The organism is Nocardioides dilutus (genome assembly GCF_054779555.1).
The window spans coordinates 56,564-169,332 of sequence record NZ_BAAGYA010000004.1 but is presented as its reverse complement, the minus strand read 5'-3'; the positions used below and the strand labels follow the sequence as shown (position 1 = coordinate 169,332).

109 protein-coding genes and 1 riboswitch (2 of these 110 running past the window's edge) are annotated in these 112,769 nt (G+C 70.8%); of the genes, 58 read left to right on the top strand and 51 right to left on the bottom strand.

Annotated features, from left to right (window positions below):
* The 3 genes in view from ACYVC6_RS22070 to ACYVC6_RS22060 are tightly spaced (at most 13 nt apart) and all read left to right on the top strand, a layout consistent with a single transcriptional unit that may run on beyond the window.
* Positions 1–352, top strand: partial view of a bile acid:sodium symporter family protein gene (locus ACYVC6_RS22070; protein WP_460716707.1) — the final stretch only. Its footprint begins 599 nt before the window's first position; only the last 352 of its 951 coding nucleotides appear in the window; the start codon falls outside the window, past its left edge; it ends in the stop codon at positions 350–352.
* On the top strand, positions 349–1,290 hold the full coding sequence (locus tag ACYVC6_RS22065; RefSeq protein WP_460716706.1) for an SDR family oxidoreductase: 942 nt from the start codon (positions 349–351) through the stop codon (positions 1,288–1,290). The genes ACYVC6_RS22070 and ACYVC6_RS22065 overlap by 4 nt, the downstream gene beginning before the upstream one ends.
* Positions 1,291–1,303: 13 nt before the next feature.
* The gene (locus ACYVC6_RS22060) at positions 1,304–1,849 is read left to right on the top strand and encodes a histidine phosphatase family protein (protein WP_460716705.1); all 546 of its coding nucleotides are present in this window, start codon (positions 1,304–1,306) and stop codon (positions 1,847–1,849) included.
* 93 nt (positions 1,850–1,942) lie between these two features.
* Here ACYVC6_RS22060 and ACYVC6_RS22055 read toward each other — a convergent pair whose 3' ends face one another.
* From ACYVC6_RS22055 to ACYVC6_RS22035, 5 genes are all read right to left on the bottom strand, one after another.
* Entirely contained in the window at positions 1,943–2,110 is a 168-nt protein-coding gene (locus ACYVC6_RS22055) for a hypothetical protein (RefSeq protein ID WP_460716704.1), read from the bottom strand.
* A gap of 110 nt (positions 2,111–2,220) precedes the next feature.
* Positions 2,221–2,601, bottom strand: a complete 381-nt coding sequence (locus ACYVC6_RS22050; RefSeq protein ID WP_460716702.1) for a YciI family protein — start codon at positions 2,599–2,601, stop codon at positions 2,221–2,223.
* A 10-nt stretch (positions 2,602–2,611) separates the two neighbouring features.
* A complete protein-coding gene (locus ACYVC6_RS22045; protein ID WP_460716701.1) occupies positions 2,612–3,373 on the bottom strand; it encodes an SDR family NAD(P)-dependent oxidoreductase in 762 nt (253 codons plus the stop codon).
* On the bottom strand, positions 3,370–4,263 hold the full coding sequence (locus ACYVC6_RS22040) for an LLM class F420-dependent oxidoreductase (RefSeq protein WP_460716700.1): 894 nt from the start codon (positions 4,261–4,263) through the stop codon (positions 3,370–3,372). The genes ACYVC6_RS22045 and ACYVC6_RS22040 overlap by 4 nt, the downstream gene beginning before the upstream one ends.
* A gap of 34 nt (positions 4,264–4,297) precedes the next feature.
* A complete protein-coding gene (locus tag ACYVC6_RS22035) occupies positions 4,298–5,671 on the bottom strand; it encodes an aspartate aminotransferase family protein (RefSeq protein ID WP_460716699.1) in 1,374 nt (457 codons plus the stop codon).
* A gap of 121 nt (positions 5,672–5,792) precedes the next feature.
* Between ACYVC6_RS22035 and ACYVC6_RS22030 the strand changes: the two genes are divergently transcribed.
* From ACYVC6_RS22030 to ACYVC6_RS22020, 3 genes are all read left to right on the top strand, one after another.
* Entirely contained in the window at positions 5,793–7,409 is a 1,617-nt protein-coding gene (locus tag ACYVC6_RS22030; RefSeq protein WP_460716698.1) for an amidohydrolase, read from the top strand.
* 79 nt (positions 7,410–7,488) lie between these two features.
* Positions 7,489–8,922, top strand: a complete 1,434-nt coding sequence (locus tag ACYVC6_RS22025; RefSeq protein WP_460716696.1) for a gamma-aminobutyraldehyde dehydrogenase — start codon at positions 7,489–7,491, stop codon at positions 8,920–8,922.
* A gap of 120 nt (positions 8,923–9,042) precedes the next feature.
* Positions 9,043–10,257: a saccharopine dehydrogenase family protein gene (locus tag ACYVC6_RS22020; protein ID WP_460716695.1), complete on the top strand. Its 1,215-nt coding sequence runs from the start codon at positions 9,043–9,045 to the stop codon at positions 10,255–10,257.
* Positions 10,258–10,327: 70 nt separating this feature from the next.
* Here the strand turns inward: ACYVC6_RS22020 and ACYVC6_RS22015 are convergent, their stop codons facing one another.
* Together ACYVC6_RS22015 and gabT are read right to left on the bottom strand one after the other, a co-directional pair.
* Complete coding sequence (locus ACYVC6_RS22015) at positions 10,328–10,789, bottom strand: nuclear transport factor 2 family protein (protein ID WP_460716694.1); 462 nt, start codon at positions 10,787–10,789, stop codon at positions 10,328–10,330.
* Complete coding sequence (gene gabT, locus ACYVC6_RS22010) at positions 10,786–12,150, bottom strand: 4-aminobutyrate--2-oxoglutarate transaminase (RefSeq protein ID WP_460716693.1); 1,365 nt, start codon at positions 12,148–12,150, stop codon at positions 10,786–10,788. The genes ACYVC6_RS22015 and gabT overlap by 4 nt, the downstream gene beginning before the upstream one ends.
* Before the next feature lie 296 nt (positions 12,151–12,446).
* On the opposite strand from gabT, the gene ACYVC6_RS22005 reads away from it, so the two are divergent.
* Complete coding sequence (locus ACYVC6_RS22005) at positions 12,447–13,397, top strand: hypothetical protein (RefSeq protein ID WP_460716692.1); 951 nt, start codon at positions 12,447–12,449, stop codon at positions 13,395–13,397.
* Positions 13,398–13,524: 127 nt separating this feature from the next.
* On the opposite strand, the gene ACYVC6_RS22000 is transcribed toward ACYVC6_RS22005, so the two are convergent.
* Both ACYVC6_RS22000 and ACYVC6_RS21995 read right to left on the bottom strand, forming a co-directional pair.
* Complete coding sequence (locus tag ACYVC6_RS22000) at positions 13,525–15,357, bottom strand: N-acyl-D-amino-acid deacylase family protein (protein ID WP_460716691.1); 1,833 nt, start codon at positions 15,355–15,357, stop codon at positions 13,525–13,527.
* A 39-nt stretch (positions 15,358–15,396) separates the two neighbouring features.
* Complete coding sequence (locus tag ACYVC6_RS21995) at positions 15,397–16,761, bottom strand: polysaccharide deacetylase family protein (RefSeq protein WP_460716690.1); 1,365 nt, start codon at positions 16,759–16,761, stop codon at positions 15,397–15,399.
* Positions 16,762–16,829: 68 nt separating this feature from the next.
* Here ACYVC6_RS21995 and ACYVC6_RS21990 point away from each other — a divergent pair, with 68 nt between their 5' ends.
* The 8 genes from ACYVC6_RS21990 to ACYVC6_RS21955 all read left to right on the top strand — a co-directional run bounded on the left by ACYVC6_RS21990 (position 16,830) and on the right by ACYVC6_RS21955 (position 25,903).
* Positions 16,830–17,924 (top strand): 1-deoxy-D-xylulose-5-phosphate reductoisomerase, encoded by a 1,095-nt coding sequence (locus tag ACYVC6_RS21990; protein ID WP_460716689.1) that lies wholly within the window; start codon positions 16,830–16,832, stop codon positions 17,922–17,924.
* A gap of 12 nt (positions 17,925–17,936) precedes the next feature.
* Positions 17,937–19,304, top strand: coding sequence for a M50 family metallopeptidase (locus ACYVC6_RS21985; RefSeq protein ID WP_460716688.1), 1,368 nt, complete (start codon positions 17,937–17,939; stop codon positions 19,302–19,304).
* Positions 19,305–19,355: 51 nt separating this feature from the next.
* Positions 19,356–20,486: a flavodoxin-dependent (E)-4-hydroxy-3-methylbut-2-enyl-diphosphate synthase gene (gene ispG, locus ACYVC6_RS21980; protein ID WP_460716833.1), complete on the top strand. Its 1,131-nt coding sequence runs from the start codon at positions 19,356–19,358 to the stop codon at positions 20,484–20,486.
* A 72-nt stretch (positions 20,487–20,558) separates the two neighbouring features.
* Entirely contained in the window at positions 20,559–21,404 is an 846-nt protein-coding gene (locus tag ACYVC6_RS21975; RefSeq protein ID WP_460716687.1) for a GNAT family N-acetyltransferase, read from the top strand.
* A 52-nt stretch (positions 21,405–21,456) separates the two neighbouring features.
* Entirely contained in the window at positions 21,457–23,226 is a 1,770-nt protein-coding gene (locus ACYVC6_RS21970) for a proline--tRNA ligase (protein ID WP_460716686.1), read from the top strand.
* Between the two features lie 12 nt (positions 23,227–23,238).
* On the top strand, positions 23,239–24,084 hold the full coding sequence (locus ACYVC6_RS21965) for an alpha/beta fold hydrolase (RefSeq protein WP_460716685.1): 846 nt from the start codon (positions 23,239–23,241) through the stop codon (positions 24,082–24,084).
* A 10-nt stretch (positions 24,085–24,094) separates the two neighbouring features.
* Positions 24,095–24,823 carry an HAD family hydrolase gene (locus ACYVC6_RS21960; RefSeq protein WP_460716684.1) on the top strand — a complete coding sequence of 243 codons (729 nt, stop codon included), beginning with the start codon at positions 24,095–24,097 and terminating at the stop codon, positions 24,821–24,823.
* A 141-nt stretch (positions 24,824–24,964) separates the two neighbouring features.
* A complete protein-coding gene (locus tag ACYVC6_RS21955) occupies positions 24,965–25,903 on the top strand; it encodes a zinc metalloprotease (RefSeq protein ID WP_460716683.1) in 939 nt (312 codons plus the stop codon).
* Between the two features lie 168 nt (positions 25,904–26,071).
* On the opposite strand, the gene ACYVC6_RS21950 is transcribed toward ACYVC6_RS21955, so the two are convergent.
* Both ACYVC6_RS21950 and ACYVC6_RS21945 read right to left on the bottom strand, forming a co-directional pair.
* Positions 26,072–26,506: a DUF4439 domain-containing protein gene (locus ACYVC6_RS21950; protein WP_460716682.1), complete on the bottom strand. Its 435-nt coding sequence runs from the start codon at positions 26,504–26,506 to the stop codon at positions 26,072–26,074.
* Positions 26,503–27,003, bottom strand: a complete 501-nt coding sequence (locus ACYVC6_RS21945) for a hypothetical protein (RefSeq protein WP_460716680.1) — start codon at positions 27,001–27,003, stop codon at positions 26,503–26,505. Before ACYVC6_RS21945 ends, ACYVC6_RS21950 begins: the two co-directional genes overlap by 4 nt.
* A gap of 74 nt (positions 27,004–27,077) precedes the next feature.
* Between ACYVC6_RS21945 and rimP the strand changes: the two genes are divergently transcribed.
* Both rimP and nusA read left to right on the top strand, forming a co-directional pair.
* Complete coding sequence (gene rimP / locus ACYVC6_RS21940; protein WP_460716679.1) at positions 27,078–27,584, top strand: ribosome maturation factor RimP; 507 nt, start codon at positions 27,078–27,080, stop codon at positions 27,582–27,584.
* A complete protein-coding gene (gene nusA / locus ACYVC6_RS21935) occupies positions 27,584–28,567 on the top strand; it encodes a transcription termination factor NusA (RefSeq protein WP_460716677.1) in 984 nt (327 codons plus the stop codon). The genes rimP and nusA overlap by 1 nt, the downstream gene beginning before the upstream one ends.
* A gap of 10 nt (positions 28,568–28,577) precedes the next feature.
* Here nusA and ACYVC6_RS21930 read toward each other — a convergent pair whose 3' ends face one another.
* Both ACYVC6_RS21930 and ACYVC6_RS21925 read right to left on the bottom strand, forming a co-directional pair.
* Positions 28,578–29,162 carry a histidine phosphatase family protein gene (locus ACYVC6_RS21930; RefSeq protein WP_460716676.1) on the bottom strand — a complete coding sequence of 195 codons (585 nt, stop codon included), beginning with the start codon at positions 29,160–29,162 and terminating at the stop codon, positions 28,578–28,580.
* A 10-nt stretch (positions 29,163–29,172) separates the two neighbouring features.
* Entirely contained in the window at positions 29,173–29,964 is a 792-nt protein-coding gene (locus ACYVC6_RS21925) for a glycoside hydrolase family 16 protein (RefSeq protein WP_460716675.1), read from the bottom strand.
* A gap of 78 nt (positions 29,965–30,042) precedes the next feature.
* On the opposite strand from ACYVC6_RS21925, the gene ACYVC6_RS21920 reads away from it, so the two are divergent.
* The 6 genes from ACYVC6_RS21920 (at position 30,043) to ACYVC6_RS21895 (ending at position 36,695) form a co-directional block, all read left to right on the top strand.
* Positions 30,043–30,369 (top strand): YlxR family protein, encoded by a 327-nt coding sequence (locus ACYVC6_RS21920; protein WP_460716674.1) that lies wholly within the window; start codon positions 30,043–30,045, stop codon positions 30,367–30,369.
* A gap of 129 nt (positions 30,370–30,498) precedes the next feature.
* Positions 30,499–33,234: a translation initiation factor IF-2 gene (gene infB, locus ACYVC6_RS21915; protein WP_460716673.1), complete on the top strand. Its 2,736-nt coding sequence runs from the start codon at positions 30,499–30,501 to the stop codon at positions 33,232–33,234.
* Between the two features lie 130 nt (positions 33,235–33,364).
* On the top strand, positions 33,365–33,877 hold the full coding sequence (gene rbfA / locus ACYVC6_RS21910; protein ID WP_460716672.1) for a 30S ribosome-binding factor RbfA: 513 nt from the start codon (positions 33,365–33,367) through the stop codon (positions 33,875–33,877).
* Positions 33,825–34,733: a tRNA pseudouridine(55) synthase TruB gene (gene truB, locus ACYVC6_RS21905; RefSeq protein WP_460716671.1), complete on the top strand. Its 909-nt coding sequence runs from the start codon at positions 33,825–33,827 to the stop codon at positions 34,731–34,733. The genes rbfA and truB overlap by 53 nt, the downstream gene beginning before the upstream one ends.
* A gap of 23 nt (positions 34,734–34,756) precedes the next feature.
* On the top strand, positions 34,757–35,692 hold the full coding sequence (locus ACYVC6_RS21900) for a bifunctional riboflavin kinase/FAD synthetase (protein WP_460716670.1): 936 nt from the start codon (positions 34,757–34,759) through the stop codon (positions 35,690–35,692).
* Position 35,693: 1 nt separating this feature from the next.
* Positions 35,694–36,695: a hypothetical protein gene (locus tag ACYVC6_RS21895; protein WP_460716669.1), complete on the top strand. Its 1,002-nt coding sequence runs from the start codon at positions 35,694–35,696 to the stop codon at positions 36,693–36,695.
* Between the two features lie 12 nt (positions 36,696–36,707).
* Here ACYVC6_RS21895 and ACYVC6_RS21890 read toward each other — a convergent pair whose 3' ends face one another.
* The 3 genes from ACYVC6_RS21890 to ACYVC6_RS21880 are packed head-to-tail and all read right to left on the bottom strand — an operon-like array spanning position 36,708 to position 38,698.
* Positions 36,708–36,953, bottom strand: a complete 246-nt coding sequence (locus tag ACYVC6_RS21890) for an HPr family phosphocarrier protein (RefSeq protein WP_460716668.1) — start codon at positions 36,951–36,953, stop codon at positions 36,708–36,710.
* 15 nt (positions 36,954–36,968) lie between these two features.
* Positions 36,969–37,934, bottom strand: a complete 966-nt coding sequence (locus ACYVC6_RS21885) for a 1-phosphofructokinase family hexose kinase (protein WP_460716667.1) — start codon at positions 37,932–37,934, stop codon at positions 36,969–36,971.
* Positions 37,931–38,698: a DeoR/GlpR family DNA-binding transcription regulator gene (locus ACYVC6_RS21880; RefSeq protein ID WP_460716666.1), complete on the bottom strand. Its 768-nt coding sequence runs from the start codon at positions 38,696–38,698 to the stop codon at positions 37,931–37,933. The genes ACYVC6_RS21885 and ACYVC6_RS21880 overlap by 4 nt, the downstream gene beginning before the upstream one ends.
* Before the next feature lie 81 nt (positions 38,699–38,779).
* Here ACYVC6_RS21880 and ptsP point away from each other — a divergent pair, with 81 nt between their 5' ends.
* Positions 38,780–40,486 carry a phosphoenolpyruvate--protein phosphotransferase gene (ptsP, locus tag ACYVC6_RS21875; RefSeq protein ID WP_460716665.1) on the top strand — a complete coding sequence of 569 codons (1,707 nt, stop codon included), beginning with the start codon at positions 38,780–38,782 and terminating at the stop codon, positions 40,484–40,486.
* Positions 40,487–40,594: 108 nt separating this feature from the next.
* Here ptsP and ACYVC6_RS21870 read toward each other — a convergent pair whose 3' ends face one another.
* Positions 40,595–41,653, bottom strand: a complete 1,059-nt coding sequence (locus tag ACYVC6_RS21870) for a zinc-dependent dehydrogenase (protein WP_460716664.1) — start codon at positions 41,651–41,653, stop codon at positions 40,595–40,597.
* Between the two features lie 188 nt (positions 41,654–41,841).
* Here ACYVC6_RS21870 and ACYVC6_RS21865 point away from each other — a divergent pair, with 188 nt between their 5' ends.
* Both ACYVC6_RS21865 and ACYVC6_RS21860 read left to right on the top strand, forming a co-directional pair.
* Positions 41,842–43,353 carry a PTS mannitol transporter subunit IICB gene (locus ACYVC6_RS21865; protein ID WP_460716663.1) on the top strand — a complete coding sequence of 504 codons (1,512 nt, stop codon included), beginning with the start codon at positions 41,842–41,844 and terminating at the stop codon, positions 43,351–43,353.
* Positions 43,346–43,780 (top strand): PTS sugar transporter subunit IIA, encoded by a 435-nt coding sequence (locus tag ACYVC6_RS21860; protein WP_460716662.1) that lies wholly within the window; start codon positions 43,346–43,348, stop codon positions 43,778–43,780. Before ACYVC6_RS21865 ends, ACYVC6_RS21860 begins: the two co-directional genes overlap by 8 nt.
* A 9-nt stretch (positions 43,781–43,789) precedes the next feature.
* Here ACYVC6_RS21860 and ACYVC6_RS21855 read toward each other — a convergent pair whose 3' ends face one another.
* Positions 43,790–45,943 carry a molybdopterin-dependent oxidoreductase gene (locus tag ACYVC6_RS21855; RefSeq protein WP_460716661.1) on the bottom strand — a complete coding sequence of 718 codons (2,154 nt, stop codon included), beginning with the start codon at positions 45,941–45,943 and terminating at the stop codon, positions 43,790–43,792.
* Positions 45,944–46,175: 232 nt separating this feature from the next.
* Here ACYVC6_RS21855 and rpsO point away from each other — a divergent pair, with 232 nt between their 5' ends.
* The 3 genes from rpsO to ACYVC6_RS21840 all read left to right on the top strand — a co-directional run bounded on the left by rpsO (position 46,176) and on the right by ACYVC6_RS21840 (position 50,251).
* Positions 46,176–46,451 carry a 30S ribosomal protein S15 gene (gene rpsO / locus ACYVC6_RS21850; RefSeq protein ID WP_460716660.1) on the top strand — a complete coding sequence of 92 codons (276 nt, stop codon included), beginning with the start codon at positions 46,176–46,178 and terminating at the stop codon, positions 46,449–46,451.
* A gap of 249 nt (positions 46,452–46,700) precedes the next feature.
* The gene (locus ACYVC6_RS21845; protein WP_460716659.1) at positions 46,701–48,941 is read left to right on the top strand and encodes a polyribonucleotide nucleotidyltransferase; all 2,241 of its coding nucleotides are present in this window, start codon (positions 46,701–46,703) and stop codon (positions 48,939–48,941) included.
* A 95-nt stretch (positions 48,942–49,036) separates the two neighbouring features.
* The gene (locus ACYVC6_RS21840) at positions 49,037–50,251 is read left to right on the top strand and encodes a M16 family metallopeptidase (RefSeq protein WP_460716657.1); all 1,215 of its coding nucleotides are present in this window, start codon (positions 49,037–49,039) and stop codon (positions 50,249–50,251) included.
* Here ACYVC6_RS21840 and ACYVC6_RS21835 read toward each other — a convergent pair.
* The 3 genes from ACYVC6_RS21835 to ACYVC6_RS21825 all read right to left on the bottom strand — a co-directional run bounded on the left by ACYVC6_RS21835 (position 50,248) and on the right by ACYVC6_RS21825 (position 52,032).
* Positions 50,248–50,808 (bottom strand): hypothetical protein, encoded by a 561-nt coding sequence (locus ACYVC6_RS21835; protein WP_460716656.1) that lies wholly within the window; start codon positions 50,806–50,808, stop codon positions 50,248–50,250. The genes ACYVC6_RS21840 and ACYVC6_RS21835 overlap by 4 nt on opposite strands.
* A complete protein-coding gene (locus ACYVC6_RS21830; RefSeq protein ID WP_460716655.1) occupies positions 50,805–51,422 on the bottom strand; it encodes a transposase in 618 nt (205 codons plus the stop codon). The genes ACYVC6_RS21835 and ACYVC6_RS21830 overlap by 4 nt, the downstream gene beginning before the upstream one ends.
* Before the next feature lie 94 nt (positions 51,423–51,516).
* Positions 51,517–52,032: a class I SAM-dependent methyltransferase gene (locus ACYVC6_RS21825; RefSeq protein WP_460716654.1), complete on the bottom strand. Its 516-nt coding sequence runs from the start codon at positions 52,030–52,032 to the stop codon at positions 51,517–51,519.
* A 64-nt stretch (positions 52,033–52,096) separates the two neighbouring features.
* Here ACYVC6_RS21825 and dapB point away from each other — a divergent pair, with 64 nt between their 5' ends.
* Together dapB and ACYVC6_RS21815 are read left to right on the top strand one after the other, a co-directional pair.
* Positions 52,097–52,843 carry a 4-hydroxy-tetrahydrodipicolinate reductase gene (gene dapB / locus ACYVC6_RS21820; protein WP_460716832.1) on the top strand — a complete coding sequence of 249 codons (747 nt, stop codon included), beginning with the start codon at positions 52,097–52,099 and terminating at the stop codon, positions 52,841–52,843.
* A 163-nt stretch (positions 52,844–53,006) separates the two neighbouring features.
* Positions 53,007–54,677: a M4 family metallopeptidase gene (locus ACYVC6_RS21815; protein ID WP_460716653.1), complete on the top strand. Its 1,671-nt coding sequence runs from the start codon at positions 53,007–53,009 to the stop codon at positions 54,675–54,677.
* Positions 54,678–54,746: 69 nt separating this feature from the next.
* Here the strand turns inward: ACYVC6_RS21815 and ACYVC6_RS21810 are convergent, their stop codons facing one another.
* Positions 54,747–55,301: a GNAT family N-acetyltransferase gene (locus tag ACYVC6_RS21810; RefSeq protein WP_460716652.1), complete on the bottom strand. Its 555-nt coding sequence runs from the start codon at positions 55,299–55,301 to the stop codon at positions 54,747–54,749.
* 71 nt (positions 55,302–55,372) lie between these two features.
* Here ACYVC6_RS21810 and ACYVC6_RS21805 point away from each other — a divergent pair, with 71 nt between their 5' ends.
* Positions 55,373–56,371: an aldo/keto reductase family protein gene (locus ACYVC6_RS21805; protein WP_460716650.1), complete on the top strand. Its 999-nt coding sequence runs from the start codon at positions 55,373–55,375 to the stop codon at positions 56,369–56,371.
* Here the strand turns inward: ACYVC6_RS21805 and ACYVC6_RS21800 are convergent.
* Positions 56,340–57,173 (bottom strand): hypothetical protein, encoded by an 834-nt coding sequence (locus tag ACYVC6_RS21800; protein WP_460716649.1) that lies wholly within the window; start codon positions 57,171–57,173, stop codon positions 56,340–56,342. The genes ACYVC6_RS21805 and ACYVC6_RS21800 overlap by 32 nt on opposite strands.
* 9 nt (positions 57,174–57,182) lie before the next feature.
* Complete coding sequence (locus ACYVC6_RS21795) at positions 57,183–57,779, bottom strand: DUF3043 domain-containing protein (RefSeq protein ID WP_460716648.1); 597 nt, start codon at positions 57,777–57,779, stop codon at positions 57,183–57,185.
* A 112-nt stretch (positions 57,780–57,891) separates the two neighbouring features.
* Here ACYVC6_RS21795 and ACYVC6_RS21790 point away from each other — a divergent pair, with 112 nt between their 5' ends.
* Positions 57,892–58,743, top strand: coding sequence for a PspA/IM30 family protein (locus tag ACYVC6_RS21790; protein WP_460716647.1), 852 nt, complete (start codon positions 57,892–57,894; stop codon positions 58,741–58,743).
* Between the two features lie 63 nt (positions 58,744–58,806).
* Positions 58,807–59,517, top strand: coding sequence for a sensor histidine kinase (locus tag ACYVC6_RS21785; protein WP_460716646.1), 711 nt, complete (start codon positions 58,807–58,809; stop codon positions 59,515–59,517).
* A 114-nt stretch (positions 59,518–59,631) separates the two neighbouring features.
* On the opposite strand, the gene nadA is transcribed toward ACYVC6_RS21785, so the two are convergent.
* Positions 59,632–60,813, bottom strand: a complete 1,182-nt coding sequence (gene nadA, locus ACYVC6_RS21780) for a quinolinate synthase NadA (RefSeq protein WP_460716642.1) — start codon at positions 60,811–60,813, stop codon at positions 59,632–59,634.
* Between the two features lie 34 nt (positions 60,814–60,847).
* A complete protein-coding gene (locus ACYVC6_RS21775) occupies positions 60,848–61,735 on the bottom strand; it encodes a GNAT family N-acetyltransferase (protein ID WP_460716641.1) in 888 nt (295 codons plus the stop codon).
* 34 nt (positions 61,736–61,769) lie between these two features.
* Between ACYVC6_RS21775 and ACYVC6_RS21770 the strand changes: the two genes are divergently transcribed.
* Both ACYVC6_RS21770 and erpA read left to right on the top strand, forming a co-directional pair.
* Positions 61,770–62,855, top strand: a complete 1,086-nt coding sequence (locus tag ACYVC6_RS21770; RefSeq protein ID WP_460716640.1) for a glycerate kinase family protein — start codon at positions 61,770–61,772, stop codon at positions 62,853–62,855.
* Between the two features lie 78 nt (positions 62,856–62,933).
* Positions 62,934–63,290 carry an iron-sulfur cluster insertion protein ErpA gene (gene erpA, locus ACYVC6_RS21765; RefSeq protein ID WP_460716639.1) on the top strand — a complete coding sequence of 119 codons (357 nt, stop codon included), beginning with the start codon at positions 62,934–62,936 and terminating at the stop codon, positions 63,288–63,290.
* A gap of 87 nt (positions 63,291–63,377) precedes the next feature.
* Here the strand turns inward: erpA and ACYVC6_RS21760 are convergent, their stop codons facing one another.
* Entirely contained in the window at positions 63,378–63,596 is a 219-nt protein-coding gene (locus ACYVC6_RS21760) for a hypothetical protein (RefSeq protein ID WP_460716638.1), read from the bottom strand.
* Between the two features lie 144 nt (positions 63,597–63,740).
* Here ACYVC6_RS21760 and ACYVC6_RS21755 point away from each other — a divergent pair, with 144 nt between their 5' ends.
* A complete protein-coding gene (locus tag ACYVC6_RS21755; protein ID WP_460716831.1) occupies positions 63,741–64,685 on the top strand; it encodes a carbohydrate kinase family protein in 945 nt (314 codons plus the stop codon).
* Here the strand turns inward: ACYVC6_RS21755 and ACYVC6_RS21750 are convergent.
* Positions 64,678–64,914 carry a sulfurtransferase TusA family protein gene (locus ACYVC6_RS21750; protein ID WP_460716637.1) on the bottom strand — a complete coding sequence of 79 codons (237 nt, stop codon included), beginning with the start codon at positions 64,912–64,914 and terminating at the stop codon, positions 64,678–64,680. The two genes, ACYVC6_RS21755 and ACYVC6_RS21750, sit on opposite strands and share 8 nt — an antisense overlap.
* A complete protein-coding gene (locus tag ACYVC6_RS21745; RefSeq protein WP_460716636.1) occupies positions 64,911–65,999 on the bottom strand; it encodes a cysteine desulfurase family protein in 1,089 nt (362 codons plus the stop codon). The genes ACYVC6_RS21750 and ACYVC6_RS21745 overlap by 4 nt, the downstream gene beginning before the upstream one ends.
* A 114-nt stretch (positions 66,000–66,113) precedes the next feature.
* On the opposite strand from ACYVC6_RS21745, the gene ctaC reads away from it, so the two are divergent.
* The 4 genes from ctaC (at position 66,114) to ACYVC6_RS21725 (ending at position 70,500) form a co-directional block, all read left to right on the top strand.
* Entirely contained in the window at positions 66,114–67,010 is an 897-nt protein-coding gene (gene ctaC / locus ACYVC6_RS21740) for an aa3-type cytochrome oxidase subunit II (RefSeq protein ID WP_460716635.1), read from the top strand.
* A complete protein-coding gene (ctaD, locus tag ACYVC6_RS21735) occupies positions 67,007–68,761 on the top strand; it encodes an aa3-type cytochrome oxidase subunit I (RefSeq protein WP_460716634.1) in 1,755 nt (584 codons plus the stop codon). The genes ctaC and ctaD overlap by 4 nt, the downstream gene beginning before the upstream one ends.
* Positions 68,758–69,180, top strand: coding sequence for a cytochrome c oxidase subunit 4 (locus tag ACYVC6_RS21730; protein WP_460716633.1), 423 nt, complete (start codon positions 68,758–68,760; stop codon positions 69,178–69,180). The genes ctaD and ACYVC6_RS21730 overlap by 4 nt, the downstream gene beginning before the upstream one ends.
* Positions 69,181–69,270: 90 nt before the next feature.
* On the top strand, positions 69,271–70,500 hold the full coding sequence (locus ACYVC6_RS21725; RefSeq protein WP_460716632.1) for a L,D-transpeptidase: 1,230 nt from the start codon (positions 69,271–69,273) through the stop codon (positions 70,498–70,500).
* A 182-nt stretch (positions 70,501–70,682) separates the two neighbouring features.
* On the opposite strand, the gene ACYVC6_RS21720 is transcribed toward ACYVC6_RS21725, so the two are convergent.
* The 5 genes from ACYVC6_RS21720 to ctaE all read right to left on the bottom strand — a co-directional run bounded on the left by ACYVC6_RS21720 (position 70,683) and on the right by ctaE (position 76,282).
* Complete coding sequence (locus ACYVC6_RS21720; RefSeq protein WP_460716631.1) at positions 70,683–71,720, bottom strand: LLM class flavin-dependent oxidoreductase; 1,038 nt, start codon at positions 71,718–71,720, stop codon at positions 70,683–70,685.
* A 114-nt stretch (positions 71,721–71,834) separates the two neighbouring features.
* The gene (qcrB, locus tag ACYVC6_RS21715; RefSeq protein WP_460716630.1) at positions 71,835–73,595 is read right to left on the bottom strand and encodes a cytochrome bc1 complex cytochrome b subunit; all 1,761 of its coding nucleotides are present in this window, start codon (positions 73,593–73,595) and stop codon (positions 71,835–71,837) included.
* 16 nt (positions 73,596–73,611) lie between these two features.
* Positions 73,612–74,739: a cytochrome bc1 complex Rieske iron-sulfur subunit gene (gene qcrA, locus ACYVC6_RS21710; protein ID WP_460716629.1), complete on the bottom strand. Its 1,128-nt coding sequence runs from the start codon at positions 74,737–74,739 to the stop codon at positions 73,612–73,614.
* On the bottom strand, positions 74,736–75,623 hold the full coding sequence (gene qcrC / locus ACYVC6_RS21705; RefSeq protein WP_460716628.1) for a cytochrome bc1 complex diheme cytochrome c subunit: 888 nt from the start codon (positions 75,621–75,623) through the stop codon (positions 74,736–74,738). The genes qcrA and qcrC overlap by 4 nt, the downstream gene beginning before the upstream one ends.
* A 17-nt stretch (positions 75,624–75,640) precedes the next feature.
* On the bottom strand, positions 75,641–76,282 hold the full coding sequence (gene ctaE, locus ACYVC6_RS21700) for an aa3-type cytochrome oxidase subunit III (protein ID WP_460716627.1): 642 nt from the start codon (positions 76,280–76,282) through the stop codon (positions 75,641–75,643).
* An 85-nt stretch (positions 76,283–76,367) separates the two neighbouring features.
* On the opposite strand from ctaE, the gene ACYVC6_RS21695 reads away from it, so the two are divergent.
* Genes ACYVC6_RS21695 through trpD form a run of 3 tightly spaced genes read left to right on the top strand, consistent with a single transcriptional unit; the run spans position 76,368 to position 78,709 of the window.
* Positions 76,368–77,246: a cytochrome c oxidase assembly protein gene (locus ACYVC6_RS21695; RefSeq protein ID WP_460716626.1), complete on the top strand. Its 879-nt coding sequence runs from the start codon at positions 76,368–76,370 to the stop codon at positions 77,244–77,246.
* Positions 77,247–77,255: 9 nt separating this feature from the next.
* Positions 77,256–77,663, top strand: coding sequence for an Rv3143 family two-component system response regulator (locus tag ACYVC6_RS21690; protein WP_460716625.1), 408 nt, complete (start codon positions 77,256–77,258; stop codon positions 77,661–77,663).
* Between the two features lie 8 nt (positions 77,664–77,671).
* Entirely contained in the window at positions 77,672–78,709 is a 1,038-nt protein-coding gene (gene trpD, locus ACYVC6_RS21685; protein WP_460716624.1) for an anthranilate phosphoribosyltransferase, read from the top strand.
* Here trpD and ACYVC6_RS21680 read toward each other — a convergent pair.
* The gene (locus ACYVC6_RS21680; protein WP_460716623.1) at positions 78,702–79,067 is read right to left on the bottom strand and encodes a DUF2304 family protein; all 366 of its coding nucleotides are present in this window, start codon (positions 79,065–79,067) and stop codon (positions 78,702–78,704) included. The two genes, trpD and ACYVC6_RS21680, sit on opposite strands and share 8 nt — an antisense overlap.
* Positions 79,064–79,762, bottom strand: a complete 699-nt coding sequence (locus ACYVC6_RS21675; protein WP_460716622.1) for a glycosyltransferase family 2 protein — start codon at positions 79,760–79,762, stop codon at positions 79,064–79,066. The genes ACYVC6_RS21680 and ACYVC6_RS21675 overlap by 4 nt, the downstream gene beginning before the upstream one ends.
* A gap of 161 nt (positions 79,763–79,923) precedes the next feature.
* On the opposite strand from ACYVC6_RS21675, the gene ACYVC6_RS21670 reads away from it, so the two are divergent.
* From ACYVC6_RS21670 to ACYVC6_RS21655, 4 genes are read left to right on the top strand one after another with little or no spacing between them, the layout of a single operon-like run.
* A complete protein-coding gene (locus tag ACYVC6_RS21670) occupies positions 79,924–81,408 on the top strand; it encodes a DUF2142 domain-containing protein (RefSeq protein WP_460716621.1) in 1,485 nt (494 codons plus the stop codon).
* Complete coding sequence (locus ACYVC6_RS21665; protein ID WP_460716619.1) at positions 81,405–82,241, top strand: glycosyltransferase; 837 nt, start codon at positions 81,405–81,407, stop codon at positions 82,239–82,241. The genes ACYVC6_RS21670 and ACYVC6_RS21665 overlap by 4 nt, the downstream gene beginning before the upstream one ends.
* On the top strand, positions 82,238–83,347 hold the full coding sequence (locus ACYVC6_RS21660) for a glycosyltransferase family 4 protein (RefSeq protein ID WP_460716618.1): 1,110 nt from the start codon (positions 82,238–82,240) through the stop codon (positions 83,345–83,347). Before ACYVC6_RS21665 ends, ACYVC6_RS21660 begins: the two co-directional genes overlap by 4 nt.
* A 44-nt stretch (positions 83,348–83,391) precedes the next feature.
* The gene (locus ACYVC6_RS21655; RefSeq protein ID WP_460716617.1) at positions 83,392–84,798 is read left to right on the top strand and encodes a lipopolysaccharide biosynthesis protein; all 1,407 of its coding nucleotides are present in this window, start codon (positions 83,392–83,394) and stop codon (positions 84,796–84,798) included.
* On the opposite strand, the gene ACYVC6_RS21650 is transcribed toward ACYVC6_RS21655, so the two are convergent.
* From ACYVC6_RS21650 to ACYVC6_RS21635, 4 genes are all read right to left on the bottom strand, one after another.
* Positions 84,722–85,975: a polysaccharide pyruvyl transferase family protein gene (locus tag ACYVC6_RS21650; protein ID WP_460716616.1), complete on the bottom strand. Its 1,254-nt coding sequence runs from the start codon at positions 85,973–85,975 to the stop codon at positions 84,722–84,724. The genes ACYVC6_RS21655 and ACYVC6_RS21650 overlap by 77 nt on opposite strands.
* Before the next feature lie 24 nt (positions 85,976–85,999).
* Complete coding sequence (locus ACYVC6_RS21645; RefSeq protein ID WP_460716614.1) at positions 86,000–89,983, bottom strand: DUF4962 domain-containing protein; 3,984 nt, start codon at positions 89,981–89,983, stop codon at positions 86,000–86,002.
* Positions 89,984–90,142: 159 nt separating this feature from the next.
* Positions 90,143–90,421 (bottom strand): Lrp/AsnC family transcriptional regulator, encoded by a 279-nt coding sequence (locus ACYVC6_RS21640; protein ID WP_460716613.1) that lies wholly within the window; start codon positions 90,419–90,421, stop codon positions 90,143–90,145.
* Positions 90,422–90,430: 9 nt separating this feature from the next.
* A complete protein-coding gene (locus tag ACYVC6_RS21635; protein ID WP_460716612.1) occupies positions 90,431–92,218 on the bottom strand; it encodes a DEDD exonuclease domain-containing protein in 1,788 nt (595 codons plus the stop codon).
* A 68-nt stretch (positions 92,219–92,286) separates the two neighbouring features.
* Here ACYVC6_RS21635 and ACYVC6_RS21630 point away from each other — a divergent pair, with 68 nt between their 5' ends.
* From ACYVC6_RS21630 to ACYVC6_RS21610, 5 genes are all read left to right on the top strand, one after another.
* The gene (locus ACYVC6_RS21630; protein ID WP_460716611.1) at positions 92,287–92,544 is read left to right on the top strand and encodes a hypothetical protein; all 258 of its coding nucleotides are present in this window, start codon (positions 92,287–92,289) and stop codon (positions 92,542–92,544) included.
* A 50-nt stretch (positions 92,545–92,594) separates the two neighbouring features.
* Positions 92,595–92,801: a hypothetical protein gene (locus ACYVC6_RS21625; protein ID WP_460716610.1), complete on the top strand. Its 207-nt coding sequence runs from the start codon at positions 92,595–92,597 to the stop codon at positions 92,799–92,801.
* Positions 92,802–92,969: 168 nt separating this feature from the next.
* Positions 92,970–93,146, top strand: a riboswitch (cyclic di-AMP (ydaO/yuaA leader).
* Positions 93,147–93,157: 11 nt separating this feature from the next.
* Positions 93,158–94,153, top strand: a complete 996-nt coding sequence (locus tag ACYVC6_RS21620) for a C40 family peptidase (RefSeq protein ID WP_460716609.1) — start codon at positions 93,158–93,160, stop codon at positions 94,151–94,153.
* Positions 94,154–94,214: 61 nt separating this feature from the next.
* Positions 94,215–95,465: a hypothetical protein gene (locus ACYVC6_RS21615; RefSeq protein ID WP_460716608.1), complete on the top strand. Its 1,251-nt coding sequence runs from the start codon at positions 94,215–94,217 to the stop codon at positions 95,463–95,465.
* Positions 95,462–96,709, top strand: coding sequence for a M48 family metallopeptidase (locus ACYVC6_RS21610; protein ID WP_460716607.1), 1,248 nt, complete (start codon positions 95,462–95,464; stop codon positions 96,707–96,709). Before ACYVC6_RS21615 ends, ACYVC6_RS21610 begins: the two co-directional genes overlap by 4 nt.
* 33 nt (positions 96,710–96,742) lie before the next feature.
* Here the strand turns inward: ACYVC6_RS21610 and ACYVC6_RS21605 are convergent, their stop codons facing one another.
* From ACYVC6_RS21605 to ACYVC6_RS21560, 10 genes are all read right to left on the bottom strand, one after another.
* On the bottom strand, positions 96,743–96,934 hold the full coding sequence (locus tag ACYVC6_RS21605) for a Flp family type IVb pilin (RefSeq protein WP_460716606.1): 192 nt from the start codon (positions 96,932–96,934) through the stop codon (positions 96,743–96,745).
* Positions 96,935–97,039: 105 nt separating this feature from the next.
* The gene (locus ACYVC6_RS21600; protein WP_460716605.1) at positions 97,040–97,231 is read right to left on the bottom strand and encodes a Flp family type IVb pilin; all 192 of its coding nucleotides are present in this window, start codon (positions 97,229–97,231) and stop codon (positions 97,040–97,042) included.
* A gap of 294 nt (positions 97,232–97,525) precedes the next feature.
* Positions 97,526–98,176, bottom strand: a complete 651-nt coding sequence (locus tag ACYVC6_RS21595) for a response regulator (RefSeq protein ID WP_460716604.1) — start codon at positions 98,174–98,176, stop codon at positions 97,526–97,528.
* 33 nt (positions 98,177–98,209) lie between these two features.
* Entirely contained in the window at positions 98,210–99,802 is a 1,593-nt protein-coding gene (locus ACYVC6_RS21590) for a sensor histidine kinase (protein ID WP_460716603.1), read from the bottom strand.
* Positions 99,803–99,815: 13 nt separating this feature from the next.
* Complete coding sequence (locus ACYVC6_RS21585; protein ID WP_460716602.1) at positions 99,816–100,736, bottom strand: type II secretion system F family protein; 921 nt, start codon at positions 100,734–100,736, stop codon at positions 99,816–99,818.
* Between the two features lies 1 nt (position 100,737).
* Positions 100,738–102,675 (bottom strand): type II secretion system F family protein, encoded by a 1,938-nt coding sequence (locus ACYVC6_RS21580; RefSeq protein ID WP_460716601.1) that lies wholly within the window; start codon positions 102,673–102,675, stop codon positions 100,738–100,740.
* Position 102,676: 1 nt separating this feature from the next.
* Entirely contained in the window at positions 102,677–104,326 is a 1,650-nt protein-coding gene (locus tag ACYVC6_RS21575; protein ID WP_460716600.1) for a CpaF family protein, read from the bottom strand.
* Entirely contained in the window at positions 104,323–105,528 is a 1,206-nt protein-coding gene (locus ACYVC6_RS21570) for an AAA family ATPase (protein WP_460716599.1), read from the bottom strand. The genes ACYVC6_RS21575 and ACYVC6_RS21570 overlap by 4 nt, the downstream gene beginning before the upstream one ends.
* A 6-nt stretch (positions 105,529–105,534) precedes the next feature.
* Complete coding sequence (gene cpaB, locus ACYVC6_RS21565; RefSeq protein WP_460716598.1) at positions 105,535–106,272, bottom strand: Flp pilus assembly protein CpaB; 738 nt, start codon at positions 106,270–106,272, stop codon at positions 105,535–105,537.
* A 188-nt stretch (positions 106,273–106,460) separates the two neighbouring features.
* Complete coding sequence (locus ACYVC6_RS21560; RefSeq protein ID WP_460716597.1) at positions 106,461–108,260, bottom strand: AMP-dependent synthetase/ligase; 1,800 nt, start codon at positions 108,258–108,260, stop codon at positions 106,461–106,463.
* Positions 108,261–108,422: 162 nt separating this feature from the next.
* Here ACYVC6_RS21560 and ACYVC6_RS21555 point away from each other — a divergent pair, with 162 nt between their 5' ends.
* Genes ACYVC6_RS21555 through ACYVC6_RS21535 form a run of 5 tightly spaced genes read left to right on the top strand, consistent with a single transcriptional unit; the run spans position 108,423 to position 112,420 of the window.
* Complete coding sequence (locus ACYVC6_RS21555) at positions 108,423–108,863, top strand: SRPBCC family protein (protein ID WP_460716596.1); 441 nt, start codon at positions 108,423–108,425, stop codon at positions 108,861–108,863.
* 14 nt (positions 108,864–108,877) lie between these two features.
* Positions 108,878–110,077 (top strand): ArsA family ATPase, encoded by a 1,200-nt coding sequence (locus tag ACYVC6_RS21550; protein WP_460716595.1) that lies wholly within the window; start codon positions 108,878–108,880, stop codon positions 110,075–110,077.
* Complete coding sequence (locus ACYVC6_RS21545) at positions 110,074–110,514, top strand: hypothetical protein (protein ID WP_460716594.1); 441 nt, start codon at positions 110,074–110,076, stop codon at positions 110,512–110,514. The genes ACYVC6_RS21550 and ACYVC6_RS21545 overlap by 4 nt, the downstream gene beginning before the upstream one ends.
* Positions 110,511–111,452, top strand: a complete 942-nt coding sequence (locus ACYVC6_RS21540; protein ID WP_460716593.1) for an ROK family glucokinase — start codon at positions 110,511–110,513, stop codon at positions 111,450–111,452. Before ACYVC6_RS21545 ends, ACYVC6_RS21540 begins: the two co-directional genes overlap by 4 nt.
* Entirely contained in the window at positions 111,449–112,420 is a 972-nt protein-coding gene (locus ACYVC6_RS21535; protein ID WP_460716592.1) for an ROK family protein, read from the top strand. Before ACYVC6_RS21540 ends, ACYVC6_RS21535 begins: the two co-directional genes overlap by 4 nt.
* Positions 112,421–112,553: 133 nt before the next feature.
* Here ACYVC6_RS21535 and ACYVC6_RS21530 read toward each other — a convergent pair whose 3' ends face one another.
* Positions 112,554–112,769, bottom strand: partial view of a hypothetical protein gene (locus ACYVC6_RS21530; protein ID WP_460716590.1) — the 3' portion only. Its footprint extends 186 nt past the window's final position; only the last 216 of its 402 coding nucleotides appear in the window; its start codon lies beyond the right edge, outside the window; the stop codon is at positions 112,554–112,556.

Genomic DNA, 112,769 nt, shown 5'->3' with positions numbered 1-112,769 from the left:
TGCGGTGATCGTCATCGGCGTCACCAACAACTGGGACATCTTCGTCGACTTCATCGGCGTCGTGCTGCTGGCGGTGTTCCTTCACGACGCCCTGGCGCTGCTGCTCGGATACACGATCGCCCGGGTCACCAGGCTGCCCGAGCGGAGCACGCGAGCGATGACCTTCGAGGTCGGCATCCGCAACGCCGGGCTCGGCCTGCTTCTGGTCTTCACCTACTTCGACGGGCTCGGCGGCATGGCACTGGTCGCGGCCTGGTGGGGGATCTGGGACATCATCGCCGGGCTCGCGGTCGCCCAGTGGTGGGGCTCGCGCTCCTCGCGACCCTCACCCGTCGCGGAGCCCGCCGCGTGACGGCCGTCCTGGTCACAGGCGGCAACGGGTTCCTCGGCTCCTCGGTCGTCCGCGGGCTGGCGGACGCCGGGCTGTCGGTGGTCAGCGCCGACCTCGCGGTCCCCGCGACGCCGGTGCCTGGGGTGGAGCACGTCGTCATGGACGTCACCTCGGCCGCGGCCGTGGAGACGGTCTTCGCCGACCGCGAGGTCGAGGTCGTCGTCCACCTCGCCTCGATCGTCACACCGGGCCGCGACTCGACGCGGGAGCACGAGTACGCCGTCGACGTCACCGGCACGCGGCACGTGCTCGACGCCTGCCTGGCCCACGGGGTCCGCAGGATCGTCGTGTCGTCCAGCGGCGCGGCCTACGGCTACCACCCCGACAACCCCGCGTGGCTCACCGAGGACGACCCGGTCCGCGGCAACGAGGTGTTCGCCTACAGCCACCACAAACGGCTGGTCGAGGAGATGCTCGCCTCGCTGCGCGTCTCGGACTCGCAGCTCGAGCAGGTCGTGCTCCGGATCGGGACCATCCTGGGGGAGCGGGTCGACAACCAGATCACGGCGCTCTTCGAGCGGCCGCGGCTGCTCAAGATCCGCGGCTCCGACTCGCCGTTCGTGTTCATCTGGGACACCGACGTCGTCGCGATCATCATTCGCTCGGTCACGTCCCCGGTCACCGGGATCTTCAACGTCGCCGGCGACGGCACGCTGACCGTCGACGAGATCGCCTCGCGGTTGGGGAAACCGGTGCTGGCACTGCCCGAGCCTCTGCTCCGGTGGGCGCTCCGGGTCGGCCGGCGGCTCGGCCTGACGGCGTACGGCCCCGACCAGACGATCTTCCTCAAGCATCGCCCGGTCCTCGCCAACGACCGGCTCAAGACGGTCTTCGGCCACCCGCCGTCCAAGACCTCGGCCGAGGCGTTCGAGGCGTGGCGGACACGCCGGCTCGGGTAGGCACCCTGTGAGCGTGCGGATCGTCTTCGAGACCCACCAGACGTCCGAGGACAACGAGGCCGGCATCGCGACCGGTTGGCTGCCCGGTCGGCTCTCGGCGCTCGGGCGGCGGCAGGCGCGTGAGCTGGGTGAGCGTCGTCGCCACGACGACCTCGCGGCCGTGTTCAGCTCCGACCTGCACCGCGCCGTCGAGACGGTCGAGCTCGCCTTCCCCGGCTCCGGTCGGCCACCGACGCTGCTCGACTGGAGGCTGCGTGAGTGCGACTACGGCGAGCTCAACGGCGCCCTGCGCGACCGGGTCCGCGGAGCTCGGCTGGCACACCTCACCACGCCCTACCCCGGCGGTGAGAGCTGGCAGAAGGCCGTCGACCGCGTCGGTCGCTTCCTCGACGACCTGCTCCCGCGCTGGGACGGCGCGCGGGTGCTCGTCGTCGGCCACGTCGCGACCCGGCTGGGGCTCGACCACCACCTGCTCGGTGTCCCGCTGGCCGACGCGGTCGCGAGTGAGTTCGACTGGCAGCCGGGCTGGGAGTACGTGCTCGAGGCGCCCGGGTCGTAGTGGCCGTCGCTTCGTGCTCGACCAGGTCAGGGCGGCGCTCGCTGGTCTCGCCCCGGTCGGACCCGCGCGGCGCTGATCGCGGAGGACCCGGGACTACCCCAGGCCGGCCCCGCCCGACTCCTGGTCGTTCGCACCTGGCTCGGTGTAGACGGTGTTGTCGTCGTCGAGGTCGGGGGAGGTCGGGAACCCCGCGTCGTCGGGGTCGACGGCCGGGTCCTCAGGCTCTTCGTCGCCGGCAGGTGGTGGTGTGGTCGTGGTCATGGGACGCCGGTACCCGAACTGGCGCCGGTTGGTGGCCAGTTCCAGCCCCGGCTTGGCGCGGTCTCGAGACGCTCGCTAGCGCGAGTTCCTCGACCACCGGGGGCAATAGATCAATCAGGCATCGTGCGCCGGTCGCCGACCGGGTGCACCGCTTGCGGGAAGGCGAGCGTGTCTGCGGCGACCCACCACTCCATGACGTCGTAGGCGAGCCGACCGGCGACCACCGACGGGTCGGCGTCGGAGAGCCGGGCGGCCTCCTCGGCGGAGCAGGCGAAGACGGACATGCCGCGGTAGGACTCGTCGCTCTGCTCGTCGAAGGGGCCGTTCGCGACGGTCAGACCCTGCTGTCGCAGCTCGGCCCGGTAGGCGAGGTGACGCGACTGGAGGTCGTCGAGCTCTTCGTCGCTGAGGTCGGGGGCATCGGGCGGGCGGCGCAGGACGACGACCGTGTAGACGTCGAAGGCGTCGGGGACGTGGGGGTCAGCTGGCACCAGTCCATCCTCATGGATGGTCGGGCATGTTCGTCCAGCCCTTGCCGTCCTCGCGGGCGTACCAGCCCGACGCGGCCAGGGTGCCGCCGTCGACCGGCAGCGTCTGGCCGGTGACGAAGCGGGCCGCATCACTGGCCAGGAACGCGACCACCTCGGCGTAGTCGTCGGGGTGCCCGAACCGCCCGAGGGGAACCCACGTCCCGACGAGCGCCGGGTCGCGCCCGCGGAGCATGGCCGCCGCCGGGGTCTGCTCGGTGTCGGCGAGGTCAGGAGCGATCGCGTTGACCCGGACGCCGTGCCGGCCGACCTCGACCGCGAGGCTCTTGGTGAACGCCGAGACCGCGGCGTTGAAGCCGGAGTAGACGGCGTGGCCGGGGATGCCGCGGAACGCCTCGACGGTGGAGTTGTTGACGATCGCGCCGTGGCCCTGCTCGACCATCCGGGGGAGCAGGGCGTGGGTCACGGACAGCACGTGACGCAGGTTGAGCTCGTAGAGCCGCTGCCACTGCTCGGGGGTGCTGTCGAGGAACGTCTTGGACGCCGGCCTGAAGTCCCCGACGTTGTTGACCAGCACGTCGAGGCGGCCGAGGCCGTCGACGACCTCCACCAGCCGGTCCACGGTGGACGACTCGGTGACGTCACCGACCACGTCGGCCGACGGGTCGACGTCGACCACCACGACGTGGTCGCCGTCCGCGGCGAGCCGGCGGCTCACCGCGCCGCCGATGCCCCGGGAGCCGCCGGTCACCACGCTCACCCGTCGGCCGCTCACGGTCTGTTCCTCCACGCCAGGCCCAGCCGATCGGCGCAGGCGGAGAGCTCGTCCTTGGCCTGCTCCAGGTCGGCGGCCGGGGACGCCGCCAGCACCACTCGCGAGGCACCCTGCTCGGCCAGCCGTTCGGCGCGCGACGTGTCGATGCGGGCCACCAGGTGGCCCAGTGACAGCTCGAGCGCGGCGGCGTCGCGCCCGGCGGCCGAGGCCTCGTCGCGCATCACGCCCACCAGTCGGGCCAGGTCTTCACTCGCGACCCCGAGCGGCTGCAGGCCGTCACCCAGCCGGCCGGCCCGCCGGGCCGCGGCGACCGAGTGACCGCCCACGTGGATGGGTACGCCGCCGGGCTGCGCGGGCCGCGGCCGGCAGACCGCCCGGTCGAAGGAGAAGAACTCGCCGTGGTGGTCGACGCCCTCGTCGCCCCCGGCCCACAGCGCGCGCAGCACCGCGATCTGCTCGTCGGCGCGCCGGCCCCGGGACTCGAACTCGACGCCGCAGGCCTCGATCTCCTCGCGCATCCAGCCCATCCCGACACACAGCCGGACCCGCCCGCCCGAGAGCGCGTCGAGGGTGGCGACCCGCTTGGCCAGCACCACCGGGTGGTGGTTGGGCAGCACCAGGACGCCGGTGGCCAGCCCGAGGGTCGAGGTCTGCCCGGCCAGGAACGCGAGCAGGTCGAGGGGGTCCGGCACGTCGACGCCGTCGGGGAGATCCATCCGGCCGGACTGGTCGTAGGGGTAGGTGCTCTCGTAGCCCCGCACCACCACCGCGTGCTCGACCACCACGACCGATTCGAACCCGCAGGCCTCGACGTGCTGCACCCACGCGGACATCCACGCCGGGTCCGCGGTCGTACCGGCAGCGGTCGGCGCGATGACGGCGTACTTCACGCCGCGAGGCTAGTGGCTGGACGAGCCGCAGGAGTCAGATGAGCGTGCCGGCCTTGTCGAGGACGACCCGCAGGATCTGCTCCATCTCGTCGAAGTGCTCCTGGGTGCAGATCAGCGGCGGCGAGAGCTGCACGACCGGGTCACCGCGGTCGTCGGCGCGGCAGTAGAGCCCCTCGGCGAAGAGCTGCTTGGACACGAAGCCGTAGAGCAGCCGCTCGCACTCCTCGTGGGTGAAGGTCTCCCTGGTCCCCTTGTCCTTGACCAGCTCGATCCCGTAGAAGTAGCCGTCCCCGCGGACGTCGCCGACGATCGGCAGGTCGAGCAGCCGCTCCAGGGTCGCCCGGAACGCGTCCTTGTTGGCCTGCACGTTGTCGAGAACCTTCTCGTTCTCGAACGCGTCGAGGTTGGCCAGCGCGACCGCGGTGGAGACGGGGTGGCCACCGAAGGTGTAGCCGTGCATGAACGCGTTGCCGTCGCGGAGGAACGGCTCCATCAGCCGGTCGGTCGCGATCATCGCGCCGAGCGGTGCATAGCCCGAGGTCAGGCCCTTGGCGCAGGTGATCATGTCGGGGAGGTAGTCGAAGCGCTCCGCGCCGAACATGTGGCCGAGCCGCCCGAAGGCGCAGATGACCTCGTCGGAGACCAGCAGGACGTCGTACTCGTCGCAGATCTCGCGCACCCGCTGGAAGTAGCCGGGCGGCGGCGGGAAGCAGCCCCCGGAGTTCTGGACCGGCTCGAGGAAGACCGCGGCGACTGTGTCGGGACCCTCGTGCTCGATGGCGATCGCGATCTGATCGGCCGCCCACCGGCCGAACTGCTCGAGGCTCAGCCCTTCGGGCGCGCCGTGATCGGTCGCGCGGTAGAAGTTGGTGTTGGGCACCCGGAACGTCGAGGGCACCAATGGCTCGAACTGCTGCTTGAGCCCCGGCAGCCCGGTGATCGAGAGCGCGCCCTGGGTGGTGCCGTGGTAGGCGATCGCCCGACTGATGACCTTGTGCTTCATCGGCTTGCCGACCAGCTTGAAGTAGTTCTTGGCCAGCTTCCACGCGGTCTCGACCGCCTCCCCGCCGCCGCTGGTGAAGAACACCCGGTTGAGGTCGCCGGGCGCGTAGCCGGCGACCCGCTCGGCCAGCTCGATGGCCGGCGGGTGGGCGTAGGACCACAGCGGCATGAACGCCAGCTCCTTGGCCTGCCTGGCCGCCGCGTCGGCGAGGTCGGTGCGGCCGTGGCCGAGCTGGCTCACGAACAGGCCGGCCAGGGCGTCGAGGTAGCGCTTGCCCTGGTCGTCGTAGATGTAGACACCCTCGCCGCGAACGATGACGGGGATGTCAGCGTCGGTGTGCCGGGTGAAGTGCATCCACAGGTGGTCGTGGGCGGACCTCTGCAGCTGGTCGTGGTCGTAGGCCATGTCGCTCATCGTCCGCCTGTTGCTCCGCAGAGGCAAGTCCATACGAGTGGATCCGTGGGATCGTCACCGGATGGTTGCGAAATCCGTAGGCGATGAAGGAGCGGGCTGGTAGGAATTGCGGGTGCTGTTTCGCGGCGGGACCGTCTTCGACGGACACCGCTATCTGGGTCGCGCGGACGTGCTGGTCGAGGGTGGTCGGGTCGTCGAGGTGGGGCCCAGTGGTTTCGAGGCTCGCTTCGTTCGCACCTCAACCACCGAGGTGGTCGAGCTGGCCGGCGGCTTGCTGGCGCCCGGCTTCACCGACGCCCACGTGCACCCGATCCAAGGCGGCCTGGAGAGGCTGCGGTGCGACCTCTCGGGCTTGAGCACCCGGGAGGAGTACGTCGTCGCGGTCCGTGCGTACGCAGACGCGCACCCGGACCGCGAATGGGTCCTCGGCGGCGGTTGGGCGATGCCCGCGTTCCCCGGAGGCACGCCCCTGGCTGCCGACCTGGACACCGTGGTGCCGGACCGACCGGTGTTCCTGCCCAACCGCGACCACCACGGCGCCTGGGTCAACACCCGCGCACTCGAGGTCGCGGGCATCACCCGGCAGACCCCGGACCCGCCGGACGGACGGATCGAGCGGGACCCCGACGGCCACCCGACCGGCACCCTGCACGAGGGCGCCACCTCCCTGATCTCCCGGCACCTGCCGCGCACCACGGGTGCCGACTACCGCGCCGCGCTGCTCACCGGGCAGGCCTACCTGCACTCGCTCGGCGTCACGAGCTGGCAGGACGCCATCGTCGGGTCCTACTCCGGCATGGACGACCCGGCGTCGACCTACCTCGACGCCGTCGGCAGCGGCGAGCTCAGGTCGCACGTGGTCGGCGCGCTGTGGTGGGACCGGCGCCGGGGTGTCGAGCAGGTCGAGGACCTGGTCGGGCGTCGCGAGGCCCTCACCGGCGGCCGGTTCCGGGCCACGACGGTCAAGATCATGCAGGACGGTGTTGCCGAGAACGGGACCGCCGCGATGCTCGAGCCCTACCTCGACCGGTGCGGACATGCGACCGGCAACCTCGGCCACTCGTTCGTGGATGCGGCCGCCCTCCGAGAAGCGGTGCCGGCACTCGACGCGGCCGGGTTCCAGGTGCACGTCCACGCGATCGGCGACCGCGGCGTGCGGGAGACGCTCGACGCGATGACCGGCACCGACCCGGCGCGCCGCCACCACATCGCGCACCTGCAGCTCGTCCACCCCGACGACGTACCGCGGTTCGCCGCCCTCGGTGTCGCGGCCAACATCCAGGCGCTGTGGGCCGTCTACGACGAGCAGATGACGGAGCTGACCATCCCGTTCCTGGGAGTGGAGCGGTCCCGCTGGCAGTACCCCTTCGGCGCACTGCACCGGGCCGGGGCCCGGCTCGTCGCGGGCAGCGACTGGCCGGTTTCGACCCCCGACCCGCTGGCGGCGATCCACACGGCTGTGACCCGGACGGCGTACGGCGGGACGGGCCGCGCCGGCACGGAGCCGTTCCTGCCCGAACAGGCGCTGGACCTCGCCACCGCGTTCGCGACGTACACCTCGGGTAGCGCCTGGGCCAACCACCGCGACGACGCGGGAGTGGTCGCGCCGGGGTCGGTCGCCGACCTCGTCGTGCTCGACCGGGACCCGTTCGCGGGGCCTCCGGAGGAGATCGGCGCGGCTCGGGTGACCTCCACCTGGGTCGACGGAGACGCTGTATTCAGCAGTTGAGCCGGGAATCCACGCGGAATCCGCACCATAGTCGGTCCCACCCCTACCGATTCCGTCGCAGGTTCCCTACGCTTCCGCCATGGCCGACCAGTCCTTCAAGAACGTCGTCAACGGCGAGCTCGTGGACGCCGCCTCCGGGGAGACCTACGACGTCATCGACCCCACCACGGGTGAGGTCTACGCCCAGGCGCCCATGTCCGGCGCCGAGGACGTCGACCGGGCCTACGCGGCCGCCGCTACCGCTTTCGAGTCCTGGGTCGACTCGACGCCGCAGGACCGCGCCGCCGCGCTGCTCAAGATCGCCGACGCGATCGAGTTGCGCCAGGACGAGCTGAAGGAGGTCGAGTGCCGCGACACCGGCAAGCCACTGCACCTGACCCTGTCGGAGGAGATGCCCTACGCCGCCGACCACTTCCGCTTCTTCGCCGGTGCCGCGCGGGTGCTGCACGGCAGCTCGGCCGGCGAATACATGGCCGACCACACCTCGTGGATCCGCCGCGAGCCGATCGGCGTGGTCGGGCAGGTCACGCCGTGGAACTACCCGCTGCTGATGATGATCTGGAAGATCGCCCCGGCGCTGGCCGGCGGCAACACGATCGTCCTCAAGCCCAGCGACACCACGCCGGCGAGCTCGACCCTGCTCGCCGAGCTCTGCCAGGAGTTCCTCCCACCCGGCGTGCTCAACGTCATCTGCGGCGACCGCGACACCGGCCGCGCCCTGGTCGCGCACAAGACCCCGCAGATGGTCGCGATCACCGGCTCGGTGCGGGCGGGTATGGAGGTCGCCGAGGCGGCGTCCTCCGACCTCAAGCGGGTCCACCTCGAGCTCGGCGGCAAGGCGCCCGTCATCGTGTTCGACGACGCCGACATCGAGAAGGCCGCCGAGGGCATCGCCGGTGCCGGCCTGTTCAACGCCGGCCAGGACTGCACGGCCGCCACCCGGGTGCTCGCCGGGCCCGGGATCCACGACGAGTTCGTCGCGGCGCTGACCGAGGCCGCGAAGGGCATGCCGACGGGTGCGCCCGACAGCGAGGACACCTACTACGGGCCGCTCAACAACCAGGTCCAGCTCGACCGGGTCTCCGGGATGGTGGACCGGCTGCCCGACCACGCCAACCTCGAGACCGGCGGCGTCCGCCAGGGTGACCGGGGCTACTTCTACGAGCCGACGGTCGTGTCCGGTCTCCAGCAGGACGACGAGCAGATCCAGACCGAGATCTTCGGGCCGGTGATGACCGTCCAGAAGTTCAGCGACGAGGCCGAGGCGCTGCGCTGGGCCAACGGCGTCGAGTACGGCCTCTCCTCGAGCGTCTGGACCAAGGACCACGCCCGGGCGCTGCGGATGTCGCGCAAGCTCGACTTCGGCGTGGTCTGGATCAACACCCACATCCCGTTCGTCTCGGAAATGCCGCACGGCGGCTTCAAGCACTCGGGTTACGGCAAGGACCTGTCCATGTACGGCCTGGAGGACTACACGCGGATCAAGCACGTCATGTCCTACATCGGCGACTGAGCAGCGGACCGTGAGGAACGAACGGGCCGCGTCGCGAAGGAGGGTCGAGCAAGCGCCACGACCGAGGAACGAGGTCGTGACGCGCGGGTCGAGACCGCGTAAGGAGAGGCTGGAACTGAAGTGAGGATCCTGCTGGTCGGCGCCGGCGGAGTGGGCGGCGCGTTCACGGCCATCGCGGCCCGGCGCGACTTCTTCGAGACCATCGTGGTCGCCGACTACGACCCGGCGCGGGCCGAGAGGGCGGCGGCCACCGACGCCCGGTTCGTCGCCGCGCAGGTCGACGCCTCGTCGGCGGAGTCGGTCACGGCGCTGTGCCGCGAGCACGGCATCACGCACGTGATGAACGCCGTCGACCCGGTCTTCAACATGCCGATCTTCGAGGGCGCGTTCGCGGCCGGGGCCGACTACCTCGACATGGCGATGTCGCTGTCAAAGCCGCACCCCGAGGCGCCGTACGAGAAGACCGGCGTCAAGCTGGGCGACGAGCAGTTCGCCGCCGCCGAGCAGTGGGAGAGCGCCGGCCGGCTCGCGCTGGTCGGGATCGGTGTCGAGCCCGGGCTGTCCGACGTCTTCGCCCGCTACGCCGCCGACCACCTGTTCTCCGAGATCGACGAGCTCGGCACCCGCGACGGCGCCAACCTGGTCGTCACCGACGACGACGGCAACGAGATCTTCGCGCCGTCGTTCTCGATGTGGACCACGATCGAGGAGTGCCTCAACCCGCCGGTGATCTGGCAGGACGGTGAGTGGTTCACCACCTCGCCGTTCAGCGAGCCGGAGGTCTTCGACTTCCCCGAGGGGATCGGGCCGGTCGAGTGCGTCAACGTCGAGCACGAGGAGGTCCTCCTCATGCCGCGTTGGATCGAGTGCCGGCGCGCGACGTTCAAGTACGGGCTCGGCGACGAGTTCATCAACATCCTCAAGGTCCTCCACACCCTGGGCCTCGACCGCACCGAGAAGGTGCGCGTCAAGGGCGTCGATGTGAGTCCGCGCGACGTCGTGGCCGCCGTGCTGCCGGACCCGGCCACCGTCGGCCCGCGGATGACGGGCAAGACGTGCGCCGGGCTCTGGGTGACGGGCAGGGGCAAGGACGGCGAGCCGAGGTCGACCTACCTCTACCACGTCGTCGACAACGAGTGGGCGATGAGCGAGTACGGCCACCAGTGCGTCGTCTGGCAGACCGCCGTCAACCCTGTCGTGGCGCTCGAGCTGCTGGCCACCGGAACCTGGAAGGGGGCGGGCGTCCTCGGACCCGAGGCCTTTGACGCCGTCCCCTTCCTCGACCTCTTGACCGCCTACGGCAGTCCGTGGGGGATCAAGGAAGTCTCGGGATAGCCGGCCGGTGCGTCTGCGCCCGTGGGGGGTGCGCAGGCGCGCCGGCCCGGCGCCCGAATTTGGATCCCGGTCAGACGAGGCCGGTCGCGTCGAACAGCCAGGACGTGTCAGCGGTGAGCAGGCCGTCCTGCCACTCCTGCGGCGCGGCGCTGGTCAGTGCGTTGTAGTCCCAGTAGTCGCGCCACAGGCTCACCCGGCCGTCGCGCACCTTGTGCACGGTCGCGAACGGCAGGTGCAGCACCTCGCCGGTCTTGAAGGTCCACGTCTCGGAGTGCTCGTAGATCACGTCGTCGCCGTCGGCGACCAGCGTGCCGTCGTGGTTCTCGTAGGCCGCGAGCTCGCCCCACCCGACCCGGAGCCGCTTGGCGATGTCGACCGGACCTCGGGCGGAGAACGCCGGGCCCAATGGGACGTCGTAGTAGACGCAGTCGTCGGTGACCCACTCGGCGATCGCGTTGTAGTCACGATCGTTGAGGACGGCCCACAGGCCGCGGACGGCGTCCTCGGGGGACCGCGTGGCCGCGTCGCTCATGCGGTCGCCGCGAATCCGTCGGCGACGACGCCGAACGCCTCGTCGAGCAGGTCGTCGGAGATCGACAGGGGCGGGAGGAAGCGGAAGACGTTGCCCCAGGTGCCGCAGGTGAGGGTGACGACGCCCTGGGAGTGACAGTAGGCCGAGACGGCGGCGGCCCTTGCGGCCTCCGGCGTGGTGGAGCCGGGTGTGCACAGCTCGATGGCCATCATCGCGCCGCGGCCGCGGATCTCTGCGACGACGGGGTGGTCGGCCGAGATGTTCTGCAGGTGGGCGTCCATCCGGGCGCCCAACTCGCGGGCGCGTCCGGCCAGGTCGTGCGTGCGCATCTCCTCGATGGCGCCGAGCGCGGCGGCGCAGGCGACCGGGTTGCCGCCGTAAGTGCCGCCGAGGCCGCCCACGTGCACAGCGTCCATCACCTCGGCGCGGCCGGTGACCGCGGCCAGCGGCAGGCCGCCGGCGATGCCCTTGGCGGTCGTGACGAGGTCGGGCACGACGCCCTCGTGGTCGCAGGCGAACCAGTCGCCGGTGCGGCAGAAACCGGTCTGGATCTCGTCGGCGAGCAACAGCACGCCGTTGGCCGTGCACCACTGGGCGATCGCCGCCAGGAAGCCGGGCGCCGGCACCACGAAGCCACCCTCGCCCTGGATCGGCTCGATCGCGACACAGGCGAGGTTGCCCGCGCCGACCTGCTTGTCGAGCACGTCGATCGCGCGGGCCGCGGCCTGCTCCCCGGTCAGCCCGTCGCGCAGCGGGTAGGACATGGGGGCGCGGTAGACCTCGCCCGCAAACGGCCCGAACCCCTGCTTGTAGGGCATGTTCTTGGCCGTCATCGCCATCGTCAGGTTGGTGCGGCCGTGGTAGGCGTGGTCGAACACCGCCACCGCATCCCGGCCGGTCGCGACCCGGGCGATCTTGACGGCGTTCTCGACGGCCTCCGCGCCGGAGTTGAACAGCGCTGACTTCTTCGCATGGTCGCCCGGCGTGACCTCGGCCAGCGCCGCGCAGACGTCGACGTAACCGTCGTAGGGCGTGATCATGAAGCAGGTGTGCGTGAACGCCTCGGCCTGGGCGGCCAGCCGCCCGACCACCGAGGGCGCGGCGTTGCCCACGCTGGTCACCGCGATGCCGGAGCCGAGGTCGATGAGGCTGTTGCCGTCGACGTCGACGATCACGCCGCCCCCGGCCGCGGTCACGAAGACGGGGAGCATCGTGCCCACGCCGTCGGCGACGTGCGCCTTCTTGCGCCCCAGCTTCTCCATCGACAGCGGGCCGGGGATCTCGGTGACCAGGCGGCGTTCCTGGGGGAGACCTGGTCCGCCCGCGGTCGTCGGCGCCGGTGCTGTTGGGGTGGCGGTCATGGGCTCACATTAGGGGTGCCGAGGTCGGGTGCGGGAGGCCCGCCCGGCCGCCCCGTTGGGCGGTGAGCCAGGCATGGTTTGGGTGGACGGCAGTGAGCCTGGCTCACCGCCCACTCGACGTCGCCCGGGTGGGCGGTGAGCCAGGCATCGTTCGAGCGGTCGGGAGTGTGTCTGACTCACCGTCGTCGCCGAGGCGACAGTCCGCCCGATGCTCACAGGAGAGCGGCGTCGGCGAGCATCCACAGTGCGGCCGTCGTCCCGCACGCGAGCGGGTCCGGATGACCTCGACTACTCAGATGAACGAGATTCCTCCTGAGCTCCTCGCCGGACCGTTCACCCGGGCGCGGGCGCTGGAGCTCGGCGTCACGCGGACGATGCTGGTCGGGAGGAGGTTCGAGCGGATCCATCACTGCGTCTACCGCATCGCCGGGGCACCGATCAGCTACGAGGAACGAGTGGCCGCCGCACGTCTCGCCCTGCCGCCGGATGCCCGGCTGACGGGCATCAGTCGGATCCGGGAGCTCGGGCTCGAGTATGGCCCCCAGGTGCCGATCCACTTCGTCGTGGAAGGGGACCACCACCTCGATCTCGACGGCGTCTTCCTGCACCGGACCAAGGCGCTCGCGCCGTTGGCCGACGGGCAGATGAGCGCCGAGGGGGCGTTCATCTCCTACTGCTCGCTCACGAGGGTCATCGCTGCGATCAAGGTGGGGGACTGGCTGCTCCACAACCGGCACATGGCTCTGACCAGACTCATCGAGGTCGCGGGCGCGCACACGTGGCGAGCCGGTGCCCACGAGGCGCTCTTCATCGCCAACTTCCTGACCGACAAGTCGCGCTCGCTCAAGGAGTCCGAGACCGCAGCCTGCCTGGTCTTTGCCGGATTGCCGAAGCCCGAGTTCAACCTCGCGCTCGACATACCCGGCCGCGAGATCATCGGCGACCTCGTCTACCGCCTCTTCAAGGTCGTGGTCGAGTACGAGGGAACCCATCACCAGGAGGAGCGAGGCCAGTACATCTCCGACATCGACCGCTACAAAGCGATGCGCGATCACGACCACCGTTACGTCCAGATCACCAAGGAGCGGCTGGCGAGGCCTCGGCAGATGGTCGAGGTCGTCGACGAGGAGCTTCGCACGGCGGGCTACGACGGCCCCGCGCCGGTCTTCGGTGAGCAGTGGCGTGTGCTCTTCGCGCGCGTGCACCGGATCATCGGCGCCCGCCACCCTCGTCAGGTCGGCGCCTGACCTGGCCGCCTCTCGGGCGGTGGCTGAGGCAGGGTACGGCCGGCAGGAACTGTGTCTGGCTCACCGCCCGCCGGGTGTGCCCCGGCCGGCGGTGGCTGAGGCAGGGTTGGCCCGGCCAGAAGCGTGTCTAGCTCACCGCTCGCGCGGTCTGCTCGGCGGCAGCCGCGGGCCGGTACGCCGGGGCAGGCCGGCCGGCCCGCAGAAAGACACCGGTCCGTTCCGCGCCGAGGACCGGCGTCGCAGCGCCGTCGCGCCAGACCGTCCGGCCGCCGACCATCACCATCGGCACGGTCGCGTCGTTGCGGTTGACCATCCGGGAGAGGCCGTCGTACTGCTCGACCGGGGCCTCGGCGTAGTCCTCCAAGGACGAGTCGAGCCGGGCCGGGTCGAGCAGGAAGAGGTCCGCCCGGTCACCGACCCGCAGATGGCCGGCGTCCAGGGAGTACCAGTCCGCGAGCTCGCCGGTGAGCCGGTGCACGGCCTGCTCGACAGAAAGAAACGTACGTCCGCTTCTTTCCGAATCGACCACGTGCTTGAGCAGCCGCAGACCGAAGTTGTAGAACGCCATGTTGCGCAGGTGGGCGCCGGCGTCGGAGAAGCCCATCTGGATGCCCGGGTTCTGGGCCATCTTCCGGAGCACCTTGGGCCGGTGGTTGGAGATCGTGGTCCGCCAGCGCAGCGCGGTGCCGTGCTCGAGCACCAGGTCGAGGAACGCGTCGACCGGATGCACCGGCGAGCCCGGGGCGCCGCGCTCGACCCCGACGGCGCCGAACGACTTGCCGACCACCGAGGGGTCCGGGCAGGCGACGATCTCGGCGTCGAAGAAGTCCCGGTGCCAGACCCGCGGCCCGTACTTCGACTCGTAGTCCTTGCGGAAGCGGGCCCGGTAGGCGGGGTCGCGGAGCAGGTCGTCGCGGGCGATCTTCTCCTGCAGGTGCAGGGCGGCCGCTCCCGCGCCGAACTCCTCGAAGATCACCAGGTCGATGCCGTCGGCGTAGACCTCGAACGGCACCGGCAGATGCTGGAAGCGGAAGTCGCCGCCGAGCCGGTTGACGACCTTGGCCATGCCGCCCATGAGGTGGATGACGAACGGGATCGCCTTGATGTCGGCCGCTGACAGCAACGACGTCTTCAGGGGCGGACGCCGCCGGCCGATCGAGCCGAACGCCTGGGTGACCAGCGACTGCGGCCGCTTCACGTCGGGCCCCGCCTGGAGGGCGCGGCCGCGGGCCCGGAGCAGGTCGCGCAGCGGCTTGAGCTCGCGCCGCCTGGCGTACGTCGACGGCAGCGTCCTCGAGCGGCAGACGTCACCGTCGAGCTTGTCGAAGAGCAGCTGCTGGGCCGACATTCCGACGAAGCCGGCATCGAGGGCCTCGCGCAGCATCTCCTCCATCCGGGCCTGTTCCGCCCGGGTGGGGGTGACCTCCTTGCGGGTCGCCCGGTCCAGCCCCATGGTCGCGGTGCGCATGTCGGAGTGGCCGATGAACGCCGCCAGGTTGGGCCCGAGCGGCAGCGACTCCAGCGCGGCGACGTACTCCTCGGCCGTGGTCCACGTCTGGTGCTTGTCGACGGCGTTGATCACGTGCTGCCGCGGGATCGCCTCGACCCGGCCGAACAGGTCACCGGCGTCGACTCCGCCGACGTGGACGGTCGAGAGCGAGCAGGAGCCGAGGAAGGTGGTGGTGACGCCGTGGCGCACCGACTCCTCGAGCGCCGGGCCCTCCAGAACCTCGACGTCGTAGTGGGTGTGGATGTCGACCATGCCGGGGAGGACCCACAGCCCCGCGGCGTCCACCACCTGAGCGCAGCCGGTCGTGTCGAGCGGGTCGGGAGAGACCGCCACGACCCGGCCGTCCCGGATCCCGAGGTGACGTAGGGCAGACGGCGCCCCGGTGCCGTCGAACCAGCGGCCGCCGGAGATGACGGTGTCGTAGGGACGGTCGGGTGCGGCGTCAGGCATGCCTGGCATCGAACCGGACCAGTTGACACGCGTCAAGAACTACGGAGGGCTGATGGTCACCAGGGCGTCCCGGACGGCGACCCGGGCATGCTCGGCCGCGTCGAGGCGCACGACGAAGGTCTCCGCACCCTCCACGACGAGGTCGGCCAGCACGGACACCGTGATCACGGCCGTGAGCCCACCGGCCGGGACGGTCACGGTGCCCGACGTCGAGATGTAGTCGGACTCGTCGGCGGTGCCGGGCACGGTCCGGTAGGCCAACCGCACGTCCCGGCCGCTCTGCCGGTCCAGCCGGAAGACGACCGGCACCTGGACGGTGCCCGCGGGCGGCTCCGTGGTCGACGCCGGTTCGCCCGACACCCGCGGTGGCCGGTCCCGGTCCCGGATCACCGCGGTGACCGGCTCCGCGTCGAGGTCGACGCCCTGCCCGCTCGCCAGGCTCACGTCGAACCGCTCGGTGGCCTCGTCGAGGCCGTCGCGGACGACCGGGATCCGCACCTCCTTGCTCAGGGTGCCGGCCGGCAGACGCACCGTGCGGGTCCTGATCGCGAGGTCGTCGGACGGGCTGGCCGTGCCGCCGCTCACCGCGAGCCTGACCGAGGTTTCCCGCCCGGCCGGGGCCGACAACGTCACGGTGGCCCGCACGGTGCCGCCCTCGCGCACCCGCCGGTGGTCCGGGTCCAGGGTGATCCGCGCGGTGGGCGTGGGGTAGCCGGGCTGGCCGCGCTCGTCCAGGGCGACGAAGCAGTAGCCGCGCTGGCGTGCGGCCCTGACGATCCGGGGCACGGCGTCGACCGACCGGGGCGAGTTCGTGACGCCGTCGTGCATGAGCACGATGTTGCGTCCGTTGCGGCGCAGCTGGCCAAGGACGCTGGCAGCGATCTCGTCGGCGGACCGGTTGTCCCAGTCGTAGGGGTCGACGTCCCAGAGCACCACCGTGTGGTGGGTGCGCCGAGCCGCGGCGTAGACGTCACCGTCCACCGCGCCGTACGGCGGCCGCACCAGGCTCATCGGATGCACACCGGCTCGGCGCAGCTGCCCGTCGGTCCGCCTGATCGTGGAGACGATCTCTGCCTGGGTCAGCCCGGTCATGTCCGCGTGGTCGTAGCCGTGGTTGGCGATGAGGAAGCCGCCGCGCTCGACGAGGCGAGCGACGGCCGGGGCCGCAGCCACCCGGGAGCCCACCATGAAGAAGGTCGCGGGCACGTGACGGACGCGCAGGATCCGCACCAAGCGCCGGGTCACGCCGCTCGCGGGGCCGTCGTCGAAGGTCAACGCCACCAGGCCGGCGCGGCAGGGCGGCCGGGATGCCCCGGCCGGCGGAGACGAGTGAGCGGGGACCGCGACGACGGCGACCACGCAGGCGGCGGCCGCCAGGGCTGCGCCACGCGACGTGCGGACCACCACCCCAGGGTGCGTCACGAGGGCTGTGGTCTCGTCCCAACGCGCCGTCGGCCTGCGAGGATGCACCAGTGAGGCGCGACGTGGTCATCCTCGGCTCGACCGGCTCGATCGGCACCCAGGCACTCGAGCTGGTGCGCCGCAACCCCGACCGGTTCCGGGTCGTGGGGCTGAGCGCCGGCGGCAGCAACCCGGACCTCTTCGCCGAGCAGGTCGAGGAGTTCGCCCCGGCCTTCTCCGGGCTGGGGGAGGAGGCCTCGACCGAGGCCGCCGCACAGCCCTGCGACGTCGTCCTCAACGGCATCACCGGAGCCGTCGGGCTGCGACCCACGCTCGCGGCGCTCGAGGCCGGGACGACGCTCGCGCTCGCCAACAAGGAGTCCCTCATCATGGGCGGCCCGCTCGTGCTGGACCGCGCGAAGCCCGGCCAGATCGTGCCCGTCGACTCCGAGCACAGCGCGCTCGCCCAGTGCCTGCGGTCGGGCACCGCCGAGGAGGTACGACGCCTCGTGCTCACCGCGAGCGGTGGACCGTTCCGCGGCCGCAGCCGCGCCGAGCTGGCCGCGGTGACCCCGGACGAGGCGCTCGCGCATCCCACCTGGGACATGGGGCCGGTCATCACCATCAACTCCGCGACGTTGGTCAACAAGGGCCTGGAGGTGATCGAGGCGCATCTGCTCTTCGGCATCCCCTTCGACCGGATCGAGGTGGTCGTGCACCCGACGAGCGTCGTGCACTCGATGGTCGAGTTCGTCGACGGCTCGACCATCGTGCAGGCCAGCCCGCCCACCATGCTGATCCCCATCGCCCTCGGCCTCACCTGGCCCGAGCGGGTCGCCGACACCGCGCCCGCCGTCGACTGGACCAGACCGCAGACCTGGGAGTTCTTCCCCCTCGACGAGGAGGCGTTCCCGGCCGTGTCGCTGGCCGCCGAGGCCGGTCGCCGGGGCGGCACGGCGCCCGCGGTCTACAACGCCGCGAACGAGGTGGGGGTGGACGCCTTCCGGAGGGGCAGGCTCGGTTTCGACCGGATCGTCCCGACGATCGAGACCGTCCTCACCGATCACGACGTACCCTCGACCTCACCGCTGACCGTCGACGACGTCCTGGCCGCAGACGACTGGGCCCGACGCCGAGCGGGCGAGCTGGTCGTGGAGCAGTCCTAGGAGGGCGGGGCAGTGGAGTCGTTGCTGTGGAGCGTGGGCGCGCTCCTCTTCGTGCTCGCCATCCTCGTCTCCATCGGGCTCCACGAGCTGGGCCACATGATCCCGGCGAAGGCCTTCGGCGGGAAGGTCACCCAGTACTTCATCGGCTTCGGCCCCACGGTGTGGAGCTGGCGTCGCGGCGAGACCGAGTACGGCATCAAGGCGATCCCGCTGGGCGGCTACGTCAAGATCGTCGGGATGCTGCCGCCGGGGGCGGCCGACGCCCTGGCCGACGCCGGCGACGAGGTCACGGTCGACGCGGCCGGCGACACCGTGACCAAGGTGCGCAAGTCCAACACCGGCCTGTTCACCCAGCTGATCTCCGACGCGCGGGCCGCGGAGTGGGAGCTGGTCGGGCCCGAGGACGCCGACCGGCTCTTCTACAAGATGCCGTGGTGGAAGAAGGTCGTGGTGATGTCCGGCGGGCCGTCGGTCAACATTCTCATCGCGTTCTTCGTGTTCTGGGCGATCTTCGCGACCTACGGCAACGCCGGGCAGCCCGAGGTCGACGCCGGCCGGCCGGTCCTCGCCCAGGTGTCCGACTGCGTCATCCCTTACGAGGAGCAGCGGTTCGAGTGCAACGACACCGACCCCGTGAGCCCGGCCGTCGAGGCGGGGCTGAAGCCGGGCGACGTCATCACCAGCTTCAACGGCACGTCCGTGACCGACTGGGACCAGCTCCGCGAGCTGATCCGGGGCAACGCCGACGGCACCGCGGTCATCGGCTACGAGCGCGACGGTCAGCAGCTGACCGGCACGACCAACACGACCGTCGAGCTGCGCCCCAACAGCGAGGACGACGAGACCCTGACCGCTGTCGGGTTCCTCGGTGTGACGCCCACGACCCACCTGGCCACCGGCGGACCGATCTACACGCTGCAGCAGATGGACGGGATGGCGGTCGACACCGTCAAGGCGATGGCCGACCTGCCCGGCAAGGTGTGGGGTGTCGCCAAGGCGATCGTCGGCATTCAGGAGCGCGACCAGGACAGCCCGGTCAGCATCGTGGGCGGCAGCCGGTTCTCCGGCGAGATCGTCTCCAGCGACCGACTCGAGGTCACCGAGAAGGTCGTCTTCTTCGGCTCCCTGGTCGCCGGCTTCAACTTCTTCATCGGGATGTTCAACTTCGTCCCGCTGCTCCCCCTGGACGGCGGCCACATCGCCAGTGCGCTGTGGGAGGCGGTCCGCCGCGGGTTCGCCCGGCTGCGCGGTCGTCCGGACCCCGGCTACGTCGACGCCGCCAAGCTGCTCCCGGTGGCCTACGTCGTCGCGTCCTGCCTGCTGGTGCTCAGCCTGGTGCTGATCGTCGGCGACATCGTGGTGCCCGTCAGCATTACTTAGCGCCGGGCCGCCCGCCGTACGCTGAAGGGCGTGACTGAGATCAGCCTGGGCATGCCGACGGCGCCCCCACCGGTGCTCGCCCCCCGCCGCAAGACCCGTCAGATCAAGGTCGGCAAGGTGGGCGTCGGCAGCGACTCACCGATCTCGGTCCAGTCCATGACCACGACGCTCACCGCGGACGTCAACGCCACCCTCCAGCAGATCGCCGAGCTCACCGCCACCGGGTGCGACATCGTCCGGGTGGCCTGCCCGAGCCAGGACGACGCGGAGGCACTCCCCGAGATCGCCGCGCACTCCCAGATCCCCGTCATCGCCGACATCCACTTCCAGCCGAAGTACGTCTTCGCCGCGATCGACGCCGGCTGCGCCGCCGTCCGGGTCAACCCGGGCAACATCCGCAAGTTCGACGACCAGATCAAGGAGATCGCGGCCGCCGCCAAGGACCGCGGCACCTCGATCCGGATCGGTGTCAACGCCGGCTCGCTCGACCCGCGGCTGCTGGAGAAGCACGGCAAGGCCACCCCCGAGGCGCTGGTCGAGTCAGCGGTGTGGGAGGCGAGCCTCTTCGAGGAGCACGACTTCCACGACTTCAAGATCTCGGTCAAGCACAACGACCCGGTCGTCATGGTGCGGGCCTACGAGCTCCTGGCGCAGGCGGGGGACTGGCCGCTGCACCTCGGGGTCACGGAGGCCGGTCCGGCGTTCCAGGGCACGATCAAGTCGGCCACCGCCTTCGGTGCGCTGCTCTCCCAGGGGATCGGCGACACCATCCGGGTCTCCCTCTCGGCGCCTCCGGTCGAGGAGGTCAAGGTCGGCCTGCAGATCCTCGAGTCGCTCAACCTCAAGCCCCGCCGGCTCGAGATCGTGTCCTGCCCGTCCTGCGGCCGGGCCCAGGTCGACGTCTACAAGCTCGCCGAGGAGGTGACCGCGGGCCTCGACGGGCTCGAGGTCCCGCTCCGGGTCGCCGTCATGGGCTGCGTCGTCAACGGTCCCGGCGAGGCCCGCGAGGCCGACCTCGGCGTCGCCTCGGGCAACGGCAAGGGCCAGATCTTCGTCAAGGGCGAGGTCATCAAGACCGTCCCCGAGTCACAGATCGTGGAGACGCTCATCGAGGAGGCCATGCGCATCGCCGAGGGCATGGAGGCCGTCGACGGCGCCGCGGCGACGGTCACTGTCCGCTAACCCTCGTGAGCTTCGCACGCGTGGCAGCTGACGGTCCCCGGCCGCTGCACGGTTGAGCACTAGCCTGACCGCATGCTGACGACGCGGCAGGGGGTGCGGGTGCTGGAGAGCACCGACCTCGACGCGTTCCTGGCGCTGACCGCCCAGGACCCGGTCGTCAACGTGTTCGCCGAGCACCGCGCCCGCACGACCAACCTCGAGCCCCGCTGGCTCGGCGGCGAGGTGTGGGGGCGGTTCGCCGGGGGTGAGCTGGTCGCGGCCTGCCACGTCGGCGCCAACCTGGTGCCCGTGCAGTGCACCCCGGACGACGCCCGGGCCTTCGCCGAGCGAGCGCTGACCCGGACCCGCTCGGTCTCCACCGTGGTCGGCCCGCACGAGGCGGTCGAGACCTTCTGGCATTCCGTCTCCGCGTCCTGGGGACGCCCGCGCGAGCTGCGGTGGCGACAACCCCACCTCGAGATCGGCGGCCCTCCGCTGGTGGCGCCGGACCCCGGCGTACGCCGCACCACCCGGGCCGACCTGGACGAGCTCTACCCGGCCTGCGTGGCGATGTACACCGAGGAGGTGGGCGTCTCGCCCGAGGAGGGCGGTGGGGCGGAGCTCTACCGCGCCCGGGTCAGCCAGCTGATCTCCCGGGGCTGGTCCTTCGCCCGCTTCGACCGGGGACGCCTGGTCTTCAAGGCCGAGGTCGCGTGCGCGTCGCCCCACGCCGCTCAGGTCCAGGGCGTCTACGTCGCGCCCGACCGGCGGGGCCAGGGCCTGGCGGTCGCGGGCATGGCCGCCGTCGTCGACCTGGTGCAGCGGCACGTCGCCCCCGTGGTGTCGCTCTACGTCAACGACTGGAACGTGCCCGCCCGACGCGCCTACGAGCGGGTCGGGTTCACCCAGACGGCGACGTTCTCCACGGTCATGTTCTGACGGCCTTCAATCCGCGTCGCGGCCCACCCGGCGGCACCCGTACCCTCTCCGCATGATCTCCCGGATGTCGTCCCTGTTCGTGCGCACCCTGCGCGACGACCCGGCGGACGCGGAGGTCCCGAGCCACCGGCTCCTGGTGCGCGCCGGCTACATCCGCCGCGCCGCCCCGGGCATCTACACCTGGCTCCCGCTGGGACTGAGGGTGCTGCGCCGGATCGAGGCGATCATCCGCGAGGAGATGGACGCCATCGGAGCACAGGAGCTGAGCTTCCCCGCACTGCTGCCCCGCGAGCCCTACGAGGCGACCGGCCGCTGGACCGACTACGGCGACGGCATCTTCCGGCTCAAGGACCGCAAGGACGCCGACTACCTGCTGGGGCCGACCCACGAGGAGATGTTCACCCTCGTCGTCAAGGACCTCTACTCGTCCTACAAGGACCTGCCGCTGTCGATCTACCAGATCCAGACGAAGTACCGCGACGAGGCTCGGCCCCGGGCCGGCCTGCTGCGCGGACGCGAGTTCGTGATGAAGGACTCCTACTCCTTCGACATCGACGACACCGGCCTCGAGGCGAGCTACCAGGCCCACCGGGACGCCTACATCCGGATCTTCGACCGGCTCGGCTTCTCCTACGTGATCGTCAAGGCGACGTCGGGAGCGATGGGCGGCTCGCGGTCGGAGGAGTTCCTCGCCAGTGCCGCGGTGGGTGAGGACACCTACGTCCGCTGCACCAACTGCGACTACGCCGCCAACGTCGAGGCCGTGCAGGTGCGGCCGCCCAGCCCGGTGGCCTACGACGACGCACCGGCGGCGCACGCCGAGGACACTCCGGACACCCCGACCATCGACACGCTCGTCGCTCATCTCAACGCGGCGTTCCCGCGCGACGACCGCCCGTGGGAGGCCGGCGACACCCTCAAGAACGTCCTGGTCGTCCTCAAGCACCCGGACGGCACCCGCGAGCCGCTGGCCATCGGCCTGCCGGGTGACCGGGACGTCGACCAGAAGCGGCTCGAGGGGCAGCTCGAGCCGATCGAGGTCGAGCCGATGGACGAGGCCGAGATGGCCAAGTACCCCGCGCTGGTCAAGGGCTACATCGGCCCGGCCGTCCTCGGGGAGAAGGCCGAGTCCGGCATCCGCTTCCTCGTCGACCCCCGGGTCGTCGAGGGAACCCGCTGGGTGACCGGCGCCAACACCCCTGGCAGCCACGTGCTCGACCTGGTCGCCGGACGCGACTTCACGCCCGACGGCACGATCGAGGCGGCGGACGTCCGCGACGGCGACGCCTGCCCGAGCTGCGACACCGGCACGCTCGAGTCCGCGCGCGGCATCGAGATGGGCCACATCTTCCAGCTCGGGCGCAAGTACGCCGACGCGCTCGACCTCCAGGTGCTGGACGAGAACGGCAAGCTGGTCACGGTGACCATGGGCTCATACGGCATCGGCCCGTCCCGGGCGGTCGCGGCCATCGCCGAAGGCACCCTCGACGAGCTCGGGCTGTGCTGGCCGCGCAACGTCGCGCCCTACGACGTCCACCTGGTGGCGACCGGCAAGGACGAGGAGGTGTTCGCCGCCGCCGAGCGGGTCGCGCACGAGCTGTCGGCGGCGGGCATCGCCGTGCTCTACGACGACCGGCCCGGCCGGGTCAGCCCCGGCGTGAAGTTCAAGGACGCAGAGCTCATCGGCGTCCCGACCATCGTGGTGGTCGGCAAGGGCCTGGCCGACGGCACGATCGAGGTCAAGGACCGCGCGACCGGCGAGCGGCAGCAGGTCCCCGCCGACCACGTCGTCGACCACCTGGTGCGGCTCGTCCGGTCCTGAGCCCTGACTGACATGGAGCGCATCGACCTGCCGGCCGGGACCGTCCACTACCGCTCCTACGGACCGGCCGACGGGCGCCCGGTGGTGTTCGTGCACGGGTTCCTCGTCGACACCGACCTGTGGTCCGACGTGCCGCAGCGGCTCGCTGGCGCCGGCTACCGGACCTTCGCCCCGACCTGGCCCCTCGGTGCGCACACCACGGCGATGGCTGACGGCGTCGACCTGTCGCCGCGCGGGGTCGCCCGGGTGGTGCTGTCGTTCCTCGAGGCGCTCGACCTCACCGACGTGGTGCTGGTCGGCAGCGACACCGGGGGAGCGGTCAGCCAGCTCCTCCTCGACGAGGATCCGTCGCGGATCGGCCGGCTGGTGCTGACCAACTGCGACGCCTTCGACACGTTCCCGCCGTTCCCCTTCGACCGGTTGTTCCAGCTGGCCCGCCACCCACGACCCGCGCTGCTGGTCCTGCAGTCGATGCGGTCGGCGTTCCTGCGCAACAGCAAGCTGGGCTTCGGCTGGCTGGTCCGCCGCGACCTCGCCGCGGCCGAGAGCCGGGCCTGGATCACGCCCTATCTCACCGACCCCGGCGTACGCCGCGACGTCACGGCGTTCGCCCGGGGCTGGACGGGCGAGGAGCTGACGGACTCCGCCCGCTGGCTCGAGCGGTTCGACAGACCGGTCCTGCTCTGCTGGGCTCCCGGCGACCCGTTCTTCAAGATGCGGCTGGCCCGCCAGCTGCTGGACACGTTCCCGGACGCGACCCTGGTCGAGTTCGCGGGCGCCCGCACCTTCGTCTCGCTCGACCAGCCCGAGCGCCTGAGCGACGAGATCCTGCGTTGGCTGGGGGGCGGCCCGGCCTAGGGTCTGCGTCGTGTCCACCAACCCGGCTCCCGTCGACGCCGTGATCTTCGACTGGGGCGGCACCCTGACCGCCTGGCACGACATCGACTTCCACGCCGAGTCCCTCGCGCTCGCCCAGGCGGTGGTCAACGTCGACCACGACGTGGAGGTCAGCCGGCAACGGCTGCACGAGGCGGGCAACACCATCTGGGGCCGGTCCCGTGACCACCAGCAGAGCTCGACCGTCGCCGACCTGTTCGCCGTGGCGGGGCTCGACCACGACCCGGACCTGCTGTCCGCCTACTACGACTTCTGGGAGCCCCACACCTACACCGACCCCGAGGTGCGGCCGACCTGGGAGGCGCTGCGGGCCGCCGGGATCAAGGTGGGCGTGCTGTCCAACACGATCTGGCCGCGGGCGTTCCACGAGGGGATCTTCGAGCGCGACGGTGTCCTCGACCTGATCGACGGCGATGTCTACACCAGCGAGATCCCGTGGACGAAGCCGTCGCACCATGCGTTCGAGGCGGCGATGCAGCCGGTCGGTGCGAGTGACCCGGCCAGGTGCGTCTACGTCGGCGACCGGCTCTTCGACGACATCTGGGGCGCCCACAACGCAGGCATGCGGGCGATCCACGTCCCGCACAGCGAGATCCCGCGGGAGCAGGTGGGGCACAGCGAGGGAACGCCCGACGCCGTCGTCCATCGGCTCAGCGAGATCCCCGGCCTGGTCCGTGGCTGGGTCCGCGGCCGGCGCTGACCCGCCGCGACAGCGGTTCTGCAAGATCGTGCATTGCACGAAATAGGCCCCCGCACCCCTCGCCCGCGGGCCCGCCCAGGGGGCAGGCTGCGGCCCAGCCGTCATGGTGACGGCCGCTTCCCAAAGGAAGGACCTCCCTGCATGCGCATCAGAACCTCGAGGGTTCCGCTGGTCATCGCCGGCACCGCTCTCATCTCCACCACCATGACCCTGGTCGGACTGGCGTCACCCGCCCAGGCCCGCCCCACGGTCGACCGGCAGTGCGTGACCGCCGACGCCCACGCGAGCGATTCCGCACGCGGCGGCTTCGGTGAACGCGACCACCGGGCGATCTCCGCCAAGGAGCAGCGCTCCATCCAGCGTCAGACCAGCCGGGTGCTGCGCCTCAAGGGCATCAGCCCCAAGAAGGCGGCCGGGGCCACCGCGACCGTGCCGGTCTATGTGCACGTGATGCGCGACGCCAACGGCGCCGGCGACGTCACCGACCAGCAGATCGCCCAGCAGATCGCGGTCCTCAACAAGACGTTCGGGGGCCAGGAGTCAGGGACCGCAGCCGACACCGGCTTCTCGTTCTCGCTCGCCGGCACGTTCCGCTACAACAACAACCAGTGGCACAAGGACAAGTCGAGCACGACCTACCGCAAGGCGACCCGCAAGGGCGGGGCCGACGCGCTGAACATGTGGCTCGTCGACTTCAAGTACCTCGGCATCGCCACCTTCCCCTGGGACTACAGCAAGAACCCCGGCATCGACGGGATCCGGGTCCACTACGCCTCGTTGCCCGGTGGCTCGATCGCCAACTACAACCTCGGTGAGACGGCCACTCACGAGGCTGGGCACTGGTTCGGGCTCTACCACACGTTCCAGGGCGGCTGCACCGCGACGAACGACGAGGTCGCGGACACCCCGGCCCAGTCCGGCCCGACCTCGGGCTGCCCGGAGGGCCAGGACACCTGCCCCGCTCCAGGGCTGGATCCCATCCACAACTACATGGACTACAGCTACGACAGCTGCTACACCGAGTTCTCGCCGGGCCAGAGCGCCCGGGCGGGTCAGATGTGGACGGCCTACCGGGGCTGAGACTAGGCGCGGTCCGGGGTGCCGCCCGGACCGCGCGCTCGGCACTTTTGCAAGAACCTGCAATGCAGGATTGTGCGGCGCGGCTTCCCTCGCCATCACGGTGCCGGGTGGGGGAGAGTGGTTCTCGGAACGACAGGTGAAGGGCAGGACGCCAGACCGGCCCTTCGTTCAGCGGTCCGCGTACTCGCCGGCTCCGGGGAACATCTCGGGAGTGCCCCGAAGCCCGAGCTCGCGGGCCGCTGCGTCGTTCAGCGCCCCGATCATGACGGATCGGTTGTCGGCGGTCGTGCCGGCGACCGCCGTTGCGTAGGCGTCCGCGCAGGCGCGCTCGAGCTCGAGCCCGGCCAGCAGCACGCCGTCGGTCGTGTCGAGACCGGTCGGCACCTCGTAGGCCGTCGCGCCGGCGACCGGCTCCGCGCCGGCGGCGGCGACGAGCCCGGTGAGCTGGTCGCGCCGGCCGCGGTGGGCGTCGTACGCCGCCCGGATCGCCAGGTAGACCTGAGGGGCGGCCGACTCGGAGGTGCGAGCGCCCAGGACGGCGTAGACGTAGACGGCGGCGTGCTCGCCGGCGAGCACGTCCTGGAGCACGTCGATCTCGGTCATCCGCGCCCTGCCGGCAGGTGTTGGGCCACGTGTTGGGTCACCGACGCCGACATCGATGCCAGCAGCCGCGCGAGAGCGCCGCTCTGTGCCTCGGCGGCCGCCGCGACGAGGGTGCGCTGCAGCGCCTCCTCGGCGGCCCGAACCCGGCGCAGCGCTTCCCCCCGGGTGCCGGAAGGGGCCGGGACGGGGATGCTCCGGTCGCCCGGCACCGGCAGGACCTCGCCGTGGGCGCGGTGCATGCGGACGAGCGGTTGCAGCGGGCGCCGCAGTCGCGGGAACTCCCGCTGCACCCGGTCGACGGCGACGGCCGCCACCGCGATCGCGTAGGCGGTGTCGTCGGCCAGCCGGGTGTCCGCGTCCGGCTCGACGGTCGCCGAGCCGCTGGGTGAGGGCGTCGGCCGGGCCTCGTCCTCGGGCGGCCGCAGGTCGTCGACGTCGCAGGCCGACAGCGCGGCGAGCCCGAGGGCGCCGGCCAGCACTCCGCGTCGCCCCAGCACGGCCACAACCTATCCAGTGAGGTGGAGCCGCTATCGTGACGAGAGCACACACAACCGCATAGGAGGTCCGCCCGATGGCCAGCAAACCAGACGCCGTCCGGGAGCAGATCGAGCAAGAGCTCGCGGATCCCCTTCGTGCCCTGGACCTCGACGTCGAAGCCGTCGAGCTCACCCCTGCCGGCAAGCGCCGCATCCTGCGGATCGCGGTGGACGGCGACCACGGCGTCACGCTCGACGACGTCGCCGAGGCGACCAAGCGGGTCTCCGAGGTGCTCGACGCCAGCGACACCATCCAGGCGGCGATGGGCGAGATGCCCTACACGCTCGAGGTGACCTCGCGCGGCGTCGACCGGCCGCTGACCCTGCCGCGGCACTGGCGCCGCAACGCCGACCGGCTGGTCAAGGTCTCACTGACCGACGGCGAGAGCCTGACCGGCCGGATCGGCGCCTCGACCGACCGCGCGGTCACCCTGGACGTCGACGGCGCCACCCGTGAGGTCGCCTACGACGAGATCGCCAAGGCGCTGGTGCAGATCGAGTTCAACCGCAAGGGCACGGACAAGAAAGCCGAGGAGTCCTGATGGACATCGACCTGAGCATCCTGCGCAGCCTGGAGCGGGAGAAGGAGATCAGCTTCGACGTGCTGGTCGAGGCGATCGAGCAGGCGCTGTTGACGGCCTACCACAAGACACCCGGGGCCCAGGAGCACGCGCGCGTCGAGCTGGACCGCAAGACCGGGCACGTCACGGTCATGGCCCAGGAGGTCGACGAGGAGGGCAACCCGCTCCGCGAGTTCGAGGACACGCCCGAGGGCTTCGGCCGGATCGCGGCGACCACGGCGAAGCAGATCATGCTGCAGCGGCTGCGGGACGCCGAGGACGACATCCGCTACGGCGAGTTCTCCGGCAAGGAGGGCGACATCATCTCGGGCGTCATCCAGCAGGGCCGCAACCCCGACGACGTGATGGTCGACCTCGGCAAGCTCGAGGCGCTGCTGCCGGTGGCCGAGCGGGTGCCCGGGGAGAAGTATGAGCACGGCACCCGGATCAAGTGCCTGGTCTTCTCGGTGCGCAAGGGCATGCGCGGCCCGCAGATCACGCTGTCGCGCTCGCACCCCAACCTGGTCAAGAAGCTGTTCGCGCTCGAGGTGCCCGAGATCGCCGACGGGACCGTCGAGATCGCCGCGATCGCCCGCGAGGCCGGCCACCGCACCAAGATCGCGGTCAAGTCCAACACCCCCGGCGTCAACGCCAAGGGCGCCTGCATCGGCCCGATGGGCCAGCGGGTGCGCAACGTCATGTCCGAACTGCACGGCGAGAAGATCGACATCGTCGACTGGTCCGACGACCCGGCCGAGCTGGTCGCGCACGCGCTGTCGCCCGCCCGGGTCACCTCGGTCGAGGTCGTCGACGCCGACGCCCGGTCGGCACGGGTGGTGGTGCCGGACTTCCAGCTCTCGCTGGCGATCGGCAAGGAGGGCCAGAACGCGCGGCTCGCGGCCCGGCTCACCGGCTGGCGGATCGACATCCGGTCCGACGAGGAGAAGCCGGCACAGTCCGAGTAGGCGGCCGGGCTCAGCCCCAGCGGGTGCAGACCCAGCCGTCCGCGTCGGCGGCGATCTCGACTGTCCCGCAGTTGTCCAGCCGGGCCTGCTCGACGTCCATCCGGCACAGGTTCGGCACGCCGACGCCGATCGCGCCGCCGTGGGAGACGACGAGCACGGTCTCGCCGGGGTGCAGGTCCGCGATCTCGCGGAGCACGCTCCCGACCCGGTCGGCGATCTCCCGGCCGGTCTCGCTGCCCGGAATCCGTACGTCGAGATCTCCGGCCAGCCACCGCAGGTAGGTGTCCTCGAACGGGTCGAGGTGCTTGGGAACCCCCGCGTGCTCGCCCACGCCGAACTCGCGCAGACCGCTGCGCGTGGTGACGCCGACCCCGAGCCGCGCGGCGGTGATCTCGGCGGTCTGCACCGCGCGGGCCATCGTGCTGGTCCACACGTGCGCCACCCGGCGGCCGGCAAGCGTCTCACCCAGAGCGGCGGCCTGCTTGCGGCCCAGCGCGGTGAGCGAGCCTCCCTCGTCGGCCCACTCGTTCGTCTCGTACTCCGTCTCGGCGTGCCGCGCGACGACCAGGGTCGCGGCGCACTGGAGGCTGGTCATGACGGGCTGGTCATGACGGGCTGGTCCAGACCGTCTCGGGCCGGTCTCCGGCCACCCGGTCGACCACCAGCCGCGGGACCAGCTGGTCGTCGGCGCCGGCGGACCAGTCCGGGAAGTCGAAGACGGCGATCATCAGCTGCACCGGGTAGGTCGGCGGGCGCGGGCAGCGGCGCAGGACCGTCCCGTCGACGGTGAAGACGGCCTCGTCGGCGTCCCACTCGACGGCGTACAGGTGTGGCTCCAGGACGTCGATCGGCAGCCGTGGCGCCGTGAAGTCGTGGGTGAGCACGGGGTCGCGGAACGCCTTGATGCCCACCCCGACCTCGGCCGAGGGGTCCCCTGGTGGACCCAGGGCGTTGCCGAAAACCTCGAACACGCACAGCTCGCCGCACCGGAGCTGCTCGTCGTCGTCCTCGAAGCCGGCCAGCCACAGTGCGGCCATCGAGCGCCCCGAGAGCTCCATCCGGGCCGAGATCTCCACCCGCCCTCCGGAGGGCAGCCAGCCCTCGAAGCGCTCCTGCTCCTCCCGGACGACGAGTCCTTCGGCGAAGCGTTGCTGCCCCCGGGTGCTGCCGAGCGGACCTGACCAGTTGCCCGACTGGATGCCGGAGACCCGCAGCGGAGTGGGGTGTGTGTCGGGGCACCAGCGGGGATGCCCCGGTGGGATCTCCAGGACCAAGCCCTCCGCGCCTACCCGGTAGGACGCAGCCGTGTCCGCGCGCGAGGACCACCCGGGCAGGTAGGCGGGGAACCAGACCTCGGGATCGAGGTCCGGACCGGTGAACCGGTCCTCGAACCACATGCGCTCCACCGTAGGACATCGCGCCGACCGGGCGCCCGGTTCGGGCTCAGGGCCCGTTCCGGGTAGTGTTGACCCTTGGTGGCGAGGAACCGTACGTCTTCTGCGCGCTCGGACAGCATCCCGGTGACGGGGCCGGTCCGGACCTGCATCGGATGCCGGGAGCGAGCCGCCAAGCACGAGTTGTTGCGGGTGACCGCTGGCTCGGACTCTGACGGCCACCCGGCCGTGGTGCCCGATCCGACGGCCACCGCACCCGGACGAGGGGCGCACCTGCACCCCACGACCGAGTGTTACGAACTCGCGGTGCGGAGGAGAGCCTTCACCCGGGCCCTGCGACATGCAGGACCGAGCGGGCTGTCCCCGGCACCGGTGGGGGACTACCTCGCCTCGCGCGGCAGCAGCTGACAGATCGACCGACCAAGGAACTGGAGCAGCAGCTCATGAGCACTCGATGAGTACTTCCCGATGAGTTTGCACCACCACTAAGCGGTCTCAGAACGTCCCCGACCCGGGTCTGAGGCCAGAAGGAGAAACGTGGCCAAGACCCGAGTTCACGAACTCGCCAAGACCTACGGCATCGAGAGCAAGGAAGTTCTCGAGAAGCTGAAGGAGATGGGCGAGTTCGTCAAGTCCCCTTCCTCGACCATCGAGCTCCCGGTCGAGATGAAGTTCAAGAAGCAGTACGGCGAGGCGCTGCTCGCCGCGAAGGCATCCGCGCCCGCGGCCGAGGCACCTGCCGAGGCATCCGCGCCGAAGCCCGGGCCGAAGAAGCCGGCGGCCAAGAAGGCCGCTGCCCCTGTCGAGCCGGCCGAGCCCGCCGAGCCCGAGGTCCTCGAGACCCCGGCCGTGGTCGAAGCCCCCGTCGAGGCGTCGCCCGCCCCCGAGGCTCCTGCGGCCGACGACGGCGGCGCCAAGGCTCCTGCGCCCACGCCGGCACCGCGCCCGAGCCGTCCCGGTGGTGCTCCGCGTCCGGGCAACAACCCGTTCGCGCCCAGCCAGGGCATGGGCTCGCGTCCCGTGCCCCCGCCGCGCACCGAGGAGGTCGACGGCGAGCGTCCGCCGCGCCCGCCCGCCGGCCGTCCTGGCATGCCGCGCCCCAACCCGGCGATGATGCCGAAGTCTCCTGCCGCGTTCGGTGGCGGACCCGGCGGTCGTGGCCCGGGTGGGCCCGGTCGCCCGGGTGCTCCCGGTCGCGGTGGTCCCGGTGGGGCTCCCGGCCGCGCAGGTGCGCCCGGCCGCGGCGGCCCGGGTGCCGGTGCCGGTGCACCCGGTCGCGGTCCCGGTGGCTTCGGCCCCGGTGGCGGTGGCCGTCCCGGTGGTGGCCGTCCCGGTCAGCGTGGGCAGACCCAGGGTGCCTTCGGGCGCCCGGGCGGACCTTCGCGCCGCGGCCGCAAGTCCAAGCGGGCCCGTCGCCAGGAGTTCGAGGCCATGGAGGCCCCGACGATCGGCGGCGTGCGCGTCCGCAAGGGCGACGGCGAGACCGTCCGCCTGCCGCGTGGCGCCTCGCTGACCGACTTCGCCGACCGGATCGGCGTCGACGCGGCCCAGCTCGTCCAGATGCTCTTCAGCCTCGGCGAGATGGTCACCGCGACCGAGTCGGTCAACGACGCGACGCTCGAGCTGCTCGGCGAGGAGCTCAACTACGTCGTCGAGGTCGTCTCGCCCGAGGACGAGGACCGCGAGCTGCTCGAGTCCTTCGACCTCGAGTTCGGCGAGGACGAGGGCGACGAGTCCGATCTGGTCATCCGTCCGCCGGTCGTGACCGTCATGGGTCACGTCGACCACGGAAAGACCAAGCTCCTCGACGCGCTGCGCAACGCCAACCAGGTCGACAAGGAGGCCGGTGGCATCACCCAGCACATCGGTGCCTACCAGGTGGCCGCCGAGGTCGACGGCAACGAGCGCCGGATCACCTTCATCGACACCCCGGGCCACGAGGCGTTCACCGCCATGCGTGCCCGTGGTGCGCAGGCGACCGACATCGCCATCCTGGTGGTCGCCGCCGACGACGGCGTGATGCCGCAGACGGTGGAGGCGCTCAACCACGCCAACGCCGCCGGCGTACCCGTCGTCGTGGCGGTCAACAAGATCGACAAGCCGGACGCCGACCCGACCAAGGTCCGTGGCCAGCTCGCCGAATACGGCCTGGTGCCCGAGGAGTACGGCGGTGAGGCGATGTTCGTCGACGTCTCGGCCAAGTCCGAGCTCAACCTCGACAAGCTGCTCGAGGCCGTCGTCCTGACCGCGGACGCGTCCCTGGACCTGCGGGCCAACCCCAACCAGGACGCCCAGGGTCTGGTCGTCGAGGCACACCTGGACCGCGGCCGCGGCCCGGTCGCCACGGTGCTCGTCCAGCGCGGCACGCTGCGCGTGGGCGACTCCATCGTCGCCGGCGCGGGCTACGGCCGGGTGCGGGCGATGCTCGACGAGCACGGTGACAACATCGAGGAGGCCGACCCGTCGCGCCCCGCGATGGTGCTCGGTCTGACCGCTGTCCCCGGCGCCGGCCAGACCTTCATCGTCGTCGAGGACGACCGGATGGCGCGTCAGATCGCCGAGAAGCGCGAGTCGCGCGAGCGGGCGGCCATGCAGGCCAAGCGCCGCGTGCGCCGCACCCTCGAGGACTTCATGGCCTCCATGGAGAAGGGCGCGAGCCAGGAGCTCAACCTCATCCTCAAGGGCGACGTGTCCGGTTCGGTCGAGGCGCTCGAGGACGCCCTGTCGCAGATCGACGTCGGCGACGAGGTCACCCTGCGGGTCATCGACCGCGGTGTCGGTGCGATCACCGAGACCAACGTCGACCTGGCTGCCGCCTCCGACGCCATCATCATCGGGTTCAACGTCCGGCCCCAGGGCAAGGCGACCGAGATGGCGGACAAGGAAGGCGTCGAGATCCGCTACTACTCGGTCATCTACCAGGCGATCGACGAGATCGAGGCGGCGCTCAAGGGCCTGCTCAAGCCGGTCTTCCAGGAGTCGACCTTGGGCCAGGCGGAGATCCGGGCGATCTTCCGCTCGTCCAAGACCGGCAACATCGCGGGCTGCATGGTCACCAGCGGCGTCATCCGGCGCAACGCGAAGGTGCGGGTCATCCGGGACGGGGCGGTCGTCGCCGACAACCTCGACCTGGCCTCCCTGCGCCGCGAGAAGGACGACGCGTCCGAGGTCCGTGAGGGCTTCGAGTGCGGTCTGGTGCTGCGCAACTTCCAGGACATCAAGGAAGGCGACATCGTCGAGTCCTTCGAGATGAAGGAGATCCCCCGCGACTGAACGCGTGGTCCGGCGGGAGTTTCATCGGCCGGCCGATGAAACTCCCGCGTGGACGACGAAGGTTCATCGTTCAGGCGTGAGATCCGTCGGCCGGCCGATGAAACTCGCCCAGCCGGCCGAGGAGGAACACATGGCAAACCCCCGGGTCCGCAGGATCGCGGACCGCATCCAGGTGATCGTGGCCGAGATGCTCGAGCGGCGGATCAAGGACCCGCGGATCGGGTTCGTGACCGTGACCGACGTCCGGGTCACCGGCGACAGCCAGCAGGCGACGGTTTTCTACACCGTGCTCGCCGGCCGTTCGAGTGATGATGCGGGTGAGCAGAGCGACGAGGCCGCCCTGGCGGCGACCGCGGCGGCACTGGAGTCGGCCAAGGGGCTGATCCGCTCCGAGGTGGCCAAGCAGCTCGGGATGCGGATCACGCCGACGCTGACCTTCGTGGCCGACGCGCTGCCGGAGTCGGCACGCCACCTCGACGAGGTCCTCCAGCGGGCCCGCAAGCTCGACGAGGAGGTGGCGGCGCGCCGGGTGGAGGCCTACGCCGGCGAGGCCGACCCCTACAAGAAGCCACGCGAGACCGGGCTGGTCGATGATTCCGGCGTCGACGAGGACCGTGACGAGGACACCGACGAGCGTGAGTGAGTCGGGGCTCGTCGTCGTCGACAAGCCCGCCGGGATCACCTCGCACGACGTGGTGGCCCGGGTCCGCCGGCTCGCCGGCACCCGCAAGGTCGGCCACGCCGGCACCCTCGATCCGATGGCGACCGGCGTGCTGGTCGTCGGCGTCGAGCGGGCCACCAGGCTGCTCGGACACCTGGCGCTGACCGCGAAGTCCTACGACGCCACGGCGCGCCTGGGCGTCACCACGGTCACCGACGACGCCGAGGGCGAGGTCATCGCGACTGCCTCCGCCGCCCACCTCGACGAGGCGGCGGTGCGAGCGGCGTTCGCCGAGCAGGTGGGCGAGCTCTCCCAGGTGCCGACCGCGATCTCCGCGGTCAAGGTCGACGGCGTCCGCGCCTACCAGCGCGTCCGCGCGGGGGAGGACGTAGAGCTCGAGCCACGGCAGGTCACCGTCCACGAGCTGACCGTGACCGACGTACGACGGGTCGGTGACCACGTCGACGTTGACCTGTCCCTGTTGTGCTCCAGCGGCACCTACGTGCGGGCCGTCGCCCGTGACGTGGGGGCCGCGCTCGGCGTGGGCGGCCATCTCACCGCGCTGCGGCGCACGGCGGTCGGACCCTACGGCCTGGACGTCGCGCACACCCTGGACGAGCTCGCCGACTCGTTCGCAGTCCTGCCCATCGCGGACGCCGCCAGGGCCGCGTTCCCGGCGCGGGACCTGGATGACCGGACCGCGGCGGCGGTGCGGGTCGGGCGAGCGCTCGACGTCCACCTCGACGGGGTGACCGCCCTGTTCGCGCCCGACGGCGAGTTCCTGGCCCTCTACGAGCCCCGCGAGGGCGTTGCCCGTGCCGTCGCGGTCTTCGTCTGAGCCGCGCCAGTAGTCTCACGCCCGTGCAGATCTGGCGCTCCCTCGACGAGATCCCGGCCGACCTGGGCCGCACCGTCGTGGTCGTGGGCAACTTCGACGGCGTGCATCTCGGCCATCAGCACGTCCTGGCCCGGGCCAGCGAGCTCGCCCGGCAGGACGGTCTCAGGGTGGTCGCCGTGACCTTCGACCCGCACCCGATGGCGGTGCTCCGCCCCGAGCACGCGCCCGTGCAACTGACCACCATCGAGGTGCGCGCCGAGCTGCTGGCGGCCGCCGGCGCCGACCACGTGCTGGCGGTGCCGTTCGACCGCGACATGGCGGGCTGGACCCCCGAGGAGTTCGCCCTGCGGGTGCTCGTCGACAGCCTGCACGCCGCGACCGTCGTGGTGGGGGCCAACTTCCGTTTCGGCAGCCGCGCAGCCGGCGACGTCGCGACGCTGCGTGAGATCGGCGCGGCTTCCGGGTTCGAGGTCGACGGCCTGCCGCTCGACGCCGGCCCGATGGTGTGGTCCTCGACCTACGTCCGCCAGTGCCTGGCCGCTGGAGACGTCGCGGGTGCCGCCGAGGCGCTAGGCCGCCCCTACGCCGTCCGCGGGACCGTGGTCCGGGGCGACCAGCGTGGCCGCGAGCTGGGCTTCCCGACCGCCAACGTCCCCACCGACGGCCTGACCGCGGCCCCCGCTGACGGTGTCTACGCCGGCCGGCTGCGTCGGCTCGACACCGGCGAGGTCTACCCGGCCGCCATCAGCGTTGGCACCAACCCGACCTTCGACGGCGTCCGGGACCGCCGGGTCGAGAGCTATGTCCTCGACCGCGACGACCTGGAGCTCTACGGCGTCGAGGTGGAGGTCTCCTTCGTCGAGCGGCTGCGCGGCATGGTCGCGTTCGAGTCGGTCGAGAAGCTCGTGGCCCAGATGGACGATGACGTACGCCGGGCGCGCGAGATCCTGGCGGCCTGAGGTGCCGCAGCGGGACGTCGCGGAGCGGGCCGCGGAGGCCTGGTTCCACGAGCACGGCCTGCCCTACTTCGTCGACGACGTCCGCACCGAGGTACTCCGGCGACTGCACCGGTCCCGCCTCGCACTGGTGCTGCTGGTGAGCCTGGCCCTCGGCACCGCGGTCGGGGTGGTCACCGGGATGCTCGCCCCCGATGACGGCGGCTCGGCCGGGTTCACGACCGGCCTCACCGTCGCCCTGGTCATCGTCTCGCTCTATGCGCTCCGGGCCCTGCAGACCGCGACCATCACGCGCTGGGCGGCCGGGCGGGCGTTCGCCAGCCTCGGGCTGCTGGTGCCGCTGGTGACCAGGGCACTGCCGATGCTGCTGCTCTTCGTCACCTTCTTCTTCATCAACACCGAGGTCTGGCAGGTCGCCGACGCCCTGAGCCCGGGTGTCCTGGGCGGGACGGTGCTGTTCTTCGGCCTCGCGGCGGTCTTCTTCCTGGTGGCTCGGCTGGGGGAGGAGCTCGACCAGGTCGACGACATCGTGGACGCCGAGGAGGTCGCCACTGGCTGCGTCGGGACGCCGCTCGAGGGACCGGCCCGCGAGCTCGCGGACGAGGGCTCCGACCTGGCGATCGACACCGACGTCGTGGGGCTGGAGAAGGCCAACTTGGTGCTCGCGCTGGTGATCGCCCAGGCGGTGCAGGTCCTGCTGCTCTCGGTGGCCGTCTCGGTGTTCTTCGTCGTGTTCGGGACGGTGGCCATCCACGAGGACGTGATCGCGAGCTGGATCGACCCGCACACCCCGGACTGGGTGCTCGTCGAAGGCCTGGTGAGCGTCCAGCTCGTGAAGGTCTCGATCTTCCTCGGCTCGTTCAGCGGCCTCTACTTCACCGTCTACGCGGTCACCGACTCGACGTACCGCCAGCAGTTCTTCACCGAGATCCTGCGCGAGCTCGAGCGGGCCGTCGGCGTCCGCGCGGTCTACCGGTTTGTGCGCAACCTGCCGACCGAGGCGTAGGGCAACCCGGGCTCAGTCGGCGTCGAGGTCCTGCGCGACGAGTGCGGAGATGTGGTCGACGGCGGCCTGGTCGTCGCCGGCGACCTCGACAGTGTCCCCGCACTTCGCGCCCAGCGTCATGATCATCAGCGAGGAGCTCGCGTCCACGCCGTTGATCGTGACCGAGCTCCCGAGCCCGTCGGCGGCCTCGGCGATGATCGCAGCGGGCCGGGCGTGCAGGCCGACGGACGAGCCGACGACGACGGACGTGCTGGGCATGGGGTGCTCCTCTGGTCAGGACGGGTCGAGCTGGTGCACCTGCACGCGTTCGGGGTGCAGGTCGTCGGGGCGGGGGATCGTGGTGCCCGGCAGGCCGGCGGCGGCTGAGCCGTAGGCGACCGCGAGCGCGAGGCGGTCGGGCGGGTCGAGCTGGCGCAGCTCGGCCAGCAGGTAGCCGAACAACGTCGAGTCGCCTGCTCCGACCGTGCTGACGACGGTGGTGGGGGGCGGGGGCGCGAACCACGCCCCGTCGGGGCCGACGAGGACGGCGCCACGCCCGCCGAGCGTGGCCAGGACCATGCCCACGCCGCGCTCGACCAGGACCCGGGCCGCCTTGGCGGCCGCCTCGGGGTCGGCCTCGAGCGCCGTGGCATCGGTGCCCGTGACGGACGCGAGCTCCTCGGCGTTGGGCTTGAGCAGGTCGGGCGCCGCGCCCGGGAGCCGGTCGACCAGCGCGGCGAGCGGCTCGTCACTGGTGTCGAGGGCGACCCGGGTGACGTCGTGGAGCCGCGGGACCAGGGCGGCGTAGAAGTCTGCCGGGGCGCCGGGCGGCAGCGAGCCCGCCAGCACCGCCCAGGCGCTGCCGTGTGCGTGGCGCACCAGGGTGGCCGCCAGGTCGTCGAGCTGCTCGGCGCCCACGGCGGCGCCGGGGCTGTTGAGCTTGGTGGTGGTGCCGTCCGGCTCGGTGAGGGTCAGGTTGACGCGGATCGCGCCGGCGGGTCGCGACGGGCGGCACTCGATGCCGGCGAGCTCGAGCTCGCGCACGAACGGGTCGTCGGGCAGTGCGGGGAGCACGGCGATCGTCGCCAGCCCGGCCGCGACGGCGGCCCGGGAGATGTTGACGCCTTTGCCGCCCGCCTGTGAGGTCATCGCGTCGACCCGGTGCACCGCGCCGCGCTCGAGCGGGACGGGCAGCGCGACCGTGCGGTCGAAGCTCGGGTTGGCGGTGAGCGTCAGGATCAGCCCCGTGGGTCCGGTCACGCGCGGACCACGTCCAGGCCGGCGGCCTCGAAGGCCGCGACGTCGGCGGCGTCGATGCCGTCGTCGGTCACGAGGACGTCGATGTCGTCGAGCGCGGCGAAGCGGACCGTGCGCTCCTGGCCGACCTTGCTGGCGTCGGCCAGTGCGACCACCCGCTGGGCGCTCTCCACGAGCGCCCGCTTGGTGGCCGCCTCCTCGGGATCGGGGGTGGAGAGACCGTGCCGCACCGAGATGCCGTTGGTACCGACGAACGCCAGGTCGGCGCGGAGCTCGTGGACCGCGGCCACCGTGGAGTGCCCGACCGCGGCCTGGGTGGCGGTGCGGACCCGCCCGGGCAGCAGCTGCAGCTCGATGTGCGCCAGGGGGGCGAGCAGGGCGGCGATCGGGACCGCGTGCGTGATCACGGTCCACCGCTCGGTCCTGGGCAGCAGGGCGGCGAGCCGGGCCGTGGTGCTGCCGGCGTCCAGCAGCAGGGTGCAGCCGCCCTCGGGCAACAGCGCCACCGCGGCCCGGGCGATCCGCTCCTTCTGGTCGGCGTTCTCGTTGTCGCGGTCCTCGAGCTGCGGCTCGAGCATGGTGAGGGAGCGCATCGACACCGCGCCGCCGTGGACCCGCCGGAGCAGCCGCAGCCGCTCGAGCTGGGACAGGTCGCGGCGCACCGTCTCGGTCGTCACGTCGAAGTGGGTCGCCAGCTCGGTCACCGCCACCCGGCCGCGGCTCGCGACCAGCTCGGCGATCGCCTGGTGACGCTCTTCGGCGTACATTGCCTCACTCCGTTCTGTGAATATGTTGTTTTAGACCCGAATCTGTTGACTGTCAAGGTACACCTGGCCTTGAATGTGGTCATGGTCACCTCTCAGGCCCCCGTTGTGGGGGAGGCCCGCGCGTCCAGCCTGCTGCGTGGCACCCCCGTCGTGCCAGGACTCGCCTACGGGCCGGTCGTGCTGGTCGCCCAGGAGGTGTCCGCGGCGGCCCTGGCGGCCTTCGGCGACGGCGGCTTCGCCGACCCGGACGCCGCACTGGCGGCCTTCGACCGCGCGGCGGGAGAGGTGGCCGACGGCTTCGCGGACAAGGCCTCGCGGGCCAGCGGCGCGGCGACGGAGGTGCTGACCGCCAGTGCCGGGCTGACCCGCGACAAGGGCCTGCGGCAGGGGGTGGCCACCCGGATCTCGGGCGGCGAGGACCTGCTGTCCGCGGTGCACGGCGCGGTCGCCCACTTCGTCGACCTGTTCACCGCGATGGGCGGGCTCATGGCCGAGCGGGCCACCGACCTGGTGGACATCGAGCGCCGCGTCGTCGCCCGGCTGGTGGGGGAGCCGGAGCCGGGCGTGGCACGGCCCGACGCTCCTTCCGTCCTCGTGGCGGGCGACCTGGCCCCTGCCGACACGGCGGGCCTGGACCCGCAGGTGGTGCTCGCGCTGGTCACCGAGAAGGGCGGCGCCACCAGCCACACCGCGATCATCGCGCGCCAGCTCGGGATTCCTTGTGTGGTCGGCGTAGCCGGTGCCCTCGGGCTCCCGTCCGGCGGCCAGGTCCTCGTCGACGGCTCGGCAGGCACGGTCGACCCGACCGTCGCCGAGGCCGATGCGGTCCCCCTGGTCGACGCCGACCGCGCCGCCCGGGCACAGGCCGACGCGTGGACTGGGCCCGCGGAGACGACCGATGGCGTGCGGGTCAGGCTGCTGGCCAACGTCGCCGACGGGGCGTCGGCGCGCACCGCGGCCTCGTCGCCGGTCGAGGGCGTGGGCCTGTTCCGCACCGAGCTGTGCTTCCTCGACCGGCGGGAGGAGCCGACCGTCGACGAGCAGGCCGCGATCTACGCCGAGGTGCTCGACGCCTTCGCCGGCGACGGTGGCTACGTCGTCGTCCGGACGCTGGACGCCGGGTCGGACAAGCCGATCGCGTTCGCGACGCTGGAGGACGAGGACAACCCGGCTCTCGGCGTCCGCGGTCTCCGGCTGGCCATGGACAACCCCGGGCTCCTGGAGCGCCAGCTCGACGGCATCGCCGCGGCGGCGCTCACCACCGGGACCGAGACCTGGGTGATGGCGCCGATGGTGGCGACCGTCACGGAGGCCCGGGCCTTCGCCGAGCAGGTGCGGGACCGCGGGCTCAAGGCGGGGGTCATGGTCGAGATCCCCAGTGCTGCGGTGCACGCCGACCGGTTGCTCGACGTCGTGGACTTCCTGTCGATCGGGACCAACGACCTCACGCAGTACACGATGGCGGCGGACCGGCTCGCCTCCGACCTGGCTCACCTGACCGACCCCTGGCAGCCTGCGGTCCTCCAGCTCGTCGCGACCACCGCGGCGGCGGGCAAGCGCGCCGGCAAGTCCGTCGGCGTGTGCGGCGAGGCGGCCGCCGACCCGCTGCTGGCGGTCGCCCTGGTCGGCATGGGGATCACCTCGTTGTCCATGGCGGCCGCCGCGGTCCGCCCGGTCGGCGCCCAGCTGTCCGCGGTGAGCCTGGCGACCTGCGAGGCGGCCGCGGAGGCCGCCCTCGGCGCGACCGACCCGATGGCCGGGCGGGATGCGGTGCGGGCGCTGCTCTGATACCCCCGCGAGCTTCGACCCTCGCGGGCACGGGGCCGATCGCGGGGCGCGCGCCCTCCGGGCGCCATCGCTCGCCTCGGTCGCTTCGCTCCCTCGCTCGCCCTCGGCTTACGGCTCCACCGTCACCTTGATGGCTTCACCGTTCCTGACGATGTCGAACGCGGAGAGGACGTCGGCCAGGGGTACGTGCCGGGTGATGAGGTCCTTGACCGGGACCTGACCGGTGGAGATGTACTCCAGGGCACGCTTGTTGTGCTCCGGCGCGGAGCCGTTGGCGCCGTGGATGTGCAGCTGTCGGTAGTGCACGACGTTGGAGTCGCAGGTGATCGTCGGGTCGGTCTTGGGCAGCCCGCCGAAGAAGGAGATCCGGCCGTTGCGCGCGGCCATCGCGATGGCCTGCTCCTGGGTGACGTTGGCGGCGGTGGCGGTGATGACCACGTCGGCCCCACGGCCGCCGGTGAGCTCCATGACCCGGGCGACGACGTCGACCTCGGCGGCGTTGATCGTCTCGTCCGGCTGCACGGCGTCGGCGGACATCTCGAGGCGCTCGGCGTTGACGTCGACCAGGTAGACGGGGCCGACCTTGTGCACGCCCCGGGCGATCCGGATGTGCATGCAGCCGATCGGGCCGGCGCCGAAGACGACGACGGTGTCGCCCTCCTCGATGCCGAGGAGTTCCTGGGCGTTGATCGCGCACGCGAACGGCTCGGCGGCGCTGGCCTCGTCGTAGCCCACGTTGTCGGGGATCCGGTTGAGGCCGTCGACCTTGAGCACCTGGCTGGGCACGATCATGTACTCGGCGAAGCCGCCGTCGTACTGGTAGCCGACCGAGGTCTGGTTCTGGCACACGGCCATCCAGCCCTTGCGGCACTCGTGGCAGTCGCCGCAAGGGACCGCGGCGATCACCTGGGCACGGTCGCCGACCTGCCACTTCGAGCCGTAGCGGGCGTTGACGTCGGCGCCGACCTCGACGACCTCGCCGGCGACCTCGTGCCCGATGGTCCGCGGTGGGGTGAGGTTCTGGTGGCCGTTGTGGAAGATCTTGACGTCGGTGCCGCAGGTCGAGCAGTTGCGCACCCGGAGCTTGACCTCGTCCGGCCCGCAGACCGGTTCCTCGACCTCCTCGAGGCGGACGTCCTCAGGGGCGTAGAAGCGCAGTGCCAACATGTCGCGGTCGGTCCTCTCGGGGTCCGGAGCAGGGGAATGTGGGTGACGCTAGCCCTCATTCGCAGGAAAAACCACATTGACGGACAGAAAGTCATGCCCGAATGCTTGGCAATCGGCCCGATTGTGTGCAGACTGGGGAACATCGGAGGTGACGGGGGTCACGTCCTGCAACCCGAGAGGAACCCAAGATGGCCTCGACAGCCACCGCGACGTCCGGAGGGACGCGAGTCCAGGTGCAGAAGTTCGGCACCTTCTTGTCCAACATGGTCATGCCCAACATCGGCGCCTTCATCGCCTGGGGCCTGATCACCGCGATGTTCATCGAGGTGGGCTGGCTCAACCTCGGTGGCGGTGAGCGGGCCTGGCTGAGCCCGGGCAGCTGGGTCGCCGAGATCGGCGGCTGGGGCGACTACGCCGGCGCCGGCATCGTCGGGCCGATGATCACCTACCTGCTGCCGCTGCTGATCGGCTACACGGGCGGCAAGATGCTCTACGACACCCGCGGCGGTGTCGTGGGTGCCGTCGCGACGTTCGGCGTCATCGCCGGCACCGACGTCCCGATGTTCATGGGCGCGATGATCATGGGGCCGCTCGGCGGCTGGAGCATGAAGAAGATCGACGCCATCTGGGACGGCAAGATCAAGCCCGGCTTCGAGATGCTGGTCAACAACTTCGCCGCCGGCATCTGGGGCGGCATCCTGGCCACAGCTTCGTTCTTTGCGCTGAGCCCCGTGCTCACCTGGATCGCCGACCGCGCCGGCGACGGCGTCGAGTGGATGGTGGACAACAATGTCCTGCCCCTCACCTCGATCCTGATCGAGCCGGCGAAGGTCCTCTTCCTCAACAACGCCCTCAATCACGGGGTGCTCACCCCGCTGGGGCTCCAGGAGTCCGCGGAGAACGGCAAGTCCGTCCTGTTCCTCCTCGAGGCCAACCCCGCAGCCGGCCTCGGGTTGCTGCTGGCCTACACCTTCTTCGGCAAGGGGCTGGCCAAGGCGTCGGCGCCGGGTGCCGCGATCATCCACTTCTTCGGCGGGATCCACGAGGTCTACTTCCCGTTCGTGCTGATGAAGCCCAAGCTCATCGTCGCGATGATGGCGGGCGGCATGACGCAGATCCTGATCAACGTGATCTTCGACAGCGGACTGCGCTCACCCGCGGCCCCGGGCTCGGTGTTCGCCGTCTACCTGGCCGCTCCCACGGGTGTCGCCAACCTCGTGGGCATCACCTTGTCGATCGTCGGAGGCGCCGCCGCGACCTTCGTGGTCGCCGCCTTCATCCTCAAGATGGACAAGACCGAGGAGGCCGAGGACCAGCTGGTGGGGGCGACCCACCAGATGGAGGCGCTCAAGGGCAAGAGCTCGTCCGTTGCCTCGGCGCTCACCGGAGGCGCCACGGCTCTGGCGACCCGCCCCATCCGCCAGATCGTCTTTGCGTGTGACGCCGGGATGGGCTCCTCGGCCATGGGTGCGTCCGTGCTCCGCAAGAAGATCGAGAGTGCGGGGCACGCCGATGTCACGGTGGTCAACAAGGCGATCTCCAACCTGACCGACGACTACGACGTCGTCATCTCGCACCAGGACCTCATCGACCGCGCCAGGCAGGCGACACCCTCGGCGGTCCACGTGTCGGTCGACAACTTCATGGGCAGTCCGCGGTATGACGAGATCGTGGAGATGATCGAGCGGTCGCGTGGCTGAGATCCTCGGCCCGGACGCCGTCGTCCTGCAGGGGTCGGCCCGCTCCCGGGACGACGCCATCGACGAGGCCGGCCGGCTGCTGGTCGCGGTCGGCGCCGTCGAGGCGTCCTACCTGCCGGCCATGCACGAACGGGAGGCGTCGGTCTCCACCTTCATGGGCAACGGCCTGGCCATCCCGCACGGGACCAACGAGGCGAAGCCCGCGATCCGGCGCACGGCGATCAGCTTCGTGCGCTACGCCGAGCCGATCGACTGGAACGGCAAGCCCGCGGAGTTCGTCGTCGGGATCGCCGGGGCCGGCGACGACCACCTGACGGTGCTCCAACGGCTCGCCGAGGTCTTCATGGACGAGAGCGAGATCGCGCGCCTGCGCGCAGCCGCCAGTGCCGATGAGGTGCTCGCCGTCCTGGGAGGTGTCCAGGTCTGAACCGGGGGGTCAGACCGGTTGGACCGTCACGGGAACGCCGTTGAGTGCGGCGTTCCCGCTGACGTCCAGCCGGTCGGGATCGGTCAGGTCGTTGATGGAGACCCCGACGACGGTCGACGCGTTCGAGAGCCGGGTGCCCTCGACCTGGTGACCGTAACCATGGGGCAGCGACACGACTCCCGGCATCATGTCGTCGGCGCCGCTGACCTCGACCTCGACCGCGCCGACGCGTGAGACGACGCGGACAACGGCCCCGGACTCCAGGCCACGGGCGGCCAGGTCGTCGGGGTGCATGAGGAGCTGGTGGCGCGGGCGGCCGCGGGTCAGGCGCGTGGTGTTGTGCAGCCAGGAGTTGCAGTCCTGCTTGTGCCGGCGTCCGATGAGCAGCAGCTCGCCGTCCTGCGGCATCGCGCCGGCCAGGGCGGCCTCGCGGACCCGCTCCAGGTCGGCGACCACCAGCGCGGGGGCCAGGTCGATCCGCTTGTCCGGGGTCTGCAGCCGCTCGGGCATCGTCGGGCGCAGCGGGCCGAGGTCGACGCCCTCAGGGTGCTTGCGCAGCGCCTTCATCGTCGTGCGCCCGCCGGTCTTGAGCAGGCCCGCGATGACGGTTGCGGGGCTTGCTGCGAGCCGCGCCTTGGTCGCCAGCCGGTCCTTGAGGCCGACACCGGCCCGGGACTGCAGGCGCTCGGTGAGGTCGCGGAAGATCTCCCAGTCGTGGCGGGCGTCGTCGGGCTTGGCGAACACCGCCGGGGTGAACCGGGCGGTGTTGCGGACCGCAAAACCGTGGAACACCAGGTCGTACTGGTCGCGCTCGAGTGCGGAGGTGGGCGGCAGGATCACTTCGGCGTGCCGGGTCGTCTCGTTGAGGTAGATGTCGACGGCCACCATGAAGTCGAGCCCGTCGAGCGCACGGGCCAGGCTCGCACCGTCAGGAGTGGACAGGACCGGGTTGCCGGCGATGGTCACCATCGCCCGGATCCGGCCGTCGCCGGGTGTCTCGATCTCCTCGCGCATCACCGCGGCGGGCAGCTCGCCGGCGAACTCCGGGATGTCGCGGACCCGGCTGCGCCAGACGTCGTGGTGACCCGGCCCGACGATCCGGCGGCCGACAGTGTCGACGGCCGGCTCCGGGAACAGCACGCCGCCCTCCCGGTCGAAGTTGCCGGTGAGCAGGTTGAGCAGCTGGATGGCCCACTGGCACACCGAGCCGAACCCGTGGGTCGAGACCCCCATTCGGCCGTAGACCGCGGCCGAGTCGGCGGCCGCCAGCTCGCGCACCAAGGTCCTGATGGTGTCGGCGGGGACCCCGCTGGCACCGGCCGCCAGCTCGGGCGTGAATCCCGCGACCAGCTCGCCGACCCGGTCCAGGTTGTCGGCGTACGCCGGGGGAGTGGCCAGCCCCTCGTCGAGGAGCACGTGCAGCATCGCCAGCAGCACAGCGGCGTCCGACCCCGGCCGCACGAAGTGGTGCTCGGTCGCGGCCTTGGCCGTCTCGGTGCGGCGCGGGTCCAGCACGACCATCCGGCCGCCGCGGGCCTTGAGGTCGCGCAGGCGCTGGGGGAAGTCGGGGGCGGTCATCAGGGAGCCGTTGGACGCCATCGGGTTGGCGCCGAGCACCAGGAAGTAGGACGTCCGGTCCAGGTCGGGCACTGGCAGCAGCAGCTGGTGGCCGTACATCTGCCAGGCGACGAACTGGTGCGGGATCTGGTCCACCGTGGACGCGCTGAACCGGTTGCGGGTCCGCAGGCTCTTCACGAACGGCACGCCGTGGGTCGCGAAGCCGACCGAGTGCACGTTGGGGTTGCCGAGGTAGACGCCGATCGCGTCCGGGCCGTGCTCCCGCGCCGTCGCGGCGAGCCGGTCGGCGACCAGGTCGAGCGCCTCGTCCCAGCCGATCTCCTCCCAGGTCGCGTCGGGTCCGTCGCCCACCCGGCGGATCGGCCGGCGGAGCCGGTCCGGGTCGTCGTGGACGTCCGCCATCGACACGCCCTTGGGGCAGATGTAGCCGCGGGAGAGCGGGTCGGCCTCGTTGCCCCGGATCCCGGTCACCCGGCCGTCCTGGATGGTCAGCTCGATCCCGCAGATCGCCTCGCAGAGGTTGCACACCCCGATCCGGGTGCCGGTGTAGTCCGACGGGACGGGATCCTCGGTCAGCAGGCCCATGTCGGCATCGTCGCATGGGTCCTGCTCGGTATGCCTGGGTCCTCGGCCGCCACCCCAGCCCCAGGGCGCATGACGATTCGGGGAGGCCGAGCCTCCGCTGCTAGTCTTGCCCGGTTGCCCATCAGGGGCGACCACCGCACCAGAACCGCCGTGCAATCGGCCGCGGATCCAGAGTGCCCGGGTGAACAGGCCCCGGCGCGCCGCGCAACGAGAGAACCAGAGGAGCCCCGCCATGGCAGTCGGAACCGACGCCGCGACGAAGCAGAAGATCATCGCCGAGTACGCCACGTCCGAGGGCGACACCGGCTCTCCCGAGGTGCAGATCGCGCTGCTCAGCCACCGCATCTCCCACCTCACCGAGCACCTCAAGACCCACAAGCACGACCACCACAGCCGTCGTGGCCTGCTGCTGCTCGTGGGCCAGCGCCGTCGTCTTCTCAACTACCTGCAGAAGACCGAGATCGAGCGCTACCGCTCGATCGTCGAGCGTCTCGGCCTGCGCCGCTGACTCCGAAGGACCCGCTCCGGCGGGTCCTTCGCTACATTTCACGACGTACAACTCAACAACCAGCAACCAACAGATAGAGGCGATCCGCCGCCCCGGCCGATCCTCGGTAGTGACCTTCAGGGCCCCCAATGGGACCGTCCTGCGGGTCTCGATCGAAGACCGGCCCCCGCCCCACAGCTCATGTGCTCAGCGGGGCCTGACGCGGGTCAGCGGTTCGCTTCGCGAACGCAGTAAGGACTTCATCTCTTCATGTCCCAAGACACTCACGAGCCCGTGATCTCCGCCGTCGAGACGACTCTCGACAACGGCAAGTTCGGGCAGCGCACCATCAAGTTCGAGACCGGTCTCCTGGCCCGCCAGGCCGCCGGCGCCGTCACCGCCTACATCGACGACGACACCATGCTGCTCTCGGCCACCACGGCCGGCAAGCACCCCAAGGACCACTTCGACTTCTTCCCCCTCACGATCGACGTCGAGGAGCGGATGTACGCCGCGGGCCAGATCCCGGGCTCCTTCTTCCGCTCCGAGGGTCGTCCCGGCGAGGACGCGATCCTCACCTGCCGCCTCATCGACCGCCCGCTGCGCCCGACCTTCAAGAAGGGCCTGCGCAACGAGGTCCAGGTCGTCATCACGGTGATGGCGCTCAACCCGGACCACCCCTACGACGTGCTGGCGATCAACGCCGCGTCGCTGTCCACCCAGCTCTCCGGCCTGCCGTTCTCCGGCCCGGTCGGCGGCGTCCGCGTGGCGCTGATCGAGGGCCAGTGGGTGGCCTTCCCCAACCACAGCCAGCTCGAGAACGCCGTCTTCGACATGGTCGTTGCGGGCCGGGTCACCGAGACCGGTGACGTCGCCATCATGATGGTCGAGGCAGAGGCCACCGAGGAGACCTGGCACCTCGTGCAGTCGGGCGTCCAGGCGCCGACCGAGGAGGTCGTCGCCGGCGGTCTCGATGCGGCCAAGCCGTTCATCAAGCAGCTGTGCGAGGCGCAGGCCGAGCTCGCCAAGGAGGCCGCCAAGCCGGTCGCCGACTTCCCGGTCTTCCTCGACTACGAGGACGACGTCTACGCCGCGGTCGAGGCCGCTGCCAAGGACGACCTCGCGGCCGCGATGACGATCGGCGACAAGCAGGAGCGCGAAGCCCGCACCGACGAGCTCAAGGCGACGGTCCTCGAGAAGCTCGCCGACCAGTTCGAAGGTCGCGAGAAGGAGGTCGGCGCGGCGTTCCGCTCGGTCAACAAGCAGGTCGTGCGCGAGCGCGTGCTGCGCGACAAGGTCCGCATCGACGGCCGCGGCCTGGCCGACATCCGGCCGCTGCACGCCGAGGTCGGCGTGATCCCGCGGGTGCACGGCTCGGCGCTGTTCGAGCGCGGTGAGACCCAGATCCTGGGCGTCACCACCCTCGACATGCTCAAGATGGAGCAGCAGCTCGACACGCTCTCTCCGGAGAAGCACCGCCGCTACATGCACAAGTACGTCTTCCCGCCGTTCTCCACCGGCGAGACCGGCCGCGTGGGCTCGCCCAAGCGCCGCGAGGTCGGCCACGGCGCGCTGGCCCGCCGGGCCCTCCTGCCGGTGCTGCCGTCGCGTGAGGAGTTCCCCTACGCGATCCGCCAGCTCTCCGAGGCGATGGGCTCCAACGGCTCGACGTCGATGGGCTCGGTTTGCGCGTCGTCCCTGTCGCTCATGCAGGCCGGCGTCCCGCTCCGCGCGCCCGTCGCGGGCATCGCGATGGGCCTCATCTCCGGTGAGGTCGACGGCGAGACGCAGTACGTCGCGCTGACCGACATCCTCGGCGCCGAGGACGCCTTCGGCGACATGGACTTCAAGGTCGCCGGCACCCGTGACTTCGTCACCGCCCTCCAGCTCGACACCAAGCTCGACGGCATCCCCGCCGAGGTGCTCGCCTCGGCGCTCACCCAGGCCCGCGAGGCCCGCCACACCATCCTCGACGTGATGAACGAGGAGATCGCCGGTCCCGACGAGATGTCGTCGCTGGCGCCGCGGATCATCACCATCAAGGTGCCCGTGGACAAGATCGGCGAGGTGATCGGTCCCAAGGGCAAGATCATCAACCAGATCCAGGACGACACGGGCGCGACGCTTTCCATCGAGGACGACGGCACGGTCTACATCGGCGCGACCAACGGCGAGGCTGCCGAGGCCGCGAAGAACGCCGTCAACGCCATCGCCAACCCGACGATGCCCGAGGTCGGCGAGCGCTACCTCGGCACCGTCGTCAAGACGACCAACTTCGGCGCGTTCGTCTCGCTGATGCCCGGCAAGGACGGCCTGCTGCACATCAGCAAGCTCCGCCCGCTCGCCGGCGGCAAGCGCGTCGAGGCCGTCGAGGACGTCGTCTCGGTGGGCCAGAAGATCCAGGTCGAGATCGGCGAGGTCGACGACCGCGGCAAGTTGTCGCTGATCCCGGTGGTCGAGGACGCCGAGGCGCCCGCCGAGGCGGCCGAGGCGCAGCCGGTCGAGGCCTGACCCTGAGGCGAGCCTCCACCCGCACCCTGCAGTCGGTTCGGGACGGCGGCGGGCGAGTCACCTCGCTCGTCCGCCGTTCCGTCCTGCCCAGCGGGATGCGGGTGGTCACCGAGCAGCTGGCGGGCGTCCGCTCGGCCAGCTTCGGCGTGTGGGTCGGCGTCGGCTCACGCGACGAGACGGCGACCCAGCACGGCTGCTCGCACTTCCTCGAGCACTTGTTGTTCAAGGGCACTGCCGAGCGGTCCGCGCTGGACATCTCGATCGCGCTGGACGCGGTCGGCGGCGAGTTCAACGCCTTCACCGCCAAGGAATACACCTGCTTCCACGCGCGGGTGCTCGACAGCGACCTGCCGCTGGCCATCGACGTGCTCGGCGACATGATCACGAGCTCGTTGCTGTCCGCCGAGGACGTCGAGGCCGAGCGCGACGTCATCCTCGACGAGATCGCCATGCACGACGACGACCCGGACGACGTCGCCCACAACCTCTTCGCCGAGCAGGCGTGGGGAAGCGGGACGCCGCTGGGCCGGTCCATCGCCGGCACTGTCGGATCCATCGAGGCGCTCAGCCGGGCCCAGGTGCACCGCTTCTACAAGCGTCACTACCGGCCCGAGAACATCGTCATCGCCGCGGCCGGCAACCTCGACCACGCCGACGTCGTACGCCGGGTTAAGAAGGCGTTCGGACGCGCCGGCTTCCTGTCCGGCGAGGCCGACCCGCTGCCCGCCCGGCACGCCACCGGACGCAAGCCCCCGGTCCACGGCGGGCTCGTGGAGGCCGTCCGTCCGTTCGAGCAGGTCAACCTGGTGCTCGGCATGGAGGGAGTGGACCGCAACGACGAGCGCCGGTTCGCCCTGGGCGTGCTCAACACCGCGCTGGGTGGCGGCACCTCGAGCCGGCTCTTCCAGGAGGTCCGGGAACGCCGCGGCCTGGCCTACTCGGTCTTCTCCTTCGCCAGCCACCACGCCGACTCCGGCGTCGTCGGCGTCTCGGTCGGCTGCCTGCCCAACAAGCTCGACGAGGTGCTGACCGTGGTGCGCACCGAGCTGTCCAGGGTGGCCGCGCACGGCATCACGCCCGACGAGCTGGCCCGCGGGAAGGGCCAGCTGCGTGGGGGGCTGGTGCTCGGCCTGGAGGACTCGGGCTCGCGGATGTCGCGCCTCGGCAAGGCCGAGCTGGTCCACGACGAGCTGCTCAGCATCGACGACGTGATGGCCCGCATCGACGGGGTCACCCTTGACGAGGTGCGCGACATCGCCGCCCACGTCTTCGGAGGTCCGGAGATCCTCGCGGTGGTCGGACCTTCCTAGCGCAGGGTTAGCGCTAGCACGCCGGCGCACGCGGCTGCCCAGAGCACGCTGGTGAAGGTGCCGATGATGAACCGCTCGGCGGCGCCCGGGGAGTCGGCGGGGTTGCGGAGCTCCGGGTAGCGGCCCAGGCCCTTGAGGGCCAGCACGACGGCGACCCCCTCGGGCATCCCCACTGCCAGGCTCGCGAACACCGCGCCGCGTTCGAGCGCCCCGATCCAGGTGCCACCGCGCAGCACGGCGCCGGCGGACTCGATCGGATGCGGGTCCATGCCCGCGGGCTGGTCCGCCGCGTCCACCGCGGCGAAGACCCTGACCGTGAGTGGGCCACCGCCCAGCACCGCGGTGGCGCCGGCCAGCACCACGGCCAGTGTGGCCACCCCACGGTCGCTCGTGTCGAGCTCGTCGGAAACCGCGGCGACGAGGCCCGTCGCGGCGAGCAGGACGACGGCGATCGGCGGCCAGACGGTGCGGCCGAAGCGGGCCCACCCGCCGAGGGACGCGACGACGCAGGCGGACAGCAGCACGACGACGAGCTGGGTGGCGGACTCGGCGTTCATCGGGCGGCCACCCCGCCGGCGAGCAGGGGAGCGGTGAGCTCGGCGACCAGCTCCCGGGCCCGGCGTCCCTCCACGATCGCGGCCGCCTGGGCGCGTTGGCTCACGGCGGACTGGCTGATGTCGAGGCGACCGGCGATCTCGTCGTACCTGAGACCGGCGTCGACCAGGTCGGACACCTCCCAGCCGCGCGAGGTGCGCCGGGCGAGCACCGCCGCCCAGAGCCACAGCGCGGTCTCGAGCCCGCGGACCCCCGCGCCGTCGCCCTCGACCCGGAGATGCCACGGGCTGGACTTGGCGGCGTTCACGGCGTCCCGGGCGTGCACGTAGGCGGCGCCGCGACCGGCCCGGGTGCTCTCGGGCAGCGGCTCGTCGACAGCCCCGATCCCGACGCCGATGTTCCAGGCGTCCTCACGAAGGAGCCGCTCCACGATCGGGGCCAGGGCCTCCGGGTCGTCGAGCACTCCCTGGAACTCGTCGCCGGCGGTCCGCTCGAACGGGCGGAGCAGGGCGAGGTCGCCCAGGTCGGCGAGCCCGGACAGCGCCTGGGGCACCCGGTCAGGTGCGGCCTGTCGGGTGGAGCCACGCTGGTCCACGGTGAGCACGAGCACTCGCATCCGCGTCTCCTCCCGCCGCCGAATTCAGGCTCTGGCCTGGATCGAGCATACATTAGAAAATAATCTAATGCGTGAGCGATTCAGGGAATAGACTTCATCGACGGCCGATGATCGCCACCACGGCCGGGGCCTCGTTCTCGGCGACCGAGACCCGGAAGCCGCCGCCGGCCAGGGCGGCGGAGGCCTTCTCCTTGATCTCCGGGACCTGCTCGGGGCGGCTCGCGTCGTAGAAGAGGTGCACCACGCCGCCCGGCAGCACCCGCTCGTGCAGCAAGGCGACCTCGTCGCGGCACTCCCGCACCCAGAACAGGTTGACGTTGAACGCGAAGACCTTGTGCAACCGCTTGACGGGCACCCGCAGGGTCGCCAGGTCGATCTGGCGCACCGTTAGCCGGCCGGCGTCGACGTAGCGCTTGCAGCGCCGCCGGGTGCGGTCGACACCCGACTCGGAACGGTCGATGGCGAACAGCTTGCCGGTCTCGAGCCGCTGGCATATCAGCTCGGCCGCGGCGCCAGGTCCGCAGCCGATCTCGAGGACGTGGTCGCCGGGCTGGACGTCCATGAAGTCCACCGCCCACCGGATCCGGGCCGGGATCGCCTGCACCGCCATGGGACAAACCTAGCGAGAACGCGCCGCCGGTACTGCCGCCGGTAGGTTGTGGGCCGTGTCAATGGTGCGACGAGTCGGTGTGCTGGGTGCTCGCGGCAAGGTCGGCAGGGAAGTCTGCCGGGCCGTCGAGCGCTCGACCGACCTCGAGCTGGTGGCGTCCAACGACCTCGGCGACCCGCTCGACGACCTCGTCACCACCGGTGTCGAGGCCGTCGTCGACTTCACCCACCCCGACGTGGTCATGGACAACCTGCGCTTCTGCGTCGAACACGGCATCCACGCGGTCGTGGGCACCACCGGGTTCGACCAGGGACGCCTGGACACGTTGACCGGATGGCTGGCAGACGCCCCGGGCGTGGGCGTGCTGGTCGCGCCCAACTTCTCGATCGGAGCGGTCCTGATGATGCGCTTCGCGGCCGCCGCGGCGCCGTTCTACGAATCGGTCGAGGTCGTCGAGCTGCACCACCCCGACAAGGCCGACGCACCGTCCGGCACCGCGCGGCGTACGGCGGAGCTGATCGCGGCCGCGCGTCGGGCGGCGGACAGCCCGCCCATGCCCGACGCCACCAGCACCGGTCTCGAGGGTGCCCGCGGCGCCGAGGTCGACGGCGTCCGGGTGCACGCCGTGCGGGCGCGCGGCCTGGTGGCGCACCAGGAGGTCATCCTCGGTGGGCCGGGGGAGACCCTGACCATCCGCCACGACTCGTTCGACCGGGCGTCCTTCACCCCCGGCGTGCTCACCGGCCTGCGCGCCATCGGCGACCGCCCCGGCTTGACCGTCGGCCTGGAGCACCTGCTCGACCTCGACTGAGGGCCGGCCCGACAGCTCGGTCACGAGCCGGGACGACTTCTGCAGGTTCCTGCAATACAAGAACCTGCGAACGCTCGTTGCTACCGCGGGGTAGCCGGGTCTTGCGAAGGTCGCCGGACGGATCGCCCGACTCGGGGCGTGCGAACTGAAGAGGTATGACGACATGCGAAGGACCATCACCCGGTCGCTGGGGCTCGGCACCGCCGCGCTGCTGGCGGCCACCGCACTGGGTACACAGCCCGGCAGCGCGACCACAGGCAGCGGGGCGGCCACCTCGGCCACCTCGGCCACGTCGACCACATCGAGCAACCGCGCCATCGACGGCACCGACCGGGCCGCCCGCGCGGCGATCAGCGGGCTCGCAGCCCACCCGCGGGCGGCGTTGCACACCGCCGGGCAGCGGTTCGCGGCGCGGGACGCGGTGGTGGACCGCAGCGGCGCCACCCACGTGCGCCTGGACCGGACCTACCGCGGCCTGCCCGTCCTGGGCGGCGATCTGGTCGTCCACCAGGGGCCGGGCGCCAGCTGGCAGGGCGTCAGCCAGACGCTGACCAAGCCGATCAGGCTCTCCACCACGCCGCGGCTCACGGCCGCGAAGGCCACCAGCAAGGCCCTCGCGAGGTCCACGGCCACCCGTTCGATCGCCAAGCTCCGGGCGGCGGGCACCCCGCGCCTGGTCGTCGAGACCCTCTCCGGCAAGCCTCGCCTCGCCTGGGAGGTCACGACCCTCGGCAAGCGCGCCGACCAGACGCCGAGCCGGCTCTCCACGATCGTCGACGCCCGCTCGGGCAAGGTCCTGCGCCGCGAAGAGCACGTCGTCAACGTCGACGGGACCGGCAACACGCTCTACAGCGGCACGGTCCCGCTGCAGGTGACGCAGTCCGGGTCGACCTACCAGCTCAAGGACGGCACCCGCGGCAACACCTACACGACCGACATGAACAACGCGACCGACTCGATCTGGTGCCAGATCTTCGGGTTCGGTTGCTCGGCGGGCACCCAGATCACCAGCACGACCACGACGTTCGGCAACGGCAGCAACAGCAACCGGGCGACCGCGGGCGCCGACGCGCAGTACGGCACCAACGTGACCTGGGACTACTTCCAACTCGTCCACGGCCGCAACGGGATCTTCGGCACCGGCGCGGGCTCCTTCAACCGGGTCCACTACGGCTCCAACTACGTCAACGCGTTCTGGGACGGCACCAAGATGACCTACGGCGACGGCGACGGGTCGAGCTTCGGACCGCTCGTCAGCCTGGACGTCGCCGGGCACGAGATGTCGCACGGCGTCACGGAGAACACCGCCGGCCTGACCTACTCGGGCGAGTCCGGCGGCCTCAACGAGGCCACCTCGGACATCTTCGGCACGATGGTGGAGTTCTACGCCGCCAACGCCGACGACCCGGGCGACTACCGGATCGGTGAGGAGTTCGACCTCGCGGACGGCTCGGGCTTCCGCCGGATGGACAACCCGATCGCCGACGGCAGCTCGCCCAACTGCTGGAGCAGCAACACCAAGAACCTCGACGTGCACTACTCCTCGGGGGTCGGCAACCACTTCTTCTACCTGCTGGCCGAGGGGTCGGGCGCCAGGACCATCAACGGGATCGCGCACAACTCGCCGACTTGCAACGGGTCGACGGTGACCGGCATCGGTCGCGACGCGGCTCAGCGGATCTGGTTCCGGGCACTGACCGTCTACATGACCTCGGGCACGACCTACGCCCAGGCCCGGACGGCCACGCTCAACGCGGCCACCGACCTGTTCGGGGCGGGGTCGACGCAGCGCGCCACGGTTGCGGCCGCTTGGAGCGCCGTCAGCGTCAACTGACCTGGCCCGGCGATTCGGCTGCGGACCGGCGGGGCTTCCCCGCCCGCGTCCGCAGCCGAATCGCCGGGGTCATGCCAGCGCGGTGTGCAGCCTGACCTGCTTGACGAGCGTCGAGCCGGTGCCGTCGAGGTCGAGCTCGCGGTGGGCGGAGTCCGGCGCCCAGCCGGCCTCGGTGAGGAACGCCCGCAGCGCGTCGTCGGTGGCCAGCACCCAGGTCACCGCGCGGGTGAACCGGTCGGCCACCATCGTGTCGGCCGCCGCCTGGAGCAGCCGGGACGCGTGCCCCTGGCCCCGGTCGGCCGGATCGACGGTCAGCTCCTGGAGCTCGCCGTCGGAGATCGGGTCGCAGTCCGGGTCGCTCGCCGGTCCGGTGATCGCGAAGCCGGTGACCCGGTTGCGCTCCAGGGCCACCAGCACCCGGTTGCGCGCGTCGCCGGGCTTCGTCATGGAGTCACGCCACGCAGCGGCCGCAGCCTCGACCGCTTCCGGTCCGCTCGGCATCGCCTCGGGCGGCAGCACGGCGCCGTACAGCTCGGGCCAGGCGCGCAGCTGCACCTCGGCGATGGCGGGGGCGTCGTCGGCCCAGGCCACCCGGACGGAGACGTCGGCTGAGGGCGTGGGCACGGAGCAATCCTCTCAGCAAGGTCCCCGGGGCCTCGGGTCCGGTCTTCACCTCAGCGCCTAGGGTCGGTGTCATGCAATTTCGCAATCTGGGTGGCATGAAGATCTCGGCGATCGCCTACGGCAACTGGCTGACCCACGGGTCGCAGGTCGAGGAGGACGCAGCGGTGGCCTGCGTGCACCGCGCGCTCGACGAAGGCATCACGACGTTCGACACCGCTGACGTCTACGCGAACACCAAGGCCGAGAGCGTGCTGGGCAAGGCGCTGGCCGGGCAGCGCCGCGAAGGGCTCGAGATCTTCACCAAGGTCTACTGGCCCACCGGCCCGGGGGAGCACAACGACCACGGCCTGTCGCGCAAGCACATCATGGAGTCCATCGACGGCTCGCTGCGTCGGCTCGGCACCGACTATGTCGACCTCTACCAGGCGCACCGCTACGACCACGAGACCCCGCTCGAGGAGACGATGGAGGCGTTCGCCGACGTCGTCCGCGCCGGCAAGGCGCACTACATCGGGGTCTCGGAGTGGCGCGCCGACGAGATCCGGGCCGGTCACGCGCTTGCCCGGGAGCTGCGCGTCCCGTTCGTCTCCAACCAGCCGCAGTACAACATGCTCTGGCGGGTCATCGAGGAGGAGGTCGTCCCGGCCAGCCAGGAGCTCGGCGTCCAGCAGATCGTCTGGTCGCCGATCGCCCAGGGGGCGCTCACGGGCAAGTACAAGCCGGGGGAGCAGCCGCCTCCGGGCTCGCGGGCCACCGACGACAAGGGCGGCTCGGACATGATCGAGCGCTGGATGAGGGACGATGTGCTCGAGAGGGTCCAGCGACTGCGGCCGATCGCCGACGAGGCCGGCCTCAGCCTGGCTCAGCTCGCCGTCGCGTGGGTGCTCCAGAACCCGAACGTCTCGGCTGCGATCATCGGCGCCAGCCGCCCCGAGCAGGTGTCCGAGAACGTGAAGGCCGCCGGTGTCACCCTCGAGGGTCCCCTCATGGACCGGATCGACGAGGTGGTCGGCGACATCGCCTTCCGGGACGCCTCGTTCAACGCCTCGCCGAAGAAGCGGGACTTCTGACGTCAGGGGCGTGCCGGAGCGCCAGCAGGACCGCCCCCACCGTCGCGAGGGCCAGCCCGAGTGACACGGCCGGCCACCAGCCCTCGCGGACGCCGTCCCCCAGGAAGGCGACGCCGACGGCGGCCGGGACGAAGGTCTGGGCCACGATGAGCGACGCGGTGGTCGACGGCACGGCCGCGCCGTGCATGCCGAGCGAGTAGAGCCAGAACGCCACCAGGCTGAACGACGGGACAGCGAGCGCGGCGGCGACGACGGCCGTCTCCACCGGGGTGCCCACGCCGCGCACCGCGATCGCCGAGCCGGCGTAGCCCAGCCCGGCCAGCAGGCCAACAAGCGGGCCGGCCAGGTGGCGCCCCGCCAGCGAGGCGAGAGCCAGCGCCGCCACACCGAGCCACAGGAGCACGGCGAAGGTGGATGTGGTGACCACTGCCCCCGGGTCCCCCGCACCGAACGAGAGCAGCACCAGCCCGGTGGTCACCAGGCCGACGGCGAGCCAGCCGGTGCGGCGGAGGGCGTCCTCCACCCGGTGTGAGACGAGCGCCGCCACCGGCAGCGACATCGCGACCAGGGCCTGGGCGAGGTAGAGCGGGAGATACCAGATGGCGACGGCGTGCAGCAGGAAACCGAGGAGGTAGGCCGCGACGACGAGCATCATCCGGACGTCGCGCAGCGAGCGGACCACGAAACCGGCCAGCCGGTCGGGGGTCTCGGGATGGCGGCGTACGGCCTGCGCCTGGACGACCGCCGCGACGCCGAACACCGCCGCGGACAGCAGGCCGGCGGCGAGGCCAAGGAGCGGCAAGGTAGTCGGCTAGCGGCGGTAGTCGTCGGGGAGCGGCTGGCCCAGCTTGACCCGGGCCTTGGGCAGCCGCATGAACTTCATCTGCAGGGCCCGCGTGATCGCGTAGTAGGTGAGGCCCTTCGTCGGCTCGTCGGGGAAGCGTTGGGCGAGCTGGCGGCGCAGTCGCATCCGGAGCGCGAACATGTCCATGATCACCAGCAGAACCGTGCCGAGCAGGATGGTGTTGCCGATCGAGCGCAGCGTCGCGTTGCCGGAGTAGCCGAGCACCATGGTCACGATGAGCAGCGGGATGAGCAGCTCGACGAAGGAGAGTCGGGAGTCGACGAAGTCGCGGACGAACCGGCGCACCGGACCCTTGTCCCGTGGGAGCAGGTAGCGCTCCTCGCCCGACTTCATCCCGGCGCGCACCTTGGCGCTGGACTCGCTCTTGGCGAGCCGCTGGGCGGCCATCATCTCCTTGCGCGTGCGCGGCACCTTGGCGCGTGCCTTGGCGGCCGCCTCCGCCTCCTTGCGGGTCGGTGTGGGGCGACCCTTGCCATCGACCCGGCCAGCGCTCTGGGCGGTCTCGGCGGCGGTCTCGCTGTCGGACTTGCTACGACGGAACAACGGAGCCTTCTTCGGTGGGATCTTCGGTGCGCACGGTGTTGAACGGCCGGATCAGCCGCGCCGAGTCTACGTCCCTCGCGCGCGCTTGCCGCTCGGCCGTAGGGTGACCCGCATGAGCCTGTGGCAGCGCTTCCTCAACATCTTCCGATCCAAGGCCAACAAGGTCCTCGACAGGGCCGAGGACCCGCGCGAGATGTTGGACTACAGCTATCAGCGCCAGCTCGAGCTGTTGACCAAGGTGCGGCGCGGCGTCGCCGACGTGGCCACCAGCCGCAAGCGCATGGAGATGCAGGTCGCCCAGCTCGAGACGCAGTCCGCCAAGCTCCAGGGGCAGGCCGAGAAGTCGCTGGAGATGGGTCGCGAGGACCTCGCCCGTGAGGCCCTCACCCGCAAGTCCGGTCTCAACGCCCAGATCGACTCGGTCCGCGCCCAGGTCGCACAGCTCCAGGGCGAGGAGGAGAAGCTGACGATGGCCCAGTCGCGGCTCCAGGCGCAGGTCGAGGCGCTGCGAACCCGCAAGGAGACCATCAAGGCGACCTACACCGCCGCCGAGGCCCAGACCCGCATCAACGAGGCGGTCTCCGGGCTCGGCGACGAGATGGGCGACGTCGGTGCGGCCATCCAGCGCGCCGAGGACAAGACGGCGCAGATGCAGGCCCGGGCCAGCGCGATCGACGAGCTGATCGCCTCCGGTGCCCTCGACGACGCGTCCGCGCTCAACCGCGGCGACGACATCACCCGCGAGCTCGAGGCGATGAGCTCGCAGGCCGAGGTGGAGGCTGAGCTCGCGCGGCTCAAGGGCTCCACCAGCGAGCTGCCGGCCGCCGAGGCCCCGGAGGCCATCGAGGCCGCCCCGACGCCCGGCGAGATCCTCGCCGAGGAGCCGGTGGCCGAGGCCGTCACCGAAGGTGCGACCGAGACCGCCCCCGAGACTGCCGCTGAGGGCCAGGCCGACAAGGCCTAGACACCTCCGAGCGGCTCGTCGGGTTCGGCCACGGGAGCCGACCGGCGTTCCTATGCTGGGCCGGTGACCGACCCCGACCCCGAAGCCGAGCTGCGTGCGCGGCTCGCGCGCAGTGATGAGCGGCTGGCGTCGTTCGCCGGGCAGGTCACCCACGACCTCAAGACGCCCCTCACGACGATGTCCCTGTCGCTGGAGCTGATCCGCGACGAGCTCGAGGACGGCGCCAGCGCTGAGGACCTCGTGCCGCTGATCACCCGGGCCCTCGGAGCCTCGGCGCGGATGACGCGGATGATCGAGGACGTGCTCGCCTACGCGCGGCTCGACACCTCGATCGAACGCGTGCCGGTCGACCTTGCGCAGGTCGTCGCGGAGGTCGTCACGGATCTCGACGGCCGCCTCGACGACGTCGACCTCCAGATCGGCGAGCTGCCGGTCATCGCGGGTGACGAGGCCCTGCTGCGCAGCCTGCTCCAGCACCTGCTGAGCAACGCGGCCAAGTTCCGGTCCCCGGACCGCCCGCCGGCGATCGCGGTCAGCGCGTCACGCGTGGGGCCGCGCTGGCGGATCGCGGTCGTCGACAACGGGATCGGGATCCCGGAGGACCGGCGCGAGGAGGTCTTCGAGCCGATGGTCCGCCTCGACAAGCGGATCGAAGGCGTCGGCATCGGCCTGGCGACCTGTCACCGGGTGGTGGACGCACACGGCGGAACGATCGGGGCGACTGACGGGCGGGACGGCATCGGGGCGACGTTCTGGGTCGAGCTTCCTGCTTGAGTCCCAGCACCGGCTCACCAGGTCTCGTGACGGTCGCTGCGCGACCTCCTCGACCACCGCCGCCCTCGCGCGTCGCGCTCGCTCGCTGCGCTCGCTGCACGCGCCACGCGTGGGCTAGTCCCTGTGCGTCTTGCCCGGCAGGGCGAGCATCCGGTCCAGGGCCACCTTGGCCCACCGCTCGGTCTCCGGGTCGACCTCGATCTGGTTGACGACCTTGCCGCTGACGAGTGATTCCATCGCCCACACGAAGTGCGGCAGGTCGATCCGGTTCATCGTCGAGCAGTAGCAGACGGTCTTGTCCAGGAAGACCACTCGCTTGTCCGGGTGGTCGGCCGCCAACCGCTTGACCAGGTTGAGCTCGGTGCCGACCGCCCAGGCGGTGCCGGGCGCCGCGGCCTCGATGGTGTTGATGATGAACTCCGTCGAGCCGACCAGGTCGGCCTTGAGGACCACCTCGTGGGTGCACTCGGGGTGCACCAGGATCTGGATGTCCGGGATGGTGGCGCGCAGGTCGTCGATCGTGTCCGGGGAGAAGCGACCGTGCACGGAGCAGTGGCCCTTCCAGAGGATCATCCGGGCGTCGCGGAGCTGCTCGACGGTGAGCCCGCCATGGGGGCGGTGCGGGTCCCAGACCACGCAGTCGTCCAGGGACATCCCCATCTTGAGCACCGCGGTGTTGCGGCCGAGGTGCTGGTCGGGGAAGAACAGGACCTTGGAACCCCCAGCGTCCGACTTCTGGGAGAACGCCCACTCGAGCGCGGTCTCCGCGTTGGACGAGGTGCAGACGGCACCGCCGTTGCGGCCGCAGAACGCCTTGATGTCGGCGCTGGAGTTCATGTAGGTCACAGGCACGACCGTGTCGGCGATGCCGGCCTCCACGAGTGCGTCCCACGCGTCCTCGACCTGGGTGAGCCGGGCCATGTCGGCCATCGAGCAGCCGGCGGCCAGGTCGGGGAGGATCACCTTCTGGTCGGGCGAGGTGAGGATGTCGGCCGACTCGGCCATGAAGTGGACACCGCAGAAGACGATGAACTCGGCCTCGGGGCGCGCGGCCGCCTCGCGCGCGAGCTTGAACGAGTCGCCGGTGACGTCGGCGAACGCGATGACCTCGTCGCGCTGGTAGTGGTGCCCGAGCACGAACACCCGGTCACCCAGTGCCTCCTTGGCCGCGTGGGCACGGGCGACCAGATCAGGGTCGGAGGGCGAGGGGAGGTCCCCGGGGCATTCCACGCCGCGCTCGGAGCCCAGGTCCACCCCGCGGCCGAGTGGCAGGAGCGGCAGGTCGACGGTCGTCATGCGGCCATCCTAGGTTTCGGTGCTCCGTGGGGTGTCAGAGCAGGGCACCGTGATGAACGTACGGCGCGGGCGGTTTCATCCCGCGCAGCGCGAGATAGCCCTCCTGGTGCAGGTCCAGCCGGGCCGTCAGCCCGACGTCGATGGCCCACTGGTTGGCCGCGGTGACGTGCGGGACGAGCGCACGTCCTTGGATGTCGGCGAGGACGGCCCAGAGCAGCCGTTGCGCGGTCCGCCGGTTGCTGGCCGCGAGCAGCTGCAGCCGCCCCGGGCCGGCGTAGGCGTATCCCGAGCCGGTGCTCGTGTCGGTGACCAGCAGCCGGAAGGACGACAGCAGCTGGTGGTGGTCCGGGCCGTGGGCCGCCCCTCGAGTACGCCGATCGAGGGAGTCCATGAGCTCGAGGTCGCCCGCCGCGCCCTCACGGACCTTGTCGATGCCGGGGTCGACGGGGATGGCTGACCTGTCGACCTCGCCCATGAGGAACATCTGGGGGTGCAGGTCGAAGCCCGCGGCCCGGTAGCGCCGCACGGCCCTGGGGTCGGACGAGGCCGACAGCATCCCGCGCAGGCAGCCACGCCCGTGGTGCAGAGCCGCCTCGAGCAGAGGCCGGCCGATCCCCTGGCCCTGGAGGCCGGGCCGTACGACATAGGTGGCGAGACACCACATGAGCTCACGGCGCAAGGAGGTGGCGAAGCCGAGCATGCCGGTGTCGTCCTCGGCGACCCAGCAGCCGCCGGGATCGGTGTCCAGGAGATGGTGGGTGCGGCGTTCCCACCCGGCGCTGTGCTCGGCGGTCCGCCGCTCCGGCGCCGGACGGTCCGCCCGCTGCGCGCCGAGGTCGAGCTGGTAGAAGCCCTCGTCGCTGAGCCGCTCGGCCTGCGGCACGTCCTCGGGCCGCATCGGCCGGATCGTCCAGTCGCCCACGGCTGCACCGTACGAGGCGGGCAGGATGTGCCGCATGCGGGTTCTCGTGGCGCCGGACAAGTTCGCCGGCACGCTGACCGCGGTCGAGGCGGCCCGGGCGATCGCCACGGGCTGGGCGCGGCAGGCGCCGGGCGACGAGCTCGACCTCGCACCCATGTCGGACGGTGGTCCGGGCTTCGTCGACGTCCTGCATGCCGCGCTCGGCGGCGAGCTCCTGGCCCAGACGGTCCGCGGCCCGCTCGGCGAGCCGGTCCCGGCAACGGTGCTGCTGGTCGGTGACACGGCGTACGTCGAGAGCGCCCAGGCGTGCGGCCTGCACCTGACCGGCGGCGAGGGTGCCGAGAGCGCGACGACGTACGGCGTGGGCGAGCTGCTGAGCGCAGCCATGGTGACCGGCGCCACGACGGTCGTGGTCGGCCTCGGCGGCAGCGGCACCAACGACGGGGGAGCGGGCCTGCTGGCTGCGCTCGGCGCTACGTCGCCGATTGCCCTGGACGCGGGCGCGGCCGGGCTGCAGGGGGTCACCGAGGTGGATCTCGCGGCCGCCCGCGAGGCGGTCGGTCAGGTTCGCCTGGTCGCCGCCAGCGACGTCGAGAGCCCGCTGACGGGGCTGTTCGGCGCCACCAAGACGTTCGGGCCCCAGAAGGGCATCCCCGAGGAGCGGCTCCCGGTCGTCGACGGCTGGCTGGAGCAGTGGGCCGGGGCGGTGGACCGGCGCCTCGCCCTGGAGAAAGGTGCCGGCGCCGCCGGCGGGCTCGGCTTCGCGCTCCTGGCGCTGGGCGCGACCCGGGAGCCCGGGATCGACCTGGTGGTGGACGCGGTCGGCCTGCGGGAGCGGGCGCGGGCCGCCGACCTGGTGGTCACCGGCGAGGGAGCCTTCGACTTCTCCAGCCGCTCCGGCAAGGTCCCCTACGGCGTCGCAGCGGTCGCCGAGGCGGCCCTGCGGCCCTGCGTGGCGCTGGCCGGCCAGGTGCTGGTCGGCTCGCGGGAGATGCGGGCGCTGGGCGTGGAGTCGGCGTACGCGCTGGTCGACCTGGTGGGCAGGGAGCGGGCCTTCGCTGATCCGGCCGGCGCGCTGGCCGACGTGGCGGAACGGGTCGCGCGGACCTGGTCACGTTGACTCTGGGAATAACCCCCGGTGTGCGACCATTGAGGCAGGCAGAGCACCGCCACGCCCCGAGACTTTGGGAGTCCCACAGTGACCGAGCAGGTCGAGACCGAGCGACGCACCGACAGCATCAACCTCAGCGACGTCGCCGCAGGCAAGGTGAAGAGCCTCCTCGAGCAGGAGGGTCGTGACGACCTCGCCCTCCGCATCTCCGTGCAGCCCGGTGGCTGCTCGGGCCTGCGCTACCAGCTGTTCTTCGATGAGCGCACCCTCGACGGCGACGTCGTCACCGACTTCGACGGCGTGTCCGTGGTGGTGGACCGGATGAGCGTCCCCTACCTCAACGGCGCGATGATCGACTTCGTCGACTCCATCGAGAAGCAGGGCTTCACCATCGACAACCCCAACGCCACCGGCTCCTGCGCCTGCGGCGACAGCTTCCACTGATCTGAGCCGTCCGAGGGACGAGGGCGGGTCAGATCGATGGTGGTCGAGCAGCCGCGTGTCGAGACCTCCGCAGCGAAGGCTCCCAACTCAATCCAGGTGTAGTTCGAGCGCGTTCGCGATCCGCTGGGCGGCCTCGGAGATCGTGATCTCGCGCTTGGGCACCTCTCGCGGGAAGTCCTCGAAGAGGATGCTCGGCGCGGGCTGGGAGACCTTCTCGGCGGCGCGCTCCAGGCGGAGGTGACGGCCCGCGGCACGGCAGTCCGCCTGCATCTGAGCGGGGGTGGCCAGATCGTCGTACGCCGTCATGTCTTCGACGCTAGTCACTACTGACGGGTACGCCGAGTCGTACCGATCGGTAGTGTTCCCCTATCGTCTGCGTACGTGCCTGACACCTCTGCGAGCCCGCGTGGGTCCCTGCTGATCGCGGGCTCCATCGCCACCGACCACCTGATGACTTTCGGCGGCAAGTTCGCCGACTCGCTGGTGGTCGAACAGCTCGACAAGCTGTCGGTGTCGTTCCTCGTCAACGACCTGGAGATCCGCCGCGGCGGCGTCGCCGCCAACATGTGCTTCGGCCTCGGCCGGCTGGGCCTGGAGCCTGTGCTGGTGGGCGCTGCCGGCGAGGACTTCGCCGACTACCGCTCGTGGCTGGAGCGGCATGGGGTCGACTGCGGGCACGTCCGGATCTCCGAGACCCAGCACACCGCCAGGTTCATCTGCACGACCGACAACACCGGCGCCCAGTTCGCCTCGTTCTACCCCGGCGCGATGAGCGAGGCCCGGCTGGTCGAGCTCGCCCCGATCGTGGCGGACGTCGGGGCGCCGTCCTACGTCCTCATCGGCGCCGACGACCCCGACGGGATGCTGCGCCACACCGACGAGTGCCGCACGCGCGGCTATCCCTTCATCGCCGACCCGAGCCAACAGCTCGCGTTCAGCGAGGGAGAGCTGATCCGCAACCTCATCGACGGCGCGGCCTACCTGTTCTCCAACGAGTACGAGTCGCACCTCATCGAGCAGAAGACCGGGTGGTCGGCCGCTGACCTGCTCGAGCGGGTCGGCACACAGGTGACGACGCTCGGCGCGGCCGGGGCGCGGATCACCCGCAGGGACGGGACCGCGATCGAGGTGTCGGCGGCCAAGGACGTTGCCGCGATCGAGCCCACGGGCGTCGGCGACGCCTTCCGCGCCGGCTTCCTGGCCGCGCTCGCGTGGGGGCTCAGCGAGGACCACGCCGCCCAGGTGGGCTGCGTGCTCGCGGCCTACGTCGTGGAGACGGTCGGTCCCCAGGACTACACGTTCACCGCCGACCAGTTCCTCGACCGCCTGGACCACTCCTACGGAGGGGAAGCGGCCGCCGCCGTGCGCCCCCACCTGGTCCGAGCCGTCAGCTGAGCCGCCGCACCAGGTAGCGCGGCACCCCGTCCTCGGCGAGGTCCGCCCCGACGTACTCCTGCTCGCGCATCCGGCACCAGGCCGGAACGTCGTAGGCCGCGGCTGCGTCGGTCGAGACGACCGCGACGACGCCACCGACCTCGACCTCGCCGATCCGCCGGCCGAGCTCGATGACCGGCTGTGGACAGACCAACCCGCGACAGTCGAGCTCGAGGTCCGCGGTGGTCACAGGCCGGCCTCCGGCCGGGCCTCGGCCACGACCTCCGGCAGGACCGCCAGGAACGCGTCGACGTCGGTCTCGGTGGTGTCGCGGGCCAGCGACACCCGGACGTTGCCGTGCGTGAGTGCGCCCATGGCCGCCAGGACGTGGCTGGGCTCGAGCGAGGAGGCGGTGCACGCGGACCCGCTCGCGACCCCGAAGCCACGGCGGTTCAGCGCGTCGACCAGCACCTCGCCGTCGACGTAGAGGAAGGAGAACGTGACCAGGTGGGGGAGCCGATCCACAGGATCGCCGACCACCTCGGTGTCGGGGATCCGGGCGACCGCGTCGCGGATCCGGGCCACCAGGGCATGCTGACGAGTGTTTACCTCGGCATGCTCGGCCACCACGGCCTGGAGGGCCGCGGCGGCGCCCAGCGCGGCCGGGACGTTCTCGAACCCGCTCACCCGCTCGTCGATCCGGTCGTCGGCGGGGAACGGGTTGCGCCAGGCCGTGCCCTTGCGGACCAGCAGGACGCCGACCCCGGCTGGGCCGCCCCATTTGTGCGCCGAACCGGCCACCACCGCCCAGCCGTCGCGAAGCGGCACCCGACCCATCGAGGCGCAGGCGTCGCGGAAGACCACGCCCTCACCCACGGCGGGCTGGATCGTCCCCACCTCGTGGTTGGCCTCCTGGAGCGCGAGGACGTCGTAGTCACCCAGTCGCTCGGGATCGATGCGCCCGGTCGCGTCCACCGGGAGCGACCGGACCTGCAGGTCCGGTCGCCAGGCCAGGGCGTGCAGGACCGCGGAGTGCTCGACCGCCGAGTGCGCGACCGTCGCACCCGGGCGCAGCAGCCCCAGCAGGCCACGGTGGACCGCATCGGTGCCCGAGGACGTGAACGTGACCTCGTCGCGGCGGACGCCGAGCGCCTCGGCCACCGCCTCGCGTGCGTTGTCGAGGATCAGCCGGGCGTGGCGGGCCGGTGTGTGCAGCCGGCGCGGGTCGGCGTACCCCTGGTCGAGCGCGGCGAGCATCGCCTCGCGGGCCGCCGGGTGCAGCGGCTCGGAGGAGGCAGTGTCCAGGTAGCCCCTGGAGTATCCGCCGTCGCCCACGTGTGAAAACTACCCGTCGGGGGGACCCACCCGGAGCCCGGCGGGCGGCAGCGTTGGGCTAGGGTCAGCACTTGCCAGATCAGTGATGTTCGCAGTGAGTCGAGAGGGGCTCTTGTGGGTCTTCAGCGCCTTGGGCGATGGGGCATTCCACTCGTCGGTGCCGCGCTGTTGTTGAGCGGTTGTTCCGACGACACCGAGGCCGGTCGGCTCGCCATGCCCGACCCCGCGTCGGTGCAGGGGGAGGAGATCCTCGACCTGTGGCAGGGGGCCTGGATCGCGGCACTGATCACCGGCGTGGTCGTCTGGGGCCTGATCTTCTTCGCCGTGGTGAAGTTCCGCCGCCGCAGCGACGACGAGATCCCGATCCAGACGCGCTACAACCTGCCGCTGGAGATCTTCTACACGCTCGCACCCGTCGTCATGGTCATCGTGTTCTTCAACCACACGGTGAAGGTGCAGAACGACGTGCTGCGCGACGAGGCCGTGCCCGACAACATCGTCGAGGTCACCGGCCAGCAGTGGTCGTGGACGTTCAACTACGGTCTCGGCGAGCTCGACCCGAGTGCCGACGACGACCGCACGGACGACCGATACTCCTACGAGGAGTACGCCTACGAGGCCGGCACCGGCTCGCGCATCCCGGAGCTGTGGCTGCCGGTCGACGAGACGACCCGCTTCAACCTCTACAGCCCCGACGTGATCCACAACTTCGGTGTCCCCAGCTTCCTGATGCGCATGGACGTCATCCCCGGCCGGGTCAACCACTACGTCATCACCCCGACCCGCGAGGGTGTCTACCGCGGGGCCTGCTACGAGCTGTGCGGGGTCTACCACTCGCGGATGCTCTTCGAGGTGCACGTCGTGAGCCGCGAGGCCTACGACGCCCACGTCGCGGAGCTCGAGGAGGCCGGCCAGACTGCCGACGAGCCCGTGCGCGGCGGCCAGGACGCCTACACCCAGCAAGGCCTCGACGGCGCTGAAGGCACTGCAGAGGAAGAGGACTCCGAGTGACCGCCACTGCGTCCCACCCCACCGCCGCGACCCCCGCGCGCAGGCCGCTCGGCCAGCAGCTCGCGCGGATCCTCACCACGACCGACCACAAGCTGATCGGCAAGCTCTACCTCGTCACCTCCTTCGCCTGGTTCATGGTCGGCGGCCTGTTGGCGATGCTGATCCGCTCCGAGCTCGCCTACCCGGGCCAGCAGGTCGTCAACGAGCAGCTCTACAACCAGCTCTTCACGATGCACGGGCTGATCATGCTGCTGCTGTTCGCGACGCCGCTCTTCTTCGGGTTCGGCAACGTGATCATGCCGCTGCAGATCGGCTCGCCGGACGTCGCGTTCCCGCGGCTCAACATGTTCAGCTACTGGCTCTTCCTCTTCGGTGGCCTGATCGCGGCCTCCGGCTTCCTGACCCCGGCAGGTGCGGCCGACTTCGGCTGGTTCATGTATGTGCCCCTGTCCGACGCCGTGCGCTCGCCCGGCGTCGGCGGCGACCTCGGCATCATGGGGCTCTGGATGGCCGGTCTGGGCACCATCCTGGGTGCGGTCAACTTCATCACCACGATCATCTGCATGCGTGCCCCCGGCATGACCATGTTCCGGATGCCGATCTTCGTCTGGAACACCCTGGTCACCAGCCTGCTGGTGCTCATCGCGTTCCCGGTGCTGGCCGGCGCACTGCTGATGCTGGAGGCCGACCGCCAGCTGGGCGCCAACGTGTTCGACTCCGCCCACGGCGGCGCGGTCCTGTGGCAGCACCTGTTCTGGTTCTTCGGGCACCCCGAGGTCTACATCATCGCGCTGCCGTTCTTCGGCATCGTGACCGAGATCCTGCCGGTGTTCAGCCGCAAGCCGATCTTCGGCTACATCGGCCTGGTGGGCGCGACGCTCGGCATCGCGATCCTCTCGGTGGCGGTCTGGGCGCACCACATGTTCGTCACCGGGGCGGTCGACCTGCCGTTCTTCAGCGGCATGACGTTCCTGATCGCCGTTCCTACAGGGGTCAAGTTCTTCAACTGGATCGGCACGATGTGGGGGGGAAGTCTGTCCTTCGACACCCCCATGCTGTGGACGATCGGCTTCCTCACGACCTTCCTGTTCGGTGGCCTCACCGGCATCATCCTGGCCAGCCCACCCCTGGACTTCCACGTCTCCGACTCCTACTTCGTGGTCGCGCACTTCCACTACGTGGTGTTCGGGACGGTCGTCTTCGCGATGTTCGCGGGCTTCTACTTCTGGTGGCCGAAGATGACCGGCCGGATGCTCGACGAGCGGCTGGGCAAGGTGCACTTCTGGATGGTGTTCGTCGGCTTCCACACGACGTTCCTGGTGCAGCACTGGCTGGGTGTGGAGGGGATGCAGCGCCGGATCGCGGACTACCTGCCCGAGGACGGCTTCACTGCGCTCAACCAGGTCTCGACGGTCGGTGCGTTCCTGCTGGGTGCCTCGACGCTCCCGTTCTTCTACAACGTCTACATCTCCCGCAAGGCGCCGCTGGTCGAGGTCGACGACCCCTGGGGCTGGGGCCGCTCGCTCGAGTGGGCCACGAGCTGCCCGCCGCCGCGGCACAACTTCGTCACCATCCCGCGGATCCGCTCCGAGTCGCCCGCGTTCGACCTGCACCACCCCGAGGTCGCCGCGATCGAGCTCGACCAGAACGAGGCGGCCGCCGAGGGTCGGCTGGCGGACGCGCCGGACATGGAGGGGCGTGAGGAGCTGGTCGAGGACCGGCTCGACGACGAGAAGGGTGAGAGCCGGTGAAGGCGGAGGCGTGGATCTTCGGGGCGTGCGCGATCTTCTTCCTCCTGGTCACCCCGGCCTACTGGCTCGTGACCGACGCCAGCTCCCACACAGGTGGCGGTGACTGGACCGGCACCTCGGCGCTGGCCATGACCTTCCTGCTGGTGCTGATGGTGACCATCTTCCTCGGCTTCCACGCCAACAAGATGGACCCGCGTCCGGAGGACCGGAAGGACGCCGAGATCGCCGACGGCGCCGGTGAGCTGGGGTTCTTCCCGCCCTACTCGTGGTGGCCGCTGTGGTGTGCCCTGGCGTTGGGCACCGTGACCTACGGCGTGGCGATGCTCGCCTGGTGGCTGGTGATCATCGGGGGCGCTTTCGGCGCGATCGCGCTGTCGGGATGGATCTTCGAGTACTACCGGGGTGAGCACGCTCACTAGACGCAACCTTCTGCGTCGCCGTTTCGTCTCCTGTAGGACGCCTTGGTTAGCCTTTCAAAGGCTGATCGACCTACCCCTCTGGAGCCCCTGATGACCTCCCTGGCCGTCCGTTCGACGACCGGCGCCGTCGCGCTCGTCCTGGCCGCGACGCTGCTCAGCGCCTGCGAGGCAGGATCGGCCGGCCCGGACGCGGGTCCGGGGGCTGAGGACAGCAGTCCCTCCGCGTCGGCGACCGAGGACTCCGAGGCGCCGGCCGCCTCCATCAGGAGCAACGTCAAGAGGGGCGCCCGCGACGTCCCGGTGGACACGCTGTTGCGGATCGCGGCGACCCACGGCCGGCTGAGCACGGTCACGGTGACCGGCTCTGGCGAGGTCGGTGCCCTGGAAGGGACGATCTCGGGCGACGGCGGCATGTGGAAGACCGAGGACCGCCTCGAGCCCGCCACGACGTACGCCGTGGAGGCGACCGTCCGGGGCGCGGACGGCGACGTCGTCACCCGGCGGTCGCGCTTCAGCACCCAGGACCTCTCACTGGACCAGCAGACCTACCCCTCGGTGGCGCCCCTCGCCGGTGAGACCGTGGGCGTGGGGATGCCGATCATCGTCAACTTCGACGTCCCCGTGACCGACCGCGCCTCCTTCGAGCGCCACATGAAGGTCACGTCCACGCCAGAACAGGCCGGTGGGTGGTACTGGCTGAGTGACCAGACGGTTCACTACCGGACCAAGAAATACTGGAAGGCCGGGACCACGGTCAGCGTCGACGTCGATGTCAACAGCGTCCCTGCCGGCAACGGCATCTACGGCCAGGAGAGCCGGCACGTCGACTTCCAGGTCGGTGACGCCCACGTCTACAAGGTGAACATGGACACCTACCAGATGCGGGTGCTGTCCAACGGCAAGCTGCTGCGCACCCTGCCGGTGACGACCGGTGAGGAGCCGAAGTTCACCACCCGGTCAGGCATCAAGGTCATCATGGAGAAGTTCGACGCCAAGCGGATGAACTCCGAAACGGTCGGCATCCCCGCCGACAGCGCCGACGGCTACGACATCGACAACGTCCAGTGGGCGATGCGGGTGACCTCCTCCGGCGAGTTCATCCACGCCGCACCCTGGTCGGTCGGCTCACAGGGCTCGGCCAACGTCTCCCACGGGTGCACCGGCTTGAGCACCGCCGACGCCGACTGGCTCTACCACATGAGCGTGCGCGGAGACGTGGTCGAGTATGTCGGCACCGACCGCACCATCGAGCCCGGCAACGGCTGGTCCGACTGGAACCTCACCTGGGCCGAGTACCAACAAGGATCAGCGCTGTCCTGATACCCCCGCGAGCTTCGGCCCCGGCCCACGACGGACGCTCCGCTCCGCTCCGCGGAGCTCCGCCGTCCATCGTGCGCGCGGGACCGATCGCGGGGCGCGCTCGCTTCGCTCGCAGATTCAAGCGCCCGTGGCCTCGGGCCGTCGTTCTGATGCGCTGAGGCGCCCGGACCTCGTGCGGGTATTCAGCTCAGCAGGTCCTTGACGCGGGGGACGACCTGGGTGCCGTATAGCTCGATGGCGGTCATCAGGTGTTCGTGCGGCATCGTGCCGTTGCTGTACTTGAGGTCGAACCGGGACAGGCCGAGGACCTCGATGGTGCGGGCGATCCGCTGCGCAACGCTCTCCGGCGAGCCGACCATGAGCGCACCGTGTGTCGCCTCGGCGTCGTACTGCTCGCGGGTGGCGGGCGGCCAGCCTCGGTCCCGGCCGATCCGGTCCCTCATCGCCCGGTAGTGCGGCCACAGCAGCTCGCGCGCGTGGTCGTCGGACGCCGCGACGAAGCCGGGGGAGTGGACGCCGACCGGCAGCGTCGGCTGGTCCAGCTCCTGCAGAGCCCGGTGGTAGAGCTCGACGTATGGCGCGAAACGAGCGGGGTCGCCGCCGATGATCGCCAGCATGAGCGGCAGGCCGTACCTCGCGGCGCGGACGACCGACTCGGGAGAGCCGCCGACGCCGATCCAGGTGGGGATCATGCCGCGCTCGGTCTTGGGGTGGACGTCGGCATCGACCAGCGGCCGTCGGGTGCGGCCCTCCCACGAGACCGGCTGCTCGCTGCGCAACCGGGCGAACAGGTCGAGCTTCTCCGCGAACAGGATCTCGTAGTCGGCGAGGTCGTAGCCGAACAGCGGGAACGACTCGGTGAACGAGCCACGCCCGAGGGTGACCTCGGCGCGGCCGTGGGAGACGGCGTCCAGGGTGGCGAACCGCTCGTAGACGCGCACGGGGTCGTCGGAGCTCAGCACCGTGACCGCCGTGCCCAGGGTGACGCGTTCGGTGCGCGAGGCGATCGCGGCCAGCACCATGTCGGGCGAGGAGACCGCGAAGTCGTCTCGGTGGTGCTCGCCGATGCTCACGTGGTCCAGGCCGACCTGTTCGGCCAGCACGGCCTCCTCGACGACGTTGCGGAGCACCTCGGCGTCACTCAGGCGTCGTCCGTCCCCGTCGACGGTCACGTCGCCGAACGTGTCGATCCCGAACGTGACTGTCACGTGGTCGGCCATGTGGTCGCCTTCCAGCCTCGTGTCACCTGGTCTCGTGACGGTCGCTGCGCGACCTCCTCGACCACCGCCGCCCTCGCGTGTCTCGCTCGCTTCGCTCGCTCGACACGCGTGGGGCTAGTGATCGCCGCGGAGCGCCTCGTCCTCGACGAGGTGGTGACCGTCGAACTGGTGACCGTCGGCCGACACGCCTTCCAGCGGCGCCTGGAGCTCGTGCTCGTGCTCGGCGTGGTGGTGGCCCGCCTCGAGCTCCTCGACCGTCGGCTTCTGCACGTTGTCGGCGTACATCGTGGTCTGCAGACGGCGACGGATGCCGGCGAGCGGGCTGCGCTTGGGCTCGAGCCCGTTGGCGTCGGTGCCGTCCGAGCCGGCCTGCAGCTCGGCGAGGTCCGGGTCGCGGTCGCGGGCGGTCATCGTGAAGGCCCGGGCCTCGCTGATCGGCAGGTGCCGCTCGGAGTAGCCGCCCTCCGGAGACCGCATGATGATGCCGGTCTCGTAGCCGTGGAGCAGGAGCTCCTCGTCCTTGCGCTGCAGAGAGATGCACCAGCGCTTGGTGATGATGAACGCGATGACCGGGCCGAGGAACACCGCCGCCCGCATGAAGTAGGTGATCTGGTTGATCGACAGGTCGAACGTGATCGCGATCAGGTCGTTGCCGCCGGCTGCCCAGGACAGGCCGTAGAACGTCATCAGCGCGACCATCACCGCGGTGCGGGTCGGGGCGTTGCGCGGTCGCTGGAGAAGGTGGTGGTCCCGCTTGTCGCCCGTGATCCACTGCTCGAGGAACGGCAGGAGGATCAGGATCGTCAGCATCAGCGGCGGGACGAGCAGGATCGGGACCATCACGTTCCACGAGATCGTGTGACCGAAGATGTGGCTCTCGATGCCCGGCATGATGCGCAGCAAGCCGTCCGGCCAGCCCATGTACCAGTCGGGCTGGGAACCGGCCGTGACCTTGGACGGGTCGTAGGGGCCGAACAGCCACACCGGGTTGATGGACATCAGCCCGCCCATCAGCGCCGTGACGCCGAAGACGATGAAGAAGAACCCGCCGGCCTTGGCGGCGTAGACCGGCAGCATCGGGTAGCCGACCACGTTGTGCTCGGTGCGGCCGGGGCCGGGCCACTGCGTGTGCTTGTGGTAGACGAGGAGCAGCATGTGCGCGGTGATCAGGGCGAGCAGCAGCCCCGGGATCAGGAGCACGTGGATCGTGTAGAACCGCGGGATGATCGAGGCACCCGGGAACTCACCGCCGAAGAGGAAGAACGACATGTAGGTCCCGACGACCGGGCTCGCCTTCAGGAACCCGTCGGCCGCCCTGATGCCGGTGCCGGAGAGCAGGTCGTCGGGCAGGGAGTAGCCCGTGAAGCCCTCGAGGGTGCCGAGGAACAGCAGCAGGCAGCCGATCACCCAGTTGAGCTCGCGGGGCTTGCGGTGGGCGCCGGTGAAGAACACGCGCAGCAGGTGGATCATCATCGCCGCGATGAAGAGCATCGCCGACCAGTGGTGCATCTGGCGCATGAGCAGGCCGCCACGCACGTCGAAGGACAGCTTCAGGCTCGAGGCGTAGGCCTCCGACATCTCCACGCCCCGCAGCGGGTCGTAGGAGCCGCCGTAGTGGACCTCGCCCATGCTCGGGACGTACCAGAAGGTCAGGAAGACGCCCGTCAGCAGCAGGACCACGAAGCTCCAGAGGGCGACCTCGCCCAGCATGAAGGACCAGTGGTCGGGGAAGACCTTGCGCAGGTTCTTCTTCATCACCGTCGCCAGGCCGAGCCGGTCGTCGGCCCAGGTGGCGACGGCGCCTGCGCGGTTGGGCTTCTTCGCGGTCGCCGCGGAGGTGTTGCTGTCTGCGACCTTGCTGGTGTCGATGCTCATCTCAGTCCCCGCTCACTCACTCGGTCGTGCTCGCCTGGGAGTCGCGCTCCCAGTAGCTGGGGCCAACGGGTTCGCGGAAGTCGCTCTGGGCCACGAGGTAACCCTCCTCGTCGACCATCAGCGGCAGCTGCGGCAGGGCTCGGGCCGCGGGGCCGAAGATCACCTTCGCGGAGTCCGCGAGGTCGAAGGTCGACTGGTGGCAGGGACAGAGGAGGTGCTGGGTCTTGCGCTCGTTGAGCGAGATCGGGCAGCCGACGTGGGTGCAGATCTTGGAGTAGCAGAGGATTCCGTCGACGTCCCAGTCCTCCCGGCCCTTGCCGGGGATGTTGTCGGCGGGATCCATCCGAGTGAGGATCACCGCGCCCTTCGACTTCGCGACCTGCAGCGGCACCCCCTCGAGGAGCGGCTCGCCGTTCTCGTCGACCGCGAACACCGTCTCCGGCTCGGCGTTGACGAGGTCGCCGATCACTAGGTCGGAGGGACGGATCGGGGTGCCGACCACGTCGCGGACGACGCGGGTGCCCCGCTGCCAGACGGTGTGCTCGAGGCCGGCACCGGGGTAGTCCCCGTCCTCGGTGACCTGCGCGTTGGTCGGGCCCAGGTCGCGGAAGAGCACCACCGCCGGTGCCAGGAGCACGGTCACCGCGCCGAGCAATGAGTTGCGGACCAGCGGACGGCGGGCGATGCCGGACTCCTCGACTCCCTGGGTCAGCGCGCCCACGGTGGCCTCGCGGTCCTCGTCGGAGGAGCGGGCGGGGTGACGCATCTCCACGATCTCGTGGTCGGCCATCAGCTTGCGGGCCCACTGGATCATCCCGATCCCGATGAGCAGCAGTGCGCCGCCGAGGGCCGACCCCAGCGCGACTGTCGACGCCCCGAGCCCGAGGACGGTGTCGTGGTTGTCGCCGGTGTCGAGCGTGAAGTAGGCGACCACGAAGAGCACGGCGCAGACCGTGGAGAGACCGAAGAGACCGGCGATCTGGCGTTCCGCGCGCTTCTCCTGCTCCGGGTCGACGTCAGTGGGCCGCCAGGTGTGGGCGGGCAGACCGGGGTTTGCGATCGGCTCGTCCGGCGGGAGCGCCGGGAGGCCGTGGTCCTCGCCGTGGCCGTTCTGCTCGGGGTGGCCGTTGCCTTCGGCGCTCATGCCGCGTGACCGTCCTTCTGCTTCGTCGAGCGGGTGGTGTGGGCGGCGATCCAGACGGCGAACCCCACCATCGCGCCGATCCCGACCACCCAGGCGAACAGCCCTTCGCTCACCGGGCCGAGGCCGCCCAGGGTGAAACCTCCGTAGGCGGGCTGCTCGCGCAGCGAGTAGAGGTAGGCGATCACGTCCCGCTTCTCCTCGGGCGACAGGTTGCCGTCGGAGAAGTTGTCCATGTTGCCCGGGCCGGTGATCATCGCCTCGTAGATGTACTTGGCCTCGGTGTTGCTGAGGTTGGGGGCGTAGCCGCCGCGCGGCATCGCGCCGCCCTTGCCGGAGAAGGCATGGCATGCCGTGCAGTTGGTCCGGAAGATCAGGCCGCCGCGGGCGATCGCCTCGACCCTCTCCTCCTCGCTGAGGTCGGCGGTCGAGTAGTCCGCCTCGTCCGGCACCGAGGGGCCCGGGGCCAGGCTCGCGACGTAGGCCGCGAGGGCGTCGATCTCGTCCTGGCTGTAGGTCGTGGGCTTTGCCGGGTTCTGCTGGCCCGGCTGGGCCATCGGCATCCGGCCCGTGCCGACCTGGAAGTCGACCGCCGCAGCGCCGACCCCGGCCAGCGACGGGCCGAAGTGGTTGCCCTTGACGGTGTCGATCCCCTCGCCGTTCTGCCCGTGGCAGGTGGCGCAGCCGACCAGGAAGAGCTCACGTCCCTCGCGGACGAGCTCGTCGTTGCTGTCGGTCGTGCCCGCCTGCGCGGGCGCGAACGCGGCGTAGAGGCTGCCGGTCAGCACCAGGCCGAGCAGGAGCAGGACGGCGCCCGCGATCGGGCGGCGGCGGTGTCGCGAAAGACGGCCGGCCCAGCGGTTGGTCCAGCCGTTGACGTGCCTCATGCCGGAGATCCGCTCCCTCACTTGATCAGGTAGATCGTGGCGAACAGCCCGATCCACACGACGTCGACGAAGTGCCAGTAGTAAGACACCACGATGGCGCTGACCGCCTGCTCGTGGGTGAAGCGCCGGGCGATGTAGGTGCGGCCCAGGACGAACAGGAAGGCGATCAGACCACCGGTCACGTGGATCCCGTGGAAGCCCGTGGTCAGGTAGAACATCGAGCCGTAGGCCGAGCTGGAGATCGTCACGTCCTCCTGCACGAGCGAGGCGTACTCGGTCACCTGCCCGGCGATGAACACCGCGCCCATGAAGTAGGTCAGGATGAACCACTCGCGCAGGCCCCACCCACGCACGTCAAACAGCGGGCCGCGCCGGCCGACCTGACCGCGCTCGGCGGCGAAGACGCCGAGCTGGCAGGTGAGCGACGACAGCACCAGGACCGTGGTGTTGACCGACGCGAACGGGATGTTGAGCAGGGCGGTGTTCTGGTCCCAGAGCTCGGGGCTGACCGAGCGGATCGTGAAGTAGGCCGCGAACAGCGCCGCGAAGAACATCAGCTCGCTGGAGAGCCAGATGATCGTGCCGACGCTGACCATGCTCGGCCGGTCGTGGTGCCCGTGCAGACGGGAGGCCGGAATGGTCGTCGCTGCTGTCGCCACGCGGTCATTATGTCGTGACCGGCTCCGGGGGTCAGACCCGGGGCGGGCGTGTTCGGCGGCGGTGCGTCCGACCTAGTCTGAGAAGGTGCCGCCGTTCGACCCGGGCAGGGTCATCACCGAGTGGGGACTGGCCCCGGTGCCCCTGGTCGTCACCGTCTGGGCAGCCGGTCTCTACCTGGTCGGCGTGCGGGCTCTGAGGCGCCGCGGGGACGCCTGGCCGGCAGGCCGCACCGTGATGTTCGTGGGGGTCGGGATGGGGCTGTTCTACGTCGCCACGTCCTCGGGACTGGCGGCCTACGACACCACCCTGCTGAGCGTGCACATGGTCCAGCACATGGTGCTGTCCATGCTGGTGCCGCTCGCGCTGGCGCTCGGCGCCCCGGTGACTCTGGCCCTGCGCACGCTCCCGCCGGCCCCCAGGCGGTGGCTGCTCACGGTCCTTCACTCGCGGGTCGCCAAGGTGCTGTCCTTCCCACCCTTGACCCTGCTCGTCTACGTGGTCTCGCCATGGGCCCTCTACTTCACCGACTGGTACGCCGCGTCGCTGGAGTCGGCCTACGTGCACGAGATGATGCATCTGCACCTGGTGCTGGTCGGCGCCCTGTTCTTCTGGCCGCTGGCCGGGGTCGACCCGGTCCCGGGGCGGGTCGGCTACCCGTTCCGGATGATGCTGGCGGTGCTCACCCTCCCGTTCCACGCCTTCCTCGGGGTCACGATCATGGGCCAGGAGACTTTGCTGGCCGGCGACCACTACACCCGGCTGCATGAGCAGGCTGGCTACTCGTGGCTGCCCGACGCCATGGACGACCAGCACCTCGCCGGCGGCATCCTGTGGGCCAGCGGCGACCTGATCGGTCTGGTGCTCTTCGGGGTCCTGTTCGTCCAGTGGGTGCGCTCCTCCATGAAGGAGGCCGAACGCGAGGACCGGCGCCTCGATCTGCTCGAGGCACGCGAGCAGCGATAACATCGCGCCGTGGCCGACCAGAAGAACCTCCGCGTCCTCGTCTACAGCGACGACGTGAACACCCGCCAGCAGGTCATCCTCGCCCTGGGCCGCCGGCCGCTCCCGGACCTGCCCGAGGTGACCTACGTCGAGGTGGCGACCGAGCCGGTCGTCATCCAGAACATGGACGCCGGTGGGATCGACCTGGCCATCCTGGACGGCGAGGCAGTCCCGGCCGGGGGCATGGGCATCGCCAAGCAGCTCAAGGACGAGATCTACCAGTGCCCGCCGCTGCTGGTGCTGACCGGTCGCCCACAGGACGCCTGGCTGGCCACCTGGTCGCGCGCCGACGGCGCCGTCCCGCACCCGATCGACCCGATCCAGCTCGCCGAGACCGCGGTCGCGCTGCTGCGCGCGCGGACCCCGGCGACCGCCTGAGCGCTCCGTTGTCCACCTGGCCCGAGGTCCTGGGCGCGCTCGTCACGCGGACCGACCTGACGAGCGACCAGACCGCGTGGGCGATGGGCGAGATCCTCGCCGGTGAGGCGACGCCGGCCCAGATCGCCGGCTTCGCGGTCTCGCTGCGCGCCAAGGGCGAGACCGTCGAAGAGGTCGAGGGACTCGTCGAGGCGATGGCCGAGCACGCGACGCCGATCTCGGTGGAGGGCCGGCTCCTCGACGTCGTCGGCACCGGCGCGGACCGCTCGATGTCGGTCAACATCTCGACGATGGCGGCCATCGTGGCGGCCGGCGCGGGGGCACGGGTCGTCAAGCACGGCAACCGGTCGGCGTCCTCCCAGTCCGGGTCGGCGGACGTCCTCGAGGCGCTCGGGGTGCGGCTCGACCTGTCGCCCGCGCGGGTCGCCGCCCTGGCGACCGAGGTGGGCATCACCTTCTTGTTCGCGGCGGCCTTCAACCCGGCGATGCGCCACACCGCGGTGCCCCGGCGCGAGCTCGGCATCGGCACCACGTTCAACTTCCTGGGCCCGCTCGCCAACCCGGCCAGACCCCAGGCCAACGCCATCGGCTGCGCCGACGCGCGGATGGCGCCGGTCATGGCGGGGGTGTTCGCCCGGCGCGGCGTGGACGCCTGGGTCTTCCGGGGCGACGACGGGCTCGACGAGCTCACCACGACGACGACGTCGTCGGTGTGGGTGGTCAAGGACGGCGAGGTCACGACCGCGAGCGTCGACCCGCTGGCGCACGGCCTGGCACCGGCCACGGTGGCGGACCTACGCGGCGGCGACGCGGCTCACAACGCCGAGGTCGTACGCCGGCTGCTGGCCGGTGAGGCCGGGCCGGTGCGTGACGCGGTGCTGCTCAACGCGGGTGCCGCCCTGGCCGTCGAGCAGGCGGCGTACGACGTGGGGCAGGCGTCCCTCGACGAGAGCCTCGCCGCCGGGATCGCCCGGGCGGCGCAGGCCGTGGACAGCGGTGCCGCTCTGGAGACCCTCGACCGGTGGGTCGAGGCCTCGGCTAGCTGAGGCGGCGCTCCGTGACGGCGGGCTGGTGCGCGTCGGCGTTCGCCTCGTGCAGCGCGAGCCGGCGGGCGAGCTCGACGTAGCGGTCGTGCATCTCGGTGAGCCGCATGTAGAGCCCGATGCTCACGAACAGGAACGTGATGCACAGGAGGTAGAGCAGGAGGTCCGCGCCACGACCCACGCCGACGGCCTGGGCGACCTCGGTCAGTGCGTCGGGGACGAGCACGGCGACGATGCCTACCACGATCGCCGACAGCGCCAGCCCGCGGCGAACCAGCATGCTCAGGGCCGTGCGGCGACCGCGCATCAGCACGAAGGCCGCCGCGGCCAGCGCCGCGATGAGGACGACCTTGATGATCACGCCGTCGCCCGCATCCGGTCGACCATGAGCTCGAACACGATGTTGAGCGCGTTGTAGCCGCGCTGGCCCTTGGCGCGCGAGTAGTCGGTGTAGCTGATGGTCACCGGGTGCTCGGCGTACGTGAAGCCATGGCGCCTGATGAGCGCGAGGATCTCGCTGGCGTGCGACATGCCGTGCAGGCGCAGCCGCACCCGCTCGGCGGCGTCCCGGCGCAGGACCCGCAGGCCGTTGTGGGTGTCGGTGACGCGCAGACCCGTGGTCGAGCGGGTGAACCGCACCGCGGCCTGGACAACCAGACGGCGCGAGCCGGTCATTCCGTGGGCGGCGCCCAGGAACCGGGAGCCGAGGACGACCTGGACGTCGTCGCGGCGCGCGAGGTCCACCATGGCCACTGCGTCGTCCACGTCGTGCTGTCCGTCTGCGTCGAACGTCACGAGGTAGGAGACGTCGAGCCGGTCGAGGGCGTGCCGGATGCCGGTCTCGATGGCGGCGCCCTGGCCCAGGTTGCCCGGGTGGCGCACGACTACAGCGCCGGCCGCCAGGGCCAGCTCGGCGGAGCCGTCGTGGCTGCCGTCGTCCACGCACACCACGTGGGCGAACCGGCGCCGAACACCCTCGACCACCGAGCCGATCATCGCGGCCTCGTTGTGCATCGGGATGACCACGGCGGTGTCGGTCACGCGGCGGTCGCTCACCTTGCCAGCGTAGGAACGGTGGCGTCCGGCGGCGGGGGACTCCGGCAGGTCCGACCGAACGGTTGGGCGGAGTAGCCCGTTCGGGCCAGGGGGTGGTTCCGAACGGGTGGGTGCGGCCCGTCGTCAGGCCCTGGCCCCAGGTGCGCCGTTACCGTCTTCGCGTGAGAGTTGGGGCGCGTGCCGTCGCGTTGATGCTGCTCGGTGTTCTGCTCGCGCAGGCCGCCTGGGTGCTCGCCGTCCCGCCGTTCCGGGGGATGGACGAGATCGACCACGCGTTCCGCGCCGCCGGTGTCGCGAGTGGCCAGTGGCGGCTGACGGAGCCGGCCGAGGGCGGCCGAGGGCTGCTCGTCGAGGTGCCGGCCGAACTGGTCGCTGCCTCGCAGGGCCAGTGCGAGTCCCTGCCCTACATCGAGAGCAACACCTGCGACGGCGACGGGCCCGGCTCGGACGGCACCGTGCTGGCGACCACGTCGGCCGCCGGCTATGTGCCGGTCTACTACTGGATCGTCGGAACAGCGGGGGAGTCGTTCGACGGTGCGCGTTCCCTGTACGCCATGCGCGCGGCGTCGGCCCTGCTGTGCGCCATGGTGCTCGCGATCGGGGTCCTGTGCATGACCACGTGGGTGCGCGGGCCGTGGGCGTTGGTGGGTCTGCTGGTCGGGCTCAGCCCGACCCTCGTCTACACGACTACGGTGGTCGCGCCCAACGGACTGGAGATGGCGGCCGGTCTGTGTCTCTGGGGGGCGTTGCTGGGCCTCGGGACCGGGGTCGTCGATGTCCGGCGGGAACGGAGACTGCTGACCGCCGCAGCGCTGGGCGTGGTGCTGCTGGCCGGTCTCCGGGGGCTGGGTCCCCTCCTCGTCCTGTTGATCCTCTTGAGCGTGGTCGCGCTGCGCGGCGTCAGGCCCCTCCTCGCGGTCGCCGGCCGGCACCCGCTGGTGGTCGGTCTGACTGTCGCCCTCGCCGTGGCCACCAGAGTGGCGGTCTTCGCCTGGAACCGCGGCAACGTCGTGATCCCTCCGGGCGCCCTCAACCGCGAGATCGACCCGAGCTGGGGCCAGGCCCTCCGCTGGCCGAACTGGATCCTCGGCAGCATCGGCGCCTTCCCCTACCGGGACCAGCCCGCCCCCCTGGTGGTCCATGTGCTCGTACTCCTGGTCCTGGTCACGTTGCTCGTCGCGGCCGTGCGGCACGGTGACTCGTCGGCACGTCGGGCGGTGGTGCTCTCCGCCCTGTTGTGCCTCGCAGTTCCCTCGGTCCTGGTGGCGTTGACGCTGGAGAGTCGCGGTGGCATCTGGCAGGGGCGCTACCTGCTGCCGTTCATGGCCGGCGTGATGGTGCTGGCCGGGCTTGCCCTGGACCACGCGCGGTGGCGGATCGGGCGTCGCGACCGCGGCCTGCATCTGCTGGCAGTCGCGATGCTGGCGGTGGCGCACGTCGTCTCGGTGGTCCACGTCCAGCTGGCCGAGCTCGACCGGGACGTGTCGGCGCAGGACCCCGGCTGGGCACACCCCCCCATCGCCGTCACCGCGGCGCTGGCGCTGGCCGGGTGGTCGGTCCTCGGCGCCGTGGCCCTCAGGTTCCGCGCCGGTCGGGCGGCGGAACCGGCAGAACCCGCAGCGACAGCCCAGTCGAACGCGACATGACCGACGACCACACGGACCTCTCGGTCGTGCTGCCGGTCTATGCCGGCGTCGATCCCGAGCACCTCGCCGCTGCCCTCGACAGCATCTATGAGCAGACCCTCCCGGCGCGCGAGGTGGTGGTGGTCGAGGACGGCCCGCTGACGCCGGAGCAGCACCGCGTGCTGGCCGCTTTCGCGGCGCGGCACCCGGGCGTCGTCCGGGTTCCGCTGAGCGTCAACCAGGGCGCGGGAGTGGCCAACCAGGCCGGGCTCCAGGCCGCGACCGGCGCCTGGATCGCCAAGGCCGACGCCGACGACCTGCTGGTCCCGCACCGCTTCGAGCGTCAGGTCGCGGCCCTGCGCGAGTCCGGGGCGGATCTCTGCGGCTCGGCCATGTGGGAGTTCGACGAGGATCCGGACCGTCCTCTCCGACTGCGGTCCAACCCGCTCGATCACGAGGCGATCGCCCGGCGGATGCGCTTCAACAACCCGATCAACCACCCGACGGTCGTCTACCGGCGGAGTCTGGCCCTGGAGGTCGGCGGCTACCCGACGATGCGGTACATGCAGGACTACGACCTGTTCGCGCGGCTCCTGGCCGGGGGAGCGCGGCTCACGAACCTGGACGAGCCGCTGGTGCTGTTCCGTGCCGGCGACTCGATGCGCAAGCGCCGGTCCGCGCGCGGCTACCTCGCGCTCGAGCTCGAGCTGCAGCGGCGACTCCGCTCCTACGGGGTCATCGGCCCGGGGACCATGGCGCGGAACCTTGCGGTCCGCTGGGCGTTCCGGCTGCTGCCGCAGCGGCTCGTCCGAACGACGTACGCCCGTCTGCTCTCGACGCCGGTCGCACGATGAGCGGCGCGTCCTACGAAGTGCTCGTCGTGACGACGTGGTTCCCCGACGCCACGGCCGCCAGCCGCACGCCGTTCATCGTCGAGCACGTCCGCGCGGCTGTGGAGCAGGGCCATCGGGTCCGGGTGCTTCACGTCCTGCTGGGCGGCCGGGATGCTGGGAGTTCGACCGCAACTCTCGACCTCGCGGTGAGCCGTGTGGTCCTCAACCCCAGGAGACCCTGGACCGTTCTGCGCGCGTGGCGACACGTCCGGGAGGCTCTTCGCGACACAGACGTCCTCCACACGATGGCGTTCTCGTCAGCGCTCGTGTGTGCGCTCCCTTGGCTGAGCCGTCGGCGCCCATGGGTCCACACCGAGCACTGGAACGGTGTGTCGGAGCCCGGGAGCGTCGGCACCTGGTGGATGAGACTGCGTTGGACGCGTCACGTCCTCCGGCTGCCTCATCTCGTCACCGGCGTGACACCTGCGTTGGCCGACCGGATGAGTGACTTCACGCGGCGGGACGCAACGAGGGTGGTGCCGTGCGTGGTGGAACCGCCCGGTGCCCCTGCGCCCTGGCCGGGCCAGCCACCGCTGCGCCTCGTCGGCGTTGGGCTCCTCAATGATCGCAAGGACCCGCTCCTCGCGGTCGAGACGATCCACCGGCTGCGAAAGTCCGGCATGGACGTGCACTACACGTGGGTGGGCGACGGGCCGCTCCGCGCGGCCGTCGAGGCGCGAGTGATCCAGCTGGGACTGAGCGGACACGTGTCGCTGGTCGGTGCCGTCGACCCCAGCGAGGTCTGGCGTCATCTGTCCGCCGCGCACCTCTTCTTCCTGCCCAGCCACCAGGAGAACTTCTTCACGGCCGTGGCGGAGGCCATTGCCGTGGGAAGACCGGCGGTCGTCCCGGCCAGCGGCGGGTTCGTCGCGTACTGCACCCCGGACAACTCCGTGCTGGTCGACTCGTGGGACGTGCCCGCGCTGGCCGCGGCCATAAGTCGCGGCGCGGCACTCCTCGACCGCACCTCGGCCCTGGAGGTCGCCGCCACGCTCGGCCGCAGCTTTGACCGGAGCGAGGTGGGAAGGACGTTCTCCACCCTCTACGACGAGGTCGTCGCGCGGTGACGAGTTCCCCTCGCAGGCAGCTCGGCCGGCTGCACGGGCGCAGTATGTCCGCATCGATGACGTGGTCGGTGGCCGGCACAGTCGCGCAGGGCCTCACCAGACTGGGTTTCAGCGTCCTCGTGGGACGGGTCGCGGGTCCGCACACCCTGGGTGACGTCGGGCTGTTGGTGTCCCTCGCCACCTTTCTGGCGCTGTGCGGTCCGCAGGCGATCGCGTCGACCGCCGCACGGCTGGTGGCGGCGACGAGAGGGGTGGACGACGACGTCGTCGCTCACCTGGCGGTGCGGGTGGCACTCACCACCGCTGTCGTCCTGGGCCTGCTGGCAGCGGGAGTGTCACTCCTCCTGGGGAACGGCCGTCTGCTCAGCCTCGAGTGCGGCGGACTGGTGGTCGCGTACTCGAGCTATCTCGTGGTCCGAGGCATCCGCATCGGCCGCGGCCAGTTCGCGACGGCCGCGCTGTGGGACGCCCTCGGATCCACCGTGGCCCTGTCGCTGGTGATGCTCGCGCTACTGACCGAACGCAGTGAGCTGCTGCTGGTGCCGTTGATCGTGGGATACCTGGTCGCCGGTTTGCGGGGCTGGCCGCACCCCGGCGACACCGCCTCGGCAGAGGTCCGCAGGAGTCTGGTCCGTCACGCCGCCTGGGGCACTGTCTTCGTGCTGTCGTGGGCCGGGCTGCTTCAGCTCACCATGGTCATCGCCGGAAGCCGTGCCGAGGCGGCGGAGGTCGGCCTCTACACGGCTGCCCTGGCGCTGGCCACTCCGGGCGCCTTGCTGGCCGTGGCCGTCCGTACGGCCTTCGTGCCGGAGCTGGCCGAGCTCCACGCCGCGGGACACGAGCGGCAGCTGTCCAAGCGCGTGGATCGGCTGATGCGTGGGACGGTGCTCATCGCTCTGCCTCCCTTCGCTGTGGCGGGTCTCCTCGCGAGTCCCCTGCTGAGACTGGTGTTCGGCGCGGACTTCCAGAGCGCGGACAGGTACTTGGTTCCGCTCCTGTTCGGGACCGCGCTCAGTGCGGTGACGGCCCACCAGGCGTGGCTGCTGAACGGACCGGCGTGGGGTGTCCGGGTCCTGGCCGTATCGGCGTTGGCCGCCTTGTGCCTCGGGGTTGTCATCACGGTTGCCGGTGCGGAGTCATACGGGATGGCGGCGGCATCGACCGGCTTCCTCGCGGGGTCAGTGCTGTTCACGCTGGTTCCGTACGTCGTCGTGTGGGTGCGGTCGGGCCAACGGTGGGGCTGGCTCACCGTGCGTGCGGCTGCGGGCTACACGGCTTGGCTTGCCATGATCCAGGTCGCTGATGGTGACCCGGCGCGGGTCGTCGCTTCGGCGTCCTTCGTCCTTGGCTGGCTCGTGCTGAACCTCGGAGACCTCAGGATGCTGCGGCAGAGCTCCGCTCGTCCACGAGCTCGCGGAGCACGGCCGCCGGCCGCTGGGCACGCGCCCTGAGCTCCTGGAGGGTGTCCTCGCTGACGATCGCGTCCCGGCCGTGCCAGCACTGCTGAACCTTCGCTCGCATCCACGCGACGTCCGAGTCCTCGATCGAGATGACGAAGTCCGCCAGGCCCAGGGACGAGAAGAGCTCGATTGTCTTGAACTCGTAGGCCACCGCGATGACCGGCACCCGCGCCAGGAGCGCCATGATCGCCAGGTGCATCCGGGTGCTGACCACGACTCGTGCCCCGGCCACCACTGCCATCAGCTCGTCAGGACGGTGGAACTCTCGGTCGATCATCACCGGGAGGTCGCCGAGGAGGAGGTCGGCGTGCGCCGCGTCGTCGTAGGCGTAGCTCGGGACGCCCTGGCAGGTTGACGAGGCCTGCACCGAAGCGCCGGATGCGGCGAGCTCCTGGACGGCGGCTCGCATCATGTCGCGATAGCCGCCGACGTCGAGGGCACTGGTGTCGACGCCCCGTGACCATTCGCGCACGCTGACGATGGCCACGTCCGACGGGCTCACCTGATCGTGGGGCGCCGGCTCGAGAGCGAAGACGGCGTCCGGCGCGAGCTCGAGACGTGCTGGGCTCGCGGTGGCCCGGGTCCAGGCCTCCATGGACCGTCGATCGCGGCAGAACACCGCGTCGACGTTCCTCCCGATCCGGCGGGCCAGGAACCGCGCCTGGCGAGTCTCGAACGGCCCCATGCTCTGGGTCCAGAGCAGCACCGGCTTGCCGAGCGCCCGGGCGACACGGATCTCGGCGTAGCGGTGGAGGAAGCTGTAGTGGTCGACGAGGTAGGTGCCGCCGGAGCTGACGACCGCGCTGCACGTGCGCAGCTCGCGCAGCGCGGTGCCGATCCACGAACGACGAGCGCCAGGCGCGTGCGCGAGGAGGTGGAGCGACCAGGGCACGAGGCTGCAGGCGATGAGCAACCCACACAGACCGACCTGCCACACGATCCAGACGGCTCGGGGTCCCCGTCGAGGCACCAGTGCGACCTGTTGCCGAACCGACCACTCCGGGTAATGAGCGGCCGTCTCGGCGGCGGCTGCGTCGAAGACGACCACCTCGACCGGTGTGGGCGACCACTGACGCTCGAGCGACTGCCTGATCGCCTGGAGGATCGCGGCGTCCCCCGTGTTGGACAGCACCGCATTGGTCACCGCAATCCGCACTGAATTGCTCACAGGGGATGCTACCGACCGGGGCTGCTACCGACCGAGCACGACCAACGTGAGTCTCTTCGACTTGGAGGCGGCCGTGGCGGTGCTGCCGAGGTAGAACACCTTCAGCTTGTGCTTCCCTGGCGGCAGCTTCTTGAGCCGGATGGTGAGGTCGCCGTCCGAGTCGTTCTTCAGCTGAACAGTGGCGAGCACCTTGGTGCCCTTCTTGACCTGGACCTTGCCCAGGGGCACGCCAAGGTCGAGCACGTCGACGTGGATCAGCAGCACCCCGCGAGCCCGCTTGGGGATCTTCTTGGCCTTCAAGGACGCGGTCGTCGTGGTGGCGAGCTTGGCGACGGGGAGCTCGTTGCTGTACGCCTCACCCGGCACGAAGCCCGTCTTGCTCGCCGTGACCCGCACCTTGACCGGCAGTCCCGCGTCGCGGGTGCGCACGATGTAGGTGCTCTTGGTCTCCTTGGCGACGGCGAGCCCGTCGACGAACCACTGGTAGGTGAACGTCGCCCCACTGCCCCAGCTGCCTGGGTCGGCCGTCAGAGTCTCGCGCGCGGCCGCGACGCCGGTGATGGACGGTGGGACGCTCGGCGTGATGGTGTCGCCCAGCGCGCCCATGATGGTGTTGCTCGTCGAGGTGCCGGTCTTGTAGCCCGGCCGGGTCCCGGTCGCCTTGACGGTGATCGCCTTGTCGACGTCGGCCGAGACCACGTCGTAGGTCAGGCCAGTCTGCCCGGAGATGGGCGAGGTGCCCCGGTACCACTGGTAGGTGGTCGTCACGGTGGCCGGCGGCATGTTCCATGTCGGCGGGTTGAGCGTGAGGGGCGTCCCGACCTTGCCGGTGCCGCTGATGCTGACCGGCGTGGTCGCGCTCGGGGTGTCGATCACCGTGAACGGCCGCCACTCGGAGGGCGCGAGCAGGTGGCCGGCGCTGTCGAGGCCGGTGACCCGCCACTCCCAGCTGCCGCCGGCGATCGCCGCCGTGGGCGCCCAGGACAGGGCCGGCGTCGTCACCGCCTCGGCGACGACCGAGCCACCGGCCAAGCGGCGCTCGAACTTGTACTTGGTCGCCTCCGCGAGCGCCTCCCAGGTGAAGAGCCCGTCGGACGGCTCGACCTGGGCGGAGGGCGCAGGGGAGGCCAGCGACACCGCGGGCGCGGTCACGGAGAAGACGCGCAGGGCGCTCCAGCCGCCGGGGCGGTTCTTGGCGTCGTTGCGGCGGACCCGCCAGGTGTAGGGGCCGAGCGTCGGGTCGAGGTTGTTGAGCACGTGGGCGACCCGGCTGGTCGTGGCGTTGACGACACGGTTGGCCACGTTGGGCACCATGTCCGGTGAGCCGCCGCTGGCTTTGTAGACCTCCACGACGTAGGTAGCCGCGAAGTTCAAGGGCTGCCAGGACAGGGCCGAGTTGCCCGGGACGGTGGCGTCGGCGAGCGGCAGGGCCAGGGCAGGGGTCGGTGACTGCTTCACGAAGGAGCGGATCTCGCTCCAGGCCAGCAGGTTGTTCGACCCGTCGACCGCCTGGACCCGCCAGTAGTTCGTGCCCTCGGGATAGGTGTCGGCGAAGGAGGTGAACGTGCGTTGGTCCACCGTGCTGGTCGTCACGCCGGTGGTGAAGTTCGGGTCGGTGGAGGTCTGGATCCGGTAGTGGCGCGCCTCGGTGGTGGCCGGGGTGTCCAAGGGGGTGCCGGTGTCGGGGTCGAGGGAGCCGTCGACGACGGACTGGCTCGCCAGGTAGTCGTCCCACGCGAAGGTGACGTCGTTGGCCACCTGGGCGCCATCGGCCGGCGAGACCAGGGTCAGCGGGCGGCTCTGCTTGTTGAACGCGTGCTGGGCGTGGGCCGGGGCCCGGCAGAAGCCTGCCGTGGTGCAGGGCACGACCTCCCAGAAGTACGCGGAACCCGCCTGGCTGTCGGCGAGCGCGGCCACGTCGACGTACGCCGTCGAGGTCACCGGGATCGGGGGCTCGACCAGGTTGGTGAGCTCCTTGTCGCGGGCGATGTAGAGCAGGTAGTAGCCGACGTTGGGCTCGGGCGATGCCCAGCCCATCACCGGTGTCTGCCGGAGGTTCTGGCAGGTGGCGGGCAACGTCGCGTCGCACGTGTCGAGGGTGGTCCCGACGTTCCCGGTCAGGCTGTTGCCACTGAGAGCAGCCCGGTAGCTGCCGGGGTCGACGGCGGGCAGCTCGCTGATCGTGAAGGTGCCGATACCGCCGGCCACGGGGCTGCCCACCGGGGGGTAGGCCTCGACGTACCACTCGTAGCTACCGGGCGAGAGGTGGGTGGTGCTGATGTCCTCCCCCGCGGGGAAGAGGAACTCGGCGTTCACCGTGGACCAACCGGAGGATGTTCCCGCGCGGCGCAAGTACAGCTTGTAGAAGTCCGCGTCCGTGACCGGCAGCCACTTGAGGGTCGGGAACCGGTAGCCGGCACCCACCGCCACGGGGTCCGGGTTGGGCGCGGCGTACGTCGGGCCGGTGTACGCCTCCAACGTGAAGGACGGCTGGCTGGAGAGCACCCGCCCCGCCCCGAGACGCCCCTTCTCGTCGATTGTGCGCACATCCCATTGGTAGGCGGCCGCGGGGAGATCGCGCGGGGTGAACGACGTGGACGGTGTCGTGTAGTTGAGGACGTCGCCGTTGCCGGTGATCGTGACCCGGTACTTCGAGGCGCCGGCGACGGGGTCCCAGTGCAGGGTCGGGACGGTGACCGTGGCGCCGTCCGCGGGGGCCGTGGTGTCCACCAGGCCCGGGTGGTAGGTGAACCAGCGGACCTGGGCCGAGATCACGTCGGTGATCGGCTTGGCCGCCGAGAGCTCGTCGATCGCCTTGACCCGCCAGTAGTAGGTGCCGAGAGCGGCGGGGAAGCACTCGTCCTCCGCGGTCTCGTCGCCCTTCGCCAAGGTCGTGTGCACCGTGGTGCAGGTGGTGACCAGGTTGGCCGGGGTGAACGACGGGTTCGTGCTGACCTCGACGGTGTACTTGCTGGCGAGCTCGACCGGGGTCCACTGGAAGTAGAACGGGTCGCCGACCGTCGCCTCGTGGGCCGGGTACTGCAGGGACGGCTGGTTGGGCCAGCTGCGCCGGAACTGCCAGATCGGGACCTGCGACCAGTCCAGCTTGTTGCCGGCCGCGTCGGCCGGGCGGACCCTCCAGTAGTACTGGTCGTTGCCGAGCGTCCCCACTGGCGAGTAGCGGGTGCCGTGGATGTTGACTTGCTCGGTGTAGGTCAGGAAGTTCGAGTCGGTGCTGATCTGCAGGTCGTAGAGCTTGGCCCCGGGGATCGGGTCCCAGTCGAGGACGACGTCCTGGATGTCCTGGTTGATGTCGTCGTTGGGGTACTGCGGCTCGCCGGCCGGAGGGGAGAGCCCGAGGACCTCGTAGGTGAGACCCGCGGACCAGGCCGTCGTGATCCCCGCAGCCAGCACCGCGCGGACCCGCCAGTTGTAGACGCCGGGGGCCTGGAGACCGACGACGTAGGACGTGCTCTCGGTCGACTGGGTGGTCGTCTGGTCGACGAAGTTCGGGTCGGTGCCGTACTGCACCTCGTAGCTGTCGGCGCCGGCGACCGGCTCCCAGGTGAGGACCGGCGGAGACTGGGGCTGCGGCAGTTGGACGCCGTCGGCCGGGCCGGTGACGGTCGGTGCGGCGCTCACGTCGACGGTGAACGTCTCGGTGGCCCACGCGTCCCCCGCGCCGTTCACGCGGACCCGCCAGTGGAGGAGGCCGGCGGGCAGCTGCTTGGTCGGGACGTACTGGCGGTTGACGGTGGCCGTCTGGTTGACCAGCAGGGTGGTGAACGTGTCGGTAGCCGCGACCTGGAGATCGTAGGAGGTCGCCCCGGCGACCCGGTCCCAGGCGAGCACCGGGATGCCCACGACGGACTCGCCGCCCGAAGGGGACAAGTTGGTCGGAGGTGCGGCCGAGGCGGGGGTGGCGGGAAGCAGCGACAAGGCCGTCGTCATCACGAGGCAGGCGACAGCACCGCCGAGCGCGCGGAGGCGCAGGCGTGTGGTGGACACGTGGATTCCTCCCGAAAGGTGACCGGACTTGGCCCGTCCGTCGAGGCTAGGCGGGCTGGGAGCCGTGCGTGGTCAAACGCGGACCCCGTGGCCCGATCGGGCCATGTGTGCCGGCCGATGGGGGGAGGCTTCCCTGGCCGCCGGGCGGGAGAGGACGGCTCACTCGAGGCCGAGGGAGAACGCGGCCTCGAGGTCGTGACGGGAGTAGGTGCGGAAGGCGATGTGCGTCTCGGTCGAGGTGACCCCCGGAACCTTGTTGAGCCGGTCGGCGACCGTGGTGGCGACTGCGTCGTGGTCGCGCACGCGCACCAGCGCGATCAGGTCGATCTGGCCGGTGACGGAGTAGACCTCGCTGACGCCGTCGAGGGCGGCGATGGCCTCACCGACCTCGGGGATCCGGGCGACGTCGGCCTTCACGAACACGATGGCGGTGATCACGGGGCCACGCTACCGAGCCGGCCGGGCGACCGGCATGAGGTCACGGCGTTCCGCGAAGGGGATCAGCGCGCGACGTGACTGCTCGACCGCGTCGTGCACCGCGAGTCGCCCGCCCGCGCCGAAGACCGGGCAGCTCCACTCGCCCTCGATGTCAACGAGCCGCACGCCGGGGGTCTCGAGCCAACGCAGGACCTTCTCGGACTCCTCCGCCGTCGCCGCCCCCACCGGGCCGAGGCCGGGGAGCACGGTCTCCGCCGAGTCGCCGAGCTCCTCGACGTACTGCCTGGCGTCGGCTCCCGAGGGAATCACCCCCGCCGCGGCGAGTCGGCCGTAGCGCACGACGTGGACGGCCCAGCGGCCGTCGTCCTCGCGGCGTACGGCGACCAGCTGGGGGCAGCGGGTGAGGGAGGAGAGCCGCTGGGTGCGGGAGCTGGCGCGGACGAAGGCCGCGAGGCGGTCGCGATGGACCCCGGCCTCCTCGAACCGTTGGTCCTCGGCGAGGCCGGCCATCCGGCTGTTGATCGCCTCGACCACCTCGTCGGGACGCTGCAGCAGCGTGTCGCGCAGCGTCCGCACTACAGAGGCGTAGGTCGCCTCGTCGACGCTGCCGTCGCAGGGCGCCAGGCAGCGGCCCATCTCGGCGAGCACGCAGGCGCTGCGGGAAGGATGTCGGGCGAGCCGGTCGGTGCACTGCCGGACCGGAAAGGTCTCGTGCAGGGCCGCGAGACACTTCTCGGCGACCTGGCGCGAGCCGAACGGGCCGAGGTAGTCGGCGTCGTCGTCGAGGACCTTCTTGACCAGTGAGAGGCGCGGCCACGTCTCCCGGGTGAGCTTGACGAAATGGGCCTTCTCCGGAAACCGCGAACGGCGGTTGTAGCGCGGCTTGTGCTGCGCGATGAGCCGCAGCTCGCGGACCTCGGCCTCCAGGGCGGTGCTGCACGTGATGCCTTGGACGCTCTGGGCGAGGCCGACCATCTCGCCCATCCGGGACCGGGTCTCGGAGGCGGTGAAGTAGCTGCGCACCCGGGTGCGCAGGTCGCGCGACGTGCCGACGTAGAGGACCTGGCCGCGGTCGTCGCGGAACAGGTAGACCCCGGGCTCGTGCGGCAGCCCCTCGGCGAGATGGCGTTTCTTGCGTTGGGCCGTGGAGACGCGGGACGAGAAGGTCTGCAGCTCCTCCAGTGTGTGCACCCCGAGACCGCCCAGCCTCTCCATCAGCCCGTGGAGGACGTCGACCGTGGCCTTGGCGTCGGAGAGCGCGCGGTGGTTGGGGGTGGTCGTGGACCGGAACGCCCGCGCCAGCGACGACAGCTTGCAGTTGGGCGCGTCGTCGCGGGTGATCACCCGCCGGGCCAGCTTGGCGGTGTCGACGACCTCGAATCCCGGCCAGGCCCGGCCCTGCTGTTGGGCGAAGTGGCGGAGGAAACCCACGTCGAACGGCGCGTTGTGGGCGACCAGGACGGTGCCGGCCGCGAACTCCAGGAAGGCCGGCAGCGCCGAGTCGATGGTCGGTGCGTCGCTGACCATCGAGTTGCTGATGCCGGTCAGCACGGCGATGAAGGGCGGGATCTCGGTGTGCGGGTTGACCAGGGTCTGGAACTCGCCGAGCACCTCGCCGCCGCGCACCTTGACGGCGCCGATCTCGGTGATCATCGAGCCGGCCTCGGCCGAGCCGCCGGTGGTCTCGAGGTCGACGACGGTGAAGGTGACCTCGCGCAGCGGGCGGCCGAGCTCGTCGAAGGTGCGCTGACACTCCCAACGCGCACTGTCGGCGGTCGCCGACGTCCCGGTAGCCATGTGGCGACGGTAGGTCCGGTCGCCGACATCGTCGGGCAGGCCACGCCGAGCCTCCTAGGGTGTGGGGCGTGAACGCCACCTCACCGGGCCCGCCGGACCCAGCCGGCCGGTGGCGCTGCGGCGGCTGCGGCAACCTGACCCGGTTCGATGTGCGGCGCACGCGGCGGACCGCGGAGTTCTGGCACTTCGACCTCGCCGGTGAGCACGAGGTCGAGGAGACCGAGGTCCTCGAGGACACCCTCGAGTCGGTCACCTGCCGGTGGTGCGGGCGGTCGGACGCCATCGAGGCCGTGGCGCGTGGTGAGTGGGACCAGCCGACCACCTGACTCAGCACTGTCGGTGGGCACTGTCGGTGGGCTCTGTCACTGTCTCGGACATGACGACACGCATCGACTGCGACACCTGCGTGGTGCGGGGGTTGGCCTGCCACGACTGTGTGGTGACGGTGCTCCTCGGCCCGCCGCCCGAGCTCACCTTCGACGACGACGAGCAGCGGGCGCTGGAAGTCCTGGCCCGCGGTGGCCTGGTGCCGCCCCTGCGGCTGGTGCAGCCGGTGTCCGGTCCCGAGGTGGAGTCGGCCTGAGTCTGCGGTGACTTGTGTGACTTGTGTGACTGGTGTGACTGGTGTGACAGAGTTCTCCCGAGATCGGGCGCGGCACGGCGGTTGAGGTTTGGACGACCGGAGTCAGGACCGTTAGCGTGCTCCCTCAGGTGCCCGTGGAAGTGGACCGGCCGGTCCGCGCGGGTGCCGCGCTGAGTTCCGCCCCACTCGGGTGGCGCGGAAGCCGGGGAACCACCGCTCGAAGCTTGAGCACCTGGGGTGAATCCGCCGCAAGGCGTGGTCGTACGTCGGCCGCGAGGAGCGGCGGTAGGGCAAGTCGTGCCCGAACCCGTCAGCTCACCCGGTAGGCGTACGACGCCAAGGAGACACCCCCGCTCGTGCACCAGACCGTGCACCACCCCCGGTGGCGAATCGTCACCGCCCTCTCGGGCATCGCGCTCTTCGCCACCCTTGGCCTCGGCGCCTCCGCGCCCGCTCAGGCCGAGCCGGACATCGACGCCGTGCAGGCACGCGTCGACCGGCTCTACCACGAGGCGGAGCAGGCCTCCGAGCGTCTCAACGACGCCAAGCTCGAGCTGGCCGAGCTCAATCGCGACCTGGCCTCCTTGACCGCTGACCAGGACCGCCAGGACGCCGAGCTCGACGCCGCGCGCGACGAGCTGCAGGACTCCATCGTCAGCCAGTACCAGGGTCAGAGTCTGGCCGCCGTCGGCCAGGTCATCGTCTCCGACGACCCCAGTGGCTTCCTGTCGGGGCTGTCCACCATGTCGGCCTTCCAGGGCGTCCAGGCCCAGTTGTTCGACGCCTACGCCACCGAGGCCAAGGCCCTCGACATCCGCGCCGACGCCACCGCCGACCGGCTCGCCGAGATCAAGCGCACCGAGGCCGTCCTGGCCAAGGAGAAGGCCGAGATCGAGGAGAAGCACGGCGAGGCCGAGGCTCTGCTCGAGCAGCTCAAGGAGGAGGAGCGGGCCGAGATGCTCTCCCGGGGCTCGATCCGGCTTCCTTCCGGTATCGAGACCTCCGGTCGGGCCGCCGCGGCGCTCGAGTACGCGATGGCCCAGGTCGGTGACTCCTACGTCTACGGCGCGGCAGGCCCCAGCGCGTTCGACTGCTCGGGCCTCACCATGATGGCCTGGGCCCAGGCGGGCGTCGGGCTGCCGCACTCCTCGAGCGCCCAGTACAGCTCCGGGCCGCGCATCCCCGCCAGCGAGCTCCGTCCGGGCGACCTGGTCTTCTACTACTCGCCCATCAGCCATGTCGCCATCTACATCGGCAACGGCCTCATCGTCCACGCCGCCAACCCGGGGGCGGGTGTCCGGGTCTCCGAGCTCTACTCGATGCCCTACGTCGGCGCCGTCCGACCCGGCTGACCCGCCACCCCGCGGCGCGGCCATCGGCCCTCCGTCACCACGCGATCGCGATGATGGAGCGGTGACCTCGCCCGCCCGACGCACCTGGGCCGTCCTGGCGTCGGCTCTGCTGCTGGTCGTGGTCGCGACCGCGACATTCCTGGTCACCCGCGGGGACGACTACCTGGCCTCGCCGGACGGCCTCGTCCGACCCGAGGCGGAGCCGGCCGAGGCAGCCCGGACGCTGGGAGCGCTGCAGGACGCCGTCACGGCCCGCGACGCCGACTCCGCGGCGGCGCTGGCGGGAGACTCGTCGGCCGGTGCCGACCTCCTCCGAGCGGTCGTCGCCAACGCCGAGTCGCTCGACGTCGCCGACTTCACCGTCCGCTACGTCGACGAGACCAGCAGCACGTCGGCCGACGGGGCCTGGACCGCAGCGGTGGACATGACGTGGCGCTTCGCGGGCTTCGACCGGAAACCGGCCCACGCCGAGGTCCTCGTCAGGTTCGACGCCACCGGTCCTGGGGCCACGGTCACCGGCATCGGCGGAGGTGACCGGCGCACCCCCCTGTGGATGACGGCACCTCTCGAGGTCAGGCGCGACGACCAGTCCCTGGTGCTGGTCGCTGGTAGCGCCGCTGATGCCGACCGATACGCCGGCCAGGTGGCTGCCGCGGTCCCCGCCGTGCGCGCCGTCCTGCCGTCGTGGCCAGGGGGCCTGGTCGTGGAGGTACCGGACAGCGCGGCCGCGCTCGATGCGATGCTGGCCGCCGATCCGGGCACCTACGCCGGCATCGCCGCCGTCTCGGCCACCGTCGACGGCACCCTCACCCCGGCGTCACCTACCCACGTGTTCGTGAACCCCGATCTGTACGGCGACCTCGGGCCCGTGGGCGAGCAGGTCGTGATGACCCACGAGGCGACGCACATCGCGACCGAGGCACCGATCACGAGTGGCATGCCGTTGTGGCTGCTCGAGGGGTTCGCCGACTACGTGGCTCTGCGCGACACGGACCTGCCGATGTCGAAGGCCGCCGGGCAGATCATCGCCCAGGTCGGCCAGGAGGGGGTGCCCGAGGCGCTGCCCGGTCCGGCCGAGTTCGACGCCACGGCCACACACCTGGGAGCGGCGTACGAGGCGGCCTGGCTGGCCTGCCTGGTCGTCGTGGACCTCGCCGGGGAGGAGGCTCTCGTGCGGGTCTACGACGACGTGCGCAGCGGCATGGGCATCGGGTCAGCCCTGCGGTCGAGCGTGGGCATCGACGAGGCCGAGCTGACCGAGCAGTGGCAAGCCCGGCTCGAGACGCTCGCGGCGACGGTGGTCGCCGGATGACGATTCGCCTGAGCGAGCGGCGTACGGCGGTCGTGGTGGCGCTCGTCGCGGCGACGGTCTTCGTCGTCCTTGCCGCGCTGCGGGTCCCGTGGGACCCGGTCTCGGGCGATGGGCTCCGGGCGCCGGACCCCTCCCGATACTTCACCACGGCGGAGATCGCGCGCGGGGAGGACTTCGCGCGGTGGGCTCGGGTCTGGAGCTGGTCGTCCGTGGTGGTCTCCCTGCTCGCGCTCGCGGCGCTCGGTTTCACCCGGGCCGGTCGCGCGCTGGTCGGGCGGCTGCCCGGGCGGTGGTGGGTGCAGGTCCCCCTCGCCGTGGCCACGGTCGAGGTCGTCGTGCGGCTGCTGACCCTGCCATTCGCGATCGCACTGCGCCGGCACGTGCTCGACTACGGCCTCTCGAACCAGGCGTGGGGCGCCTATGCGGCCGACCTGGCCAAGTCGGAGGCCGTGGACATCGTCATCACCTCGTTGGCGGTCTGCGTGGTCGTGGTGTCCGCACGCCGGTGGCCCCGCACCTGGCCGGCTGTGGCGGGGGCCGGTCTGGGGGTGCTGGTCCTGCTCGGCTCGCTGGTCTATCCGCTGGTCGTCGAACCTCTGTTCAACTCGTTCACCCCGCTCCCGGAGGGACCGCTGCGCGCCAGGATCCTCGATCTGGCCGAGCGCAAGGGCGTGAACGTCGACGACGTCCTGGTCGCCGACGCGTCGCGCCGCACGACCACCCTCAACGCCTACGTCTCGGGCTTCGGCAGCACCCGGCGCATCGTCGTCTACGACACGTTGGTCGCGGATCTCGGTGAGGACGAGACCGCGTCCGTCGTCGCCCACGAGCTCGCACACGCCAAGCACCAGGACGTGCTCGTCGGGACCAGCCTGGGGGCCGCCGGAGCGGCGTTCGGCGTCGGGTTGCTCGCCTTGTTCGTGCCGCGCCGCCCGGAGGACGCCGAGGAGGAAGCCACCGGAGTCGCTGACCCGCGGAGCGTGCCGAAGGTCCTGGCGCTGGTGGCGGTGGCCGGGCTGTTGGTGAGCCCTGTCCAGAACGGCATCAGCCGGCAGGTGGAGACGCGGGCCGATGTGGAGGCGTTGCGGGTGACCGGCGACCCGGCGGCGTTCATCGCGCTGCAGCAGGCGCTCGCTCGGCGGTCGGCCGCAGACCTCACACCGCCGGCGTGGTCACAGGCCTGGTTCGGGTCACATCCGACCACGATGGCGCGGATTGCGCTGGCCGAGCGGTATGCCGAGTGAACGGAGTTTGCCAGGGCCAGTGTCAGGGGCGGGTCAGGGACAGACCGCGGTCCCCGTGTCCTCGAAGATGTCCTCGCAGCTGCCGTGGAAGAGACCATTGGCGCCGCCACCGAAGGTGAAGACGATGAGGACGATCATGGCGGCGATGCCGGCGATCAGCAGCCCGTACTCGACCGCCGACGCACCGCGCTCGTCGCGGTGCCTGGCGAGTGACTCCTGCTGCATGACGCTTCACCTACCGAGAGTCGTGGTTCAGGTTGTGGTAGTCGGATTGTGAGACGGGGCGCCGTGGCAGAAAGCCACGACGCCCCGTTCACTCGAAGAAGCTGATCAGCAGTTCGCGGCGCCGGCGACGCTGTCGCAGGTGTCCTGGAAAACGCCCTGCAGGGCGTCACCGAAGGCGAAGACGACGACGACGATCAGCGCGGCGATGCCGGCGATCAGGAGGCCGTACTCAACGGCCGAGGCGCCGCGCTCGGAGTCCGTGCGAGCCGCCAGCATGATGCGGAGGTAGTCAAGCATTGCGATTCTCCTTGAAAGATTCCCACGAGTTGAGGCGGGCGCCTCATGGAGTCAATACTGCTGAGTCCGTTACCGATTTGTGGGGGAATCCGGAGAGTCCATCCGACAGGGGGTGGGCATAGTCCGAACGGGCTATGCCCCTCGCCCCTCAGAGCCCGATTCGCACCACCCTGTGGATGTGGGAATGCGCCCGGAAAGACGGGCGCTCGACCGCGCGCGGGGGCCCGAAGGGGCTAGGTGAACCGGTCTGGACGGGTCAGGCCGTGCGGCGCACAAAGGGCCGGGAGCCGGGTGCTAGGAGTCGACGGGCCGAACGCTGGAGAGGAGGCCGATCCGCATCGCGGTGACCAGGGCCTGGGCGCGGTTGGTGGCGCCGAGCTTCTGGTAGATGCGCGCGATGTGGGACTTGGCGGTCGACTCGCTGAGGTAGAGCTTGTCACCGATCGCCGCGGCACCCAGGCCGTCGGCCAGGAGCAGCAGGACCTCGTGCTCGCGGTCGGAGAGGCGGGTCGACTCGGCGGTGCCTCGGCGCATCATCGCGCCGACCAGACCGGTGCAGACGAACGAGCGTGGCGAGACCGCGGCGTGCCGGGCCGCGCGGACGACCTCGGAGGAGGGTGCGTCCTTGCCGACGAAGCCCGAGGCGCCGGCCTGCATGGCCGCGAAGATCTGGTCGTCGCCCGAGTGCATGGTGAGGACGACGAGACCGGTCGTGTTGCTGACCTTGCGGATGGACCGGACGATGTCCAGTCCGGTGCCGTCCTGCAGCTGGAGGTCCGCCACGACGACGTCGGGCTGCAGCTCGTCGAACTTGCGCAGCGCCTCGACCACCGAGCCGGCCGTGGCGATGATCGTCATGTCGTCCTCCAGCTCGAAGACACCGGCCAGACCGCTGCGGATCAGCTCGTGGTCGTCGACGAGGAGGACGGTGATTGGTGCGCTCATGTCAGTTGTCTCCGACTGGGGGTCATCTGGGGGCTATGCCCCGATCTTGGCATGCACGGGGTCCGGATCGGTGGCTTCCGAGCCGCGGTTGGCGGGGACCCGGACCGATACCGAGAGGCCGCCGGCCGGTGTTTCACCGATCTCAAGCGAGGCGTTGATGAGCCGGGCCCGCTCCTGCATGATGTGCAGCCCGTGCGAGGTCGGCCGGGCCGCCTGAAGTCCACGCCCGTTGTCGGTGACGGTGATGAGGGCCTCGGGGGCGTGCACCTGGCAGTGCACCTCGATGGCCGAGGCCTGCGCGTGCCGGACGGCGTTGTTCATCGCCTCCTGCGCGATCCGGAACAGCTCGCCCTCGACCTCGGGGCGCAGTCGCTGGGTGTGCTCGTTGAGGGTGACGTGGATCGGAACCCCCGAGACCTCGGAGAGGTTGCGGGCGATCGAGCCGATCGCGGTCCCGAGGCTCTCGTTGGCGCCGATGCTCGTGCGTAGGTTGACGACCGAACGCCGGATCTCGGCGACGATCGCGGAGATCCGCTCGCGCAGCATCTCCAGGCGCTCCGTCTGCTCCGGGGTGGTGACACCAGCGCCCAGGGCGTCGACGAGGTAGCCGAGCGACGCGATGTCCTGGGCCACGCCGTCGTGCATCTCCCGGGCGAGGCGACGGCGTTCCTCGGCCGTGGCCGCCGCCCGGAACGCCGAGAAGAGCAGCGCCGTGTCGAGGTGCACCGCACTGGGGGCCAGACGACGCATCAGCTTGCGGATCCGGTCCTCGACGCCGAGACGGGCGGCGTCGACCCGGTCGGACAGGATGCCCGCCACGATCGCGACGGTGCCGGCATCGGTGTTGAGCGGGAAGGCGAAGACCCGGTCGTGCAGCACCGGCAGGCCAACGGCCCACGCCTCGACGGCGATGTCCTCGCACTCCCCGAGGTCGTCGGTGCTGCCGAGTGACTTGTTGACCAGGGGAGTGAGCGTGTCTCCGCGCGGCACGCTCACGACCACCGCCGAGGTCGGCAGGTCGTCGCGCACGGCGCTGAGGATCGACCCTCCGAGGGCCACCGGGTCGAGTCCGCTGTCGAGCCCGCCCGAGAGGTCGATCAGCTGGCGGATCAGCCCCTGCGCATAGTGGTAGGGCGCCAAGGGGTCGGACCGCTCGTTGAGCGCGGAGTGCAGGAACACGCCGACCAGGCCGAGCCCGAGCCCGGTCATGTTCCAGCTGAACGCGCCGAAGCCCTCGTTGGCGTCCAGTCCCTCGAAGGCGATGAACGAGATGAGGACCAACGTGGTCATCTGGGCGGACAGCGCGAGAGCGACGCCTTGGATGCCCCGGTAGAGACCGGCGGTGAAGGGAGGGACTGCGAGCGCCCCGAGCACGCCGAGGGTCTCGTTGATCGTGAACCCGCAGACGGCGCCCACCAGGGCGGCGTCCACCGTCGTGACCACGAGGACCGGCAGGCGCTGGCGCCAGTCCGCGAGCGTGGAGAGCATCCACACCGAGCCGATCGTGGCCAGCGCGATGATGCCCGCCTTGTCCTGGTTCCACAGGGCGGGGCCGAAGAGAGCGACCAGCACGAAGGCACGCGCGACGGCGCTGACCTTGACGTGGTGCCGTTCGCGGATCCTCACCTGGCGCTGTTCCTCACTTGCTGAAGCTGTCCATGATGCTCAGGACCGCCGGTCCCATGACCGCGATGAACAGGGTCGGCAGGATGCAGAAGATCAGCGGGATGGTGATCTTGACGGGCACCTGCTGGGCCTTCTCCTCAGCCCGCTGACGTCGCTTGACGCGCATCTCCGACGACTGGACCCGCAGGACCTGGGCGATGGGGATGCCGAAGGAGTCGGCCTGGACCATCGCACCCACGAAGCTGCGGACATCGGCGACGTTGGTGCGCTCGCCGAGAGCGCGCAGCGCTTCCGCCCGGCCCTGGCCGATCTGCATCTCCCGGAGCACCCGGGAGAACTCCTCGGCCAGCGGTCCCTCGGTGTTGCGGGCCACCTGCTGGACGGCCGCGTCGAAACCCAGGCCTGACTCGACGCTGATGGTCAGCAGGTCGATGGCGTCCGGGAGCCCGCGAAGGAGCTGCTCGGAGCGGTCGTGGATCTTCTGGTAGAGGTAGAGGTTGGGGCCGAAGAAGCCGACGACCAGCCCACCGACGGCCAGGATGACCCGCATCCCGGTGCCGTCGAACATCAGGCCGAACACCACGCCTGCGACCAGGCCGACCACCGCCCCGATGACCTTGCCGGAGACGACCCGGTCGACGGTCCACCCGTGCGGGTTGCCGGCCAGGTCGAGCTTGCGCCTGATGCGGTCGGGGGTGTCCGCTCCGGAGAGCCTGCGGCCGAGGCGCAGGGCGCGCTGCTGCAGGGGCTGGAGGATCCGGTCCGCGAAGGAGCGGTCGAGGTCCTTGGTCAGCTCCTTGGGCGCGTTGGTCATCGCCTCGAGGACGGCCAGGGAGCGAGTGACACCTGTCTCGGTCGTGGAGCTCAGCGCGGATCCGACCAGCAGGATGGCCAGGAGGACCATCGAGATGCCGAGGATGAAGAGCAGGGTCATGTCACACCTCCACCTTGACCAGTCGGCTCATCCAGAAAACCCCGATCGTCAGGATCGTCGCCGCACCTGCCAGCATGGCCCAGCCGAGGGGCTCTTGGAACATCACGATGACGTAGTCACGGTTCGTGAGCAAAAGGTAGAGCATGAAAAGGGGGGGTAGGCCACCCAACACCCACGCCGAGAGCTTTCCTTCCGCCGCCAGCGCCGCGACCTGGCGGCGCACGTACTCGCGCTCACGCATCGTGGCGGCCACCGTGTCGAGCAGCTCGGCGAGGTTGCCGCCGACCTGACGCTGGATCTTGATCGCCATGACGACCCACTCGAAGTCCTTGCTGTCGAAACGCTCACCGACACCCTCGAGCGCGTCCTCGAGGGACACGCCCAGCCGGGTCTCGATCAGCACCCGCCGGAACTCGCCGGCGATGGGCTCCGATCCCTCACGGACGATCGTGTCCACCGACTGGGCGAGGGACAGGCCCGCGGCCAGCGACCCCGACATCAGCTGGAGTGTGTCCGGCAGGCCCTGGTTGAACGCCTTGCGCCGACGCGAGCGCCGGAAGCCGAGGTAGATCCACGGCACGAAGAGCCCGGCCGCCAGGAACAGCAGCCCGATGACCGGGTTGCCACCGCCGAGTCCGATCCCAACCAAGCCGCTGATGAAGAAGATGGCCCCGTGGATCAGCAGCCACTCCGAGGACTTGAGCTCGCTGCCCGCGGCCTCGAGGCGGTGGCTGATCCGCGCGTCGAGGTCCTTGTTGCGTCGCAGCACGTTCGCCGCGGTCTCCTTCGCGGAGGCGAAGGCGACATCGGTGTCCAGGAGTGGGCCCCCGGGATCGGCGGACTTGCTCTGGGAGGCGGTGTACTCGCTCACGCGGTCCGCGGCCGTGACCGTCTTGGACCTGGGGACGAGCAGGGCGACGGCCAGGATCAGTCCCAGGCCGATCGCGCCGGGGCCGGCGTACTTCGCCCAGGACGGCAGGTTCCAGGGCGTGTCCTGAGTGATCGTCGGCGAGATGGGGGCGGAACGGACGGTGGTGAACGCCTCGGCGGTGACCGCGCCGTCCGCGGTGGGCAGTGAGACCTTGACGGTGGCCTCGGTGCGTTCGACCGCGCGCGGGACCTGCACGGTGACGAGCACCTGCCTGGCCAGTGCGGCGGCCTGTTCGGCGAACGCCGCGGCGAGGGCCTCCGGATCGGACGGGATGACCTCCCCACCGCCGGCCGTGGCCAGTGACTGCAGGGCCTGCAGCGCCTCGCCATCCTGCTCGAGGGCGACCACGTCGACGCGGACCTCGGCCTCCTTGATGGCCGCCGTCACCGTGTCGAGCGGGGTGTCGGTGGTGTCCGCGCCGTCGGAGAGCACCAGCACGTTGCGCTGTCCTTCGGTGCCGACCTCCTGAACCGCTGACAGGATCCCGGCGTAGAGCAGGGTCTTCTTGCTGAGCTGGAGCCCGTCGACGACGGCGAGCGCCGCCGCGCGGTCCTGGGTGGGGGGCAGGGCCGTCTCGACGTCGGAGTCGAAGGTGACGATGCCGAGCATCACGTCGGCGGGTGCGGCGTTGATGAACTCGCGGGCGGCAGCCTGGGCAGCCGCGAAGCGGTCGCCCTTCATCGAGTTGCTGGTGTCGATCGCCATGACCGTGGTGCGCAGCACCGCGTCGTCGGTGGCCGCGGGCACCGCGGTCGCCTCGGCCGCGTGGTCGTCGACGGTGACCTCGACACCCTCGAGGTCGACCTCGGCCTCGGCCGGCACCGACATCAGGATCTGCAGGCCGTCGGCGGTCGGCTCGGAGTAGGTGATCGAGCCGGGGGAGTCGGCCGCCGTGGCGGTCTGGGCCGGCCCGAGCACGAGCCCGAGCACGACGAGCAGGACGAGCCCGAGGCCCGGCAGTGTTGTCAGGAGCGCCGTGAGGCGCCCTCGACGGGAGCGGTGTGACATCTCAACCCCGATCCACGGCGAACAGCATCGGGTCCACGGTCACGTTGGCGTAGGCCATCTTCTCCAGGAACTTGGGGCGCAGACCGGTCGAGACGAGGCGGCCGAGCACCCGGCCCTCCGAGTCGTAGCCGCGGCTGTTGTCCCAGACGAAGATGTCCTGCAGGGTGATCACGTCACCCTCCATCCGCTCCACCTCGGTGATGTGGGTGATCCGGCGGGAACCGTCCTTGAACCGGCTCTGGTGCACGATCAGGTCGACCGCGGAGGCGACCTGCTCGCGGATGGCGCGCATGGGGAGGTCCATGCCGGCCATCAGGACCATGGTCTCCATGCGGGCGAGCGTGTCCCGAGGCCCGTTGGAGTGGAGCGTACAGATCGAGCCATCGTGACCGGTGTTCATCGCCTGGAGCATGTCCAGTGCCGAGGCGTCGCGGACCTCGCCGACGACGATGCGGTCGGGCCGCATGCGCAGGCTGTTCTTGACCAGGTCGCGGATGGTGACCATGCCCTTGCCCTCGATGTTGGCGGGGCGGGACTCCAGGCGCACGACGTGGTCCTGCTTGAGCTGGAGCTCGGCGGCGTCCTCGATGGTCACGATGCGCTCGTCGTGGGGGATGAACGACGACAGCACGTTGAGGGTGGTCGTCTTCCCGGCACCGGTGCCGCCCGACACGATGATGTTGAGCCGACCCCGCACGCAGGCGTCGAGGAAGTCCGCGGTGACGTTGCTCAGCGACCCGAAGTTGATGAGGTCCTGGACGGTCAGTGGGTCAGTGGCGAACTTGCGGATCGTCAGTGACGAGCCGTCCACGGCCAGCGGCGGGACGATCGCGTTGACACGGCTGCCGTCGGGCAGGCGGGCGTCGACCATCGGGCTGGACTCGTCGATGCGTCGGCCGATCCGGCTGACGATCTTGTCGATCGTCCGGCGCAGGTGCGCCTCGTCGGTGAAGTGGGCGTCGGCCGGCATCAGCCGACCGCTCTTCTCGACGTAGACCTGGTTGGGGCCGTTGACCATGACCTCGGAGACCTCAGGATCGCGGAGGAACGGCTCGATCGGCCCGTAGCCGAGGATGTCGTCGCTGATCTCCTGGGTGACCCGGGCTCGGTCGCTGCTGCTCAGTGGTCGGTCCTGGGACCCGAGGACGTCGACCAGGACCTTGCGGACCTCGGAGTCGAGCTCGTTCTGGTCCATGTCCGAGTCGTACAGGCGCGGACCCATCTGCTGCAGCAGCTGGATGTGGACGCTGCTCTTGAGCTCCTCGATCCGGTCGTTCTGCACGTTCCCCCCGCGCCGGGCGGAGGTGTCCAGGTTGACCGTCGGAGCATTCGTCGTGGCTGAGCTGCGCGCCTCGGACGCCGAGACGGCACCGGCGGTGGCCGCCGCCGCCGCTGACATCGGAGCGTTGGAGGTCCAGGGGGCAGGTGCGCTGGGGGTGCTGTTCGAGGTGCCGTCCGTCGGGCCGGTGGCGCGACGCTTTCCACCACCGCCCGGCGCGGACTCCACGGGGGAGGCAGACGCGGGGTCGTGGTGAGCCGCTCCCGCGGGTCGGCCGTCGGTCAGCGCGGCCTCTAGCTCTGCCTCGAGCTCGGGCTCGTCGTGCGTGATACCTGCCGCCCGGGCGGCGGCGAGTCGGTCGGCGAGATTCATGACCTGCTTCGTCTCCTGAGTAGGCCCCGAGCCTCGGCCTCGGCCTTCGCCGGGGGTGCTGATCCGGCCGCGTCGCGCTCGGAGCTGGGGGGTCCGACCATCTGGCCGGCCAGCCGGGTCGCCAGCTCGCACACGGCGACGCTGAGCTGGTGCTCGGGGTCGCTGACCACGATGGGGCTGCCAGCGTTGGTCGCTGCGGCGATGTCCACGGAGCTCAGGAGCTGCGTGGTCACGCTCATGCCCAGGATCCCCTCGACCTTGTCTGCGGTGATGCCGACCTCGTCGTCGGCTCTGTTGAGGACCAGGTGCCGGTTGTCCTTGGCGATGTGCAGGGCGTCGAAGGTCTCGACCGCCACCTTGACGTTCTTGAGCGTCGGCACGTCGAGGGTGGCGACCAGGACGACCTCGTCGGTCTCGTCGAGCGCAGTGAGTACCTGCTCGTCGAAGGACGGCGCCATGTCGATCACGACGTAGTCGAAGGTCTCGCGGAGGGTGCGGACGATCCGGGACACCAACCGGGGGGAGACCCGCTCGCGGGTGTCGGGGTGGGGAGGCGCCGCGAGGACCATCAGCGAGTCCTGGTGGCGGGTCAGCAGACCGTCGAGCATCTCGACGTCCATCGAGTCCTCGGACCCGATGGCCTGCTCGATCGAGTGAGTCGGGAAGAGCTGCATGGTGATCGCGACGTCACCGAACGCGAGGTCGAGGTCGACCAGGCAGACCCGGCGGGCGCCCTTCTCCGTGAGCGCCAGCGCCAGGTTGACCGACAGCGTCGTCTTGCCGACGCCACCCTTGGGCGAGAACACCGAGATGACCTTGCTCATGTGCATGGCGCCGGCCGGACCGCGCAACGCCACGAAGAGCTGGTAGGCACGGCCGATCGCGGCAGTGATCGCTGTCGAGTCTGTGTAGTGGGCCACGTCCCGGGCGCCGGCCTTCATGGCGTGGGTCAGCAGGTCGGCGTCCATCGACTCCCGCGCGAGGATGGTGCTGATCGTGGGCGCTGCTGTGCGCAGCGCCTCGCAGGTCGTCACGGACTCCTCGTCGGTGAGGGTCGGCCCGAGGACGACGACGTACTCGTCGGAATGGGAGGCGAGCCAGGCCTTGAGCCTGTCGACGGACTCGACGCCGTGCGAGCCGGCCGGCATGGCTGCCAGCAGCGACTCGACGATCATCGGGTCGGGGTCTACGACGACTGGCATCGCACGCTACTTCCAGAGCTCTTCGAACGTCATCGGCGGGCCGGGTGCGACCACGCTGTTCTCGGTGAGGAGGCCGAAGGCGAGCTCGCCGTTGGACTGGGCGTAGAGGACCTTCTCCATCTGCCGCTGCTCCACCGAGATGGTCAGCAGCGTCCGAGGGAGCTGCTCGGTCGTCGAGTTGCCGGTCTCGTCGGTCGTGGTCGTCGACACCGGCGTGGTGTTGCCGACGGCGAGCACCGTGACCCGGTCCAGCAGCAGGCGGCTGTAGCCCTTGCCGTCGACCTCGTCGGTGCCGGTCAGGAAGATCGCCACCTCCGAGCCGGGGTTGACGAAGCCGGCGACACGGGCGGGGTCGGTCAGGTTGACCGACATCGCGATCTTGCCCTCGTCGGTGAAGGGCAACGACGAGGCTGCCGCGACGTTGGTGCCGAACTTGTCAGAGACGATCTGCTCGCCCGGGAAGATGGTCTGCATCGCCTTGGTGCCGGCGATGCCGTCGGTGTTGGTCTGGTAGCCGTTGAGGAGCTGGTCCTGGGTGACCTCCGCCAGGGTGAGCTTGCCGGCGGCCTGGGCGTCCTCGATCGTCTCTCCGGCCTCGATGATCGCAGTCGCCTTCAGCACCGAGACGGTGTCGAAGCGCTCCTCGGCACGCGAGTCGGCGCCCTGGACGTAGAGGAAGACCAGTACGGCTCCCAGCGCCGCAACCAGCACGGCGGCGACCAAGAGAATCCTGCGACGGTCCATCAGACCAAGACCTTTCATTACCCCAGGGGTCGGTGACTGGGGTTGTCACCGGATGCCCCTGGTCCACGAGCAGATGCGGAGGTTTCTTCCCTTGAAACGGTAGGGGCGGGGGTGGGGTCTAGTCCGGGGAATCCAATAACTCGTGGGACTTGGGCGGTGGAAGAAGGGAGAGGCGAGGGCAGGTCGGGTCAGGGCAGGTAGAGCGCGGCCATCTCGTCGCGCACCTCGCGCATGACCACGTTGCGCTTGAGCTTGAGGCTCGGGGTGAGCTGCCCACCCTCCTCGGTCCACTCCTCCGCGAGAACCCGGAACTTGCGGATCGACTCGGCTCTGGACACCGACTTGTTGGCCTCGTCCACCGCCTGCCCGATCTCGGCAAGGAGGTCCGGGTCGTCGACGAGGTGCCGGACGTCGGGCTTCTTGCCGTGCCGCTCGGCCCACGTCGGCAACGCGTCGCGGTCCAGGGTGACCAGCGCAGCGATGAAGGGCCGGCCGTCGCCGACGACCAGGCACTGGTCGACCAGGGGGTGCGCGCGGATGCGGTCCTCGAGAGCCGCCGGGGCGACGTTCTTGCCGCCGGCTGTCACGAGGATCTCCTTCTTGCGGCCCGTGATCCGGACGAAGCCCTCGTCGTCGATCTCCCCGACGTCACCGGTGTGGAACCAGCCGCTCTCCTCGAGCACCTCGGCGGTCGCCTCGTCGTTGTGCCAGTAGCCCGTGAAGACCTGTCCGCCCAGGAAGAGCAGCTCGCCGTCCTCGGCGACCCGCACCGTGTTGCCCGGCAGGGGACGCCCTACCGTGCCGATCTTGAGCGCGTCGGGGAGGTTGACGGTCAGAGCTCCGGTGGTCTCGGTCAGTCCGTACCCCTCGAGCACCGTCAGGCCGATGCCCCGGTAGAAGTGGCCGAGTCGCTCGCCGAGCGGGGCGCCCCCGGAGACGGCGAACTCGCAGCGTCCACCCAGCGCCTCGCGGAGCCGGCCGTAGACCAGGCGGGAGAACACCGAGTGCTGGGCACGGACCGCCAATGACGGCTTGCCCTTGTCGAGACCGCGGGAGTAGGCGATGGCGGTCTCGGCGGCCCGGTCGAACACGGCTCCCCGGCCGTCAGCCGCAGCGCGTTGCGAGGCGGTGTTGAACACCTTCTCGAAGACCCGGGGAACGGCGAGGACGAACGTCGGGCGTACCCCCTGCAGATCCTCGAGCAGTCGGGAGGCATCGCCGCTGTGCGCCATCCGGGTGCGGGACTTCACGCAGCCGACCTGGATGATCCGGGCGAAGACGTGGGCCAGGGGCAGGAAGAGCAGCGTCGAGGCGTCGTCGGTCTCGAACAGCGCCTCCAGCTCGGGCACCGCGACGCCGAGCTCGACCATGAAGTTGCCGTGCGTGAGCATGCAGCCCTTGGGGCGGCCGGTCGTGCCCGAGGTGTAGATCAGGGTCGCGAGGTCGTTCGGTCCTGCGGTCGTGCGGCGTCGTTCGAGTTCCTCGTCGGACACGTCGCCACCCAGCCGGCCCAGGATCTCCACGGCGTTGTCGGCGAAGGACCAGACGTGGTTGAGCTGGGTGAGCCCGGGGCGCACCTCGTTGACGCGGGCCACGTGTCCCGGCCCCTCAGCGACGACTGCCCGGGCCCCGGAGTCCTCGAGGATCCAGCGGATCTGCTCGGCGGACGACGTCTCGTAGACCGGCACGGTGACCGCGCCGGCGAACCAGGTCGCGTAGTCGAGCAGGGTCCACTCGTAGCGGGTGCGGGAGATGAGGGCGACCCGGTCGCCCGGCTCGATGCCGGCGGCGATGAGCCCCTTCGCGACCGCGCGGACGTCGTCGAGGAACTGTTGGGCGGTGACACCGTGCCACTCGCCGGACCCGATCGCCGGACGCACGGAGAAGACAACCTGGTCGGGCGCCTCCGCCGCGTTGGTCACGACGTCGTCGGTCAGGTTGCCGGTGGTGGGCCGCTCGATCGACGGGGGTGTGGAGTACTCCCGCACACTGCCCTCCTCGAGCGGTCCGGCCTACTGGTGTGGCGCACGTTACCGCCGCCGGAACCCGCCGCACGATCCGGTAGGGTCGTCAGCCGGAAGAGACCACCTCACCGTCTGCAGCACCGTCTCCAGCACCGACTCCAGCACTGTCCTAGCAAGGGGCCCGACATGGCCGAGCAGACCACGTCGTCGATCGTCATCGACGCGGCTCCGGATGCGATCATGAATGTGATCGCCGACTTCGACGCCTACCCCCAATGGGCCAAGGGTGTGACGACGGCCGAGGTCGTGGCCGAAGGTGGCGGAGATCGCGCCGAACAGGTGTTCTTCGCCCTCGACGTGTCGCCGATCAAGGACGAATACACGCTGTCCTACGACTGGGACGGCGACCGTCAGGTCACCTGGACCCTGGTCGAGGGCAAGATGCTGCGCGCTCTCGACGGGGCCTATGAGCTTCGCGACCGCGGCGACGGGTCGACCGAGGTGACCTACCGGCTGGCCCTCGACGTCTCCATCCCGCTCATCGGCATGCTCAAGCGCAAGGGCGAGAAGATCCTCATCGACACGGCGCTCAAGGGGCTGAAGAAGCGCGTCGAGTCGCTGGGCTGACGCCCAGGCCACCCGTGCGAATCATCCTGTTCACCGGCAAGGGCGGTGTCGGCAAGTCGACCGTGGCTTCCGGCACTGCGGCCCTGGCGGCCAGCCGGGGTCTCCGCACCCTGGTGCTGTCCACCGACGGTGCCCACTCGCTCGCCGAGACCTTCGGGTCGACCGTAGGCCCAGAACCCAGCCAGGTGGCCGACAACCTGTTCGTCCAGCAGGTCGATGCCCAGCTGCGGTTCGAGCAGTCGTGGGCGGAGATCCAGGGATACCTGCTGTCGGTTCTCGACGTGGCTGGGGTCGACTCGCTCGCCGCGGAGGAGCTGACCGTCATCCCGGGCGCCGAGGAGGTGCTGGCCCTCCTCGAGCTCCGGCTGCACGCGCTCAGCGACGACTGGGATCTCGTGGTGGTCGACTGTGCCCCGACGGCCGAGACGCTCCGGCTGCTGGCGCTGCCCGAGGCCCTCGGCTGGTACATGCAGCGGGTCTTCCCGGTGCAGCAGCGGGTGGTCAAGGCGCTCCGGCCCGTGCTCACCAAGGCCGCCGGCGTCCCGATGCCCGGAGGCAGCGTGTTCGGCGCGATCGAGCGACTTCACGCCGAGCTCGACGAGGTCCGGGCCCTCCTGTCCGGCCCGGATGCGAGCGTGCGGATCGTCCTGACGCCCGAGTCCGTCGTGCTCGCGGAGGCGCGCCGCTCCTACACGACCCTGTCGCTCTACGGCTACCGGGTCGACGGTGTGGTCGCCAACCGGGTCTTCCCCGCTCGCGACGCCGACGACTGGCGGGCCGGCTGGGTCCTGGCCCAGGACGACGTGCTCCAGCAGGTGGAGCAGTCGTTCGCGGGCCTGCCGCTGTGGCGCTCGGAGTACGGCGCCCGCGAACCGGTCGGGGTCGAGGCGCTCATCAGCCTGGCGCAGGCGCTGTACGGCGACGACGACCCCGCGGCTACACCGCGCGTGAAGAGCCCGTTCGAGGTCGTGACGGTCAGCGGCGGCGTACAGATGCGCCTCCGGCTGCCGTTCGTCAGCCGGGACCAGGTCGACCTGGCCCGCAGTGGCGATGAGCTGGTCGTGACCGTGGGCCAGTACCGTCGCCTCCTCACCCTGCCCGCCGCTCTGGCCAAGCTCCGGGTCGTCGGCGCCAGGGTGGACGACGACGGCGTGCTCCGGGTCCGGTTCGAGGACCCGGCGCCCAGGGCGAAGGCGCGGGAGAAGGTGACGTGAGCGAGCAGGGTTCCGGGACCGACGGTCCCCACGAGGTGGGCAGCGTGGCCGAGGAGGCGACCAAGCTCCTTGGAGCGGTCGCCGACTGGGCTCGCGACCACGGGTCCGACCTCGGTGCCGGGGTGGCCGCGCTCGCCGACCAGGCCGCCGCCTCGGCCCACGAGATCAACGCCCACATCGCCACCGACGACCCCGAGTGCCGCTACTGCCCGATCTGCCGCACCGTGCACGCCGTGCGGTCGGCGAGCCCCGAGGTGCGTGCCCAGCTGACGACCGCCGCCTCGTCCTTCCTGCAGGCCGCCGCCGGCATGCTGAGCGCCGGGCAGGGCAGCGGTGCGGGGCGGCCGGTCGAGCGCATCGACCTGGACGACGACCTGGACGACGACCTGGACGACGACCTGGACGACCAGCCACCTCCGGATGAGGACCCTGCATGACTCTCGCGTGTGGCATCGACGTGGGCGGGACCAAGATCTCCGGCGGCGTGGTCGACGAGAACGGGGCGGTGCTCGAGGAGCTGCGCGTCGTCTCTCCCGCGACCGACGTCGAGGCGATCGAGGACGCCATCACCTCGCTGGTCACCGAGCTGCGCTCGCGTCACGAGATCGGAGCGGTCGGCGTGGGCGCTGCCGGCTACGTCGACAAGGCTCGCGCGGTGGTGATGTTCGCCCCCAACATCGCCTGGCGCGACGTCAACCTGAAGGCTGAGCTGGAGGACCGGATCCATCTGCCGGTGGTCGTCGAGAACGACGCCAACGCCGCCGCGTGGGGCGAGTTCACCTACGGCGCCGGGCACGACGTCGACGACCTCCTCCTGGTCACGGTGGGCACCGGCGTCGGAGGCGGCGTCGTCCTGGACGGTGAGCTCTACCGTGGCGCCTTCGGAGTCGGCGCGGAGATCGGTCACATGCGGGTGGTGCCCGACGGGATCCTGTGCGGCTGCGGCAACCGGGGCTGTCTGGAGCAGTACGGCAGCGGCAGCGCGCTGGTCCGCGAGGCGCGCGCGGCGGCGCGCGGCGGGTCGCTGCTCGCCGCGGACCTGCTGGCGAGGGCCGGCGGCGACCCGGATCGGATCACCGGGCCGTTGGTGACCGAGGCTGCGCGCGCCGGTGACCCGTTCGCGGTCGAGCAGCTGTCGGTCCTCGGACGCTGGCTCGGCGAGGGCATCGCCTCCCTCACCGCCGTGCTCGACCCGGCCGTGGTGGTGATCGGCGGCGGGGTGAGCGAGGCCGACGAGCTGCTGCTCGACCCGATCAGAGCGGCGTTCGCCTCGCAGCTGACGGGGCGCGGGCACCGACCGGTGCTGGACATCCGCCGTGCTCGGCTGGGCAACCGGGCCGGGCTGATCGGCGCGGCCGACCTGGCTCGTCGATGACGCAGGCGCCTCCCGGACAAGCGCCCCTGGTCGTCGGGATCGACGTCGGTGGGACGAAGGTGCTGGCGGTCGAGGTGGACGACGCTGGGCACGTCGTCCGGTCCGCGCGCCGCGAGACACCTGGGCGGCTGGTCGACACGACGCTCGTCGAGGACGCGCTCACCGAGGCACTCGAGGACGTGGCGGGTGGACGGACGGTCGCTGCGGTGGGTCTGGCCGCGGCCGGGTTCGTGGACCGGGCTGGTGAGCGGGTGCGCTTCGCGCCGCATCTGCCTTGGCGCGACGAGGCGGTCCGCGACCGGTTGGCCTCGCGGTGGGGGACGCCCGTCGCCATGGACAACGACGCCAACTGTGTCGCCCGCGCGGAGACGGCGTACGGCGCGGCGCGGGGTTGCGCCTCCGCGGTGGTGATCACGCTCGGCACCGGCATCGGGGGCGCGGTCGTCCTCGACGGCGTGGTGCTGCGCGGCTACAACGGCATGGCCGGCGAGTTCGGGCACATGCAGGTGGTGCCGGGCGGTCACGCGTGCGAGTGCGGCGGCCGTGGCTGCTGGGAGCAGTACTCCAGTGGCAACGCGCTGGTCCGACTGGCTCGGGACGAGATCGGTCGCACCCCGACGCTGCTCGACGAGCTCTGCGGCGGGGACCCGAAGCGGCTGACGGGGCTGATGGTCTCGCGGGCTGCGGAGGACGGCGACCTGCTGGCCCGTCAGGCGTTCGCCTCGGTCGGCGACTGGCTCGGCGTCGGTGCGGCCAACCTGGTCGCCGCCCTGGACCCGGAGGTCGTGGTCGTCGGTGGCGGCGTGTCGGCGGCCGGCGACCGGCTGCTGGAGCCGGCCCGGGCCGCCTTGTCCCGATCGCTCGTCGGCGCCGGGCATCGCGTCGTGCCAGAGCTGGTCCCGGCCAGGTTCGGACCCGAGGCCGGCGCCATCGGTGCGACCCACCTAGCGCGTCATCTACCCTCGTGAGCTTCGGCCCGGCACCCACGACGGACGCTCGCTCCGCTGCGCGGGCTTCGCGGTCCATCGTGGTCGCCGAGCCGATCACGAGGCGCGCTCGCTCCGCTCGCATCGCTCGCTCCGCTCGCAGCGGCGCGATCGTTCAGAGTCTCGCGCCGTCGTCGTAGGGGTCGTGTGGCCCTCGCGGCATCTGCAGGACCAGGTAGACGAAGCCGCCGATGAAGGACGCGACGAGCAGGTAGCCGACCAGCGACGGCAGCCCGATGCCCAGCACCAGGGCAGTGAGCAGCACGCTCGGCGCGCCGAACAGGCCCGTCCACGCCAGCAGTCGGTCGGGCGGGACGTGCGGCAGCGGTGG

Bases quoted from the DNA above. Each gene is read 5' to 3' on its own strand.
- cpaB (WP_460716598.1), bottom strand. From the start codon at position 106,272: ATGGACCGTCGCAGGATTCTCTTGGTCGCCGCCGTGCTGGTTGCGGCG.
- ACYVC6_RS21815 (WP_460716653.1), top strand. From the start codon at position 53,007: ATGCGAAGGACCATCACCCGGTCGCTGGGGCTCGGCACCGCCGCGCTG.
- ACYVC6_RS21830 (WP_460716655.1), bottom strand. From the start codon at position 51,422: ATGCGAGTGCTCGTGCTCACCGTGGACCAGCGTGGCTCCACCCGACAG.
- ACYVC6_RS21720 (WP_460716631.1), bottom strand. From the start codon at position 71,720: ATGGCCGACCACGTGACAGTCACGTTCGGGATCGACACGTTCGGCGAC.
- ACYVC6_RS21570 (WP_460716599.1), bottom strand. From the start codon at position 105,528: ATGCCAGTCGTCGTAGACCCCGACCCGATGATCGTCGAGTCGCTGCTG.
- ptsP (WP_460716665.1), top strand. From the start codon at position 38,780: ATGGTCACCTCTCAGGCCCCCGTTGTGGGGGAGGCCCGCGCGTCCAGC.
- rpsO (WP_460716660.1), top strand. From the start codon at position 46,176: ATGGCAGTCGGAACCGACGCCGCGACGAAGCAGAAGATCATCGCCGAG.
- gabT (WP_460716693.1), bottom strand. From the start codon at position 12,150: ATGACCGCCACCCCAACAGCACCGGCGCCGACGACCGCGGGCGGACCA.
- ACYVC6_RS21655 (WP_460716617.1), top strand. From the start codon at position 83,392: ATGTCCGCATCGATGACGTGGTCGGTGGCCGGCACAGTCGCGCAGGGC.
- ACYVC6_RS21890 (WP_460716668.1), bottom strand. From the start codon at position 36,953: ATGCCCAGCACGTCCGTCGTCGTCGGCTCGTCCGTCGGCCTGCACGCC.
- ACYVC6_RS21605 (WP_460716606.1), bottom strand. From the start codon at position 96,934: ATGCAGCAGGAGTCACTCGCCAGGCACCGCGACGAGCGCGGTGCGTCG.
- ACYVC6_RS21660 (WP_460716618.1), top strand. From the start codon at position 82,238: ATGAGCGGCGCGTCCTACGAAGTGCTCGTCGTGACGACGTGGTTCCCC.
- ACYVC6_RS21535 (WP_460716592.1), top strand. From the start codon at position 111,449: ATGACGCAGGCGCCTCCCGGACAAGCGCCCCTGGTCGTCGGGATCGAC.
- ACYVC6_RS22015 (WP_460716694.1), bottom strand. From the start codon at position 10,789: ATGAGCGACGCGGCCACGCGGTCCCCCGAGGACGCCGTCCGCGGCCTG.
- ACYVC6_RS21845 (WP_460716659.1), top strand. From the start codon at position 46,701: ATGTCCCAAGACACTCACGAGCCCGTGATCTCCGCCGTCGAGACGACT.
- ACYVC6_RS21625 (WP_460716610.1), top strand. From the start codon at position 92,595: ATGACGACACGCATCGACTGCGACACCTGCGTGGTGCGGGGGTTGGCC.
- ACYVC6_RS21835 (WP_460716656.1), bottom strand. From the start codon at position 50,808: ATGAACGCCGAGTCCGCCACCCAGCTCGTCGTCGTGCTGCTGTCCGCC.
- ACYVC6_RS21865 (WP_460716663.1), top strand. From the start codon at position 41,842: ATGGCCTCGACAGCCACCGCGACGTCCGGAGGGACGCGAGTCCAGGTG.
- ACYVC6_RS21770 (WP_460716640.1), top strand. From the start codon at position 61,770: ATGCGGGTTCTCGTGGCGCCGGACAAGTTCGCCGGCACGCTGACCGCG.
- ACYVC6_RS21580 (WP_460716601.1), bottom strand. From the start codon at position 102,675: ATGTCACACCGCTCCCGTCGAGGGCGCCTCACGGCGCTCCTGACAACA.
- ACYVC6_RS21825 (WP_460716654.1), bottom strand. From the start codon at position 52,032: ATGGCGGTGCAGGCGATCCCGGCCCGGATCCGGTGGGCGGTGGACTTC.
- ACYVC6_RS21855 (WP_460716661.1), bottom strand. From the start codon at position 45,943: ATGGGCCTGCTGACCGAGGATCCCGTCCCGTCGGACTACACCGGCACC.
- ACYVC6_RS21595 (WP_460716604.1), bottom strand. From the start codon at position 98,176: ATGAGCGCACCAATCACCGTCCTCCTCGTCGACGACCACGAGCTGATC.
- qcrA (WP_460716629.1), bottom strand. From the start codon at position 74,739: ATGAGCGCCGAAGGCAACGGCCACCCCGAGCAGAACGGCCACGGCGAG.
- rimP (WP_460716679.1), top strand. From the start codon at position 27,078: ATGGCCAGCAAACCAGACGCCGTCCGGGAGCAGATCGAGCAAGAGCTC.
- rbfA (WP_460716672.1), top strand. From the start codon at position 33,365: ATGGCAAACCCCCGGGTCCGCAGGATCGCGGACCGCATCCAGGTGATC.
- ACYVC6_RS21540 (WP_460716593.1), top strand. From the start codon at position 110,511: ATGACTCTCGCGTGTGGCATCGACGTGGGCGGGACCAAGATCTCCGGC.
- ACYVC6_RS22005 (WP_460716692.1), top strand. From the start codon at position 12,447: ATGAACGAGATTCCTCCTGAGCTCCTCGCCGGACCGTTCACCCGGGCG.
- ACYVC6_RS21870 (WP_460716664.1), bottom strand. From the start codon at position 41,653: ATGTTGGCACTGCGCTTCTACGCCCCTGAGGACGTCCGCCTCGAGGAG.
- ACYVC6_RS21975 (WP_460716687.1), top strand. From the start codon at position 20,559: ATGCTGACGACGCGGCAGGGGGTGCGGGTGCTGGAGAGCACCGACCTC.
- ACYVC6_RS22035 (WP_460716699.1), bottom strand. From the start codon at position 5,671: ATGGCCTACGACCACGACCAGCTGCAGAGGTCCGCCCACGACCACCTG.
- ACYVC6_RS21805 (WP_460716650.1), top strand. From the start codon at position 55,373: ATGCAATTTCGCAATCTGGGTGGCATGAAGATCTCGGCGATCGCCTAC.
- ACYVC6_RS21760 (WP_460716638.1), bottom strand. From the start codon at position 63,596: ATGACGGCGTACGACGATCTGGCCACCCCCGCTCAGATGCAGGCGGAC.
- ACYVC6_RS21585 (WP_460716602.1), bottom strand. From the start codon at position 100,736: ATGACCCTGCTCTTCATCCTCGGCATCTCGATGGTCCTCCTGGCCATC.
- ACYVC6_RS21930 (WP_460716676.1), bottom strand. From the start codon at position 29,162: ATGACCAGCCTCCAGTGCGCCGCGACCCTGGTCGTCGCGCGGCACGCC.
- ACYVC6_RS22055 (WP_460716704.1), bottom strand. From the start codon at position 2,110: ATGACCACGACCACACCACCACCTGCCGGCGACGAAGAGCCTGAGGAC.
- qcrB (WP_460716630.1), bottom strand. From the start codon at position 73,595: ATGAGCATCGACACCAGCAAGGTCGCAGACAGCAACACCTCCGCGGCG.
- ACYVC6_RS22000 (WP_460716691.1), bottom strand. From the start codon at position 15,357: ATGCCTGACGCCGCACCCGACCGTCCCTACGACACCGTCATCTCCGGC.
- ACYVC6_RS21790 (WP_460716647.1), top strand. From the start codon at position 57,892: ATGAGCCTGTGGCAGCGCTTCCTCAACATCTTCCGATCCAAGGCCAAC.
- ACYVC6_RS21965 (WP_460716685.1), top strand. From the start codon at position 23,239: ATGGAGCGCATCGACCTGCCGGCCGGGACCGTCCACTACCGCTCCTAC.
- ACYVC6_RS21950 (WP_460716682.1), bottom strand. From the start codon at position 26,506: ATGACCGAGATCGACGTGCTCCAGGACGTGCTCGCCGGCGAGCACGCC.
- truB (WP_460716671.1), top strand. From the start codon at position 33,825: ATGATTCCGGCGTCGACGAGGACCGTGACGAGGACACCGACGAGCGTG.
- ACYVC6_RS21600 (WP_460716605.1), bottom strand. From the start codon at position 97,231: ATGCTTGACTACCTCCGCATCATGCTGGCGGCTCGCACGGACTCCGAG.
- nusA (WP_460716677.1), top strand. From the start codon at position 27,584: ATGGACATCGACCTGAGCATCCTGCGCAGCCTGGAGCGGGAGAAGGAG.
- ACYVC6_RS21755 (WP_460716831.1), top strand. From the start codon at position 63,741: ATGACTTTCGGCGGCAAGTTCGCCGACTCGCTGGTGGTCGAACAGCTC.
- ACYVC6_RS21635 (WP_460716612.1), bottom strand. From the start codon at position 92,218: ATGGCTACCGGGACGTCGGCGACCGCCGACAGTGCGCGTTGGGAGTGT.
- ispG (WP_460716833.1), top strand. From the start codon at position 19,356: ATGCCGACGGCGCCCCCACCGGTGCTCGCCCCCCGCCGCAAGACCCGT.
- ACYVC6_RS21575 (WP_460716600.1), bottom strand. From the start codon at position 104,326: ATGAATCTCGCCGACCGACTCGCCGCCGCCCGGGCGGCAGGTATCACG.
- ACYVC6_RS21840 (WP_460716657.1), top strand. From the start codon at position 49,037: ATGCGGGTGGTCACCGAGCAGCTGGCGGGCGTCCGCTCGGCCAGCTTC.
- ACYVC6_RS22025 (WP_460716696.1), top strand. From the start codon at position 7,489: ATGGCCGACCAGTCCTTCAAGAACGTCGTCAACGGCGAGCTCGTGGAC.
- ACYVC6_RS21725 (WP_460716632.1), top strand. From the start codon at position 69,271: ATGACCTCCCTGGCCGTCCGTTCGACGACCGGCGCCGTCGCGCTCGTC.
- ACYVC6_RS21925 (WP_460716675.1), bottom strand. From the start codon at position 29,964: ATGTGGTTCGAGGACCGGTTCACCGGTCCGGACCTCGATCCCGAGGTC.
- ACYVC6_RS21555 (WP_460716596.1), top strand. From the start codon at position 108,423: ATGGCCGAGCAGACCACGTCGTCGATCGTCATCGACGCGGCTCCGGAT.
- ACYVC6_RS21880 (WP_460716666.1), bottom strand. From the start codon at position 38,698: ATGTACGCCGAAGAGCGTCACCAGGCGATCGCCGAGCTGGTCGCGAGC.
- ACYVC6_RS21955 (WP_460716683.1), top strand. From the start codon at position 24,965: ATGCGCATCAGAACCTCGAGGGTTCCGCTGGTCATCGCCGGCACCGCT.
- ACYVC6_RS21665 (WP_460716619.1), top strand. From the start codon at position 81,405: ATGACCGACGACCACACGGACCTCTCGGTCGTGCTGCCGGTCTATGCC.
- ACYVC6_RS21970 (WP_460716686.1), top strand. From the start codon at position 21,457: ATGATCTCCCGGATGTCGTCCCTGTTCGTGCGCACCCTGCGCGACGAC.
- nadA (WP_460716642.1), bottom strand. From the start codon at position 60,813: ATGACGACCGTCGACCTGCCGCTCCTGCCACTCGGCCGCGGGGTGGAC.
- qcrC (WP_460716628.1), bottom strand. From the start codon at position 75,623: ATGAGGCACGTCAACGGCTGGACCAACCGCTGGGCCGGCCGTCTTTCG.
- ACYVC6_RS21610 (WP_460716607.1), top strand. From the start codon at position 95,462: ATGACGATTCGCCTGAGCGAGCGGCGTACGGCGGTCGTGGTGGCGCTC.